Annotated in this window: 93 protein-coding genes and 1 other RNA gene (2 of these 94 cut by a window edge); 46 read left to right on the top strand and 48 right to left on the bottom strand. The window is 46.4% G+C overall.

Annotated elements, in window-relative coordinates; translation table 11 throughout:
* The 27 genes from ppk1 to FBF61_RS28195 form a co-directional block, all read right to left on the bottom strand.
* A protein-coding gene (gene ppk1 / locus FBF61_RS28325; protein ID WP_138483830.1) for a polyphosphate kinase 1 crosses the window boundary here: on the bottom strand, nt 1-1517 show its 5' portion. The gene continues 508 nt to the left of window position 1, outside the view; only the first 1517 of its 2025 coding nucleotides appear in the window; the start codon lies at nt 1515-1517; the stop codon falls past the left edge of the window.
* Nucleotides 1518-1528: 11 nt separating this feature from the next.
* Nucleotides 1529-2755, bottom strand: coding sequence for a Pycsar system effector family protein (locus FBF61_RS28320; RefSeq protein ID WP_138483828.1), 1227 nt, complete (start codon nt 2753-2755; stop codon nt 1529-1531).
* 43 nt (nt 2756-2798) lie between these two features.
* Nucleotides 2799-5204 carry a GAF domain-containing protein gene (locus FBF61_RS28315; RefSeq protein WP_138483826.1) on the bottom strand — a complete coding sequence of 802 codons (2406 nt, stop codon included), beginning with the start codon at nt 5202-5204 and terminating at the stop codon, nt 2799-2801.
* A 190-nt stretch (nt 5205-5394) separates the two neighbouring features.
* Nucleotides 5395-6672, bottom strand: coding sequence for an NAD(P)/FAD-dependent oxidoreductase (locus FBF61_RS28310; RefSeq protein ID WP_138483824.1), 1278 nt, complete (start codon nt 6670-6672; stop codon nt 5395-5397).
* Between the two features lie 280 nt (nt 6673-6952).
* Nucleotides 6953-7681, bottom strand: coding sequence for a methyltransferase family protein (locus FBF61_RS28305; protein WP_138483822.1), 729 nt, complete (start codon nt 7679-7681; stop codon nt 6953-6955).
* Nucleotides 7678-8430 (bottom strand): carboxy-S-adenosyl-L-methionine synthase CmoA, encoded by a 753-nt coding sequence (gene cmoA / locus FBF61_RS28300; RefSeq protein WP_205748325.1) that lies wholly within the window; start codon nt 8428-8430, stop codon nt 7678-7680. The genes FBF61_RS28305 and cmoA overlap by 4 nt, the downstream gene beginning before the upstream one ends.
* A 27-nt stretch (nt 8431-8457) precedes the next feature.
* Nucleotides 8458-9078, bottom strand: coding sequence for a sterol desaturase family protein (locus tag FBF61_RS28295; protein WP_138483818.1), 621 nt, complete (start codon nt 9076-9078; stop codon nt 8458-8460).
* A 1-nt stretch (nt 9079) separates the two neighbouring features.
* The gene (locus tag FBF61_RS28290; protein ID WP_229215261.1) at nt 9080-9556 is read right to left on the bottom strand and encodes a DUF4833 domain-containing protein; all 477 of its coding nucleotides are present in this window, start codon (nt 9554-9556) and stop codon (nt 9080-9082) included.
* A 111-nt stretch (nt 9557-9667) separates the two neighbouring features.
* Nucleotides 9668-10576 (bottom strand): PfkB family carbohydrate kinase, encoded by a 909-nt coding sequence (locus FBF61_RS28285; RefSeq protein WP_205748324.1) that lies wholly within the window; start codon nt 10574-10576, stop codon nt 9668-9670.
* Between the two features lie 54 nt (nt 10577-10630).
* The gene (locus FBF61_RS28280) at nt 10631-11344 is read right to left on the bottom strand and encodes an HAD family hydrolase (RefSeq protein WP_138483812.1); all 714 of its coding nucleotides are present in this window, start codon (nt 11342-11344) and stop codon (nt 10631-10633) included.
* Between the two features lie 15 nt (nt 11345-11359).
* Nucleotides 11360-12394 (bottom strand): lysylphosphatidylglycerol synthase transmembrane domain-containing protein, encoded by a 1035-nt coding sequence (locus tag FBF61_RS28275; RefSeq protein ID WP_138483810.1) that lies wholly within the window; start codon nt 12392-12394, stop codon nt 11360-11362.
* On the bottom strand, nt 12375-13349 hold the full coding sequence (locus FBF61_RS28270; RefSeq protein WP_138483807.1) for a CDP-alcohol phosphatidyltransferase family protein: 975 nt from the start codon (nt 13347-13349) through the stop codon (nt 12375-12377). Before FBF61_RS28270 ends, FBF61_RS28275 begins: the two co-directional genes overlap by 20 nt.
* Entirely contained in the window at nt 13349-14218 is an 870-nt protein-coding gene (locus tag FBF61_RS28265) for a hypothetical protein (RefSeq protein WP_138483805.1), read from the bottom strand. Before FBF61_RS28265 ends, FBF61_RS28270 begins: the two co-directional genes overlap by 1 nt.
* Before the next feature lie 69 nt (nt 14219-14287).
* Nucleotides 14288-15001: a nucleotidyltransferase family protein gene (locus tag FBF61_RS28260; RefSeq protein ID WP_138483803.1), complete on the bottom strand. Its 714-nt coding sequence runs from the start codon at nt 14999-15001 to the stop codon at nt 14288-14290.
* Between the two features lie 17 nt (nt 15002-15018).
* Nucleotides 15019-17586, bottom strand: coding sequence for a DUF5686 and carboxypeptidase-like regulatory domain-containing protein (locus tag FBF61_RS28255; protein ID WP_138483801.1), 2568 nt, complete (start codon nt 17584-17586; stop codon nt 15019-15021).
* Nucleotides 17587-17683: 97 nt separating this feature from the next.
* Nucleotides 17684-18724, bottom strand: coding sequence for an NAD-dependent epimerase/dehydratase family protein (locus FBF61_RS28250; protein ID WP_138483799.1), 1041 nt, complete (start codon nt 18722-18724; stop codon nt 17684-17686).
* Nucleotides 18721-19842: a GNAT family N-acetyltransferase gene (locus FBF61_RS28245; protein WP_138483797.1), complete on the bottom strand. Its 1122-nt coding sequence runs from the start codon at nt 19840-19842 to the stop codon at nt 18721-18723. The genes FBF61_RS28250 and FBF61_RS28245 overlap by 4 nt, the downstream gene beginning before the upstream one ends.
* The gene (gene spt / locus FBF61_RS28240; protein WP_229215260.1) at nt 19839-21032 is read right to left on the bottom strand and encodes a serine palmitoyltransferase; all 1194 of its coding nucleotides are present in this window, start codon (nt 21030-21032) and stop codon (nt 19839-19841) included. Before spt ends, FBF61_RS28245 begins: the two co-directional genes overlap by 4 nt.
* A 64-nt stretch (nt 21033-21096) precedes the next feature.
* Nucleotides 21097-21435, bottom strand: a complete 339-nt coding sequence (locus tag FBF61_RS28235) for a hypothetical protein (RefSeq protein WP_138483793.1) — start codon at nt 21433-21435, stop codon at nt 21097-21099.
* 105 nt (nt 21436-21540) lie between these two features.
* Entirely contained in the window at nt 21541-24687 is a 3147-nt protein-coding gene (locus FBF61_RS28230; protein WP_138483791.1) for an efflux RND transporter permease subunit, read from the bottom strand.
* A 20-nt stretch (nt 24688-24707) separates the two neighbouring features.
* Nucleotides 24708-25757, bottom strand: coding sequence for an efflux RND transporter periplasmic adaptor subunit (locus tag FBF61_RS28225; protein ID WP_138483789.1), 1050 nt, complete (start codon nt 25755-25757; stop codon nt 24708-24710).
* 71 nt (nt 25758-25828) lie between these two features.
* Complete coding sequence (locus FBF61_RS28220; protein ID WP_138483786.1) at nt 25829-27148, bottom strand: TolC family protein; 1320 nt, start codon at nt 27146-27148, stop codon at nt 25829-25831.
* Nucleotides 27149-27206: 58 nt separating this feature from the next.
* Nucleotides 27207-27821 carry a TetR/AcrR family transcriptional regulator gene (locus tag FBF61_RS28215; protein WP_138483785.1) on the bottom strand — a complete coding sequence of 205 codons (615 nt, stop codon included), beginning with the start codon at nt 27819-27821 and terminating at the stop codon, nt 27207-27209.
* Between the two features lie 177 nt (nt 27822-27998).
* Nucleotides 27999-29198, bottom strand: coding sequence for an acetate/propionate family kinase (locus tag FBF61_RS28210; protein WP_138483783.1), 1200 nt, complete (start codon nt 29196-29198; stop codon nt 27999-28001).
* Nucleotides 29199-29218: 20 nt separating this feature from the next.
* Nucleotides 29219-31327 (bottom strand): phosphate acetyltransferase, encoded by a 2109-nt coding sequence (pta, locus tag FBF61_RS28205; protein WP_138483781.1) that lies wholly within the window; start codon nt 31325-31327, stop codon nt 29219-29221.
* 51 nt (nt 31328-31378) lie between these two features.
* Nucleotides 31379-32392, bottom strand: coding sequence for an FAD:protein FMN transferase (locus FBF61_RS28200; RefSeq protein ID WP_138483779.1), 1014 nt, complete (start codon nt 32390-32392; stop codon nt 31379-31381).
* A gap of 160 nt (nt 32393-32552) precedes the next feature.
* Nucleotides 32553-32747, bottom strand: a complete 195-nt coding sequence (locus FBF61_RS28195) for a hypothetical protein (RefSeq protein ID WP_138483777.1) — start codon at nt 32745-32747, stop codon at nt 32553-32555.
* Between the two features lie 429 nt (nt 32748-33176).
* Between FBF61_RS28195 and FBF61_RS28190 the strand changes: the two genes are divergently transcribed.
* The 3 genes from FBF61_RS28190 (at nt 33177) to FBF61_RS28180 (ending at nt 37886) form a co-directional block, all read left to right on the top strand.
* On the top strand, nt 33177-34778 hold the full coding sequence (locus FBF61_RS28190; RefSeq protein WP_138483775.1) for an amidase: 1602 nt from the start codon (nt 33177-33179) through the stop codon (nt 34776-34778).
* 25 nt (nt 34779-34803) lie between these two features.
* Nucleotides 34804-36516 (top strand): hypothetical protein, encoded by a 1713-nt coding sequence (locus FBF61_RS28185; protein WP_138483773.1) that lies wholly within the window; start codon nt 34804-34806, stop codon nt 36514-36516.
* A gap of 119 nt (nt 36517-36635) precedes the next feature.
* Nucleotides 36636-37886 carry an asparagine synthetase B gene (locus tag FBF61_RS28180; RefSeq protein ID WP_138483771.1) on the top strand — a complete coding sequence of 417 codons (1251 nt, stop codon included), beginning with the start codon at nt 36636-36638 and terminating at the stop codon, nt 37884-37886.
* 339 nt (nt 37887-38225) lie between these two features.
* Here the strand turns inward: FBF61_RS28180 and FBF61_RS28175 are convergent, their stop codons facing one another.
* Entirely contained in the window at nt 38226-39170 is a 945-nt protein-coding gene (locus FBF61_RS28175) for a helix-turn-helix domain-containing GNAT family N-acetyltransferase (protein WP_138483769.1), read from the bottom strand.
* 142 nt (nt 39171-39312) lie between these two features.
* Here FBF61_RS28175 and vapB point away from each other — a divergent pair, with 142 nt between their 5' ends.
* Nucleotides 39313-39525 carry a type II toxin-antitoxin system VapB family antitoxin gene (vapB, locus tag FBF61_RS28170; protein ID WP_138483767.1) on the top strand — a complete coding sequence of 71 codons (213 nt, stop codon included), beginning with the start codon at nt 39313-39315 and terminating at the stop codon, nt 39523-39525.
* On the top strand, nt 39525-39920 hold the full coding sequence (locus FBF61_RS28165; protein WP_138483765.1) for a type II toxin-antitoxin system VapC family toxin: 396 nt from the start codon (nt 39525-39527) through the stop codon (nt 39918-39920). The genes vapB and FBF61_RS28165 overlap by 1 nt, the downstream gene beginning before the upstream one ends.
* Nucleotides 39921-39952: 32 nt before the next feature.
* Here the strand turns inward: FBF61_RS28165 and lpxB are convergent, their stop codons facing one another.
* Together lpxB and FBF61_RS28155 are read right to left on the bottom strand one after the other, a co-directional pair.
* Nucleotides 39953-41065 (bottom strand): lipid-A-disaccharide synthase, encoded by a 1113-nt coding sequence (lpxB, locus tag FBF61_RS28160; protein WP_138483763.1) that lies wholly within the window; start codon nt 41063-41065, stop codon nt 39953-39955.
* Nucleotides 41066-41100: 35 nt separating this feature from the next.
* Nucleotides 41101-41520, bottom strand: a complete 420-nt coding sequence (locus tag FBF61_RS28155) for a 6-pyruvoyl trahydropterin synthase family protein (protein ID WP_138483761.1) — start codon at nt 41518-41520, stop codon at nt 41101-41103.
* 188 nt (nt 41521-41708) lie between these two features.
* Here FBF61_RS28155 and rfaD point away from each other — a divergent pair, with 188 nt between their 5' ends.
* From rfaD to FBF61_RS28140, 3 genes are all read left to right on the top strand, one after another.
* Nucleotides 41709-42674, top strand: a complete 966-nt coding sequence (gene rfaD / locus FBF61_RS28150; RefSeq protein ID WP_138483759.1) for an ADP-glyceromanno-heptose 6-epimerase — start codon at nt 41709-41711, stop codon at nt 42672-42674.
* A 182-nt stretch (nt 42675-42856) separates the two neighbouring features.
* Nucleotides 42857-44308, top strand: coding sequence for a Fe-S cluster assembly protein SufB (gene sufB, locus FBF61_RS28145; protein ID WP_138483757.1), 1452 nt, complete (start codon nt 42857-42859; stop codon nt 44306-44308).
* 108 nt (nt 44309-44416) lie between these two features.
* Complete coding sequence (locus FBF61_RS28140; RefSeq protein WP_138483755.1) at nt 44417-46687, top strand: monovalent cation:proton antiporter family protein; 2271 nt, start codon at nt 44417-44419, stop codon at nt 46685-46687.
* On the opposite strand, the gene FBF61_RS28135 is transcribed toward FBF61_RS28140, so the two are convergent.
* A complete protein-coding gene (locus FBF61_RS28135) occupies nt 46670-47575 on the bottom strand; it encodes a 1-aminocyclopropane-1-carboxylate deaminase/D-cysteine desulfhydrase (protein ID WP_166444624.1) in 906 nt (301 codons plus the stop codon). The two genes, FBF61_RS28140 and FBF61_RS28135, sit on opposite strands and share 18 nt — an antisense overlap.
* 41 nt (nt 47576-47616) lie before the next feature.
* Here FBF61_RS28135 and FBF61_RS28130 point away from each other — a divergent pair, with 41 nt between their 5' ends.
* Both FBF61_RS28130 and FBF61_RS28125 read left to right on the top strand, forming a co-directional pair.
* Entirely contained in the window at nt 47617-48648 is a 1032-nt protein-coding gene (locus tag FBF61_RS28130; RefSeq protein ID WP_138483753.1) for an RluA family pseudouridine synthase, read from the top strand.
* 50 nt (nt 48649-48698) lie between these two features.
* A complete protein-coding gene (locus FBF61_RS28125) occupies nt 48699-49142 on the top strand; it encodes a GNAT family N-acetyltransferase (protein ID WP_138483751.1) in 444 nt (147 codons plus the stop codon).
* Nucleotides 49143-49145: 3 nt separating this feature from the next.
* Here the strand turns inward: FBF61_RS28125 and trmD are convergent, their stop codons facing one another.
* The 10 genes from trmD to fabG all read right to left on the bottom strand — a co-directional run bounded on the left by trmD (nt 49146) and on the right by fabG (nt 59638).
* On the bottom strand, nt 49146-49820 hold the full coding sequence (trmD, locus tag FBF61_RS28120) for a tRNA (guanosine(37)-N1)-methyltransferase TrmD (protein WP_138483749.1): 675 nt from the start codon (nt 49818-49820) through the stop codon (nt 49146-49148).
* On the bottom strand, nt 49810-50376 hold the full coding sequence (rimM, locus tag FBF61_RS28115; protein WP_138483747.1) for a ribosome maturation factor RimM: 567 nt from the start codon (nt 50374-50376) through the stop codon (nt 49810-49812). The genes trmD and rimM overlap by 11 nt, the downstream gene beginning before the upstream one ends.
* A gap of 87 nt (nt 50377-50463) precedes the next feature.
* A complete protein-coding gene (locus FBF61_RS28110) occupies nt 50464-51027 on the bottom strand; it encodes a 30S ribosomal protein S16 (RefSeq protein WP_138483745.1) in 564 nt (187 codons plus the stop codon).
* Between the two features lie 140 nt (nt 51028-51167).
* Nucleotides 51168-52592: an OmpA family protein gene (locus tag FBF61_RS28105; protein ID WP_229215259.1), complete on the bottom strand. Its 1425-nt coding sequence runs from the start codon at nt 52590-52592 to the stop codon at nt 51168-51170.
* Between the two features lie 153 nt (nt 52593-52745).
* An RNA gene (gene rnpB / locus FBF61_RS28100) (RNase P RNA component class A) lies at nt 52746-53161 on the bottom strand.
* Between the two features lie 108 nt (nt 53162-53269).
* A complete protein-coding gene (locus tag FBF61_RS28095) occupies nt 53270-54610 on the bottom strand; it encodes a DUF4403 family protein (protein WP_138483741.1) in 1341 nt (446 codons plus the stop codon).
* 94 nt (nt 54611-54704) lie between these two features.
* Nucleotides 54705-55688 carry a Smr/MutS family protein gene (locus FBF61_RS28090; RefSeq protein ID WP_138483739.1) on the bottom strand — a complete coding sequence of 328 codons (984 nt, stop codon included), beginning with the start codon at nt 55686-55688 and terminating at the stop codon, nt 54705-54707.
* Between the two features lie 61 nt (nt 55689-55749).
* Complete coding sequence (locus tag FBF61_RS28085) at nt 55750-56754, bottom strand: DUF2279 domain-containing protein (RefSeq protein WP_229215258.1); 1005 nt, start codon at nt 56752-56754, stop codon at nt 55750-55752.
* Complete coding sequence (locus FBF61_RS28080; protein ID WP_138483737.1) at nt 56741-58816, bottom strand: VWA domain-containing protein; 2076 nt, start codon at nt 58814-58816, stop codon at nt 56741-56743. The genes FBF61_RS28085 and FBF61_RS28080 overlap by 14 nt, the downstream gene beginning before the upstream one ends.
* 75 nt (nt 58817-58891) lie before the next feature.
* On the bottom strand, nt 58892-59638 hold the full coding sequence (gene fabG, locus FBF61_RS28075; protein WP_138483735.1) for a 3-oxoacyl-[acyl-carrier-protein] reductase: 747 nt from the start codon (nt 59636-59638) through the stop codon (nt 58892-58894).
* 154 nt (nt 59639-59792) lie between these two features.
* Here fabG and yiaA point away from each other — a divergent pair, with 154 nt between their 5' ends.
* Both yiaA and FBF61_RS28065 read left to right on the top strand, forming a co-directional pair.
* A complete protein-coding gene (yiaA, locus tag FBF61_RS28070) occupies nt 59793-60209 on the top strand; it encodes an inner membrane protein YiaA (RefSeq protein WP_138483732.1) in 417 nt (138 codons plus the stop codon).
* A 106-nt stretch (nt 60210-60315) separates the two neighbouring features.
* Nucleotides 60316-61029 (top strand): SDR family oxidoreductase, encoded by a 714-nt coding sequence (locus FBF61_RS28065; RefSeq protein ID WP_138483730.1) that lies wholly within the window; start codon nt 60316-60318, stop codon nt 61027-61029.
* Between the two features lie 80 nt (nt 61030-61109).
* On the opposite strand, the gene FBF61_RS28060 is transcribed toward FBF61_RS28065, so the two are convergent.
* From FBF61_RS28060 to FBF61_RS28045, 4 genes are all read right to left on the bottom strand, one after another.
* Nucleotides 61110-62180: a hypothetical protein gene (locus FBF61_RS28060; protein WP_138483728.1), complete on the bottom strand. Its 1071-nt coding sequence runs from the start codon at nt 62178-62180 to the stop codon at nt 61110-61112.
* The gene (locus FBF61_RS28055; RefSeq protein ID WP_138483726.1) at nt 62177-62815 is read right to left on the bottom strand and encodes an ABC transporter ATP-binding protein; all 639 of its coding nucleotides are present in this window, start codon (nt 62813-62815) and stop codon (nt 62177-62179) included. The genes FBF61_RS28060 and FBF61_RS28055 overlap by 4 nt, the downstream gene beginning before the upstream one ends.
* 34 nt (nt 62816-62849) lie before the next feature.
* Nucleotides 62850-63743 (bottom strand): hypothetical protein, encoded by an 894-nt coding sequence (locus FBF61_RS28050; RefSeq protein ID WP_138483724.1) that lies wholly within the window; start codon nt 63741-63743, stop codon nt 62850-62852.
* 68 nt (nt 63744-63811) lie between these two features.
* Nucleotides 63812-64696 carry a hypothetical protein gene (locus tag FBF61_RS28045; RefSeq protein ID WP_138483722.1) on the bottom strand — a complete coding sequence of 295 codons (885 nt, stop codon included), beginning with the start codon at nt 64694-64696 and terminating at the stop codon, nt 63812-63814.
* A 196-nt stretch (nt 64697-64892) separates the two neighbouring features.
* Here FBF61_RS28045 and FBF61_RS28040 point away from each other — a divergent pair, with 196 nt between their 5' ends.
* The 4 genes from FBF61_RS28040 to FBF61_RS28025 all read left to right on the top strand — a co-directional run bounded on the left by FBF61_RS28040 (nt 64893) and on the right by FBF61_RS28025 (nt 70283).
* On the top strand, nt 64893-65717 hold the full coding sequence (locus FBF61_RS28040; protein ID WP_138483720.1) for a sterol desaturase family protein: 825 nt from the start codon (nt 64893-64895) through the stop codon (nt 65715-65717).
* Between the two features lie 252 nt (nt 65718-65969).
* Nucleotides 65970-67001 (top strand): isoaspartyl peptidase/L-asparaginase family protein, encoded by a 1032-nt coding sequence (locus FBF61_RS28035; protein WP_138483718.1) that lies wholly within the window; start codon nt 65970-65972, stop codon nt 66999-67001.
* A 297-nt stretch (nt 67002-67298) separates the two neighbouring features.
* Nucleotides 67299-68723, top strand: coding sequence for an alpha-L-fucosidase (locus FBF61_RS28030; RefSeq protein WP_138483716.1), 1425 nt, complete (start codon nt 67299-67301; stop codon nt 68721-68723).
* 99 nt (nt 68724-68822) lie between these two features.
* Entirely contained in the window at nt 68823-70283 is a 1461-nt protein-coding gene (locus FBF61_RS28025) for an alpha-L-fucosidase (RefSeq protein WP_138483714.1), read from the top strand.
* Nucleotides 70284-70344: 61 nt separating this feature from the next.
* On the opposite strand, the gene FBF61_RS28020 is transcribed toward FBF61_RS28025, so the two are convergent.
* A complete protein-coding gene (locus tag FBF61_RS28020) occupies nt 70345-71514 on the bottom strand; it encodes a LacI family DNA-binding transcriptional regulator (RefSeq protein ID WP_138483712.1) in 1170 nt (389 codons plus the stop codon).
* A 57-nt stretch (nt 71515-71571) separates the two neighbouring features.
* Nucleotides 71572-71730 carry a hypothetical protein gene (locus FBF61_RS34740; protein ID WP_166444623.1) on the bottom strand — a complete coding sequence of 53 codons (159 nt, stop codon included), beginning with the start codon at nt 71728-71730 and terminating at the stop codon, nt 71572-71574.
* Between the two features lie 125 nt (nt 71731-71855).
* Here FBF61_RS34740 and FBF61_RS28015 point away from each other — a divergent pair, with 125 nt between their 5' ends.
* The 20 genes from FBF61_RS28015 to cobA all read left to right on the top strand — a co-directional run bounded on the left by FBF61_RS28015 (nt 71856) and on the right by cobA (nt 102065).
* The gene (locus tag FBF61_RS28015; RefSeq protein WP_138483709.1) at nt 71856-74873 is read left to right on the top strand and encodes a SusC/RagA family TonB-linked outer membrane protein; all 3018 of its coding nucleotides are present in this window, start codon (nt 71856-71858) and stop codon (nt 74871-74873) included.
* Between the two features lie 24 nt (nt 74874-74897).
* Nucleotides 74898-76394, top strand: a complete 1497-nt coding sequence (locus FBF61_RS28010) for a RagB/SusD family nutrient uptake outer membrane protein (protein WP_138483707.1) — start codon at nt 74898-74900, stop codon at nt 76392-76394.
* Complete coding sequence (locus FBF61_RS28005) at nt 76385-77548, top strand: hypothetical protein (protein WP_205748323.1); 1164 nt, start codon at nt 76385-76387, stop codon at nt 77546-77548. The genes FBF61_RS28010 and FBF61_RS28005 overlap by 10 nt, the downstream gene beginning before the upstream one ends.
* 11 nt (nt 77549-77559) lie before the next feature.
* Nucleotides 77560-79362, top strand: coding sequence for an FAD-dependent oxidoreductase (locus FBF61_RS28000; protein WP_138483705.1), 1803 nt, complete (start codon nt 77560-77562; stop codon nt 79360-79362).
* Nucleotides 79363-79378: 16 nt separating this feature from the next.
* Nucleotides 79379-80395, top strand: coding sequence for an FAD:protein FMN transferase (locus tag FBF61_RS27995; RefSeq protein WP_138483703.1), 1017 nt, complete (start codon nt 79379-79381; stop codon nt 80393-80395).
* A gap of 7 nt (nt 80396-80402) precedes the next feature.
* Nucleotides 80403-81368, top strand: a complete 966-nt coding sequence (locus FBF61_RS27990; RefSeq protein WP_138483701.1) for a hypothetical protein — start codon at nt 80403-80405, stop codon at nt 81366-81368.
* A 5-nt stretch (nt 81369-81373) separates the two neighbouring features.
* On the top strand, nt 81374-83272 hold the full coding sequence (locus FBF61_RS27985) for an FAD-dependent oxidoreductase (protein ID WP_138483698.1): 1899 nt from the start codon (nt 81374-81376) through the stop codon (nt 83270-83272).
* Between the two features lie 264 nt (nt 83273-83536).
* Nucleotides 83537-86122 carry a glycerophosphoryl diester phosphodiesterase gene (locus FBF61_RS27980; protein WP_374756635.1) on the top strand — a complete coding sequence of 862 codons (2586 nt, stop codon included), beginning with the start codon at nt 83537-83539 and terminating at the stop codon, nt 86120-86122.
* Between the two features lie 37 nt (nt 86123-86159).
* Nucleotides 86160-87863, top strand: a complete 1704-nt coding sequence (locus FBF61_RS27975; protein WP_138483696.1) for a sodium:solute symporter family protein — start codon at nt 86160-86162, stop codon at nt 87861-87863.
* Nucleotides 87864-87970: 107 nt separating this feature from the next.
* Nucleotides 87971-89992 carry a glycoside hydrolase family 2 protein gene (locus tag FBF61_RS27970; protein WP_138483694.1) on the top strand — a complete coding sequence of 674 codons (2022 nt, stop codon included), beginning with the start codon at nt 87971-87973 and terminating at the stop codon, nt 89990-89992.
* 54 nt (nt 89993-90046) lie between these two features.
* Nucleotides 90047-92326, top strand: a complete 2280-nt coding sequence (locus FBF61_RS27965; RefSeq protein WP_138483692.1) for an FAD-dependent oxidoreductase — start codon at nt 90047-90049, stop codon at nt 92324-92326.
* Between the two features lie 177 nt (nt 92327-92503).
* Nucleotides 92504-93676: a TSUP family transporter gene (locus tag FBF61_RS27960; RefSeq protein ID WP_138483690.1), complete on the top strand. Its 1173-nt coding sequence runs from the start codon at nt 92504-92506 to the stop codon at nt 93674-93676.
* A 129-nt stretch (nt 93677-93805) separates the two neighbouring features.
* Nucleotides 93806-94993 (top strand): trans-sulfuration enzyme family protein, encoded by a 1188-nt coding sequence (locus FBF61_RS27955; protein WP_138483688.1) that lies wholly within the window; start codon nt 93806-93808, stop codon nt 94991-94993.
* An 11-nt stretch (nt 94994-95004) separates the two neighbouring features.
* Entirely contained in the window at nt 95005-95232 is a 228-nt protein-coding gene (locus tag FBF61_RS27950; RefSeq protein WP_138483686.1) for a UPF0175 family protein, read from the top strand.
* Nucleotides 95225-95689, top strand: a complete 465-nt coding sequence (locus tag FBF61_RS27945; protein WP_138483684.1) for a PIN domain-containing protein — start codon at nt 95225-95227, stop codon at nt 95687-95689. Before FBF61_RS27950 ends, FBF61_RS27945 begins: the two co-directional genes overlap by 8 nt.
* Entirely contained in the window at nt 95686-96390 is a 705-nt protein-coding gene (locus tag FBF61_RS27940) for a phosphoadenylyl-sulfate reductase (protein WP_138483682.1), read from the top strand. The genes FBF61_RS27945 and FBF61_RS27940 overlap by 4 nt, the downstream gene beginning before the upstream one ends.
* Before the next feature lie 125 nt (nt 96391-96515).
* Nucleotides 96516-97469: a sulfate adenylyltransferase subunit CysD gene (gene cysD, locus FBF61_RS27935; protein ID WP_229215256.1), complete on the top strand. Its 954-nt coding sequence runs from the start codon at nt 96516-96518 to the stop codon at nt 97467-97469.
* A gap of 91 nt (nt 97470-97560) precedes the next feature.
* Nucleotides 97561-98805: a sulfate adenylyltransferase subunit 1 gene (locus FBF61_RS27930; protein ID WP_138483680.1), complete on the top strand. Its 1245-nt coding sequence runs from the start codon at nt 97561-97563 to the stop codon at nt 98803-98805.
* Nucleotides 98806-98895: 90 nt separating this feature from the next.
* Nucleotides 98896-101124, top strand: coding sequence for a ferredoxin-like domain-containing protein (locus tag FBF61_RS27925; RefSeq protein ID WP_138483678.1), 2229 nt, complete (start codon nt 98896-98898; stop codon nt 101122-101124).
* Nucleotides 101125-101294: 170 nt separating this feature from the next.
* Nucleotides 101295-102065: a uroporphyrinogen-III C-methyltransferase gene (cobA, locus tag FBF61_RS27920; RefSeq protein WP_138483675.1), complete on the top strand. Its 771-nt coding sequence runs from the start codon at nt 101295-101297 to the stop codon at nt 102063-102065.
* Here cobA and FBF61_RS27915 read toward each other — a convergent pair.
* Entirely contained in the window at nt 102062-102403 is a 342-nt protein-coding gene (locus FBF61_RS27915) for a hypothetical protein (RefSeq protein WP_138483672.1), read from the bottom strand. The genes cobA and FBF61_RS27915 overlap by 4 nt on opposite strands.
* Before the next feature lie 103 nt (nt 102404-102506).
* Here FBF61_RS27915 and FBF61_RS27910 point away from each other — a divergent pair, with 103 nt between their 5' ends.
* The 10 genes from FBF61_RS27910 to FBF61_RS27865 all read left to right on the top strand — a co-directional run.
* Nucleotides 102507-103421: a lysophospholipid acyltransferase family protein gene (locus tag FBF61_RS27910; protein ID WP_229215255.1), complete on the top strand. Its 915-nt coding sequence runs from the start codon at nt 102507-102509 to the stop codon at nt 103419-103421.
* Between the two features lie 100 nt (nt 103422-103521).
* Entirely contained in the window at nt 103522-104436 is a 915-nt protein-coding gene (locus FBF61_RS27905; RefSeq protein ID WP_138483670.1) for a lysophospholipid acyltransferase family protein, read from the top strand.
* The gene (locus FBF61_RS27900; protein WP_138483668.1) at nt 104429-105442 is read left to right on the top strand and encodes a glycosyltransferase family 9 protein; all 1014 of its coding nucleotides are present in this window, start codon (nt 104429-104431) and stop codon (nt 105440-105442) included. Before FBF61_RS27905 ends, FBF61_RS27900 begins: the two co-directional genes overlap by 8 nt.
* Before the next feature lie 47 nt (nt 105443-105489).
* The gene (locus FBF61_RS27895; protein WP_138483666.1) at nt 105490-106383 is read left to right on the top strand and encodes a carbon-nitrogen hydrolase; all 894 of its coding nucleotides are present in this window, start codon (nt 105490-105492) and stop codon (nt 106381-106383) included.
* Nucleotides 106384-107157: 774 nt separating this feature from the next.
* Entirely contained in the window at nt 107158-110310 is a 3153-nt protein-coding gene (locus FBF61_RS27890) for a SusC/RagA family TonB-linked outer membrane protein (protein WP_138483664.1), read from the top strand.
* 39 nt (nt 110311-110349) lie between these two features.
* Nucleotides 110350-111828 carry a SusD/RagB family nutrient-binding outer membrane lipoprotein gene (locus FBF61_RS27885; protein WP_138483662.1) on the top strand — a complete coding sequence of 493 codons (1479 nt, stop codon included), beginning with the start codon at nt 110350-110352 and terminating at the stop codon, nt 111826-111828.
* 34 nt (nt 111829-111862) lie between these two features.
* Complete coding sequence (locus FBF61_RS27880) at nt 111863-112435, top strand: hypothetical protein (protein WP_138483660.1); 573 nt, start codon at nt 111863-111865, stop codon at nt 112433-112435.
* A gap of 142 nt (nt 112436-112577) precedes the next feature.
* Nucleotides 112578-113768 (top strand): pyridoxal phosphate-dependent aminotransferase, encoded by a 1191-nt coding sequence (locus FBF61_RS27875; RefSeq protein WP_138483658.1) that lies wholly within the window; start codon nt 112578-112580, stop codon nt 113766-113768.
* 235 nt (nt 113769-114003) lie between these two features.
* Nucleotides 114004-115098 (top strand): AEC family transporter, encoded by a 1095-nt coding sequence (locus tag FBF61_RS27870; protein WP_138483656.1) that lies wholly within the window; start codon nt 114004-114006, stop codon nt 115096-115098.
* 23 nt (nt 115099-115121) lie between these two features.
* Nucleotides 115122-115343 carry the start of a hypothetical protein gene (locus FBF61_RS27865; RefSeq protein WP_138483654.1) on the top strand. 351 nt of this gene lie beyond the right edge of the window, so only the first 222 of its 573 coding nucleotides appear in the window; it begins with the start codon at nt 115122-115124; its stop codon lies off the right edge, out of view.

The raw sequence follows: 115343 nt of genomic DNA, 5'->3' as shown, positions 1-115343 counted from the left end.
TCAATTTCCCTGTCAAGAAGTTCCAGGAACCTGGCCTGCAGGTTAAACTGTGCTACGAGCAAGTGCCTGAAAGATATATGATCCGTTTTCTCCGCTTTTTTCTTTTTGCTTAAAAAACCAAAAAGCTTCTCCGCTTCTTCGAGCATCGGCTGAAAAGCAGTCAGTAAAATATGGTCCGTATAGAATTTCGCTGTGCCTTCATTGAGGTTCCCGGTTGCAAAAAGGCCCAGGTATGGCAATTCATGGTGTTTTCGTTTCACCAGCGCAATTTTCGCATGCACTTTGAGCGCATTGACGCTATGGACAATTTTCACCCCGGCGGACTTCATTTTTTTAGCCCAGCGAATGTTGTTGGCCTCGTCAAACCGTGCTTTGAGTTCCACCAGCACAGTCACTTTTTTCCCGTTCTTAGCCGCACTGATCAGGGCATGCGCGATTTTGGAATCATGTGCGACCCTGTACATGGTCGTGTAAATCTCCCTCACGTCCGGATTGATCGCTGCTTCGTTAAAAAACCTCAGAATGGTATCGTAGGTCTGGTAAGGCGCGTGTACCATCATGTCCTTGCGTGAAATGGATTCAAACAGGGTCGCCCGCAATACGCTCTGCACTGCCGGCCAGCTCGGGTACGATTGTGCCGGGTTATTGAGCGGAAATGATGAGAGGTCTTTGAGGTTATGGTATCTGCCGCCTTCCACGACGGACGCGTTTTTAAGGTCGAAGGTCTGGATGATGTTCTGCAAATGCCTGAGCGGCAAACCGGGTTCATACAAAAGCCTGGTGGCAAAACCGTAATCGCGTTTGCTCAACTGTTTTTCAAATTTCTCAGCCATATCATCCCCTTCCCCGGCAAGCAGGTCCAGTTCGGCATCACGGGTAATTTTGATGTTATATGATTCAATGGAGATTGCCTTGGGAAAAAGGCTTCTGAGGTTGTTCCTGATAATGTCTTCCAGGAAAACAATGTAATTTTCGTCTCCCTCCTGCACGCTCAGAAAACGGTCCAGGTTAGCGGTTGGGATATTTACCAGCGCAACCTGCTCCTGACCAGCAGAATTCATCGTAATCACAACCAGGTACAGCAGGTTATTTTCAGGAAAAAACAATGTATCGCCTTTCAGAAAAACCGGCTGCAAAAAACCGGCGACCTGAGCAAAAAAATGGCTGGTCAGAAATGCGGATATGCTTTCGGGAGCAAGCTCTTTATAACAAAAATGAAATCCCAGGCTGCTCAGCGCAGTTATTACAGATTGGGTCAGTATTTTGCCAAACTGGTCCTGCTGACGGTTGATGATCTCAGTGGCCTCCCTATAGGCACTGCCGGCAAGATCATGAACACTGTTCTTTTGCATGACCGGTATCCTCACCCGGTAAAACTCGTCAAGATTGGATGAATATATCGATAGAAACCGGATCCGTTCCATCAGCGGCACCGACTCGCTGGCAGCTTCCATTAATACTCTTTCATTGAAAGAGAGCCAGCTTAGATCGCGGTTAAAATACCGGTAGCTTCCCATGAGCAGTCATTTCAATGTTCAAAAAGTATGGAGGCGATCACAAAAGCAAGCACCGAAACGACTACCCCAAACATAAATACGTTGTAGGCCACCCGGAGCAGCCGGTATTTTCTTCCCAGCACTACCCCCTGCGAATACACGTCTTTGGTAAGGCTTCCGTAAAGAAAATCACGGTCATTCATCATACGTTGCATGCCGTTGGCATAATCTGTATACGACATCCGGTAGAAGTTACCGAAAAAAAGCAGGTTCACGTTTTTGGTATCTATATCCTCCTGCGTAAAAGTACCATGGGGGATGGTGGGCCGGGTCGATAAGATTGAAAACACCATCGTGATCATACAGATCGTCAGCAGCAACATTGTCGGGATGATCAGATAAGTATTGTCTTCCAGTTTTCTGACGAGTACGCTCAGTAACACCGAAATGATAATGGAGGTGGTCGTGATCATGATATGTGCCTTGTTATCCGCCATATCGCTAAGCCGCTGGTGATTGTTGGAGCTGATCCGGAACATCGTTTCTATGCCTTTGTCCGGCCGGTCATTTTTTGGTTTTTTAATCTCCGTGATTTCCGGACTCTCTTCAGCATTATCGGCCACCAGCTGAATCTCGGCCGGTCCTTCATCTTCAAGGGTTGCTTCCCGGTCTTTTTCAATCAGTTTTTCGAGATTCTTCCGCTTTTGCTTATCCAGCATTTCCCTGCAGTAATCAGTCTGGTAGGTGTGCGTTTCCAGGAGCTTGATCGTGCTTTTTCTCCATTCCGACTTTTCAATCTTCTTCCCGATCCTTTGTTCTGCCTCCTTCCGCACCAGCTTGTTCCAGTCGGAAAATTCGGGCGTTCCCAAGTGAAAAAGGTCCGCATCGCAGACGATCTGCTGCAAAAAGTTTTCAGGTTTCTGGGGCCAGATCGTGGCACGGATACAACCTTTCACTTCTTCGATCACCTGTTCGTCTATACCATCGGATCTCAAAAATTCCGCAGCCATTTCGGCCCCCCGCTCTTCATGTCCTTTGGCCTCTCCGTTGCAATAGCCGGTGTCATGAAACCAGGCAGCGGTTACCACAATAAAAGTATCTTTGGCTTCCAACCGGTAATGATTCGCAATTTTGACGGCGTGAGACACAACTGACTCTGTGTGAGTAAGGTTATGATAACTCAGCTGTGACAATGCTCTTGTCCCAAAAAAATGATGAACGTGTTCTTTTACTCTATCGAGCCGATGGTTGTAATTCATGAAAAGGTCCGTTTATTTGAGTAACCGCTTAAAAGACCTGGCTTCAGTCCCAGCCTGAATCCAGATTCACTCCAATCCTTAATGCTTTGAGTCCCGTAACACCCTGCAGTTCTTCCAGGTCCAGGTACTCGAGATTGTCCTGCAAAGTATTATTTCCCTGAAGATACCTGATGTATCCCACATATTCTTCGGCTGACTTTGCATTGAAATAAACCAGCGCGATTTTGCCCGGCTGGGTGAGCCGCTCCCCGGTACCTTTGATACGGACCTTGTCGATGCGTTTTTTGATTACCTGGTAACGGATGTTATAGGCCCCCTCCACGTCGAACCGACGCTCGTCGTCCCGGAAACTGATATCTATGCTGCTCGAATGAATGAATATAAGCTGAGTCGTTTCCAGCGCCTTGACCATTTGCGGGACGAGGGAATTGGTGATCCTGGCAATAGCGGCCATAGACGTCAATTGCCACAGACGGATATTTTTAAGGTAAAGTTCGCTGAATTTTTTCTCCGGCTCGATCGCCTGGCCTATATAGATATCATACTCAATACCATCGGTCCTGAACTTCTCGAAATAACATGGGTACGACAACTGTATCTCTTTTCTGAAAAGATCAAGGTACAGGTTGACCGATGAATTGATCATCTGCATCGATGCTTCCAATGCTCTCCGGTTTGCATAGCCGGCGCCTTTCTGCTCATCGATGATCTCAAAATACTTGTCAATCACTTCTATCAGCCTGGCTTCCGTTGCTACGGCTGCTCCCGGAGTGAACCCGGACTCTTCCAGGCTGTCCTCCTTGAAATGCCTTAAAAACGGGTGAGCTTCGTTTTCAAGAAAATCCTTCACCTTCATCTCATCATTGTCGGTGCTATTTTCATTGATTTCTTCAACCCATTTTCGGCATTTGAAAATCATCTCATCGGCAAGCCCGAACCCAAGTCTTTGCTTTAAAATAGTAAAGGTTTCTATCAACGAGTTAAACTGAAGTTTTAGGTCCTCTTTAAGGGCAATGTTACGCTCTACCGTCGAATTCCGGATATCAATGGCACCGTACAATGGGTACACATTTCTGAACTGAATGTTTTCAATAACAGCCGACTGCGGATTTACTAGCTGGTCGCGCAGGTAATGCCAGGCTGTTTCACGGAACCTCCATTGTACCGCAGGCTGCAGGGACGTAAATTTCTCCCTGATCACATTGTCGATTTTACTGTTGAATTCATCGCTGTGATTTTTCATGATCTGGGCGATGAGCGGGAGCGCGGGGTCGAGTTTCGAAAGCACTTTTTCGTTCATGGCTTTTTGTTCTCTGGAATATACCTCCAGCAAACCCACAACTTTGTTGTCATAGTAAACCGGTAAAAGCGCATAGGCTTCAACACCATCGTTTTTCAGGACCCGTATAAAATCCTTTCCTTTCTCATCTTCACCGTCCAGGGTCCTCATAAAAAGCACCTTGGGTTGCTGAAAGTAGTGATTTGCCATATTCAGGTACATTTCCTCTGCATGATCGTCCTGAGTTGCCGCCTGCATGAGTTTGCTGTACAGCACCGCGCTCCGGTCGAACACCAGCTTGTTGTTCACCTTCAAAACCGGTACCAGGCCAAAATCAATGTAGCTATCCTCCACCAGCATTTTCAATGAACTGGCGATGAATTTGAAATAGGTGTTCGGATCGTTGGAAGAACGGTCAAGAATGGCATTTTTGATGTTTTCGACTGCATGCTCGGCCGTAATATCCGTGAGCGTGATCACCGAGAAGCCTTCAAAACGGAAGAGATCATCGGGAAGCAGCTGCGCAAATACATTGATATCAAAACTCTCCTGCATTTCCTTGCGGAGCTCGTCAAGATCGAGCTCTGGAAGGCTCCCTTTCGCATATACGTCACAAAAACTGTTGTCGATGTTCAGCCTGTAATATTTCTGAAGGCCTGATTTCTCGTCATTCAGCGTAATGATCATGTCCTTCTGGTAGACAGGCGGAAAATGGTAAAGCCTTTCCAGAACGAAGGAATAAAGCATCCTCACCTTTTGCCTGGCTGTAACTCCGGACTCATCGATGAGGTCGCACCTGAGCAAACCTGTGGACTTTTCGGTAACGAGGTTGTAAAAACCCGGGGTACCATAAAACACGATCGGACTTACCGGCACGCTGAGTGCCCAGTAAACCTGCTTTTCATCTGCTACCGGTGGTACAACCAGGCCGTAAATGAGGTCAAGCTGCTCTCTGAACTGTGGGATATCTTGTAGAGGGACATCACCCGAAAATGCAGGATTCCCTTTCAGCTTGTCGAGTACCATCCCAAAAAAGGTCTTTTTGACCGTCTCGGCTTCGTCCGTTTTCTTCTCGATAAAACTGATGAACTTCCGGAAAGAAATGGATGAATCTATTTTGTGGGCGTTGTAGTTCGAATTTTTTGTTAAATCAATAATAATTGGTTCCATGTTTATATATTGATTTTAACATTAGTATTACCGTCGGCGCTTCCGACGAGCATATTATTGTTAATTTTTTGATAGTCATAGGAGTAAAATCAAAGGTAAATTGGTGACCTGATTTATCCATCGGATCACCAATATTAAATTTTTGTGTTTTTAATTAAAATGAATGCATGAAGGTTTTCACCGTACATTTTCAGACGGTCTGCACCTTTTTATCTTTGATCGAAGGTTTGATGATCATTCTCAGGGACTGGTCTTTTGTAAAATAGGCTATCATCCAGTTGTACAGCGTCTTTACGCGGTTACGGTGGTTGATCAGCGAGACGAGGTGAATAAAAAGCCACGCAAGCCAGGCTGTTATGCCTTTGAAATGAACCTTTGGGGAAGGAAGGTCCACAACCGCCTTGGCCCGCCCGATAATCGCCATGGAGCCTTTGTCGTTGTAGGCAAAAGGACGTAACGGCTGATGCTCGGCTATGACATCAAAATTCGCAGCCAGGTTTTTGCCCTGCTGAATTGCTACCTGCGCAACCTGCGGGTGCCCGTTCGGGAAGTTCTTATCAGTTTGCTGCAGACAGATATCCCCGATAGCGTAAATATTGTACGAACCAACGATTTTGTTATAAGCATCCACATTGACCCGCCGCCCGCGCCCATAGGCTTCCGGAGGCAATCCTTCAAAAACCGTCCCGGTCACCCCCGCCGCCCAGATCAGCGTCTTGGTTTCGATCGTGTCACCTTCTGTAAAATACACTTTATCGTCTACAAAATCCACTACATGCGTATTCAGCTTTACCTTTACGCCAAGTTTCGTGAGCTCCTTGAACGTATCCTGCTGCGATTTGACACTCATGGGAGAGAGTAATGCGTCACCGCCGTCGACAAGATAAATTTCACTTCCTTTTCCTGCGAGCTGAGGGTATTCTTTTCTCAGTATCCCATTCCTCATTTCAGCAAACATTCCCGCTATCTCAACGCCTGTGGGGCCGCCCCCTGCAATAACAACTGTCAGCAGCTTTTTTACTTCCGCCGGATCATCGCACAACGTGGCCTGTTCCATTTGCAAAAGCATTTTATTACGCATTCCGATCGCATCTTCAAGGGTTTTCATCGGTGTGGCATTGTTTTTCACATTTTCCATCCCGAAAAAATTGGTCTCTGCCCCTGTTGCAAATACCAGGAAATCGTAAGTCAGCTCTCCGTTGGACAGGATCACCTTGTTTTCATTGGGCACAACTCTGAGAAACTCCCCCATGCGGAAATTGATGTTCTCTTTTCCTGAGAACAGCTTCCGGAAAGGATAGCTGATACTCGATGGTTCCAGAAACGCAGTAGCCACCTGGTATATCAGCGGTGGAAAAAAATTGTAGTTATTTTTATCCACGAGCGTTACTTCAAATTTATTGCTTTTCGAAAGACCCAGAGCCAGATTGACGCCGGCAAATCCTCCTCCAATGATTACAATGTTCATAATGTTAGTGATTATCAATTTAGGGGGTTATGTTCAGTAAGATGTGAGTATAATGCATCATGATAGCCTGACAGTGACAAAATCAATGCCAGCCAGCCGAAATAATTCTATAGCAAAAAGCCACGACAAAATCGCAAAGTAGCTGATAATCAACCACAAAAATAATAATCACAGCAACTTATACCGAATTAGCGATCAGTATTCAGAAAAAAAAGGGCATTATTACCCTTGAAAAAAGGGGGATTTTCTTGTTGAACAGTGTAAAACAATACAAGGTCATTTAGGCGATGCTGTCCGTCATTTTTCCCGATTTCTTTAAATATCTCACATAACCATACACTGCACCCAAAAAAATTACGATTCCGGTAAAAACAATAATTCGTGTATTACTGTCCTCGATCAGCTCCGGATACCTGAAAATCAGAATTGCAGATATACCTATCAACCATACCAGCAAGGTATTATACTCTTTTAACAACCACCGCTTATAATTGAACCTCATACCATTAAACGTCGAGGATATTCCACTAAAACTGATCAGCCACCGGTTTACCCGCTCACAATAGTCATCGAACTGCCGGCCAAATTTGTTTCTGAGAAAATTCTCCTCTGCCAGCACAATCGCCTGATAGATAAACAGAAACAACGGCATCACAATCCCCACATAAAACAGGGAATTGGACAGCACCCCTACGCCCAGCAGCATCAGGATATTTCCCACATACAGCGGGTTACGGCAATGCCTGAAAATCCCTTCGGTCACAAGCTTTTCAGCGTACACTTTTTTGTCCCGCCCGCCCCGGATGATATAGGCGAGGCCAATCGTAATACCCCGGATGATTTCGCCTGAAAAAGTGATCAGTAAACCCAGGATCACCGGCCACAGATAATAGTTTTCGCCGAACTGCTCCGCCGTAAAAATCATGGGCGACGGAACAAACAAAAGCAGATATAAAAATATGAACAGGTTATTCCTGTACTTGAAAAAGAAATTACCTATTGCTATCATGATTTTTTATAAGCTATCATTCCGGAAAAATTATACCATTTGAAAAACGTTTCGCAATCTGCAAAGCCGGCCTCCTTCAACAGGAGCAGGTTTTCAGACAGTTTGTAAGGGATCAGAACGTTTTCCAGCGCTTCCCGTTTCTGGGAAATTTCCATTTCACTGTAATGATTCCGGCGCTTATAATTATAATAGTATTTGATAAAATCACGGTTGAAAATACTGCTCTCCGCCAGCACCTTTTCCACAAGCAGCAGCACACCGCCAGGATTGAGACCTTCATAAATGTTCCTCAGCAATCTTTCGCGGTACAGTGGACGCACAAATTGGAGCGTGAGGCAAAGGATCACCACCGACGCATTGGCGATCGGAAGCTTTTCCTGGTGCAAGTCGCCTACCGTGAGTTCGTACGGACGCACAAAACCTGCCTCCTTTAACTTCACATGGCACTTGTCTATCATTTCCGGCGATTCGTCAATTCCTATAAACTTAATGTCCGATGGGATCAGTGCATCAATTCCGATCAGGGTGGTTCCGGTTGAGCAGCCGAGATCGTATACGTACGACCCCTCTTTTGCATGGTCTGCTGCAATTTCAGCCAGCATGCGCTGGGTTTCATTGTAATACGGAACCGACCGGCTCACCATGTCGTCGAAAACGTTGACTACCGTGGTACCGAATTTAAAATCCGAAACCTTTGTAATCTCATCTTTGAAAACCTGGTCCTGTCCATGATTTTTACTGTTCTCCATCGTAATAAGTTTAGTATAGATTTAATTTCAGTCCTTCCATTTGTCTGAGCCGAAGATCTTGTCCCAGAAATCTGAACTGACCCCATAACCTTTACTTGCATCGTAGTAATGGTGTTGCATATGGTGCTTTTTCAGTTTTTTCCAGAACGACGACTTAAAATTAGCATGATGAAGTGCATAATGGCTCATATCATAAAAAAGATAACCTGTAATAAATCCAGAAAAGAACGCAGCGACATAAAACTCCTTCATCATAAGCGAAAACAAATAATAAAATCCCGTGGCCAGCGGAATACTTACTGAGGGAGGCATGACGAGCCTTTTAGCATCGTTGGGATAATCATGATGCACACCGTGGAAAATAAAATGGATTCTTTCCATCCACTTGCCACGGGGGTTGAAATGAAACACAAACCTGTGCATAAAATATTCCGTAAACGTCCAAACAAACAGGCCTCCTGACACGAAGAGAACAAAATCATACCAGGGAAGGCTGCCAACTACCAGCGATTTCCAGGAGAAATAGAAAATAACCGGGACAAATATGAAAAGCGGGACACTAAAATGAACTTTTGAAAGTGATTCAAGGACATTACTTTTGAACATCCTGGAAGATTCTGTGGAGTTTGAGACATAATTTTTAGCCATGTCACGATGGTTTTATACGCTGAATAATAGTTTTGCCGGTAGCTGTATCAGTTCCTTTTAATTCTATATAAAGCACATTTGGAGACCAGAAGCTCCCACCGTCAATCCGGATGAAAACCCTGTCGAGTATACATTCCTTTGTATCTATTTTCGCATAGACATGGTATTCGTTTTTTTTGTCCCTCCGCAAAAACAACGGCAGCTTGGAGTAGGCGACAGAGCGGAGCTCAAATGCAGAATTACCAATCGGTTTTACATTGACACCATATGCAAATTTACGCTGGAGGTAGTTGAGATCCCTGCGGATCCCGCCGTCGGTGTACCTGATCCAGAACGTATTAACAGGATTCCGCTCGCTTAACCGACCCTGCTCGTCAAAGTTAAGCTGATAACAAATTGTATTCGTATTGGGGTCACGCTGAATGTAAAAAAGTAATCCGGGGATATTCTTTGGTACCGGAAATTCATCGGAATCCATGAGGGGATCTGATAAATCTCTGCCTGCAGAATGACTTCCTGAATACGGGTTTAGCAGCAGGCAAATTGCCATGAACGTGCTGACTACGTATTTCATAAGTAATAAAAACTGCTATAAATAAATTGCCTGAGCGATCATTTCGCGGTCACATTCACCAAAACGTACCACTTCTTCCACCATTTCCGCATCGCCCGAAAAAGGTCCCGACGACTGGATTTTCAATGTTGCCATGGCCGCACCGAATTCTCCTGCTTCCTGAACGCCCGCTCCTTTTACCTTTTTGCTTAAATAACCTGCCATGTAAGTATCCCCGCAACCGGTAGCATCTATGATCGCGGTGGGCTTGTATGCAGGAATCTGGAAGAAATGATCGTCTTTGTAAATAAGTGAGCCTTTGCTCCCCAATGTGATGATCACTTCTTTAACACCAAGCGCTGCGAGATACTTCGCGCCCTCGATCACATCGCTCGTACCGGTCACTACTTCCATTTCAAATTCATTTGCCTTTAAAATGGAAACGTGGGCAAGCGCCTCTTTTTTGTCCGCCCAGTCGGTATAAAACACCTTCTTGTTCTCCACGTACCTCAGGAAACCCTGAATATCCAGCGAAACCATTCCTTTGGCTGCAAGCACTTTGAGCAGGTCGACCGTGATGTCATCGGAAAGCAGCGGGCCGAGATGGAAAATCTTCGCGTCGATAGCGGGCATCTGGGCAACGGTGAAAGGGGCCGCTTTCTGCAGTACATTCTGCTCGCGGTGGTCCTGATTGGCACTATATATGTTTTCGAAGTAAACAGTATGGGCGCTGTGCTGGGAAAATACCTCAATATTTTCATCCCTCAGCCCCGCAACGATGTGGTTTTCTTGCTCAGCCAAAGCTGTCACCAGCATATAGCTGACATCAAACTTCCGGAGCGCCTTCGAAAAATAGAAGGATGTGCCGCCGGGCATATAATTAGTAGACTGGGTCGTTACCACCTTATCGAGTGTGATATGCCCTATTGTACAAATATCGTACATGATCATTAAAGTTAATTTTACCGCAACTGTTCACGCCGCGACAAAAGTTGACAACTAACCCAGACTTTTTATGGTGTCTGCCGTCCGGGCAAAATCCGTAATCTCAACATCCGCATCCGAGACATTGAGCTCGTGCCCGGAAGTTTCATCCCAACCTTTCACATTCAGCCAGATGGCCTTGCAGCCCAGTTCCTTGGCCGGCAAAATGTCTTTGGAGTAGGAATCCCCCACCACCACACATTCCTCAGGAAGCAGGCCCAACTGATCGATCCCGAGCTGGTAAATTTGCGGGTTGGGCTTCCGGACGCCAACCACAGCAGATTCCACAACGGCCTGGAAATAATCCCTGATGCCAAAATCCTGTAATACATTGCTGATGTTCCCGTAAAAATTGGAAACCATAACAATGGGGTAATTTTCAGCCAGTTGTGCCAGAACAGGCTGTGCATTTTTCACGGTAGTGTGTGCGAACCCGTTGCATTCTTTTGCAATCGCCTCGATCATACTCTCATCCAATTCGAAGCCTTTTTTTCTCAGAAAATCGAACTGCTGCCCGACTTTCAGGAACAATACATCATAAAAAACATGATGCGGCTGGATGATCGGGTTCAGGGCCAGCGCCCTTTCTCCGAATGTGTAAGCCTCTGCAAATGATGCCCTGTCAATATTTACCCGATTTTGCTGGTAACTATCCCATAATACATTGGCCCAATGCAAGCCGTTTGTATCAATTGTCCCGCCGTAATCAAGTAAAATACCTTTTATCATTTTTTATTTAATTTACTAATAATCAATCGCTTGCACCCTCTCGCTGAGCGAAGCCGCAGTGTCCCGTTTCGTCTTCTTACTCATCAATGCCAGCCCTATCGCTATCCAGACAATTTCCCTGATCCGCATCACTACACCGATAAAAATCCCCTGCGCGGCGGGTAAGCCTACGCTTTTCAAAGCCAGCGCCAGGCCGCCTTCGCGGGTACCGAGCTGCATCGGGAAAAAGAATATCAGGTTGGCGAACAAGGATGAACCGGAACTGATGATCAGCGATTCGGACAATGTCATATCCAGGCCAATAGCGTGTGCCGTAAAGAAAATCTCCAGGCAGCCCACAACACGGGCCACAAACTCATAAAAAAGGGAGGCATAAAATACGTTTCTCCGATCTGCGTACAATACCCTGATCTGTTCGTCAACCTCGTACAATGTCTCCGCATTTTTCAGTGCAAATTCACGGGCTTTGTTTTTGATAAAAGGCACTTTTTCCAGCAAACGGAAAGTGTTTACCATAAAGCCTTTTTTATATACATTGATAAACCAGTAACCCAACACAACGCCCGCTATCAAAAGCAACCCGCAGCCTGCCAGCAGCATATTGTTCAGCGGCACTACTGCCACGATCAGGATTATGGAAGCCAGCCAGAACAGTACATGCGAAAACATGTGCATCAAACTGTATAACAATACGGAAGACGTGGCTTTCTGAATTCCCAGCGCGGGTTTCAGTTCCATGATCCGGTAGGGTTCCCCGCCCAATGCTACAAAAGGCGTAATATAATTGATCGCATAACCCGATATCGTCAGCCTTAAAACAGACCAGAAAGACAGGTTACTTTCGGGCAGACGGGGCTCGCGGATGATGGCACGGAAAGCAAAGGCATTCAGGACATAGATCACCAGCCAGCTCCCGATCACGGGCACAAACCATATACCTGTTTTTTGGATTCCCTCCCAGATCACGACCGGCCCCGTGCCATAAATCATATAGCCCAGCGAAGCGATCCCGATGATCAGAAAAAGCGCCTTATATACTTTTGAACCCATTGAACTTGCCTGTCAGAATTTGCTGATGAAAATAACGGCTCACCTTTTCCTGGTTTACGATCATGTAAATCAGGATGGGGTTAAGAACAAACATATCAAAGAAGAAATAAATCCATGACTGGTCGAGAAAAAGCCATAAAAACAGAAACAAAACCCTTGTATTGAACTGTACGATGTTGGTATATTTCATCAAAGGCTTGTTCTGCGCCCGGAAGTCCGTCACCAGCTCGTGCGGTAATCCGTTGCTGAATTTCTCCCTTACTACGCCCAGCAGCTTTTGCAGATTGGGCGAAAAGCTTTCCTGTAACTTGGTATAATTGAGATAGGTACGGGCTATGAACTTCATCCCGAAATCGGATTGCCAGCTCAGGCTGTCATATTCTCTTTGAAGGTCGCGGCTGTTGTCCAGCTCGCTACCCGACGTACCTTTGATAAAAAACAAATGCACGTTCCGGTAATAATCCGCCATGGCCGACTGCACCACGTGAGAGGCCCCTGCCAATACGCCCGGCACCCATATCCAGGCGCTCCATCCTTCGTTCTGGCTGCGGAGACATATTGCAATGTGAATGGCGATAAACCAGAAATCTCCGGCAGCGCCATCGAGTATCCGGCCGAGCCTGCTTTTGTCGTTGGTCATCCGGGCAAGCTGTCCGTCGGCACTGTCGAGCGAGTTGGCAAAAACCAGCAGCAACATCCCAATCACATTGATCCAGAGTTCCTGATAATAAAACAGAATCCCCGCAGCAACCCCGAAAAAGATACTGATAATAGTGACAGGATTGGGCCTGAGTCCAATTTTGGCACAAAACAAAGCGATCTGGTAGCCGATCGGGCGGTAAAACCAGATATCGATCTGCTCCTCTGTATCGTTGGATTTCAGGGAATTTTCAAATGCTGAAACTTCCTTTCCGGCTCCTTTTTCTTCGTGCTTTTCTTGGGTAACTGTGTCCATTAATTATTGCTGGTGAATTTCTGGTAAAGCATTTGTGCAATATGACCTGCCGCCTGCTCCCGGCAAGGGGCAAAACTTGGCCAGTCGTTGAGATCGATGATCCGGAAAACACCGTCTTTGCCAACAATAGCATCGCCTCCATACACATCAATTCCCACTACACCGGCTGCTTCTGTGGCCACTTTCTGCAGTTCGGACTGATCAAACGAATAATAAACGGAATCACCATTGATGCTCTGATATTCCGAATATTTGTGATGATTGTTATCGTACGGATAAAACCAGAAAAAGAAATCAGTCCCGCGAACGCCGTAGAATTTCACCAGGTCCCCGACAAGATGTTTGGAAATCACCGCATCGGGAATATCCCGCAATGCATATTCCCTCAGAATTTCCTTGGCTTCTTCCTTTGATCTTGCAAAGGAAACATCTTCCTTATGGATTGCATGAAAATCACCTCTTTTGATCCAGTAGCCTTTTCCGGTAATACTGTCAAAAACTTCATCCCCGGTATAGCTGGTCGGCACAATGTAACTATCCGCGACCGGTATATTATTTAGGTTCAATGCGTTGGTAAGGTTGGTACGAAAGCAGTTTTCGATGCCAAATGCCGAATTCACTACGTGTGTCCCGTTTTTTTCCAGCTTCTGCAACTTGCCCACCACTTCTTTCTGGCGGGCCATTGTAAATATTTTCTGATGATTAACCGCTTCCGCATGCAGGAATTCATCTTCGCAGCAGATCGTGATCTTACATCCCAGTTTTTCAAGCTCCTTGGCCGTCAGGGAAAAAATCGCATCGTCGTTTCCGATATGGTTCGGCGAAAATTTCCTGTTACGGTGCACGCCCAGTATTTCTAATTCATTCATGTACGCTGTCGGCAGGTATACGTTCCTGCCTTTATATAATTTGGTGTCAATTCTTTTTTAAGCCGTTGGTCAGACAGCATTTTCCGGGCTCAAAAACAGCTCGGCAGTACGGATATCGGCCACATGGTCCACATCCACGATCTTTGAAAAAGGGTATGCCTGCAGCGTAATCCCGTTTTCCAGCAGTTGCCTCTGAAAATTCCGCATCCGGCTCAGCCCGCTTTCCACAGCCTGGTTTACCGACTCAATCGCCCGTTTTCTGAGGCAATAAATTCCCCCGGAAACAAATTCTGTATTGGTACTATTGGTATCGGTAAAAGCAACGATACGGCTGTTTTCATCCACAGTCACAAACAGCGGACTTTCGTCGTCGATAAAAGTAGTCACGGCCATCTGGCCCTCCATATTCTCGTTTTCTTCAAACGCTGCAATAAATTCACTAAACTCATCCTCCTTGAAAACGGTGTCTGTCGTAGTCAGGCAAACGGCATCAAGTTCCGGGTCTGACTTCAAAAGTTCGTAAACGCTATGCAGCGAACTCGGCGTTGATTTTTTAACGATATCAATAGGCAGCGTCAGGCTCAGTTCTGTGAGGTGGCTTTCCAGCCGGGGCGAATCTTCATTGATAATGATCTTGATCCGCTCCGCATTGTTGCGCATAAAAATCCCTATCAGCCTGTCGATCAGCATCTCACCATAGAGGCTCACCATAGGCTTGGGCAGATGAAAACCTTCTTGTGCCAGACGCGACCCCTCTCCTGCCGCTATTATCGCATAATTCATATAATCGGTGTTTTGTACTAAAAATCAAGCCTGAACCTTGCCCGGATGCCCCACTCGGATACATTGGGATTGTCCAGATATGTAAAACGTTTCACAAGATCGACCCGCAAAAGCTTGAAAATGTTGGCTATACCCACGCTGCCTTCAATGTAAGGCTCCCTGGAAAGTGTATAGCTGATGGGTTTGCCCTGCTCGTCGACCGGGAAGCGGTATAGTGACGGGTTAAGTGCCGGATTGTTTTCATCTCTTAAACCACCGATCAACCCTTTGAAACTGAATACTTCCCGAAGTTTCAATTTTTTCAGCAACGGTATTTTGTTAAACAAAAAGCCGTTCATATAATACTGCACATCCAGGCTCGCATAGTGGTCACTCACAAATTCCAGGAAGTTCATAAGGTTATATGAATTGAGCTGGTAAGCATAAGTCTGGTTAGCCCTGTGGATGGTCAGCAGCGGGAACTGGATTTTATTCCCAAATATATAACCGCCTTCCGTGGTCAAGTCAGCATAGCCAAATTGGGACAAATACACCCTTTTCGAAATATTGGCCAGTAAATTATGGTAGCTGTTTTGCCCTTCAAAAACACCTTTCAGACCTGCATTGTAACGGAGTGTGAAAATGGGATATTTGTTGATGATCGGCGTACGGTACAATTTACCCTGGTAAAACTTCTCGTTCGGTGCATACCGCAGCTCAAAATTGGCTTCTGTATTGTTCAGGTAACCCACATTCTGCAACTCTCCCTCCCCGTCCAGCTTCTCATAACGAAGGATACCAGCGGGTGTTTGTCTCCATCTTGTGAAACCAATGCGGTAAGAAAGGTGATTTTCCAGCTCCCGAACATATTCCATTTTATATACATCATTGTACAGCCAGCGGTTATTATCTCCCCGTTTGAAAGACAAAAGGAAGTTATCCTCCTGCACAAACTGTAAGTCCTGACCAGGAATTTTGGTATCGCGCTGGTAGCTTGCCCGGATGTAGTTCAGCGGAAAATGGTATACCGACTTGTTGTTGAACGAGTACGTTCCGCTCAGAAAGTATTTCCACTTCTGGTCTTTGAAACCATAGGCTGCGTAAGTTTCGAAATACACCCTTTTGCTGAGCTCGGTAGTAGTCCTTCCCCCGAAACGGAGCCGGAAACCTTCCACCGGATTGAAGCTGTAAAATGTATTCACCGGCCCAACTTCCACCTTCCCGAATGATTTATATCCTGCCAAAAACAGCGTGGTAATATCCATGGTACGCTTGAAAGAAGGAATAGTCTGCAGGGTATCCACATTTTTGTAAATGTCCAGCTCCATTCTTTCCAGCGGTATATGCCTGGCAGTACTCCAGAACGATTCTCCCGTTTTTACTTCCTTGTTATAGGCGATTTCCTCTCCCGGGCCGCGGTAAACGCTGTCGGGCCGGTTTTGGTTGATGGTGTAGTTCTTAAAAGTAACAACCCGCTGACCGTAAAAACCTGCATTTTTTTCGCCCAATGCGAACTCCATGCCCAGCGTTGTTTTGGCAGGGTGATACCGGCCGTCGTCGCCTTTTTCAAATTCCAGACGGGCTTCGAGGTCACGCATGAAATTGAGGTTAATATCCTTATTGACTGTCAGATAAGCATTCTGAACACCGTAATTTCCATCGAGAGTAATAAACAGCTTCCCTTCAAACAACATGTCCGTTTTGTTTCTGGGCACGAAGCCGAGCTCGATCAGCCAGGGCGTATTTGTTTTGATGGTATCCCTGATAAAATACTTGTAAAACGTAGGCGCAGCGTTGGCAATCGGGCTTAGCAGCAGGTTGGTTGCTATCGAAACATCATTATCGTAAATATTTATATCTTCATAAAGGCGGTTAAAATAGGCGCTCAAACCGTCATTGTCGATAAATTTGGCATCAAATTCAGCCCGGCGATTGGCCAGTACCAGTTGTTTTTTGGTATAAGGGCTTTTGCGGAAATAGATCTGAGACAGTTTCTCCTGAATGTATGCAGGCAGCATATTCTTGCCCCCGATCGCAGTAGAATCCTGGTCTTTGAATAAAAACTGGTAATTCTTAAAGATCCTGCGTTCCTTGAAATTGTCGGAAAGGTTGCTCAGCGCGAAAGATATCTTTTCGTACTGCTCGTATTCAACATATTCGTTGGCGGCCATTTTGTTCTGATCCTTGTGCGCAATGACCTCTCGGATCAGCTGCACAGCCGGATTATCCCTGTTCCGGTAGCGTGATTTCCCTTTGATCGTCACCTCCTTCAGCATGGCGGCGTCCACCGACATTTTTACGTTGATCGTCTGATCGGTTCCCGGCGTAATTGTTTTTTCAAGGCTCACGTAGCCTACATACGTGAATTTGACGGTAGCATAATTTCCTTTGAGTGTCATGGCGTAGCGGCCATCGGCATCGGAGGCGGTACCCATGGTGGTACCCGGTATCAGGATGGACACATAAGGTAATGTTTCTCCAGTTTTTGCATCAGTAATAGTTCCCTTGATCGTGGTATTCTGCGCTATGGCCGTTCCTGCAAAAAGCTGTGCAACACAGACTGCCAGGAGCGTTTTTAACCATACCGACTTGATTATTGTTTTCATTGTTGATTTCAGAACGTTGTTTTCATGCTAAGCCCCTGGTATTCAATTCTCATTTACGCCGGAAGTCCGGGTAGTGATCAACAGTTCAAGAAAATATTCAGAGCCATTTATTTTCTTTATACCATGTTAAGGTTTCTGTAAGTCCCTGCCTCAGATCATATTGAGGCTGGTATTGCAGGTTGGTTCGGGCTGCATCTATGCTACAGATCCAGTTTGAAGCTGTAAGCTCTTTGAGTTTTTCCCGGTTCAATACGGGTGTTACTGAGGAGAATGAATAAATAAAATCCAGAAAGCCGGCCGTCAATTCCACCAGGACCGTGGGAAGATGTGCGCGAAAAACATTTTTGCCGCTGATCTCCCGGAACCTGTCTGCCAATGCATAACGGTCATAGGACTGTCCGTCCGAAATATTGTAAACTGTAATCTCCTCCTGATCCCTGACCATGGCAGCCATTGTGGCGGCAACAAGGTCTTTTACATAAACAAAACTTAGTCGCTGCGGCCTTTTTCCGATGTAGGCATCCAGGCCGCTGTTCAATGTTTTAAACAAAACGAACAAGTCTTTTTCCCCAGGCCCGTAAACGGCAGTGGGTCGAATGATGGTAAGCGGCAGACCGCTCACGTCCCGCAGGTACGTTTCGGCAAGCAACTTGCTTTTCCCGTATTCAGTAACCGGAATGGGCAAAGTTGCCTCGGTAATCGGCTGTTCTTCTGCATAAGCCAGCGGGCCGATCGCCGCCAGGCTGCTCAGGAAAACAAATCGACGGAGCGGAATGTCCGCAGACATCGCCGCAATGGCCAGGTTCAGCGAATAGTCTGCATTGACCAGATTATATGCCTCCGCGGTTTTTGCTTTCGTAACTCCCGCTGCATGGATGATGTAGGTGTAGCCTCCTTTTTCCAGCAGCTCTTTCAACGATTCTTTTGAACCGAAATCCGTATTCACAAACACCAGGTCTTCTGATCCCGCTTCATCCGTTCCGGGCTTGCCGGTATTGGATTTCAGCTTTTTCAGAAACGCAAGGTCACTGGTTGGCCTTACTGCCGCGTGCACTTCCATGCCTGCTTCCAGTGCGGTTTTTACAAGGTGATATCCTATAAAACCGCTGGCCCCCGTGATGAATACTTTGTCTTTCATATTGCCTTTTCATACAATCTGTACCGTTTGTACAGCTTTCCGTTGATCTGCTCAATGGCGTGGTTCATGAGATAATTTTCTTCGAGCATCCATGAACATTCGCCCCCGGTGATCTTCGTTCCGTAGGTATTTTTGATAATATGGCCGTACAAGACAGCCTCGATACCCATTTTACGATAACCTTCGATTACACCCAGCGTCAATACTCTTATTCTTGTAATATTCTTTTTGCCAAATAACAGTTTGAAAATCCCTGTCGGCAGCAGGCGTCCGCGTTTGATTTTAATCAGGATCTGGTTAATGTCCGGCACGCCCAGAATAAATGCGACCAACTGTCCGTCCTTTTCTGCAACCAGGCAAAAATTCGGGTCAAGGATCATTTTAAGGTCTTTGGCCAGATAATCAAACTCATTGTCGGTGAAGGGAACGAAGCCCAGGTTTTTGTCCCAGGCTGAATTGTACACCGCCCGTATTTTTATCACCTCATTCTTAAAATCTTTGAGGTTAACCTTGCGGATCACGATCCCGCTTCTTTTCAGTCTTCCTTCCAGCGCTTCAATCAACCTGACGGATTTGTCGTTGGCCGAGTCAACATTGATCTCGTAGGCCAGCAGGTCCGTTTGTTTCACAAGGCCGTTTTTTTCAAGCAGGTCCTTGTAGTAAGGCGCATTGTAAGTCATCATCGCCATCGGCGGCCTGTCGAAACCTTCCACCAGCAAGCCGCAGGTATCATTGGTCGAAAGGTTAATGGGCCCTATAATACGTTCGCCGCCTTTTTCTTTCACCCAGGCCACCGCTTCCTTCATCAGCAGATCGACAGTTTCCTGGTCATTGATACAATCAAAAAAACCGAAAAAGCCATCATTTTTGCCATTAAAAGCAATGTGGTTACGGTTATAAATAGCCGCAATCCTGCCCGTAATCTTATCCCCATCGTAAGCCAGAAACAGCTTTAACTCGGAATGCTCGTGAAAAGGATGCTTCCCCGGGGTAAGCATATCCTGCTGAGCGATAAACAGTTCCGGCACATAGTTCTTATCGTGTTGATAGAGATCGTGCGGAAAATCAATGAACGATTTTAATTCCTTCGGAGAGTTTACGGGCGAAATGTGCTTCATAGTCTTGCTGCAACAGCTTCCGGACAGATCTGACGATATATTTTGGCCATTTTATCAACTGCTTCTTCAATCTGGCTGAAAGTATGCGTAGCCATCAGCGAGAACCGGATCAGTGAATGTTCAGGACGTACTGCAGGCGATACTACCGGATTCACGAACACGCCATCTTCCTGCAACAACCTGGTCATCAGGAATGTCTTTTCATTGTCACGGATGTACACCGGCAAGATCGGGCTTTCTGTTTTTCCCAGGTCAAAACCATTCACGAGTAATAGTTCTTTGGCATACCGGGTATTGGCCCAAAGCCGCTCGATATGATCAGGCTCCGTTTCGATGATGTCCAATGCTGCAAGCGTGCTGCCAACTGCTGCCGGCGTCATACTCGCGCTGAACATCAGTGAGCGGGCACGGTGTTTCAGATAGTCGATCGTGGCCGCGTCACCGGCTATGAAACCTCCCAGTGAAGCCAGCGACTTGCTGAACGTTCCCATGATCAGATCTGTGGATTCGGTGAGGCCAAAATAGGAGGCAGTACCGGCACCATTTTCTCCGATCACACCCAGGCTGTGCGCGTCGTCGACCAATACAGAGGCATCAAATTCTTCCGCAATTGCATTCAGCTCAGGCAGTTTCACAATGTCACCTTCCATACTGAAGATACCGTCGGTCGCGATCAGTTTTACCGATTCTTCCGGCAAGAGACTCAGTTTTTTCCTGAGGTCGTTCATGTCATTGTGCGCATACTTGATCACTTTCGAAAAAGAAAGACGACTGCCATCGATGATGGAAGCGTGATCACTTTCGTCGAGGATCAGATAATCGTTACGGCCTGTAAGGCTTGATAACGCGCCCAGGTTTGCCTGATATCCCGTACTGAAAAGAACAGAATCTTCTTTTCCCGTGTACTTCGCGAGCCTTCTTTCCAGCTCTTCGTGGATATCCAGCGTCCCGTTCAGAAAACGCGATCCTGCGCATCCTGTACCATATTTCTGAACAGCTTTTTGCGATTCTTCGATGATATAAGGATGAGAAGTAAGTCCCAGATATGAATTAGATCCAAACATGAGAACGGGCTTTCCGTTAATAATGACCTCGGTGTCCTGGCCGGATTCGATTGGCCTGAAATAAGGATAAAGACCTTTTGCTCTTATTATAGCCGCGTCTTTGAATTCGGCAATTCGGTTATTCAATTTTTTACCCATAAATAATTAATGTCAGAATCAACAGCTTCTTTTTGAGGGGTGCCAGTCGGCATCAGGTGGTAGCACCTGACAGAAGATTGATCAATTGGTATTGTAGTCTTTTCTTTCCATTTTTAGTCGTTTTAATGAACTTTGAGTCTGTTAAAATGTCAGCTTTTTCACCGGCTTCCCTCTCATTACCAATTTCATTCCAGCAACCATTTACGCCTGCGATTTTCCGGAAAGACCTGGTGTCATATCCATTTTCAAACTGCAGATTTTTACCGGATATTATCAGGTGGTAATCAAAGTTAAAAGATAAACCCGATAGCTGCCTCACTAGTTCACAAAACAACCATTCATTTTGCATTATACCGTTAAATTGAAAAATTATTCTTCCCTCAATTTGCATAACCCGATGAGTAATTGCCAAGCTCTGACCGACTTTGGTTTTCTTTACGACCAAAGTTTAAAAAAGTTAAAACAGGGATTTTTTTATGTCCGCTAACCCGGCCCCCTATACCTCCTGTGTTACAACACGCTCCTGCACCTTACCGGACCTGCCCCGAAAAGCCGCCCATTTCTCCCCAAGCCTGTCTACCAGGTAGTAGGCCATGGGTACGAGGTAGATAGTCAGCACCATAGAGCTGGTCAGCCCGCCTATTAAAACCCAGGCCAGCGAGTTTTTCCATTCCGCTCCCGCCCCTGTTGCCGTAGCGATCGGCACCATACCGATCACCATCGCAATGGTTGTCATAAGAATAGGCCTCAAACGTTCCTCTCCGGCATGTAATATGGCTTTTCTGAATGGTACACCCTGCTCTTTTTGCTGATTGGCAAAGTCCACGATCAGGATCGCATTTTTCACCACCAGCCCAATCAGCATCAGCATACCCAGGAGGGCGAAAATACCGATGTTCGATGATGATAACGCCAGGGCCAGCAACGCTCCTACCACAGCCACAGGAATGGAGAACAAAACGACGAACGGATACACAAAACTGTCGTAAAGCAGCACCATGATGAAGTATACCAGCAGCAGACCGGCAAGCATTGCAAGCCCCAGAGAACCGAAACCTTCGCTCTGGTTCTTGGCGTCACCTCCCCAAGTTAGTGTAATATCATCGGGAAGAGGATTTTTGATAAGATCCTGCTGAATATTGGCAACGAGTGTCCCCGAGCCTATACCAAGCGTATTGGCAGTAACTGTCACAGATGAACGGCGGTTTTTTCTTTCCAGTACCGAAGGACCGGTACTAAGCTTCACATCCGCAAATTCTGCCAGGCGCACCGGACGTTTCGCCGCCGGACTGAAGAAGCTGATCTCTTTCACATCGTCCGGATTTTTCCGGTCAAAGGCATCGAGCATGATACGGATGTCGTAATCTTCGCCTCCGTCACGGAATTTGGAATCGTCATTACCGGCGAACGCATTTTGCATCGTAGCTCCTACCGTCTGGATATCCAAGCCGAGTTTCGCCATTTTCTCGCGGTCGATATCTACACGAACTTCCGGGTTTCCAGCTTCTACGGACACGTTCACGTCATTGGCGCCGGGTGTCTTTTTCAGGCGATTGGCCAGATTATTTGCAGAAACAAGCGTTTCGTCCAGGTTATCTCCGGAAAGAAATATCTCAATAGGCGAAGCGCCGGAGCTCACCATCCCTATCGTGGCCGAGTTGAACTCCACACCGGCAAATTTCTGTTCAAGCTGCTTGCGCACATCGAGCATGTACGATTCCGTCGACTGCCCGTTTTCGCGGTCTTCCAGCGGTATCAGTTCGACGGTAAGCTCCGTACGGTTCGTTTCGCCTTGCCCGGAGCTGTTCAACCCAGTACTTGCACCACCTACATTTGCGAAAATCGTGCTTACTTCCGGCTTTTTCCTAAGATAGTCCTCAATGCTTCTTGCCGTCAGGTTATTCTGCTGGAGAGATGCGTTTTTATCCAGTTTCATGGTCAGCAGGAATTTCCCCTGATCACCCTGCGCCACAAACTCCGACCCTATAATCCCGAGGCTCATTACCCAGGCTGTCATACCGAACAATGCGATCAATATGCCTGAAAAAGCGAGTTTATGACCTAAAACCCATTCAAGACTGCTATGATATCCTTTGGTAAGGGCGATAAGCCCCTGTTCAAATTTTAACAAAAATGCCTGAAAAGGATTCTTGGGATCAAGATGCTCCACCCGCGCCAGTTTGGAAGTCATCCAGGGCGTGAGGGTAAAGCTCACCAGTAAGCTGATCAGTGTTGCAAAAGCGACTGTCAATGAAAACTGGCGCAGCAAATCGGCGATCACCGAATTCACCATTGTAATTGGTACAAAAACCACCACAATTACCAGCGTGATCGCAATCGCAGCAAATCCGATTTCGGTAACACCGTCGATCGTTGCCTGCCAGCGGTTTTTACCCATTTCCAAATGCCGCTGAATGTTTTCGAGGACCACAATAGAGTCATCCACCAGGATACCGATCACGAGCGAAAGTGCCAGGAGCGTCATCAGGTTCAGCGAATAACCCATTACATTCATGAACAGAAATGCGGAGATCAGTGAGGCAGGCACCGAAACCATCACGATAAATGCATTCCTGAAACTGTGCAGGAACAAAAGCATAACCGCCGCCACTAGCACCACAGCCAGGATCAGGTCATGGGTTACCGCTTCAACCGATTCCAGCGTAAAAATGCTGCTATCGTATGCAATGGCGAATTTCACCTTGTCTTTGGCATTGATCTTTTCAATATCTGCCAGCTTTTTCTGCACCGACTTACTGATCTCTACCGCATTGGCGTCGGATTGTTTTTTTATAAATAAACCAATACCATTTACGCCATTGTACCGGCTGATACTCTCCGAATCACCCAGACCGTCGGTAATGCTTGCCACGTCACCCACGCGGATCGGGCTGCCGTTCACCGGTGAAGTGATCACAAGATTGCGGATATCGTCCAGGGTAGTAAATTTCCCGGCCAGACGCAATGTCATGTTTTCGGAAGCACTTTTTACTTTTCCGGTAGGGAAATCGAGGTTGGCCTGGTTGATCACCTGGGTCACCTGTAATAAGGACAAACCGTAGAATTTGAGTTTATCATTGTTCACATTCACCCGGATCTCCCGCTGGTCACCCCCTACCATATTGATTTCCGCAACCCCCTCTATTTGCTGGAGAACGGGAAGATATTTGTCTTCTACCTGCTGATAAAACACTTCATTGGGAAGATTTGAAGTTGCGAGCAGCTGCATGATAGGCTGGTCGCTAGGCGATATTTTGGACAATGATGGTGTTTCTGCGTCGTCGGGCAGGTCGCTCAGCATATTGTTGATATCTCGCTGTGCATCTTCCAGTGCCTTGTCAATATCAGTACCGGCTTTGAACTGCACGATCACCAGCGAGGCACTTTCAAACGATTTCGAGGTAACCTCTTCTATATTGTCGAGACCCGATACTGCGTCTTCAACTTTTTTACTGATCTCTGCCTCAACTTCTGAAGGGGCAGCACCAGGATACAAGGTTGTAATGGTAATAGTAGGTACCGAAAATTCCGGCAGCAGCACGTAGCTCAGCTGATTATAGGATACCAACCCGCCCAGGAACAATATCGCGAAAAGCACGATAATCATGGACGGACGTTTGATGACTGTTTCTATGAATTTCATAATTTCTTAGTCCGGTTATATTACTGAGCGATCACCGATGTACCGTTCTGAAGATTGATCTGCCCGCTGGTCACTACCACGTCGTTGTATTTCAGACCTTTCGTGATTTCGTAATAATCATTGGTTGTCAGCCCGATCTGCACGTCGCGCAAAGCGGCCTTTCCATTTTCGACCACATATAGCTGCGGCTGCTTGGCGGAGCCCATGATAGCTTGCCTTGGTACCGTTAGTGTTTCGCCTTTCATGCCGGAAGAATTCGCGATCGAACCGTACATACCGGCTTTCAAGGGGTTGTCTTTCGAATTCTGCACGGTAATTTCTACAGGGTAATTATGCGCCTCATCACCCTCCGCGCTGATCATCGTTACTTTACCTTTAAAGCTTTTGCCGGGATAAACTTCCGTTCTCACATCAATAGTCTGGCCCGGACGAAAATGATTGACCGATTTTTCAGGGATGTTCACAACCAGCTTCAATGAAGATATATCGGTGATTTCCGCCATAGGAGTGCCCAGGGATACTACCGAGCCTTTTTCAACCAGTTTGGAAGTTACTATACCGGAAAACGGCGCTACTATATTTGTATTGGCGATCTGCTTATTAAGCTGCTTGATCTGCGCCTGCGTGCTGCGGATGCTCAGCTGCGTCCTTTCCAGGTTTACAGCCGGGACCGCGTCACCCTTCACAAGCACTTCATACCTTTTCAGGTCATTCTGGTATCCCTCCAATGTTACCTGCAAAGCCTCGACTTGGAACCTGAGCTGGTCGTCGTCCAGCTTTGCGATCTGCTGACCTGCACCAATTGCCTGGCCTTCCGTGATGTTGAGACGGATGATTTCACCTCCCGCCTGGGGACGTATCTCTACTTTTCGATTCGGAGCAAAAGATCCCAAAAAGGCCGTTTCCTGAGACAACTCCCGCATTTCGGCCCTGGCAGTTTTCACCCCGACTTTCGGATCCGCTTCGGGTATATAGACTTTCTTTTCTGTAGCTTCCTTGTTGCTCAGCAGCTTGGCTGCGGTAAGTCCTATTACTGCAATTATGCCTAAAAAAATAAAAAGACGTTTCATCGTTTCTGGTGTTTAAAGAACCGGTATCATGGCGAGGCCACCGGCGGGTTTATATATTTTGTAAATTCTTATTATTCCTTGGCTATCAATGAACCGGTCGCCTTTTTCCATTCCAGTTCTGCTTTCAGTATCTGAACGAGAGAGGTCAGATAGTTGCTTTGCGCGTCCAGAAGGCTGTTTTCTGCCTGGATCACATCGGTCAGCGACACAACCCCCTCTTTAAACTGCAATTGGATCTGTTTGTAAACCCTGTCTGCCAAAGCAACCTGTTCTTTCTTCGCATCTATATTCCGCTGCTCCACCGAAAACTTGTTTCTGGCATTCGCTTCTTCCATTTGTATCGACTGGCTCACCTGTTTCAGCTGAACCGCAAGCTTGTCATTATCTATCTCGTTCTGGCGGCGTTTTGCCTTTCTTGCATAGCCGTCAAAAACGCTCCAGTTCAACTGTAATCCCGCCCAGTAACCCGGCACCTGCTGAAAAGTGGAGTACTCACCCCCTTTTCCATAGTAAGTCAAATTTGCTGTGCCATAAGCGTTTACGGTTGGTATAAACCCTGCCTTAATGTTCTTGTCCTGTAAGGAATTCAATTCCCGCTGTTTCTCAAGAAGCATTACATCTGTACGCCTTTTTTCGTCAAAACCGCTACCCGAGGGCAACATGACTTCACTAACGCTTACAGCTATACGGAGCGGTTCGGACTGAGGTGTCCCTGTGTAAAATTTCAGAAGATTCACCAATTGCTGGTAATTATCCTTCAACGTAGCCAGCTGGGTTTCCGTAGTTGTTTTGTTGATCATGATACGGTCCTTGTCTACCCGCTGCCCCAACTGGTTCTGATAAAGCAAGTCCGAAACCTTGTAGAGACGGTCCAGTGAAAGCAGGTTACTGTCGAGAAATGCCATCTGCTGGACCACGGTCACCAAGTTGTAATATGCGTCAGTAACATTGTAAGCCACATCTTCCTTAGTTTTCACAGTACTCAGCGAGGTCAGCTCCCGGTTCAGGTTTGCCGCTTTCAGAGCGTACCTTACCGACGGATTGTACAGCGCCTGCGTTACCTGTGCAGTTGTTGACAAATTATAAGGCAATCCAAATGCCAATGTCGTGTAGGTTCCCTCCGGACCTCCGAAAGCACTAGCCGGCACAACCTGACCAGGGATCTTGATGTAACGTCTATAATCTCCCTGTACAGTTACAGACGGTAACAGGTTCGATTTTACTTCATCAATTCTTGCATTTGTTTTCTTTTCGTCCAATTGAGCGGACTGTACATCAAAATTATTTTTCAAGGCCGCATCCAGCAGCTGGTTCAGGCTTAATTCCTGCGCCTGGACGCCCTCTGCAAAAAATAAAGACAAAAGTATGGGTAAATGAAATTTCAATTTCATGGCCGCTAGACGGTAAATGTTTATTTTAAATGTTTGTTTAAGAAAAGGGCAAAAAAAATCAATCTTTCAGCATCAGGTAATTGCAGACCATGGCTTTAACATGCTCCTTCTGCTCCTGGGCATATTTTTCAAATTCGTCGTCATTCAGATTGAAAAGATTCTTGTGAATGTGTTTCCCTACATAAATAAACTCAATACAACCTTTCATTAGCGGGAGGATGTTTTCCATACGGATCGGGCGCACAGTTCCGTTTGCAATACCCTCATCAAGCTGTTTTACAAAAAGAGATGATTCAAGCAACCTGCAGATTGAATTATCTGAAAAAAGACGATCAGGCTCCTTATGCACCTCATTCATAATAAAAATGATCAGGTCCGGCTCCGTCTTCATCATCCGGAAATCGTTTTCTATCATCTCACTTATTTTCTCCTTCAGACCGATCGGCCGGTTGAGTATTTCCAGCATGTCCTTGATATATTCATCGAGAACATCCTTAAAAATCTCTAGAAAAAGCTTTTCCTTACTTCTGAAATAATAATTCGTAAGCGCAATATTCATATCCGCCTCACGTGCTATATCACGTGATGTGGTTCCGTCAAAACCTTTTTTCAGAAAAACCCTCCTGGCCGCCTCCTTGATCTTGTCCTCACTTTTTTCTGTTACGCACCTCACTTTTTTAGCTAATTAGGTTCCTACTGTGTATAGAATTTCCCTCTACTACAAACCAAAGGTCTGGAATAAAATAATATCCTGCAAGTGTTTTAAATGAATAATTTAAACAACCATTTAAAATGGTCGTTTAGTAGAAAAATTTATTCAAATAATACTATCTCAAGTTGCATAAAGTTATCATTGATGTAGTAACTCAAAGCACTCCCGAGCTATCTCAAGCTCCTCATTTGTAGGCACAACCAGTAATTTCACCTGTGACTCCGGCATATTTATCTCCCTGATCCCCTCACGGAATATTTTGTTTTTCTCGTTATCAATATGGATCTGTAAATACTCCATATTGTGACAAATTCTGGCGCGCATCCTGAAATCATTTTCTCCCACACCGGCCGTAAATAACAATGCATCCACACCATTGAGAACCGCGATATAGGCTCCAATGTATTTTTTAATACGGTAAGCATACATTTCCATCGCCAACTCTGCATCCTGGTCACCTGATTCCAGCGCTTTTCGGATATCCCGCATATCCACAGAACCTGTCAATCCCAGCAACCCCGACTCTTTATTCAGCAGGTTATGTACCTCTTCCGGAGTTTTATCTTCATGTTGCAGCAAGTGAAAGATCACAGACGGATCGATATCACCTGATCTTGTACCCATGATCAGGCCGCTCACCGGACCGAATCCCATGCTGGTATCCACAGATTTGCCACTGTCAATTGCCGCTATACTGCAACCGTTACCCAAATGGATGCTGATGATTTTAGCATCAGGTTTCCCCAGCCAGTCCATTGCTATTTTGCTTACGTACCTATGGCTGGTCCCGTGAAAACCATAAGCCCTGATCTTTTTTTCGCTATGATAATACTCGGGGATCGCATATAAAAATGCCTTTTCCGGCATGGTATGATGAAATGCAGTATCAAAAACTGCCACCTGTTTTGCAGCCGGAAAGTCCTTTTCGGCAAATTCGATACATTGATAATTGACGGGGTTATGCAGGGGCGCAAGAGAAAACAGTTCCCTGATATCCTCCTTTACCTCCTCGTTGATCACTACAGCCCCGGAAAAATATTCACCTCCATGAACCACTCTGTGCCCGACGACGTCAATTTCCTCCGGTTTTGATATCATTCCTGTTTCAGGATCACGGAGCATAGCTACAATGTGATGCAATCCTTCTTCATGGTTCGAGATCAGAATATCCCTTTCCATAATTTTGGGCTGCTCTCCGCGCAGGTCTTTGTGACGTATGAAGGCATTGGGCTCGCCGATCCGCTCAATCAGCCCTACGCATAAAGGCTCTTCAACCGGCATTTTGAAAAGCTGGTATTTTAAGGAACTGCTCCCGGAATTGATGACAAGAATATTCATTTACAAAAGAATTCGTGAAACTATTGGATGGGCTCGTGGGTTTCCTGGCACTGAATGGCAGTAATGACAACGGTATTGAAAATATCATCGACCGTGCACCCCCGGCTCAGGTCATTGATAGGCTTGTTGAGTCCCTGAAGCATCGGTCCGATCGCCAGAGCATTCGTTTCGCGCTGTACGGCTTTGTATGTGTTGTTACCGGTGTTCAGATCGGGAAAGATGAGTACGCTGGCCCGACCGGCCACTTCGGAATTAGATAATTTCTGGCTTCCTACAATCGGATCGACAGCCGCATCATATTGAATAGGCCCTTCCACTTTGAGGTCCGGCCGTCGTTGTTTCACGATTAGGGTGGCTTCTCTCACCCGGTCTACATCCTCCCCTTCGCCTGAACTCCCTGAAGAATACGACAACATGGCGATACGCGGCGGGATTCCAAAACGGGCGCTGCTTTCGGCAGACGAAATCGCTATATCCGCAAGCTGGGATGCGGTAGGGTTCGGGTTTACGGCGCAATCTCCGAAAACTGCTACGCGGTCGGGAAGGCACATGAAGAAAACCGAGGAGACAATGGAAACGCCCGGTTTGGTTTTGATAAACTGCAGAGCGGGCCTGATCGTGTGCTGGGTCGTGTGTACCGCGCCGGAAACCATGCCGTCGGCGTGGCCTTTATATACCATCATTGTTCCAAAATAGGAAACATCGGTCATAAGGTCACGGGCCATTTCGAGGTTCACATTTTTGTTTTTACGCAGTTCATAAAGGGTCTCAACATAGTCTTCGTAATGCTGCGAAGTTGCGGGATTGATAATCCTGACCGCATTCATATCGAGGTCCAGCCCAAGCCGCCTCCAGGATGCACCGATTTCCACGGGATCGCCCAGAAGCGTGAGGTCAACAATATTCTGGCTTATGAGGCGCGCTGCCGCTTTCAATATCCGGTCATCGTTCCCTTCCGGCAAAACGATATGCTTCTTCTGGCTTTTTGCCGATTTCACCAGCTGATACTGGAACATGTGCGGGGTAATTCCTTCCGGCCTGAAAGTGATGATTTTATTGTCCAGGACGGCGCTGTCGACGTATTTTTCAAATATATCAATGGCACGGCTGATCTTCACAGTATTATCGGCAGTAATCCTCGAATGGATCGCACCTATGGCTGTAGTGGTTTCAAAGGTTCCTTTTTTAACAGATAATATAGGAACGATTGTCTGAAGACCTTCGATCAGCCTGATCACCGGTTCCTCGGGCTCGGTACCCGCAGTAAGCACTATCCCTGCTACTTTCGGGTAATTGGCGGAAAGATTGGCCTGTAAAGTCCCTATCAGAATATCGCCCCGGTCGCCGGGCGTTACGATGAGTACATTTTCTTTGATATGGTTTAAAAAATTGGGCAGCATCATGGCGCCCGTAATAAAGTGGTCTGCCTGATTGGAAAGCAGCTGGCTGCCAAAAAGAACTCTGGCATCCAGAGAATCCGCGATTTCCTTCATCGTTGGGCTTTGCAGGTTTTTGTCCCAGGGAATGACCGTCAGCATAATTTCGGAGGGGAGCTGCATCAGCAGTAACTGGCGCACATCTTCAACCTGATCCTGGTGCACGCGATTGGCCACAATACCTAGTACCTGCACTTCCCGCGATTCAAAATTGCGCAGCACGTTCAAGGCGGCACTCACAATCTGTGCAGTCGACTTGTTTTCACCATTGATGATCGTCAGAACCGGCGCTCCGAGATTTTTGGCGATGGCCGCATTGGATTCAAATTCGAAAGCGACGCCTTCGCCAAGGAAATCGCTTCCTTCTATTACTGTAAAATCATAAGCATCTTCCAGCTTTTTGAACTTTTCGATAATCGTATTGATCATTTCTCCCCAATCCCCGGCTTCCGAATGCTGCAAAACATCCTGCCGGTTGAAGGCATAGGTATCCTCGTAGGCGATAGGCAGAGAGAAATAATTCAGGATCGTTTCAATATGTTTTTCCCTCGCACCAGGGACCTGCTGGGAAATGATGGGTTTAAAAAAACCGATTTTTTTTGTTTTGGCCAATAACATATTGATCAACCCGAGTGCTATTACCGACTTGCCCGAATAAGGTTCTGCGGAAGCAATAAAAATTGTTTTCGTCATGTCAGCGGTCTCAAAGTGTATAGTAATTGTATCAAAATAATGTTGCCAGCCCTAATCGAGAGTACTCCATTCCGCAACTCGCTCGTCCTGCTTTTCCACCAGCCATACTTCACTGCCGGAAAAATGCTTCATATACTTCTTGCTTTTTGCGATCCCGGCCACACTAAAAGCCGTAGCCAGGGCGTCCGCCACGGTACCGTCGGGAGAAATAACAGTGGTCCGGACATGGAACAACAAACCGATACCAGTCTGAGGGTCAACAATATGTGAATACCTCACTCCATTATATTCCATAAACCGGTAAGTAGGTCCGGAAGTAGCCAATGCTGTATTGGCCAGTTCCAGTGTTTTCAGAGAGTCGCTGCCATTCGAAATATTGATTTTCCAGCCTGATGTACCAGGGGGCGGATTCGTGAGCACAATTTTCCCCCCTGCATCCATCATGGCCGATTTAATCCCGAAATATCTCAATACCTTAATTGCCTCCTCGGCCGCAAAACCTTTCCCCAGCCCACCGATATCCAACCTCATCCCTTTTTGCGTAAGCAAGATTTTTCTTCCGGAAGGGTTCATTATCAACTTTTTATAGCCCGTTTTTGAAAGTGCCTGGGTGATTTCCGGTTTTGAAGGAAAAATGCCTTTGCGGGTAGCGTGGCGCCACATCTGTACCACGGGGCCGAGTGTAGCATCAAATGCCCCGTCGGTTTTAGCACTGATATCCTGGGAAACTGCGAGAATATCATAAAGATCTTTGCTGACCGGAATCCATTTTCCACTGCCCGACTGGGCTGAAAGAAGATTAATTTCGCTTCCATCCCGGTAATCGCTTAAAATTTCATTCAATTTTTCAATGCGGCGGAATGCACTATCAGAAGCTGTTCTGGCGATCTCGGCGTTTGCCGCGTAAAAAACGAGCTTGAAAGGTGAGCCCATCAGCCCTCTTTCAAAAGTATATCGCTGTTCCTGGCCGAAAGATGGATGAAAACAAACAGCCCCGAGTAATAACACGGTGATTTTCAGTAGGCGGAAGCGGGAAATGTATGTCAAAATGTGAAGCGCAAGCATTAAATAAAAGGTTACGGGCAGAAAATTAAGCTATTTTGACCAATTCACGGCGATTCACAGCGCCGGGCTGACAAAGATCAGCCAGCAACCTGCCATAAAGCAGAAAAGGATATGGAAACCGGTTCCATATCCTTTTTTATGATGACTTGTTTGTAAAAATTCAACCGTAGTAATTGAAATCCATGAGCGCCTTCTTGTCCACTTCATGGTTCTCCTGCAAATTCATTGCGTCCTTCAAAAGCCCGGCTCCGATGAACGGCAGCGAAATGATCGCAGATACGATCATCGCAACAAATAAAATTGTAGCGAATATTAGCTTTCCACTGTAATATATAATACCTGATATGAAATTCATTGCGTTATGATTTATGTGATACTTTTCATTACCAAAATTAAAGAAATAACTATACCAGTCAAAATAATATTAAAATTTAGTCAGATATTTATGTAATTCAAGCACTAAACGGACCTTTTTATGTTTTTTGGCGGGGTAGTTACTACTCTTCCTCGAATTAACTATTTACTTAACCTGGACGAAATGAAAACTTATTCTACATACCCACATACTATACAACCGGAAATGAATAATTTATTCATTCGCGCAATCAAAATTTTTCTGGCTGCTCTTTTTTCCCTTGCTACGGTGATTACGAGCATCATTCTGTTTCCCGCATGGCTTATTACGTGGGTGCTGGACCAGCTTAATGAAAAAACATCCAAAAAGTAAGAACAGGCTTCAAGGTTTTTTATATTGCGCCGGAACATCAACAGCGCCTTGATTCCTATGAAAAGAAGAAACTTTGTTCGCCTTACTTCAGCAGCCGGATTTTCTGCTTTTGTATTGCCCCTTGCCCAATGTCGGGAAAGCAGAGGAAACGAATCCGATGGAGGCAGCGATTTTGAACTATCCGAGCTGACGGTTTCCCAATTGCAGGCAAAAATGAAAAGCGGCGATGTTACCTCCCGATCGGTGACGCAAAGTTATCTTGACCAGATCGCAAGGCTTGATAAAGATGGGCCTATGTTAAATGCTGTGATTGAGATTAATCCCGATGCCCTCAGCATTGCCGACACCCTGGACGAAGAACGAAAAAAAGGAAAACTGCGCGGCCCTATGCATGGTATTCCGGTACTGATCAAAGACAATATCAATACTGCGGACCAAATGCAGACCACCGCCGCAGCTCTTGCCCTGGAAGGTAACATTGCGCAGTCGGACGCCTTTGTTGTGAAACAATTAAGAAATGCGGGAGCTGTTATTTTAGGCAAAACCAACCTCAGCGAATGGGCCAATTTCCGGTCCACGCGGTCCAGCAGCGGATGGAGCAGCCGGGGCGGCCAGACACTGAATCCGTACATACTTGACCGTTCACCATGCGGGTCGAGCTCAGGATCGGGCGTGGCGGTAGCCGCGAACCTTTGCGCAGTGTCAGTAGGAACTGAAACAAACGGTTCGATTGCCTGCCCGGCGTCCATGAACAGCATTGTCGGCATCAAACCAACCGTAGGCCTGGTGAGTCGCTCAGGCATTATACCGATATCTAAAACCCAGGATACAGCAGGGCCATTTGGCAGGACTGTTGCTGATGCGGCCATGCTGCTGGGTGCAATGACAGGACGCGACCCCGAAGATGCTGCAACCAGCGATACTCCGGCTAAAACCCCAACAGATTACGCCGTATATCTCGACCCTGACGGCCTAAAAGGCAAGCGGATCGGAGTTGAAAAAGATTTTTTGAACGAGCACGAAAGGGTGGACGTGCTTTTTAAGCATGCAATCGATCAGATGAAAAAGCTAGGGGCGATTGTGATAGAGGTCGACTATATGAAAACCCAGGATCTCGGCGATGCAGAATCCACGTTGCTTCAATATGAGTTCAAAGATGGCGTGAACGCCTATTTGTCCAAATCGAACGCCAAAGTAAAATCGCTGGACGATGTTATTGCATTTAACAAAAATCATGAGGACCGAGTCATGCCGGCATTCAGGCAAGAGCTGTTGGAAATAGCTACTGCCAAAGGGAACCTGGATAGCAAAGAGTATAAGGAAGCATTGCTAAAGATCCTGAATGTCAGAAAACTTCTTGCGGCTGAATTTGAAAAAAATAAACTGGACGCACTTTGCGGACCTGCCACAGGCCCGTCCTGGTGCATTGATCCGGTAAATGGCGATTTCTGGACAGGTTACGGCTCTTATGGCCCCGCCGCAGTTTCCGGATTTCCATCCATCACAGTTCCCATGGGCTATGTCAATGAAATACCCATCGGTATTTCATTTCTTGGACGGGCCTACGATGAACCGGGATTGATCAGTATTGCTTATGCCTACGAACAAGTTTCAAAAAACAGAAAAGCGCCGCGTTTTCTAAAATCGGTAAAACTGTAAAACTGAAAATAATCCCTAAACCTTTATGGATAGAAGAAAGTTTGTTAAAAATAGTTCCGCTGCCCTTTGTATTGCACCTGCGTTGAAATGGCCTGGTATTTTTCCCAAAAAGACAACAGAACAAAAAATGCCTGACTGGCTTGTTGCGCTGGTTAAACGCAATGATCTCGGGGTAGAATCCCTCCTGACTTACCAGATAAAAAACTCCGGAAGCCCGGATTTGGGCGGCGTGAAGGACGGTTTTGATATACTTAATCCACATAGTACCGCTGCGCTGATTCAGTCGGGCGCCTGGGCAGTTTTTTCTCCTGATTCAAAATTTTTCAGGTCGGCAGGACTGCTTGCCGACATGAACCTGGCCACGAAATATCTGGTCAAAACCCAGCATGCCGATGGCACCATTGACCTTTTGTCGACCAATTTCCACTCTACTCCTGATACCGGATTTTTGGTAAAAAGGCTGGCGATGGCTTACACCTTGATTGAAAAGTCAGGAACACCGGGAACGGATGCTATTCTGCCAAATCTGAAAACATTTCTGCTACACGGAGGCGAAGCACTCAGTAAGGGAGGTATTCATACGCCCAATCACCGCTGGGTGGTGTGCGCAGCACTTACCAAACTCAATGAACTCTGGCCGCACAAAAAATATACCGACCGCATTTCAGAATGGCTTGGAGAGCATATCGATATAGACCGGGACGGGCAGTTTAATGAGAAAAGCACGTTCATATATTCTTCCCTCACAGACCGCCTCTTGATTACCATTGCCAAAGGACTTAAAAAACCCGAACTGCTGGAAGTCGTAAGAAAAAACCTGAATATGACGATGTATTATGTACATCCAAACGGCGAAATTGTCACGGATGCATCGGGACGGCAGGACAAAGCGGTGATCGGGACGCTTGAAAACTATTACTATCCGTACAGATACCTGGCATTGCTGGACCGGAACGGGGAGTACGCGGCTATGTGTGACCTTATTGAAAAAACAGCGGGCCCTAAAATCGGGGGTTTTCTGGATTATTTTCTTACCGACCCTACCTTATGGGCCGACTTACCCAGCCGAAGTGCCTTACCGATCGATTATGTGAAGACATTTTCAAATTCCGGTCTTGTACGTATCCGCAGAAATAACCGGGATTGCACGCTTATCGCCAACAATCCGGTTTGGTTTACATTCATGAAAGGCGAGGCAGTTTTACAAGGTATGCGGTTTGCGACATCTTTTTTCGGCAAAGGTCAATTTCAATCCGAAAAAATAACCGAAAACGGTAAGAGCTGGGAATTGACACAAAAACTGGAAGGCCCTTATTTTCAGCCTTATCCCAAAGACTCCATCGATCCCGACGGAGACTGGGAGAAAATGCCAAGGGCAAACCGTCCGCAAAGTGAAATTCAGACACTGGAAACCAAAATATCGATCCGGGAAACAAATGACGGGATGGAAGTTGAAATCTCGACGACCGGAACAGAGCGCGTACCATTTGCCGTAGAGCTGATTTTCCGTCCGGGCGGTACACTACAGGAAGCTGCAAAGATTGAGAACAGCAAGGATTCCTGGTTATTGAAGGAAGGCAACGGCAAGTACAGTTTCAAAAATGACACCATCACTTTTGGCCCTGGCGTGGCATTGCACAAAAACATTGCATTAAGGGGTTCCCTACCTGCGATGGACGCTCCCTCCGTGTACCTGACAGGATTTACACCCGTGAAGCACGTCATTAAGTTTTCCTGAAAATCTCATAAAAAAACAAATAAAACAACCTCACTACCAATGGTATAATATCAGTTTATTGATTAAATTTGATTTCCCTCCCCCTGCAATACAGCTTCAGATTTTAAACATCTACCTATATGCTGAAAAGGGTTATACCATTCATACTGGTTCTTGTTTCGCATCATTGTTTTGCGAACACCATTCTTATCCCGATGGATCAGGCGCAGACCAATCATCTGAAAGCTTATGGCTTGTCATATATGTTGCTCAAAGGTGACATTGAAGTGGAATGGCTGCTCAATTACAGGGGAGGCAGCTTTATGGTCCAATACAGCAAGACCATCGAAAACGAATGTAAACTGCGGGCAGTTTCTTATGAGGTACTCTCAGAGGCGGACCGGCAGCAGATCGTGGCAAATATCGGGAACCCCAATGTGAATATGGATGTGGTAAAACTTTTTAAGGCGGCCAAAATCGCTGTTTACTCACCCATCAAGATCAGCCCGGCCGAATTTGAGAATACCGATGCGGTGCTGCTGGTGTTAAAATATGCAGAAATTCCGTTCGATGTGATTTACGACGAGGAGATCCTGAAAGGTGAATTACCCAAATACGACTGGCTGCATTTGCACCACGAAGATTTTACGGGACAGTTTGGCAAGAATCTCAGGCGGACTACCCAAACAGATATCAAAGCCCAGGAAGCCATAGCGAACCGGTTTGGCTACGCAAAAGTGTCCAACATGAAACTGGCGGTAGCCAAGCTGATCAAAGAATTCTGCGCCGGAGGCGGCTTTTTGTTTGCAATGTGCTCAGGAGCGGAAACTTTCGATATCGCGCTGGCTGCCGAAGGAGTTGATATTGTTGAAAATCTGGATGGTGACGGGGTTGATCCCGACGCACAGTCCAAGCTTGATTTTGATAAAACCTTTGCCTTCTACAATTTCAAATTGCAGCTGGATGAATATGAAGGCATGAATTTCTCGGATATCAATTCGTCGAATGGCAGGTTTCGCGGCTGGGATAGCAACGAATATTTTTCATTGTTCGATTTCTCTGCCAAGTGGGATGTTATACCGGCGATGCTCGTTCAAAACCATGAGCACCTGATCAAGGAATTCATGGGGCAAACCACTGCATTTTCAAAGTATACCGTAAAACCCAGCGTACTGGTAATGGGAACCAGCACATCTTCGGACCGCTATATATATGGCGAACTCGGTCGTGGCCAATGGACTTTTTATGGTGGCCATGATCCGGAGGGACGGGGCGGCGGTGGACGAAGAATGCCCACCGACCTGAATTTGTACCCTAACTCCCCTGGTTATCGCCTGATTTTGAATAATGTTCTGTTTCCGTCTGCCCGGAAGAAGAAAAGGAAGACTTGACGGGCGCTGTCGGCCGTCAGCTATCGCCTATCGGCTATCTTATTTGTAAGGTTTTTCTTTCGTAACGGCAAAGTCACCCCTTCGGGGTTGAATCCGGTTTGGTTTATCTTTTCTACAATAATTTCAGCCCATCAGGCTTTTGTTGCGGTTGCGTCCTAATCTTGAGCGGATATAATTATTTTTGTTCTATAAGAATTTCAGCCCTTCAGACTCTTGTTGCGGTTGCGTCCCAATCCCGAAGGGATGCAATTATTCTAGAAAAATGATTTCGAACAAAGCAATTAAACCCCGCAGGGGTGACATTATCAACGGGTAGGCTCAGAATCGGCAATTGCTATATTACAAATCCAGCTCCATTTTGATGTCGGCGCGTTTGTAATCCTGGCCGATCAGCGGGACTTCTATGAAACCTAGCTTTTTGTACAGATTGATTCCTGCGGCCGAGCCTTTTTTGTTTGAAAACAGAATCATTTTTTTCGCTCCCAGGTCTTTCGCTTTCTGAATGACAGCCCTGCCCAGCAAGTCACCGATCTTTTTACCTCTCATTTTTTTCGAGACCGTCATTTTACTCATCTCCATAACATCCGGACTGACTTTTTTTAAAGCGCACGTTCCGACAGGTTCATCATGGTATAAAGTGATCAAAATAGCCCCGCCCTCATTCAGATAGTACTTTTCGGGATCATTCAGTACTTTCTCATCTTCCTCTTCAACCTCATAGGTTTCGGATATCCACGAAAAATTCAGGTCGTAAAAAGCCTGGGCATATTCCGGGGCATATTCTACAATCCGGACAGCTGAATCCGTTTCCTGCTGGCTGATGCGCTGGTAGCGATCGAAGAAGCCCTCCTTTTTTAACTGGTATTCCATTTCGTCCATAGCGAGTAATAAATTATTGGCTGTATCTGCCATTTCTTCAACCGTCTGTTTCATTTTATTCCAGACAGGCTGCATCTCTTCTACGAGGTTTTTCGCTTGCGGGGTCAGGCGGACCATTCTTTTCCGCTCATCTTTCTCATTTTTGAAAGATTCGATCAGTTCTTTTTTCTCCAATTCTTTTAGCAAACTGATCGTGGAAGGATGCGCGTATCCTATTTCCTCCGACAATTCCAGAATACTTAGCGTCGATTTCAGATGAAGCGCGTAAATAACCGGAAACCATTTGGGTTCAAAATCAATGTTATTTGACTGATAAACCAAAATACCATCTTTCCTGAACTGCTCGCTCAGCCGCTGCAACCGCGTCGAAACCGAAAGTCCGCCCGCTTCATTAAAAATGTTCATAGCCTAATCTGAATGTCAGAATAAATTAATGTTCAAATATACGTAGATGACTACATATATGCAAAGTATAGAATATGGGAATTTTACGTTGTTGGGTAAAAGCGGAAAGTTTTAGTTATTTTTGATAATAATCTTTTAAAAAATGACAGAAAAAGCCATTTTATCGGAAATTCATTTGCTTCCGGAAAACCTGAAACTGGAGGTGCTGCATTTTATTTCTTTTTTAAAAAGCGAACACGGTGCGCAAAAAGTTGAAAAACCCGGAGGCAATCGTGTTTTTGGCAGAACAAAAGGAAAGTATAAGATGTCGCCTGATTTTGACGCGCCTTTGGATGATTTTAAAGACTATATGTAATGAGATACATTATTGACACACACACATTTCTATGGTTTAATGAAGGATCTGATCAGTTAAGCAAGCTATCCAGAAAAATTATTGAAGATCAGAATAATGAGATCTTCGTTAGCATTGCAAGTCTGTGGGAGATTTCGATCAAAACTGCGTTAAAGAAGCTTGAAATTTCCGGAAGCTATGAGTCCGTACTTGATGATTTGGTTCAGGCGAATATCGAGATTTTACCAATTAACTTCCTCCACACGGTTTATCAGCACAAGCTTCCACTATATCACAAAGACCCGTTCGACCGGATCATAGTCTCGCAGGCACTAGGCGAAAAACTTGACCTGCTGAGCGGGGACCAGATTCTTGATAGCTACTTCGATGAATATCCCGTGAAACGAATCTGGTAGAAAAGAATAACTTGGCTCCGCGGAGCCTCATATTACACACCAAGATACTTCACAATCAAATTCCCGGTACGCCCGGAGGCTCCGGGGCCACCTACCAGCTGGTGCAGGTTTACATAATCCTGCAATTGAATCTCTCTCCCAGCTCCCCCGAGTAAAATTTTAGCGAGTTCTTCAACAATCCGCTTTTCACTGAATTCATCCTGGATCAGCTCCTTTACAACTTCTTTTTCCATGATCAGGTTAACCAGTGAAATAAAAGGGACGCGGATCAGGCGTTTGGCTACTGCATAGGAAAAACCGCTGGTCTTATAACAAACGACTTCGGGAACATTAAAAAGTGCTGTTTCTAAGGTAGCCGTACCTGAGGCAACCAACGCAGCCTCTGCTACCGAAAGCAGATCGTAAGTGGCTTCATAAACAATATTTACATTTTGGTTGTCGCTATACCTCGCATACAACTCAGAAGGAAGGTTTCTCACTCCGGCAATAACGAACTGATGCTCCGGAAAATGCGGCTGAACTGTGAGCATCAGGTCAAGCATCCCGATAATTTCCTGACGACGGCTTCCCGGAAGCAACGCGATTATGGGTTTGCCGACGTCCAACTGATTTTTTTGTTTAAAATCAGGATCGGGCCTGAAATTGGCAATGGCATCCATTAACGGATTGCCGACGTAATCGACTTTAAAATCGAATTTTTTATAAAAATCGACTTCAAACGGAAAGATCACAAACATGTGATCAACGTTCTGTTTGATTTTTAAAGCACGTTTCTGGTTCCACGCCCAGACTTTTGGCGAAATATAGTAAAATACCTTTAGGCCTTTTGCCTTGGCAAATGATGCAATACGGAGATTGAAGCCAGGATAATCGATCAATACCAGCGCGTCGGGCTGATATTCCAGGATATCCTTTTTGCACTTTTTGAGAAAACCTGAGATTTTGTGAAGATTAAGGATCACTTCCAGGAAGCCCATGAAAGCCGTATCCTTATAATGGGTAACCAGTTCCAGTCCTTCCGCCGCCATCATATCACCTCCCCAGCCGCGAAACTGAGCATCCTGGTCATTTTCCCTGATTCCTTTGATAAGATTGGAACCATGGAGATCCCCCGACCGCTCGCCGGCAATGAGGTAATATTTCATATAGGAGCAGGAATAGCTTTAATAAAGACGAAGATCTATTCGCCGTAGTACTCTACAAAATTCTTGGGCGTTTCCACCAGTTTGATGTAATGCAGCTGCGCATTAGGAGCCTCATCGACGATTGCAGGGGCCAGTATATTCCAGATCTCCATCACGAATATTTCGCAGGATGCCATTTTCCCTGCCATGAAATCCACGTCCAGGTTCAGGTTCTTATGATCAACCTTGTCTACTATCTTTTCCTTCACCAGGTTACCTAGTACTTTGAGATCTATTACAAAACCAGTATCAGGGTCGGGTTTTCCTTTTACGGTAACAATCAGCTCAAAATTATGTCCATGCCAGTTGTTGTTGGCGCATGGACCAAACACTTCCTGGTTCTTTTCATCAGACCACGCGGGGTTAAAAAGCCGGTGGGCTGCGTTGAAATGCTCTTTTCTTGTTACGTAAATCATAATATGTATTCGCCTTACTAATTAGGATGCAAAATTACATCTTGTATCCGTAGTTTTGCAGGTAAACATGCGGATAACTAAAAAAAATCCTATTCAGAACAAAAATATAAGAGTAGATTGAAAGAATCCGGTACTCTTATCTGGCATTCTTTTTACAGTTTAACCTCTTTAAACAAATAATCTCTCCCATGATTATCGTAACAGGTGCAGCCGGATTTATTGGCAGCGGACTCATCAGCCGCCTCAATAAAGATGGCTTTCAGAACATTATTGCAGTGGATGATTTTTCCAAAATTGACAAAGCGGAAAATCTCGAAGGAAAAACAATCAAAGAAAAAGTAGAGCGGGTATCGCTTTTCGACTGGCTCGACCAGAACAACCGCGATGTTGAATTTATCTTTCACATTGGCGCCCGCACAGACACTACCGAGTTCGACAAAGAAATTTTTGATCAGCTCAATGTAAATTATTCCAAACAGATCTGGGAAAAATGTGTGGCCTATCAGATTCCTCTGGTGTACGCATCTTCAGCGGCTACTTATGGCTTGGGAGAGAATGGATATGACGACAATGAGTCTACCATTTCTCAACTCAAACCGCTGAACCCTTACGGCGACTCCAAAAATGAATTTGATATCTGGGCTTTACAGCAGGAAAAAAAACCGTTTTTCTGGGCAGGGCTGAAATTTTTCAACGTATATGGCCCTAATGAGTACCATAAGGGAAGAATGGCATCTGTGATTTTTCACGCGCATAACCAGATCAAAAAAACGGGCAGCATGAAATTGTTCCGTTCGCACAATCCTGATTTTAAGGACGGTGAACAAATGCGGGATTTCATTTATGTAAAAGACCTGATCGACGTATGCATATTCTTCATGCATCACCGCAAAAATTCAGGGATTTACAACCTCGGCAGCGGAAAGGCGCGCACTTTTAAAGACCTGGTGACGAACACTTTTGTTGCGATGGGTATCACGCCGGATATTTCGTTTGTGGACACCCCAGCAGACATCCGGGACAAATACCAGTATTTTACCCAGGCCAACATGAGCAAGCTGCGCTCCGTCGGCTATACCCGGCCGTTTTCTACGCTTGAAGAGGGAATCGATGATTATGTAAAAAATTACCTTTCCTCAGGAGCTTACCTTTAGGCTGTTTCCAACTATAAAATCCCCTCAGCCGGAACCAGCTAGCTTGGTTTCCGGCTGAGGGGATTTATCATCTAGCACGGATTTGTCGCCAATTTTCCGTATTTTTACCCTTCGCATTAAACTCAATCCCATTTCTCTGTGTTACAGTACCAACGGATACACAGTGTGATAATAATACGAATATGAGCAAAGAAGATGAATTGTTGGAGGAAATCACCAGTTCGGAATACAAATATGGATTTGTAACTGATATTGAAGCGGATGAAGCCCCCGCGGGCCTCAGTGACGATATTGTAAGGTTTATCTCCGCTAAAAAAAATGAACCGGAATGGATGCTGGAATGGCGACTGAAAGCCTATCATATGTGGCTTGGCATGACCGAGCCCAAGTGGCCGAATGTTCATTATCCCAAAATTGATTTTCAGGAAATCAAATACTACTCAGCTCCGAAAAAGAAAAAAACGGTCGAAAGTATCGATGATATCGATCCTGAACTTCGTAATACTTTCGAGCGGCTGGGCATTTCTCTGAACGAGCAAAAGCGTCTTTCGGGTGTACCTATTGCCGTTGATGCGGTAATGGACTCAGAATCGGTATTTACGACCTTCAAGGAAACATTAAAGGAAAAGGGGATCATATTCTGCTCTATCAGCGAGGCAATCCGCGAACATCCTGATCTTGTAAAAAAATACCTGGGTTCAGTTGTTCCCCCAAAAGACAACTACTATGCTGCCCTTAACTCGGCAGTTTTTTCGGACGGGTCTTTCGTCTATATTCCCAAAGGGGTACGTTGCCCGATGGAGCTCTCTACCTATTTCCGTATTAATGCTGCGGGAACAGGGCAGTTTGAGCGTACGCTGATCGTCGGTGATGCAGACAGCCACGTAAGTTACCTGGAAGGATGTACTGCTCCTATGCGGGACGAAAATCAATTGCATGCCGCTGTGGTCGAGATTTTTGCGCATGAAAATGCAAACGTCAAATATTCGACGGTTCAGAACTGGTATCCCGGCGATAAAGACGGCAAAGGTGGGATCTATAACTTTGTAACCAAACGCGGCATTTGCGATGGAGCGGGCTCCAAGATTTCCTGGACACAAGTAGAGACCGGTTCAGCGATTACCTGGAAATATCCTTCCGTGATCCTGAAAGGCGATAATTCAATCGGCGAGTTCTATTCTGTGGCTGTAACCAACAATATGCAGCAGGCAGATACCGGTACCAAGATGATCCACATTGGAAAAAACACCAAAAGCCGGATCGTTTCAAAAGGTATCTCCGCCGGCAAAAGCCAGAATTCTTACAGAGGCTTGGTGCAGGTATTTAAACGAGCTGAAAAAGCCCGCAACTTCTCCCAGTGCGACTCACTTTTGCTTGGGGACAAATGCGGCGCCCATACATTCCCATATATCGAGGTGAGTAATCCGTCGGCAACAGTGGAGCATGAGGCGACCACTTCGAAAATCGGTGAAGACATACTTTTCTATTGCAACCAGCGTGGCATACCTACGGAACAAGCGGTGGCTTTGATCGTAAATGGCTACGCAAAAGAGGTACTGAATCAGCTTCCGATGGAATTTGCCGTTGAGGCTCAAAAGTTACTGGAAATCAGCCTGGAAGGCAGCGTTGGCTGACAAGCGTTATTAAGTTTTATTCCAAGATATGCAAAAAAGCCTTTGATTCGTCGAAGGTTTTTTGTATTTTAATGCATATCTGCTTGTGTATCAACCCTAAACCCTTTTATGGCTCACGTTCCACAATTAATTGTTGATCTCTCTTTAATCCTCACCATTGCGGGTGTAATCACCCTTATTTTTAAAAAATTAAAACAGCCTATAGTTCTCGGTTACATTTTAGCCGGACTATTGGTAGGTCCCAACTTTAAGTTATTCCCGACGATTACCGACATCAAAACGATCGAAATATGGGCCGAGATCGGGGTGATATTTTTGTTGTTCAACCTGGGTCTTGAATTCAGTTTTAAAAAGCTCGTCAAAGTTGGAAACACCGCTGCAATAACCGGTCTTTTTGAAGTGTCGCTCATGCTAGTTGCCGGTTTCACCACCGGCCAGCTGTTGGGATGGAGCAAAATAGACAGTCTGTTCCTAGGAGGTATCATTGCGATTTCCTCCACTACGATCATTTTCCGTGCTTTTGATGAATTGGGATTGAAAACACAGCAATTCACCAAGATCGTTTTAGGGATTCTGGTCATAGAAGATCTAACTGCTGTTTTGTTAATGGTCTTGCTTTCCACATTATCAATCAGCCAGCAGTTTGCAGGTTTCGAACTGCTGCAATCCATATTAAAGTTGTTCTTTTTCCTAACGCTGTGGTTCCTCGGCGGGATTTTCCTGTTCCCTACATTGTTACGACGTTATCGCAACCTGATGAACGATGAAAGTGTGTTGATCACTTCAGTCGCTCTATGCTTCGGAATGGTGTTTTTGGTAACACAGGCTGGATTCTCTGCCGCATTAGGGGCGTTCATCATGGGTTCCATTTTAGCGGAAACTACCCATGCCGAAAAAATAGAGCATTTGCTTAAACCTCTTAAAGACCTCTTCGGGGCAGTATTTTTTATTTCAGTGGGAATGCTGATCAACCCTAGCCTGCTGATGGAATATGCCGTACCTACCGCTATTCTGGTGTTGGTTGTGATTATTGGTAAAACAGCGTTTGTCAGTATCGGTGCGGTTATTTCGGGACAACCCCTGAAAAAATCGATTCAATCGGGAATGAGCTTATCGCAGATCGGAGAATTTTCCTTCATTATCGCGAACCTCGGATTATCCCTGAAAGTGACTAGCGAATTCCTATATCCTATTGCAGTTGGGGTTTCGGTGATTACTACGTTCACCACGCCTTATATGATGAAAGCATCCGAACCGTTTTACAACCTGATCAATAAGATTTTACCCGAAAAATGGCGGCACTACCTTAATCGCTACAGTTCCAGCACCGGCACTATCGCACAAACCACACACTGGAACCAAATCCTGAAAGGTTATGCTCAGACAGTGATATTGAACTCAGTTGTTGTTATTGCAATTACACTCGCGGCCTCCCGACAGCTCGCGGATCAGCTGCATACCCGCGTTCCGGAAACTTTTATCACCAATTCCGTTTTATTTGGCATTACCTTCCTATTGATATCCCCATTTCTCTGGGCGCTGATCTTCAAAAGATCAAACACGAAAGCATACTCCGCGATCTGGCTGAGCCGAAAATATAGCCGCGGGCCGCTGCTGATGTTAGAGCTTTCCAGGGTTCTGATCGCCATCATATTAATGGGTTTTTTACTTATTTCTTTCTTTTCCACGCCTACGGCCCTCGGTGTCGCAGCAGGAATAATGGTGTTGGGATTTGCGATATTTTATCAAAGACTCCAGAACTTCTACGATCGCATCGAAACCCGTTTTTTGCAAAATCTGAATGCCCGTCAGCTGGAAGGGAGTGGGAAATCCAAAAAGCTTCTCTTGCCGTGGGATGCCCATTTTGCCTTCCTGGAAGTAAGTGCCGACTCCAATCTCATCGGTAAAACTTTGCGGGAATTGTCAATACGTGAGAATTTTGGAATTAACGTAGTGCTTATTGAGCGCGGAAGCAGCACTATTTATCTACCTCGTCCGACGGAAGTTTTATATCCCTGTGATCGTATAGAAGTAATAGGGACGGATGATCAGCTGGAAGTATTCCGGGGACATGTGGAAATCAGCACCAGCGGCGATGTTTATATGGCGCATGAGGATAGCATTGTGCTGGAGCGTATCGAGGTAAAAAACGAGTACAACATCCGTGGCAAAAGCATCAGAAATTCCGGAATACGTGAAAAAACGCACGGTATGATCGTCGGTCTGGAACGCCAGGGAGAGCGAATCCTAAATCCGGATTCCTCGCTGATCATCGAGAATGATGATGTCCTCTGGATAGCTGGCGAACGGGACCTGATCAAGGACTTTGTTAATACAAAAAACGCAAACAGTGACGGCGAGTTATCTCCCGTCTCCTGATAGCAAACCCTGCAGTCCACCGGTATGCACAGCCACGATGATACTTCCTCTTGGAAAAAAATCCCTGCGTATCAGGTCAAAAAGTCCGAAGAACATTTTGGCTGTATAGACCTGTTCCAATTGGATACCATAATTGTTTTTGAATTGGTCCATAAATTCAAGAAGCTCTGGTTTCACCTTTGCATAACCTCCAAAATGGTAATCTGTAAATAACGACAGATTACCATTTCGACCATGCGGTTTTATCAGATCATGGATGTCGTTTTCAAGAAATCCGCCACCTTTAAGTGCTGAAAAAGCAAGGACATTTGCACCCGATGATAAAATTCCTGCTGCGGTCCCTCCTGTACCTGCCGCTACTGCGTAATAGTCCGGAGACTTGCGCAGCTGCTTTTCAACCTCCAGTACCATTTCTCCGACACCTTGCAGAGCCAGTTCAGAAGTTCCTCCTTCCGGGATAATAAAAGGATGACCAAATTTTCCGGCGATTTCCCTCAGATGTTCTTCAGAATTCCTGAGTCTGTATTCTTGCCTGGAAACAAAATGCAGGCTCATATTCTGCTCCCTGCAAAATCTTAATGTCGGTGTCTCATTTTGCCCATAATCTTCTCCCCTTACTATTCCGATCGTCTTAAAACCCATAGCATTGCCAGCGGCGGCCGTGGCAAACAAATGGTTGGAAAAAGCCCCGCCAAATGTCAATAACGTAGTCTCGTTTTGTTTCCCGGCTTGCAGAAGATTGTACTTGAGCTTACGCCATTTATTTCCCGATACCGTTGGATGGATCAGGTCGTCTCTTTTGATGTAGAGCTTTATGCCCGACTTTTCTATCAGTTCGCCGGAAAGCTCATGCAGAGGGGTAGGAAGTAAAGAACCGGGTAAGTCCACTAATTTTGATAATTTTGTTAACAGTCAATCAAGATTAAAAAATGTCCGAAGACAATTTAGAGATTACATCTGAAGAAGATGACTTATTTGAACATTACAGAATCGTCGCCGACAAAGGTCAGGGTTTGATAAGATTGGATAAATACCTGAGTCTCCATGTAGCCAATGCATCACGCACAAAAATACAAAATGGGATCGAAGCAGAGGCCGTAAAAGTAAACGGGCAGCCCACAAAAGCAAGTTACAAGGTAAAGCCGCTTGATGTTGTTACCCTTTCGCTTCCCCAGCCTCCCCGTGACAACGAGATCATCCCGGAAAATCTTACGCTGGACATTATTTATGAAGATGATGTGCTACTGATCGTGAACAAACCTACGGGCATGGTCGTGCATCCCGCGTTCGGAAACTGGACCGGTACTTTAATAAATGGTCTGGTATATCACTTTCAGCAGCTACCAACCGGCCGAAACGGAGAAGGGCGTCCTGGCCTGGTTCACAGGATCGATAAAGACACCTCAGGACTTCTGGTAATCGCCAAGACAGAATTTGCTATGACCTTTCTGGCCAAACAGTTTTCAGACCATAGCATCGAGAGAACCTACTACGCACTCATTTGGGGCGAACCCAAACAGGAACAGGGCACCATAACGGGCAACATTGGGAGAAGTGCGAAAGACAGGCGGGTAATGGACATCTTTGAAGACGGTAGCCAGGGCAAACATGCTGTTACGCATTACAAAGTGGTCAAACCGCTGAGATACGTTTCACTGATACAATGTAATCTTGAAACAGGGAGAACACATCAGATCAGAGCACACATGCAACACATCGGGCATCCGATTTTTAACGATACTGTTTATGGGGGCGATAAAATACTCAGGGGCACTTCAAGCGGAAGTTACAAGAGCATGGTAGAAAACTGCTTTACCTTGCTGCCAGGGCAAGCACTTCATGCCAAATCACTTGGTTTTATACATCCTTCCACGAGACAATGGATTCAGTTTGATACTGATTTACCACCCAATTTTACGGCTATTCTGGAAAAATGGGAAAACTACGTAAACTATCAGTAGGAAATAGTATATTCTATTCTCTTAAATGTTTTAATGTTAAAAACCGCTTTATGAATTTCTCGACCCGACAAGGAACACTGGAAGACATCCCCTCCATTTTTGAACTGGTAAAAGAATTAGCTATCTACGAAAGGGCGTTGAACCAGGTAACCAATAACATTGAAAAAATGACCCGCGACTATAACGAAAAACTGTTTGATTTTTTCGTTGCCGAGGCTGACTCCAAAATCATAGGTATGTCGCTGTACTATTTCCGCTACTCCACCTGGAAGGGAAAAAGATTGTATATGGAGGATATTGTGGTCACAGAATCCATGCGCGGCAATGGTATCGGCAAAATTCTGTTTGATGCCACAGTTGCTGCCGCAAAACGAACGGGGTGTACAGGAATGCTGTGGCAGGTACTGGACTGGAATACCTCCGCTGTCGGATTTTACCGTAAGTACGGCACTAATTTCGATAATGAATGGATCAATTGCAGCCTGGATTTTTAGTCACTATTGCAAAAGATCCGGTCTCCTACTCTTTGTTCTGAGCAGGGATTGTTCATGTCTCCAGTCTTCAATTTTCGCTTCATGTCCGGATAATAGTATTTCCGGCACTTTATTTCCTTCAAAATCTGCCGGACGGGTATATACTGGCGGGGCCAAGAGATTGTCTTGAAAAGAATCCGTCAATGCGGAAGTTTCGTCATTCAGCACACCGGGCAGCAGTCGAATGATCGCGTCGGAAAGTACTGCTGCCGCAAGCTCCCCACCAGATAGTACATAATCGCCAATACTTACCTCCTTGGTAACAAACATATCCCTCACCCGCTGATCTACACCTTTGTAGTGCCCGCAAAGCATAATGATATTCCCAAGCAACGATAGCTGGTTGACCATTTTCTGTTGCATTTGCTCACCATCAGGCGTAAGGTAAATCACCTCATCGTAACTACGTTCGCTCGTAAGAGCACGGATGCAGCGGGCAATCGGCTCGACCTGGAGTACCATACCCGCGCCACCTCCAAAAGCATAGTCGTCAATAGTCCGGTGTTTATTGACAGCATAATCTCTGATATCATGAATCACAACTTCGACGAATCCACCCTGTTGCGCGCGTTTCAAAATAGAATGTGCAAAAAAGCTGTCCAGCAAATTAGGGACACAGGAAATAATATCAATCCGCATCGTCAGGGGTGTTATCTGCGTCGGTAGAATTATCCAAGTATACTTCCAGAAGTCCTTCTGGTAAATTCACGAGCAAAACCTTGTTTTCTTTATCAGCTTTTAAAACTATATCCTCCGCAGTGGGAATAAGTACTTCGCAGCCCTGATAATCCATTGCAATCAGATCCTGACCATTCAGGGAATAAACTTCCCTTACAACTCCCAGCTCTCCTTTTGTCTGATCATTAACCGTATAACCTTTGATTTCATGGTAATAAAAAGCCTCCCCACCCAACTCTTCCAGTTCATCCAGCGAAAGATAAAGCGCGCTGCCTACAAGTGCCTGAGCCTTTTCAATAGTGTTCACATCCTCAAAGCTCACAATCGCGTTGCTTTGCTTCTGTAGGTTGATGTTTTCGATAAAATAAGGAACCAGTTCGCCTTTTATTTCGACGTAAACAGAGTCAAGCTCGTCATAATCTTCGGGATAATCGACATCCAGAAATATCACCACATTCCCGGTTGTTCCATGGGTCCGGACGATGTAACCCAGCAAATAACAGTTATCCTGTGTCACTTTTACAGAATTAAATTGATTAGTATAAAACAGTATGAGTCTGCACGGAATACCGACAGACTCATAAAAAATGTATTTTGAACTGAATTACTCAGCAGTTTCTTCCGCCGGTGCATCTGTTGCAGCAGCCTCTTCGGCTGGTGCTTCCTCAGAAACCTCGTCAGTAACCTCAGCAGGCACTTCTTCCGCAGGAGGCGTATTTTTCTTAGCGATAGCTTCCGCCCGAGTCTGATTAACTTTACGTTCAGCGTCAAGTTTGGCTTGCTTGTCAGCATCTTTCTTCTGAGACAATGAATCGGCCGCAGTCGCTTTACGATCTGTTTTAGATTCCTTCCACTCGTCAAAACGCGCATCCGCTACTTCCTGAGTGATTGCTCCTTTGTTAACACCAACCTGCAAGTGCTTGCGCAACATTACACCCTCGTGTTGCAAGATTGAACGGGCTGTATCTGTTGGCTGTGCACCTTTCAGAAGCCAGTCAACTGCTTTTGCTGATTCCAAAACGATGGAAGCAGGGTTTGTACCAGGGTTGTAAATACCCAATTTTTCGATGAAGCGACCATCACGTGGTGCTCTGGCATCTGCGACAACGATATCATATATCGCTTTCTTTTTGCGTCCACGACGCGCTAATCTAATTTTAACTGCCATTATAGAATTTGTTATGGTCGGGAACTCGTCCCTTGATTAAACAGGGTGCAAAGGTAAGTCAAATTATTGGTTTTACTCAACATTCACCCACAAAAAAGGGAGACAATTACTTGCCTCCCTTTCCAGTTCACTCGTAACTACTAGCGGCGGAAACCAGCCGGGTAACTAGAACGTATTGTGTTATTAGGTAAGATCTTGATCTCAACGCGACGGTTTGATTGCAGACCTTCAACAGTAGTATTTTCAGCGATCGGACGATACTCACCATAATATTCTGCAATGATACGGCTAGGATCTGTAAGACCTGCACGTACAAGGAACCTCTTAGCTGCATCAACACGACGACGTGAAAGTGCTACGTTATAGCTGTCAGAAGCACGTGCATCCGTGTGACCAACCAGAACAATACGGCAATTGGTACGCATGTTCAACAGTTCAACCACTTTGCTTAAAGTTTCCTTCGAAGGATTACGGATAATTGCCTTGTCAGTATCGAATTCTATGTTGCTGAACAAAGCTTCGCACTCATCTTTGGGCAGGTTATTTTTGATGGCATCTCTGATGATTTTATCCAGATCCATCGCAACTCCACCACCGGAAACAACACTACCAGCAGGCGTATTTGCTTCTTTATCGAAAAGATCAGCTACACCATCACCGTCCGAATCTGTGTACAAACGTGGATCAACAGGCTTTGGCATATTTGCTTTTGCTATTGAATCCGCATCATCCATAGTTGGATTGTAAGGGACAGGGATCAAAGACTGAGGATTTGCCCAACGCAGGTGATAGCGTCCGCTTCCTGCATCGTATACACCTTTTTTAGCTCTTACTGCATTCTTACCAAGCTTGTAGGTTAATGCTATGGAAGCCATTCCCCATCCGTCATTTTTAGACTCACCTTTTGCAAAAGTCCAGATACCCTGTTGTGATTGGTAGTCACTAAGACCACCCACAGTCGCATCCATTTTCTCAGTATTAACGTAGTTGTAAGTAAAATCAAGACCAAGATCGAAGCGTGGAGTCAACTCATAGTGAACTGCCAAACCTGCCGGTACAACCCATTCCCTTGTGTATGTAGATCCGTTGCGTTCCCACTCACCAGAGGTTTTGGAGCTACCATCCGTGTTGGTTGACACCTTCCATTCAGTTCCAAAGAACGGACTTTCAGGATTTGTATTGGTAGCAGTTAAATCAGTATGGTAGTAAATAATACCACCTCCCAGGTGAGCATCTACCTTCCATCTTCTCAATTTTTTGTATCCGAAAAGAAGGCGGTTAAGGTTCATTGTACCATCAAGGGTAACCTGAACGAAAGATGGGCTATTGAAGAAAACATCGTAGGTGTTTCCGCTCAAGCTGCTGTAATGGCCTTGTTTGGATCCCTGAAGCTGTCCGTTAAATCCTGTTAACTGAATACCGAAAATCGGCGATAATTGTTTATTTACCGACAGTCCCCAGCCTCCCGTTAGCTTTTCGTTTTGACCTAGTTTGAAATCATACTCTTTGATATCTCCGAAAAATTTGGTGATACCACCATATCCTGTGATTGACCATGTATTCATCTTGTTTGGCCCTTCGTAGGTACGGTTTTGAGCAAAGGTGTCAAGGCTCAAAAGAAATAAACAAATAAAAGCAACGTAAAGATTCTTTTTCTTCATGGGAAACACCAGTTATGTGATTCAAATATTCACTATTTATTAAACTCTAAAATCAGAAAAAAAGATAAGCCTGTAAGCCGGATTCTGTATCCGTTCTGTCGATTTGACTCAACGAACGGCTCCTATCATTTATCCAGGATCCCGGTCACCCGGAACCTCTAACGATCTACCCGTGTTGACGCTCCGGTTAGGGAACGGGAGCGAGTAACTCCGCAAATCAACACCTATTTGATCTTTCAGCCCGTAAGGTTTACCCTGCCTCTATGGTCACCCAGAGAGCGGTGGTCTCTTACTCCACCATTTCACCCTTACCTCAACATATAAAAAACATGCCAAGGCGGTATAATTTCTGTGGCACTTGCTGTCAGCAGATCGTCTCCAGTCTGCTGCCTTCCCGTTAGGAAGTACGGTACTCTATGCTGCCCGGACTTTCCTCCCCGGCCAAAGGCCGCGGCGATAGGACGGCTTATTCCTTTCCTCTGCGCACAAAGCTAAGAAATACTTTCTTTCGATCAGCAGTCAATATACTATAAAAAGTAAAAAAAAATGGCAGACATACTGTTTATTGTACCAAATTTGTTTTAGAAACCCTTAGTTCCGTCCACTCTCAAATTCACCTTCCCATGGGCGAATACAACCGAATAAAGGTGTTTCGGAGTCAAATAAACCTTATCCGGAGTGATATCGGAAAGCGTTCCTTTCAGAATGACCCCATCAGTTACTTTATAATTGTTCAGGGCACTTTGGATCGTTTTCTTAGCCTCATTGATCTGATCGCCGACAGGAAATACCATTTTTCTCTCCATCATCCGGCTAAACTGCCCCTGAAGTAGCCAACCTGCAGTACGAACAATGGAATTTTTGGTATCAAGGTCATAATCCAGGCCCTTTAGTGAAAGCCTTCTGGTATCAGGGTCGTAATACGGAACACCCTTGAGATAAATACTCCCTTCAATACTGCCGGTCAAACCAGCTTTGATAACCAGTCTGTCGTTTTGCCCATACATTTCAACATTGTTCACCTGAACATTGTACTTACCTCCCAAAAAGGCAAAGTTCTCCCCCGCAAATTTTGTCGTTGCCAGTCGGGCCGCGTCTTCATAGGACACCAGACTGATCAGCCCAACCTTGAATTCTTCCACCACTTTATCGACAATCTTCAGATCAGGAAGCTTGTAAACTGCCGGTACCACGGGTTTCGTCGCGGATGTAATCGTCTGAGTATAACCTTGTATACCTATTACCGATCGCAGAATATTATTCTTGGCCAGCAGAGGCGTCATTACAATACCGGTGGGCACTACAACAAGCCAGGTATCGTATTCTTTTGCCAGCATCACCGGCTGACGAGCAATGTTCCAAGCCAGTTCGGCGTTCTTTTTCAGTTCAACATTATTGGCTACCTGGTCGTCGATCGCCTCCGTTATTTTATCAAAATTCTTGTTAAGCAGCCGGCTTGCCATACTTTTAATCGGTATGTTAATACCAGCTACCTTTATATTAGGTTCTGTGATCCAGTCATAGCTATCTACATAGGTATCTGATTTAAGCTGCCAGTTGGATGAGATCCCTATTTTCGAAATCAACCTTATCTTGATCGAAAATTCTGTGTCCTTGTAACCAGACATGGTTATTCCCAGCGGACTGACTTTATAACCTGCGCTAACCCAGATCTTTAACGGTACTTCAAATAAGAATGACGAGTCAATCGCAACCACGCGGATCGGGCTGATCTTCCAAACCTTCGCTTTCAGGTTGTCATTGTTATCGTCCTCATAGCTGTTATCATCGTAAATCAATCCCTTGATCTTCGCATTGATCTGGTTTTCAAGTTCCTTGATTGGAATTTCCACGGGAACATTTAATACCGATAAATGTTTTTCGTTCTGAATCTCTTTGTCGGAATACTTGTATTCTTCCATAGGCGCTTTGGGAGAGGTACTTTTTGAGCGGCACTGCCATAATCCCGGTGCCAGAATGATTAAAACCCATAGACATAAAAGTCTGCCAGGGAGGTTACTTAATTTTAACAAGGGTTGCACCGTATCCGAATTTTTCCTTTTGAGCGTCTTTATAATATTCAACATGCTGATTTTTACCCAACCGACGGTGCAGTTCGCTTCGCAGCACTCCGCTGCCCGTACCATGAATAAAAGTAATTTCCTCCATTCCGTTTGCAATTGCCAGTTCCAGGTTACTCTCAAATGCAGCAAGTTGTGTTTTCAGGATGGCATCGTTGGAGAGCCCGGAGTTTTTCGCGGTTAATTTTTCAATGTGCAGATCCACAACCTGCTGCGGTTTTTCAACCACGATTGCCTGCTTGTCGCCTCCGCCCATCATACTCATTTTCAAATCGTTTGAAAGGTTCTCTGAAACAACAATTTCCTCTTTTTTCAGACTTTCTTCATCCAGCTGGTATACAAAGGCCTCTTTGTTGATCACTGGCGCCTTTCCCTTATTTTTATAAAAAGACTGGGCTCGGCATTTGATCCGTTTGGCAAGAGCTTGCGGTAGCGTATAATTCCCATCCCTGAAATAGAGCATTTTGAATTCAAAAACGGGCCATGCCTCAAAATCCTTCATCTGCAGTTCAGTCAACTTCTGGGAAGTCCGTGGCAACAGTACCCCGGCGGCCAGCCCGGTACTCACATTTTCCTGTATTGCAATGGCAGTAAAGGGCAGTGTCCAGTCTGAATTATTGATTAGGTGTAAGGTTAAGGCCCTGTCATTCACAGACACAAATGCCATATAAATACCTTTCTCAGCAAATGCAGCTGGTCTGGAAGCAATCACGTCACTTTGAACCCCGATCTTTTTTGAGTCCGAAGATTTGACCAGGCGTTGTGATTCGACAGGCGATATGGTCACAATTTCATTTCTAAGCACCGGAATCCGGAATCCGTCTTCAATTTCTATCTCAACTATATTTCCCGGCAAAAAAGCATAAATAACCCCTTCTTCCCGGCCATGTACTAGTCTTACCTTATCCCCTATATTCATGTTTGTCAAATTAAACTTGTATCCACGATCAGCACATTACCTGTACTTTTCCTTTCTGTTATTAAAAATAAAAAGGCTTGAAATCAACCCCTTTCCTGCTTATCTGTAACGCCGGCGCTGGTATCTTGATGGAATTGGCAACGAAACCTAAAGTACGAACAAATTTACTCCGGGTTTTGATCTTAGTGAGGTCAATGTCCAGTGAAAGATAGTACTGCCGGTAAGGTCGGTAGCCCAGCTCAATACTTTTTTCAGTTTCCGCTGAAACCATATCCTGAATTCCGTAACCAACTGAAAAACATAACCATGCAGGCCAGTTGCCATTTCTGAAAAATGATCTGGGACTAGCTGAAAACCAGTAAGTTTGCCCATTATAATCTTTAAGCCATCGTTCATACTTGGTGTTTCCCAGCAACTCCGGCCGCACCTTCGATAAGGAGGTATAATGAAATGAAAATTTTGGCTGGATGCGCACTTCGTCCCAAAGCGCAATTTGCCCGAGAAAAATTACCGATCCCGTAATATTCGCCACCATATCCCCTGTTGAAAACCCGTAGTCGGGCGAAAATCCGTCCAGGATTTCAATAGGCGTTTGAAATATAATCCCTGAGATCGCCCCATAAACAAGCATCTGCCTTTTCGAAATACCCGTTTTTTTGTAAATCGCGGCGGTATGCCGGGCTATCTGGTACGATGTGTAAACGTGCCCCATTTTGTCCATTTGAAGCCACTCGTGTGTATCGTCCTTAAAGCTGAAATTGGTGAGGCGATTTTTATACCACGACTTACTCAGCCCGTACATGGTGCCCAGGTACAAAGCCGACTGGGCTGCGAAAATGCCGCGGAGCATCTTGTAATTGGGGCGGACTTCATGTGTTGTGTCAGCAAGGGCAACGACCTGAGTAGTGTCGGTTTGGGCGGATGCGGGCGTAATATGTATGCAGATCAGTAAGCAGGAAACCGACAAGTTTTTAAAAACTTTTACGCGAAATCGCAGGTTCCGGAAGATATATTTAAACAAAGCCTTGAACTCATTGCCAAACGGCGCATTACTAATATCCGCCATGGTACTTTCTTAGCCCCCATTCCGAACCCATCAATACGATCAACAGGAAAAACAGCCATTTAAGGTGGATCAGTTCGACCATTTCTTCACTGCTGTCAAGGCGGTCCGAGGGACGGTTACTCTTTAAATTATCAACAAAATCTGCCAGTGACGCTGGTGGTATGAAAGTCCCGCCCGAGCGCCCGGCCAGTTCTCTCAGCATTCCAAAATCGGCTGTGGTATTGCTCAGTTCCAAATCCAAATTTCTGATCACAAACTGGCCCGTTACACGCTCCTGACCGCTGCGCAGGGACGTGGACGCGGCATAGCGGTAAACTCCATCGGTGAGGCCGCTGATGCTGAACCGGGGATTCTCTTTTGAATGGGTGTAAGAAAATTGCCTGGTTTTACCCTTCTCATCAGTTACGTCCAGCTTTACTTCCTGCCCGAAAATCGGTTCGTAGATATCATTGTAAATTTCAGTTTGAAACACCACCTGCTCGCCTGCTTCAAATTCGTTTCTCACAGGATACACCCGGAATTTACGTTTGTCTTCCCGTACAGAAAGCACCTGTATCAGCTTCTGAAATAAGTTGTCAACCACCTCCTGTTTGCCTGTCAGCGCAAATTCTTCCTGTCTCCACTGCCATATCCCCTCTCCCGCAAGAACTGCCGTTTTTTGATCCCCACCTGTATTCAGCACTAAAAGTGGTTTATTGGTATTCAGCGTGCCCACTTTTTGGAATAATATCGTTTCGGTGCCCGAGGAAATATTGTATTCACCGAATGGCACCGATAGTGGCGGCAGGCGTTCGAGGATTTTCAGGCTTTCCGGATCAAAATTCAGCTGCTGAAACGCAGGATTGAAACGGGCTGTAACCTTATCCGTCTGATTATTAGACGCAGCAATGGCCAGCGACCGGTTGAGCGAGCTCGCCAGAGGTACGGCCGACTGATTTCCAAGAATATAAAAAACAGGTGTTCTTAAATCAATGAATTTGCGAACGAGCGAATTACCCATCCCCAGAACATTGGGTATCTGGTGCAGGATGACCAGATCATAAGGCTTGGAAAACACAGGAGGGACACTCGAAATCGAAAGAATATTGATGTCCAGCTCGTAATTGTCGTTGGCCTCGATCAGGCTCCGGATGCTTTTGATATCAGGATGCGGGGCCAATGCCATAAGAAGGATCTTTTGCCTGCCATCTATAATATCAATATAAACATCCTTTTTATTGTTCCTGATCGATGTTTCCCCGGATACCGCCCCCAGTTCCAGGGTATAATGCTGGACACCTTTCTGGTTTGATGATGCCTTAAAATCGAAGGATTTGAAATAGGATTGTCCGTCGATCACGACATTCTGGCTGGAAATCACCCTTCCGTTCTGTTTCAGGGTAATGGTTGTGGATTTACCGGCCAGGCCGTTTGCCACTATTTCCGCACGGACCGGAAATTCATTGCCCAGATAGGCGATACGGTTATTGATCACATCCTTGATCCTGATATCCAGATCTGGAACGGTATCCCCTACCGCGATTGTGTTCACTTTGAAGGGAAAACGATTGTAAGAAGGTGATATTCCCTGATTGACAATCCCGTCCGAAAGCAGGATAACATCTGTAAGATTACGACCTTCAAAATTGCTTTTTACCGTTTGCAAAAGGCCTGAAAGATCTGTTTTATTCTGGTCAAAACGGATAGAATCCGGAACGGAAGCTTTACCATTTTTATCCAAGGTCTGTACACTTACCTCAAAACCAGCCGATTCGAGTGATGCAGAGGCATCTGCAATTTGTTTCAGCAAAGGTTGACCATAATTCTTGACAGACTCTGAATTATCAATGGCAAAAACGACTTTCGCTTTGTCAACGGAGGTTTCAGTTTTACGCACGAGCGGGCTTAGCAGCAAAAAACAGATCAGAGAAACGACCAGGCCCCTGAAAAACGCAAGCAGGTAATTCAATTTTTTCCCCCATGAAGCTACCGGCTGATACAGGAAATATGCGTAGGCGCCTCCCGCAACCAGACAGAAAATAATAAACCAGTAAGGAGTTTGGAAAATAAGCTCGGACCGCATGTGTTAAAATATCGATAGCTGGCAGCGTTACAATATACAACGAAACTGCCAGCTATCCACTAACGAAGAAAACGACTAGGTTAACATACCACCATCGACCTGAATAACCTGGCCGGTGATATAACGGGACAAATCAGAAGCCAGAAATACGCACGCATCTGCAACTTCTTCCGGCTGCCCTCCCCTTTTCATAGGTATAGACTGCTTCCAGTCCTCAACAGCTTTAGCATCCACGGCATCAGTCATTTCGGTTTCGATAAATCCTGGCGCAACAGCATTGGACCGGATATTACGTGAACCCAGTTCCAACGCAATGGATTTGGTAAAACCAATGATCCCGGCTTTGGACGCCGCATAATTGGATTGTCCGGCATTTCCACGGATACCTACTACCGACGTGATATTGATGATCGAGCCGCTTTTCGCGCGGATCATGCTTTTCGTTGCTGCTTTGGTAAGATTAAAAACAGATTTCAGGTTAATGTTGATGACAGTATCCCATTGCTCCTCGCTCATACGCATCAGTAGGCCATCGCGTGTAACACCGGCATTGTTGATCAGCACATCCAGGCGTCCGAAATCGGCGATCACGTCCGTTACAAGCTGGTCGGCTGCCTGAAAATCGGAAGCATCCGAGCGGTAACCTTTGGCTTTCACACCGAAACTTTCCAGTTCCTTGGCCAATGCCTCACCTTTTTCAACACTGGACAAATAGGTAAATGCAACATCAGCACCCTCCTGGGCCAGACGCAAAGCAATAGATCGACCTATGCCACGGGATGCTCCGGTTACGAGGGCGACTTTATTTTCTACTATTTTCATAAAAGGGATTAAAATCTGTCAAATGGATCTACCGGCAAAAATAGGTTATTGACAACAGATGGGCAAAAAAGAGTTATGCATAAACTTTAATGTGACCTCCGCACGATTTGAACGTATTGAAAGAAATATTTTTCATTCAATACAAAACAGAAAAATGGGTACGTCAAATTCTCAAACAACATCCGGCGCATTTATAGCCGCCTCCTGGATCGCATTAGGAACTGGTATGCTAGGATACATTGTCGGGTTATGGAGATCCGAAATGTTGCTGAGCGAAAAGGGTTACTACTTTACTGTACTCATGTACGGTCTTTTCGCCGCTATATCTGTTCAAAAAAGTGTCAGGGACAGGCTGGAAGGCATTATGGTTACCAATCTTTATTACGGGATCAGCTGGATTTCAACCCTCTTATCCATCGTGCTCCTGGCCGTCGGGCTCTGGAATGCAGCACTTTTGCCGAGTGAAAAGGGCTTTTATGCTTTTGCGTTTCTGCTGAGCACATTCGGCGCCATTGCCGTCCAGAAAAATACACGCGATACACAGAACGACGACCGGATCAATGACAGATAATCCGGCAAAAGGTTTTTATGAGGCATAAAATTCTGTTTTTTTAAAACCTTCCGCTTCCCGCTGCTGTTAACTTGGTTCAGCATATTTTTTATTTAGCATCATACAAATGGCAGAATCAATTAAAACAGCCCTTATCACGGGCGGGTCAAAAGGAATAGGTTACGGGATAGCCGAGGTACTGATCGGCGAGGGAATTTATGTGGCTGTCACTAGCCGGTCCCAGGAAAGTGCAGATCAGGCGGCGGCTTCCCTTAATAAAATAAGGGAAGGTTTTGCAATCGGCTTGGAGTCTGACGTCAGAAATCTGGAGTCTCAGCAGAGAGCGGTCGCTACGGTATTGGGAAAATGGGGCAGACTGGATTACCTCATCGCAAACGCGGGAGTAGGTCACTTCGCTCCCATTCAGGATCTGACGGCGGAACAGTGGCAGGAAACGATCGATATTAATTTAACAGGCGTATTTTTCAGCGCAAAGGCCTCTCTGGCCGCCCTGACCGACACAAAGGGTTATTTTATTACCATATCGAGCCTTGCCGGCACCAATTTCTTCCCGAACGGAACTGCTTACAATGCAAGCAAATTCGGACTGGTAGGTTTTTCGCAGGCCATGATGATGGATGTAAGAAATGCGGGCATTAAGGTTTCCACGATTATGCCGGGATCTGTCGCTACCGAATTCAGCAACCATCAGCCTTCTGAAAAAGATGCCTGGAAAATTCAGCCGGAAGACATCGGCCAGATTGTTTCGGATCTGATCAAAATGCCGGCACGGACGCTCCCGAGCAAGGTAGAAGTAAGGCCATCAATGCCTCCGAAGTAGATTTGTCATATCACAAAAGCGACGGATATCTCCTTTATTCAAGGCGGGGTATCCGTCGTTTTGTGATACCGGCTCACACATCAGACCCGATACCATTTCGGAAAAATGTAAAGTGCAAAAATGAATATGCAGGCTGCAATCAGCAGCAAGGGGATTTTATACAAAATCAACAATGTCAGCCCGACAAAACCAAACAGAACGGTTTGAATGGAGTCTTCAAGCGACTGGCTTCTTCTATAAAAAAACACGTGGACAAAAGACAGTACCGCCAGCCCCAGCGTATACAATTGCAAGACTTCGTAAAAAGTAAGGGCACCGTTACGGACTGCCACCAGTGTCTCCGGCAAAATAATGATCGCGTGTATTGAAATTATCCTCCCCAATCGCCTCAGACCGGAAACCGGCAGCGACCGGCCCCAGAGCCACACGTCGCTTTCCCACCTATAGAGCTCATAGGATATGCCAATGTTCAGTAAATACGCCAGCGACAATCCGACTGCCGGCAGACGCAGATCATAGGTATCGGTTAAATAATACAGCAATGTGCACACAGCGACCAGAACAGAACCCAGCTTTCCGGCCAGCAGCGTCACACCTTTCTCTCTGAAAAGCCACTCAAGTGACCAGTAAATCCAGGAATTTTTTCGTGGAAAAGGCCATTTTATCCAGCTCCTGCCTTCCCTTGCCACAAAGAGTTGCGGATTTCGAATCCTCCATTCTGCCCCGGAAACGATTATAAGGATGAGGAAGAAATAAAAAAACGGAACAGCCCGGAGACGATACATTGCTTTATCCTGCACGGCAATGGAAACCAGGTAAACGCCGTAGTACAATATGGGTTGCAAAAACCCGATTGCAAGCATCGCAAACCGATAGGCTCTTTTATACAAAGGCCAGATCCGGACATGATAAATAAAAGCATAGTCGGGCTGCTTCCAGAGATTACTCACGAACTGCAGGCTCAATAAAGTATAACAAAGCCAGATCGCAAAAAGGTAAAGCATTCCGTAGGAGCCTGTCAGAAAAAACAGCGCGAAAGCCCTGTGTTCAGCTCCGCTCAGAAATCCAAAAAGCATACCCATTAACACAAAAAACATCCCCGCTCTCTGCCTGAAAAACTCGGAGACCGTCGAAAGCATCAGCATTTTCATAGCGCGGGGATGCTGACAAGCGTTTTGTTTCTGAGTGCAAAGGTCTGCGACACAGCCAGACCTTCCTGTTGGAACGTCTGGTGGGAGGAAAGCAGGAAAGTTACCCCGGATTGATGGTACGATTTGATGAGTCCAAACAAGGCAGCCCGGGCATCCTGATCTATTGTTATAAGGGGTTCGTCCAGAATAATCACCGACGGGTTTCCCAGGAACGAAATTGCGAGGGAAACCTTCTTAACCATCCCGCTGGAACAACTGCCGAACGGATTTTTCAGGTAATTGATACCGAAGGCGTCGATAAGCATATCGGCCTGGCCGGCAGGACTTCGTTTAGCTTCCGCCACAAAGGCCACCAGGTCGGCCGGTGTGAGAAATGAGGGATACAGCGGTTCGGCCTCTCCGAGGTTTAGCCGTAACCTGTATTCCACAGGGTCTGCTTTTAAATCATATTTACCATCCAGAACGATATTCCCCTGGTAAGGGAGCATGCCTGAAATCGTCCTGAAAAGCGTTGACTTTCCAGCGCCGTTCTCCCCCTGAATCCAGTAAATACCGGAATTAACCTGCCAAGATGGAACGGATAAAATTTCCAGATCGCCATACCGCTGATGAAGGTCCCGAATTGCCAGAGCCATGGATGTAAAAAGAAAATTGATGATGTAACACGCGTCATTTTTCGGGATCAATACCGAATTCGTCCCTTAAACATTGCAGGGCCACAGACTCTTCATATTTGTAAAGGTCTTTATTAAACATGGCATCGTGCCCTGCGTTTTTCAAGCTCACCCAACTGTGTGTGGCGTAGGGATCGTAGTCAAAATTGGCAAAAGTGTGTCCGGCATTGCTGACATCCGAAAACCAGGCTACCCCGGTATCCAGCTTGTTATGCACGCCAATTGGAGTAGCCTTTCCAAAAGGTGCTGTCGCCGGCCGCGCTTTTTTCATATTGATCATCGCCACGTATTCATTGAGCCGGCATTCCGGCAACGGCCACGGCACATCCTTCTCGATCACATTTTCATATAAATGGCTCCTGGATCCCGGAAATTTTGCCGTAAGCTCCATAATGCCCTTATAGTCGGGTTTGTATGAAGTATAGCTGTTTCCATCACAAACGGATGCCGAAAATGCCGGGCAGTTCCAGCACTGGCCTATTTTCCCGATCCCCGTATGCCCGTTGATATTTTCCAGATACTGACCAACAAGGTCGCCGGAAAAGTAGACGTCGTTATGGAGCAGCAGCAAGAAATCCTTATCGGTTTTTTCCCAGGCATACTGGTACCGGATCGCCTGCCGGTAAGGCCTCAGTTTCTGCAGCGGCTTACTAACCTTGTTATACCAAAACCAGAAATATGGTCTGTAGTATACCATTCTGCTCCCCAGCTGACAAAAAATAAACTGAAAATTGGTAGGTTCCGGTTGTCTTTTTTCTTCGACGAAGTAAACTTTATCGATCCATTCACCCGAATGTTTTAATAGTGTGAAAAGTGTGACAGCGGTTTGATAAGGTTTTCCATAAGCGGAAATAGCAACATCAACGCTCGCTTTTTTAGAAGTATTCATGAAATTCAAGAGTGTATAGTCTGTTATTTCTGTAAAGGTAAGCGATGAATTTATCTTCCGGCCTAGTCTCAAGGAACAAAACCAAATTCATCTTTCAGGCATTGCAGAGCAACTGCCTCCTCATGTCGGTACAAATCTTTATCAAACAGCGCCGCATGACCGGCATTTTTAAGGCTTACCCAACTATGGATAGCAAAAGGATCGTAGTCAAAGTTGGCAAAAGTATGTCCTGCGTTGTTGAGGTCTGCAAACCATTCCACGCCTATATCAATCACATTTAACACACCAAACGGAGCTGCCTTGCCCAGAGGGACAGTCGCATTCCTTGCCTTAGACATGTTAATCAAAGCCACGTATTCGTTGAGTCGGCATTCGGGCAGCGGCCAGGGCCGGGCAGGGTCTATAAATTCTTTGTAAATATCGCTTCGCGCACCGGGATATTTGGCAGACAGTTCCAGCACGTCGTCATATTGCGGACGGAATTGGGTATAGCTGTCGCCATCGCAAACATTTGCTGAAAACGCCGGGCAGTTCCAGCACTGCCCTATTTTCCCGATTCCGGTATGATCACCGATACCTTTTAAATATTCCCCTACAAGATCTCCCGTAAAATACATATCGTTATGCATGATCAGCAGATAATCCTTATCCGTTTTTTCCCAGGCATACTGATAGCGGATAGACTGACGGTACGGCCTGAACATCTGAAGGGTTTTACTTACCCGGCTTACCCAAAACCAGAAATATGGCTTGTAGTAAATAACTCTGTCACCCAATTTCTCTGTGATAAATTTAAAATCTACCGATTCAGGCTGTTTTTTTTCTTCAACAAAATAAATTTTGTCGATCCATTCACCGGAATGTTTTAATAATGTCAAAAGCGACACAGCGGTTTGATAGGGTTTTCCGTAAGCAACAACAGCGACATCGACACTAGCTTTTTGGGAAATCATGCTCAAAAATTGTAGAAGGTATTCAACTTTCAAAACCAGCCAAAATTATTCTTTTCGTCATGAACATTATCCAGCCTGGTAAAAATTATTATTTTCTTTGTCAGAACCACCACCGAATAAAAGCCTCGGAAAACGAAAGTAAATTTCAAAAAAGTTTATTTTTGTAGAACACTGCAACTACTTAACAATCTGGATCATGCAGGTACTGATTGACTATTTCGAACACATTCCCTCAGCCCACAGAAGCGCGATTCTGATCGGAGGAATCATGTTTTTCTGGTTGATCGAGGATGGCTGGCCGCTTTTCAGGTTTTCATATAATAAGTGGCGGCATGCGGGTATCAATGTCTTCTTTACACTGACTACCATAATTGTCAACTTCATGCTTGCCTTTGTACTGGTCGCCACCAGCGACTGGGCAGTCATCAACAAATTCGGCATTCTTCAGTGGGTCCAGCTTCCGCTTTGGGTGCAGGCTATTGGAGGGCTGTTGCTGCTCGATTTTGTGGGTGCCTGGTTGGCGCACTTTGTTCAGCATAAAACAAAATGGATGTGGCGTTTTCACATTATTCACCACTCCGACCAGCATGTAGATACCACTACCGCCAACAGGCATCATCCCGGCGAAAGTGTTATCCGGTTTGTCTTTACGACCTTCGCAATATTGATAGCAGGTGCCCCGATGTGGCTGGTTTTTCTGTACCAGTCCTCTTCAGTAGTACTGTCTCAATTTAACCACGCCAACATCGTACTACCCGGCCAGCTGGACGCGTTTCTGCGTATCCTGATCGTAACCCCCAATATGCATCATGTTCACCATCATTATGTGCAGCCCTATACGGATTCCAATTATGGAAACATCTTTTCCGTCTGGGACCGTATTTTCGGCACCATGCAAACGATAGACCAGAAAAGCATTATTTACGGAATTGATACGCATTTGAAACCCGAGGAAAACAGCCGGATCAACAATCTCCTCCTGATTCCTTTCCAGCGTTACAGAAAACCTGTTCAAAAATAGCCGTGCCGGATTTTGACATATATAACTGTTTTCCAGCAATTCCATATTTTATTTAGCCGTGTTAGCAGGTTGCCGTATTAAATATTGAATAAAACAGTTAAACTAAATTTTGCTACTTCATTGGCATCTAATCCTGCGACCGGTATATTTGAAAAAAAATTAAAATATCTCACACCTATATTTTAAAAAATTATTAAATATCCACAGACAGTACCTCATCTTTAAATTCACCAAAACCTGATATACACTTCGATGACCTCCAACCGTCGCTCCTTCCTTCGCTTTTCAGCACTGGCATTGCCTTTCGCCCCGGCCACGAAACTTTTCGGCAAAACTGCCGTCAACAAGCCGATCATCGTCTCCACCTGGGACAGTGGTCAGATTGCGAATGGCGCTGCATGGCCGGTTCTGGAAAAAGGCGGTAAAGCACTGGATGCTGTCGAACAGGCGGCAATAGCGATTGAAAATGATATCAACTGCTGCGTGGGCCTTGGCGGGAATCCCGACCGCGACGGACATGTGACGCTTGACGCATGCATTATGGATGAAAAGGCGAACTGCGGTGCTGTTGCGTTTTTAGAACGGATCAAACACCCGATCTCCGTCGCCCGAAAACTGATGGAAACGACCCCTCATGTTTTTCTGGTTGGTGAAGGTGCACAGCAATTTGCTTTGGCAAACGGTTTTAAACTGGAATCCGCCAAGCTATCACCCGATGCGGAAAAGTCATATAAACAATGGCTGAAAAAAGCAGAGTATAAACCTGTCATTAACATTGAACACCAGCAATCACACCCCAAAGGACATGGCCCCTTCGCCCCCTCACGGCTGGAAGACGGCTCGTTTAACCATGACACCATGGGTACAATTGCGCTGGACGCCAGCGGAGACCTTTCCGGTATGTGCACCACCAGCGGTATGGGCTTCAAAATGCGTGGCAGGGTTGGCGATTCCCCCATTATCGGCGCGGGATTGTTTGTGGACAATGAAGTGGGCGCAGCAACCTCTTCGGGACAGGGTGAAGAAGTGATCCGGGTTTGCGGCACCCACCTTGTAGTCGAGTTGATGCGTTCCGGGCTTACACCTGCCGAGGCATGTAAAAAAGCGATCGAACGCATTGTGAAGCCCAATCCCGAACGCGCCAAAACTTTCCAGGTCGGCTTCATTGCCATCAACAAACAAGGTGAAGTAGGCGCATATTCTGTGCAGAAAGGCTTTAACTATACCGTCACCGAAAAGGGCGGAAAAGGAAAGGTGTTTAATGCGGAGAGTTATTTCTCGTGATTTGGAGGAAGGAAGGTAGGTAGGTAGAATGGGACGATGGAGGAATGGAGGAACGGGAGGAACCAGATGTACGTAGCACCCACCCAAGCCTGAAAGGCTCCCATACCTCAGCCCCGAGGCACCGCCCGGGGCGAACGAGAGAGATTAAATTTAGAAGCAAAAGGAAAAATAAAAGGTCCAAAAAATAGCCTGAAAGGCTAAAATACCTCTGCCCCGAGGCACCGCCCGGGGCGAACGAGAGAGATTAAATTTAGAAGCAAAAGGAAAGAAAAAATTTTAAGTTTTTACCATAAAATAATGAAATTCAAAACGATCAAAAGCCTGTTATTGGCAGGCTTACTTTTTGCGGGAAGTCTGCATGCGCAGCAGCATTCGGAACAGGACCATTCCAAATATGTAGCGCCTACGGACCCGTTAGTTCAACAAAAACTCAGCAAATGGCAGGACGTTAAATTCGGGCTGCTGATGCACTGGGGCACGTATAGCCAGTGGGGTATTGTAGAGTCGTGGTCGCTTTGCCCGGAAGACGAAGGCTGGTGTGAAAGAAGAGGCCCTCACTCCCACGATTGGTATGAATACAAAAAAGCCTACGAGGAAATCCCTAAAACTTTCAATCCCGTGAAATTTAACCCTGAAAGATGGGCCCAGGCAGCGAAAAACGCCGGGATGAAATACGTGGTTTTTACAACCAAGCATCACGACGGTTTTGCCATGTTCGACTCCAAATACACCGATTACAAAATCACCAATACTCCTTTCAAATCCAACCCGAAAGCCAATGTAACCAAGGAGGTATTGTCGGCTTTCCGGAACCAGGGATTTATGACCGGCACCTACTTTTCCAAACCCGACTGGCATACCGAACACTACTGGTGGCCATATTTCCCGCCAAAAGACCGTAACGTATCTTATGACCCCAAGAAACGTCCTGAACTTTGGAACAAATTCAAGGATTTCACCTACAACCAGATCGAAGAGTTAATGTCTGATTACGGATCGGTCGATATCCTTTGGCTTGACGGGGGCTGGATCCGCCCTTTCAGTACCATTGATCCCAATATCAGCTGGCAAAAAACAATACCATACGACCAGGATATCGATATGGCGCGGATTGCAAAAATGGCCCGGTCACACCAGCCGGGATTGCTGGTCGTCGACCGTACTGTGACCGGCGAGTTTGAGAACTATGTAACACCCGAGCAGCAGATTCCTGATCATTATATGTCCATTCCCTGGGAATCCTGCATGACCATGGGCGATTCTTGGTCTTACATCCCGAAGGAGAATTTCAAATCCACTCAAAAACTGGTACATACCCTGGTTGATATCGTGGCAAAAGGCGGAAACCTGCTGCTGAATGTGGCACCCGGCCCGGATGGCGAATGGCACGAAGAAGCCTATCAGCGTCTTGAAGAAATCGGAAAATGGATGACTATCAATAGTATCGGCATTTACGAAACAAAACCTTTGGCACCCTATCGCAGCGGCAAATGGGCATACACAAAAAAAGGCACCACTACATACGCGTTCTATCTGGCCGATGCCGGTGAAAATCTGCCCGCCAGCCTGAAACCGGAAGGTCTGAGCCTACCGGCGAATGCCAGCATTACCCTTGCCGGCAACAAAAAAGCATTGCGTTTAAAAGACGGAACAATCTCAATTCCTCCTAAAACTATAACCGAAACAGGGCAACAACCGGCTTATTTGTTTGTTATCAATTAGATGGTGGCAGAGAAAAATGCTAAATCCGCGAAACGATTAGAAATTATCGCAAAGTCCCTTTATTTTTAAACCCACTTAGCAAATATCTTAATGCACTACATGTATAAATTACTAGCATTCGTTTTGCTTTTCGGCAATTATGCATTTGCTCAATCCCCTCCCAAATCGTACGGCGCGTTGCCAGCTCCCAGACAGATTGCCTGGCACGGCATAGAAGTGTACGGACTTATTCATTTCACGCCCACGACATTCGAAAATAAAGAATGGGGGTTTGGGGATGCTGATCCAAAAACATTTAATCCGTCTTCATTTAACGCAGAGCAGATCGTCCTGGCTGCCAAAGCGGGTGGACTGAAAGGCATTGTCCTGGTTGCAAAACACCATGATGGTTTCGCACTATGGCCAACAAAAACGACAGATTATAATATTTCCAAAAGTCCTTTCCGAGATGGAAAAGGGGATCTTGTAAAGGAGGTAGCGGACGCTGCGCGAAAACACGGGTTGAAATTCGGCGTGTACTGTTCTCCCTGGGACCGCAACAATGCGAAGTACGGAACTTCGGAATATCTTGCTATTTACCGCGAGCAGCTCCGCGAACTTTACACAAACTATGGCGAACTGTTTATGTCGTGGCATGACGGCGCAAATGGTGGTGACGGCTATTATGGGGGCGCCCGTGAAAAACGGTCTATCGACAACACAACTTACTACCAATGGGACTCTACCTGGACAAACCTGACCCGCAAATTACAGCCTACTGCCAATATTTTCAGCGACATTGGCTGGGACGTACGCTGGGCGGGAAATGAAGATGGATCCGTTGACGAAACTTCTTGGGCAACCCTCACCCCGAAACCGTCCGAAGGTAAAAATGTAGCGGTACCTGGTCAGGCCAATGCAACTGAAAACCCTGGCGGAACAAGGAACGGGAAATTCTGGATCCCGGCTGAATGCGACGTTCCCCTACGTAAGGGATGGTTTTATCACGCTGATGAAAAACCTAAAACACCTGAGAAACTTTTTGATCTGTACCTGAAAAGCGTTGGCCGCGGTGCAGCACTTGACCTGGGCCTTGCGCCGGATACCCGCGGACTGCTGCATGACGATGATGTGGCAGCACTAAAAGCATTTGGTGATCACGTAAAACAAACATTTGCCACAAACCTGATCGCAAGAGCCGGTTCAAAGGCAGTTAATGTGAGAGGTTATAATTCCATATACAGTGCGAAAAATATCCTTGACGGTAAACCCGAGACTTATTGGGCAACAGATGACGATTTCAAAACACCCGAAGTAACAGTGGATCTGAGCCAGCCAATTACCTTTGATATCATATCACTTCAGGAGTTTATCAAACTGGGACAGCGCATCGAAGAATTTGCTGTTGATACCTGGGAAGGAAACGCCTGGAAAGAAATTCATAAAGGAACAAGCGTAGGCGCGAAAAGGATCGTAAAATTGAAGGTACCGGTCACTACACAAAAAGTAAGACTGAGAATTACCAAATCCCCCGTCAGCGTCGCAATCAGCGAGTTTGGACTGTATAAGGACTCGGAATAATACCTTGCCACGGATACACGGATTTGCACGAATCAATTGGTGTAAATCCGTGTATCCGTGGCTATACCAAACCATTCCGCCTAGAAGACCCCCGCACGATCAGTTCCGTGTTCAATATCTTTTTCTGATGCAGGTCAAGATCCTCCGACTCTACCAATTGCAGGATCCACTCAGCGGTGGTTTTACCGATCAGTTGGGTCGGTTGCCGGATCGTAGTAAGGCCTGAGCCTATATAGGTAGAAATAGAATCGTCGCTGAAACCCACCACACCCAGCTCCTCTGGAATCCGGATCCCTTTTTCCTTCGCAAGAAGCATGATTTCTATCGCCGACGGATCGTTAAACGCGAATATGGCGTCAGGCTTGTTCGTTAATTCCAGCAGATGGTTTGCATATACCTTAGCCTGTTGCGGAGAGCGTATGCCATCCACCACCATAGTCTCCTCAATCACCTTCCCGTGTTTCTCCATTGCTGCCCGGTACCCTCTCAACCGCTCCTGGCTCACCAGCAAATTCAGCGGACCGCCCAGGTGGGCTATACGATGATAGCCGTTAAATATCAAATGCTCGACTGCCCAGAACGCAGCTTCAAAATCATTGACCACCACCTTCGGACTTACCACCTTATCGGACACCCTGTTGAACATGATCATAGGAATCCCTCTTTTTTCAAAGGTAATAAGATGGTCAAAATTATTGGTTTCCTGCGTGACCGATATCAGCAGCCCATCGATGCGGTTGGCCAGCATGGCATGTGTATTCGCCACTTCGGTCTGATACGATTCATTGGATTGCATGATCGTCAGGTTATAACCTGCGGCTGTCAGCACCTCATGTGCTCCGACAATGACGCTGGGAAAAAATGAGTTATGAAATTCGGGTACGATCATACCGATGGTGTTCGTACTGCTTTTCACAAGATTATACGCGAGCTGATTGGGCTGGTAATCCAGCTGGATCGCCATGTTTAACACAGCCTGCCTCGTTTCCGGACTGATATCCGCATGCCCGTGCAGCGCGCGTGAAACAGTTGAGTTCGAAACACCCAGGGATTTCGCAATATCGATGATCGTCGTTTGGTGCCTTCTGCTCTTTCTCCCCGGCGTGAGTGCGTCAGTTTCCCTCAATGTAAAAAAGTATGTACAGGACTTACAGACATACCGCTGCTTTCCTCGTATATACCCGGCCTTCATAATCATGCTTACATCATTGCACTTGGGACAACTTATCATTTCGTTTTTTGTATTATTTCAATTCAGCCTTTTTCAAATACAAGAAAAGCCATTTTTTCACCCAAAATCTAATTTACAAATTTTTTCAAATAAATCATCCGCATAATCATATATCGGTAACGTATTCGCAAACGTTACCGATACTTTTTGCGTTAATTCGGGAATAAATAGCCCTAAAAGCATCTTGATTTCGATCAAGCCTACTTTTATATTCATACAAAATCACGTTTTGGGGACGATTTGGCACTACTAAAAAACAAAAAATCAAAATGGCTCTTCACTTAAAACTTGATATTTATTTGTATTATTCCAATTTATCACACCTTTAAACTCTTCCTGATATGCTAAAAAAAATACTCTGTCTGTTTTTGCTGGTGTTCCTTGGCTGCGGTATAAGCCAGCGAACCCTCGCACAGTCTCCTACCGTCACCGGAAAGGTTACGGATGAAAAAGGCGAGGGAATTCCCGGCGCAAGCGTTACCGTAAAAGGTACGCAGCAAGGTACGCTCACAACCGTAGAAGGTACTTATTCCTTAGAGGCGGCCGGGAACGCTACGCTCGTATTCTCTTTTGTCGGCTACCTGAAAGAAGAGATCGCTGTTAACAATCGCTCGGTAATTGACATCACGCTTAAAACTGACACAAAAGCGCTGGAAGAAGTGGTAGTAGTGGGTTATGGAACCCAGCGCAAAGTCGAAACCACAGGTTCTATCGCGTCGGTAAAAGCCGCAGACCTTGTACAGACACCCGTCGCTAATATCGCTCAGGGCTTGCAGGCACGGGTTGCGGGTGTGCAGATCAATCAGAACTCCGGCTCTCCGGGTGGTAACGTCAGTGTCAGGATCCGGGGCACCAACTCCATCAACGGTTCATCAGAGCCGCTTTACGTGGTGGATGGGATACAGATTTCCAATGGAGGAGGCATTACCGACGTAAGCCCATTGTCGACTATCAATCCCAATGATATTGAATCCGTAGAGGTATTGAAAGATGCGTCGGCCTCGGCGATATATGGCGCGCGCGCTGCAAACGGCGTCGTTTTGATCACCACCAAAAGAGGAAAAAGCGGTGCGACCCGGGTGACTTTCGACAGTTACTACGGGACACAAAAGGCAAATAAAATGCTTGACGTTCTGAACGCTTCCGAATTCGCCCAACTGGAAAACGAAGTTTTCAAAAACAATAATTACCCCGATCCGGCATCATTGGGCGAAGGTGTCAACTGGCAGAAAATGATCTTCCGCGAAGCGCCGATCCAGAACCACCAGCTTTCGGTCAACGGTGGAAACGACAAAACCCAGGTAGCACTTTCCCTCAATTACTTTGATCAGAAGGGGATCATCATGAGCTCCGGCTTCAAACGCTATTCCTATCGCCTTAATCTGGATCACCGGATCAGTAAAATATTTAAAGTAGGGACGAGCATCCTCGGCAGTTATTCTGTCAATGATGGTGTGACCACAGGAATTGAAAACACCGACAGTTCCATCAATTCAATACTGGGGGCTGCACTGGGTGCTCCTCCTACATTACAGCCCTACCGTCCCGACGGCACCCTTTTCCCCTTTGGCGAGCAGGGGGCTGGTCAATACAGAGAAGTGAAAAACCCGCTTGAATTTGCCTCCGTTTTGCAGGAAAGAACCATTAAACGCTCACTGATCAACCTCTACGGGGAAGCAAATATCCTGAAAGGCCTCACCTACCGCGCCTCTTTCAATGTCGACCAGAAAGGAGAGCTTTACAACTATTACTCTCCGCGCTCCATCATCAACAGGGCCGACCTGAACGACAATTCCGGCAGCGGAAGCAAAATCAACGGCAATGCGCTGGCGCTGCTGCACGAAAGTATCCTTACCTACAGTACCAACATCGGCAAAAACCATACGTTCAAGGCAACGGGTGTGTTCGGTACGCAGATCGAGCTTGCAAACTCCAATGAGATCAGTGCGACCGGTTTTCCAAATGACGCTACCCAAAACGAGGCACTTCAGCTCGCCCTCACCAGGACCGTTAAAAGCAATCGTACCAGCCAGCGGCTCGATTCCTATATGGGACGCATCAATTACGGCTTTAAGGACAAGTTTTTCCTTGACCTTACTGCCCGTGTGGACGGTTTCAGCAATTTCGGGGCTAATAACAAATACGGCGTTTTCCCGGCAGTATCGGCCGCCTATCGTATCATTGAAGAGGATTTTGCCAAAAATATTTCCTGGCTTTCCGACCTTAAACTCCGCGGAAGCTATGGTTTAACAGGAAATGCAGCGGGCATATCGCCCTACCAGTCGCTCGCTACGGTTTCCGCTTCGGGTAAAGACTACATTTTTAACCACGCTTACCTCACAGGCATCAGCCCCACAGGTATTGCCAACCCTAACCTGCGCTGGGAACGTTCTATCCAGACCAACTTCGGACTAGACATCAGCCTGTTCGGCAACAGGCTCAGCATTATCGCCGATGCCTATCACAAAAAAACGCTCGATCTGTTGTTTGTCAAAACATTGCCGCTCAGTTCAGGTTATGCGGATATGACCGGGAACTACGCGTCCCTGCTCAACAAGGGGCTTGAACTTGCCACCAACGCGAGGATCCTTAATGGTGCATTCAAGTGGGACGTATCGGCCAACGTTACGATCAACCGGAACAAGGTACTGAGCCTGGATGAAGGTGTGACCAATGAAAAATTCATCACTACTTATACCATTCTCAAAGTCGGCGAGCCTTTGGGGTTGTTCAAATCCTATGTTTTTGACGGTGTTAACCAAACCGGCGATGCAATCCTGCCGGGTTACGACGGACGTATCGGCGGGCACAAGCTGAAAGACGTAACCGGCGACAACCAGATATCCGCTGCCGATCAAATGATCGTTGGTAACCCAAACCCTAAATTCATCTACGGTTTTTCTACCAATCTTTCCTTTAAGGGATTTGACTTCGGTGCATTTTTCTCCGGCTCGCAGGGCAATGATATCTATAACGCAAGCCGCCTGTCGTTCGAAAACCCGTTGGGTCAGCGCAACCTCATGAAAGGTGTCGCCAACCGCTGGTCACCTACTAATCCAAGCAACCAGTATGTAAGCGGGTACCAGGGAGGAAGGCTGCCGATCTCAGACTATGTGGTAGAAGACGGTTCATATCTCCGCTGCAAAAACCTGACACTGGGCTACACTATCCCAAGTTTTGGTCCGATTCACGGAATACGTTTGTACGTGAGCACCAACAACCTGTTCACCATCACCAAATACAGCGGCTACGATCCGGAAGTGAATACATACGCCGGTTCCAATACCGTCATTGGCGTGGATAATCTGGTGTACCCACAGGCAAAATCATTCTTAGGAGGTATACAAGTCACTTTCTAAACCAAACCGAAACTCATCATTGAAATGAAAACAATATTTAAAAGAACAACCTGCCTGTCGGGGATGATCGCGGCATCAATGCTGCTCGGCTCCTGCGAACTGGATGAAACAATTTACTCTTCCATTTATACCGAAGCATTTTATAAAACTGCCGCGGACGCAGAAAAAGGCCTGATCGGCGCTTATGGTGCACTGAAAAGCCTTGGAGCCGCTCCCGCGCTTACGCTCGTCGCCGATTTCAGCGATGACCTTACCTATCCGCGTGGCGTGGTGGGCCGCAATACGCTGACGCTGTTTACCTATGACGTCAATTATACCACCCAGAAAAGCAATGCGCGGGTCAACGAATCGCCTCAGCATATCTGGGCTGCTTCATACAATGGCATCGAAAACGCAAACTGGGTGATCGCCAAAGTTCCCGACGCGTCGATGGACGAGACAAGAAAAAAACAGATCATCGGGGAAGCTTATTTTCTACGCGCTTTCTACCACTGGTTTTTAACCAAAAACTTTGGTGATATCGTCATCAAAATTACGCCCAGCTATACCGAAGCAGAAGCTATTACGGCAAAAAGCCCGAAAGCGGATGTCTATAAGCAAATTTACAGCGACCTCGATCAGGCACTGGCTGCGGGTCTGTTATCCTATCCGGCAGTCGACAAAGGTCGCCCGTCGAAAGAAGTTGTGAATGCATTGTATGCCAAAGCGGCCCTTTACAATGAAGACTATGCCAAAGCGCTTGAAAAGGCCAAAGAGGTGATCAACTCCAACAAGTATGCATTGATGGCGGAGGTTAAGGATGTGTACCGGTACGATATGGAAGATGCCGCCAGAATCGAGAACATGTGGGCTTATGAAGTGGACCCGATCTCCCCGGGAAACAGCCACCAGCTGGTAGGCCTCTGCGGCCCTCCGGGAAGTGCAGCTCCCGCTTATGCCAAAACTTCCTACGGTTCGATGTTCGCTTACCAAGCATTCTTCGACTCCTTTGACCCGAAAGACAAACGCAGGACTTTGCTGGACACCAATTACATTGATAAAAACGGAAAGGTAATCGCGCAAAAAAATATTACCCCCATAACCCCTCAGGGTGTTTTGATCAAAAAATACCAGGACCCGGTTTCTACCATCGGTTTCATTCCGAACATACCCATTTTCAGATTGCCGGATATGTATCTCATCGCAGCCGAAGCTGAGGCCCGCCTGAACGGGGCCACTGCTATTGCATACGGTTTTATCAATCCTGTCAGAAAACGGGCTGGACTTGCTGACCTGCCGATCGGCCTGACAAAGGATGCATTCATTGATGCAGTTTTACAGGAAAGAGCATGGGAGTTCTTTGCGGAGGGTGATCGCTGGTACGACCTTTCCCGGACAGGCAAATTCCTGACGGTGATCCCGAAAGCGGTGAACAGCGTGTACCCGGTCAGGAACGTACAGCCCAAAAACAAATACTTCCCGATTCCGCAGGACGAAATCAATGCCAATCCAAAATTGGAACAAAATCCTGAATGGAAATAAGTAAACCTGATATGATGGGCACGCTGCTTCAAACCATTTTTTTTGTCCTGATCACCTTTTCCCCGGCATTTTGCATTCCGGGGAAAGGTGCGTCAGGTATTTTGGAAAACGGAAAAATGCCGCCCGGGAAGATCAGGGAATTTCGCATCACTGAAAATGACACGCTGACCTACACCCTGAAACTGGCGCTCGACAAAAGTGGCAGACCGCTCTATTTTTTCAGGAATATTTTCACGCCGGTCTGTTATACCAATGAATGCAAACCGGTTTACATCAATTTTTACTGGGACCTGCTGGGCAACTACACCCACTACGACCTGCCTCCCGGCAAGATCCTCACAAAGGTTGATCATGACGAATTCAAGCAAGAGGATTATGAAAAACTGCAGGAAATTATTGTGAAACCCGCCTCCATTTTCGCCGATCTGAAAATGGAAGACCTCATCACTTCCGGGACTGATAACCTGTCGGATTCGGTAGATGCCAAAACGGGCGCAACGCTGAAAACGATCAAAAATGAGGTCATCGACGGGGCCGTTTACACCTGTTTCACATTGTGGCACATCGCACATGGTAAGGTGGTACCCGAAATGCAGAAAATAACGGAAGGCTATAACAACGATGCTATGCTGCATACTTTCCTGAACAGCTCCAACCACCATTACCAGTACTGGGCGATGGACCGGGTGATCAGCATCGAAGGCAAAGCGCGCAAAGCCTATCTCGACGATATTTTGAAGCTGATCAGGCGCGATAATGTGTTTACAGCCAAATATGCATTGCAAAAACTGGCAGGTAAGCATTTCGCAGATGAGCAGATGCAGGAGTGGCTGTGGGAAACATACCAAAAGTCTAACTACACTCTGCAGATGGCGATTTTAAAAAAAATGAAAGAGATGCCGGTCGGAGGCAAACTCGCTTCCAGCCTCACCTCGAACCTATTGAAATCCAACCACGAGCAATTCACAAACATGCTTTCCATTCTCAAAGCACAGCCGCAATTGCCGGAACCTGTATTAAATCAGCTATCGGCCAGGCTGCTGGAAGCGGAAACTGACGATGCCGGTGAAATTTACAGGGTACTGGAACAATTCACTCCCCGGGATAAAGAGACACTTACCAGAATACAACAATATAAAACGAGCGTTAACTAAAAAGAAAAAATATGAAAACCACCCTCAGGATTCTTCTGCTATGCTTGCTGGCATTACAGGTTTCGGCACAGGAGCATGTATTTGTGGAAACCGAATCGTTCGCGGACAAAGGCGGATGGGTCATCGACCAGCAGTCGTTCAGTGTCATGCACTCGTCGTACCTGATGGCGCACGGCATGGGCAGACCTGTAAAAGATGCTGCCACGACTGTGAATTTCCCAAAAAAAGGCAAATACAATATCTGGGTAAGGACCAAAGACTGGGCCCCTTTTCCAAAAGGCCCGGGAAAATTTCAGCTGGTTATCGACGGCCAGGCAGTCAATAAAGTCTTCGGAGAAAGCGGCTCGGACGAATGGAAATGGTACCCGGCCGGAGAAATTGATATCAAAAACGATCAGGTAAAACTCGCGCTGAAAGACCTTACCGGCTTCAACGGCCGATGTGATGCCATCCTTTTTACAAATGCATCCAAATTCACTCCACCCAACAAAGAGGAGGAACTGCTTGCTTTCAGAAGAAAACAGCTGAACCTGACCAGCAAACCAGCCGAAGCCGGACATTTTGATCTGGTAGTAGTAGGTGGTGGCATCGCCGGTACTTGTGCGGCTATTTCGGCTTCCCGCATGGGCCTCAAAGTGGCGCTCATACAAGACAGGCCGGTTTTGGGAGGCAATAACAGCTCCGAAATCCGCGTGCATTTGATGGGTGATGTCGACAAAAACCATTACCCGAAACTGGGCAGGATTGTTCGTGAAATGGATAATGGCGATCCCGGCAACGGTAATCCGGATGCCAGGGAATATGGCGATGCAAGAAAAATCGCGATTGTGAAAGATGAAAAAAATATCAGCCTTTTCCTCAACACCCACGTAGATCAGGTCGAAAAGGAACAGGACATTATCGTGGCGGTAACCGGCCGCAACATTGCTACCAACCAGGAATACCGGTTCTCGGGATCGTTTTTCGCTGATTGTACCGGCGACGGGACACTGGGTTTTCTGGCCGGGGCCGATTTCAGGATGGGCCGCGAAAGCAAAGCCGAAACAGGGGAATCGCTGGCGTCCGAAAAGGCTGATGATTTTACGCTCGGCACTTCCAATTTATGGGCTTCTCTGGAAAAAGATTCTGTTTCTTCCTTCCCCGCCACTCCCTGGGCATTGCAGTTTTCGGACGAATACCATATCGACAAAGGAAAGGCGGATTGGGAATGGGAAACCGGCTTCGGGAATTTCAATACCATTTATGAGGCCGAAAAGATCCGTGACCATAATCTGAGGGCGATTTATGGAAACTGGTCTTACCTGAAAAACAACAAAGCAGCCAAATATGCAAAGAGCGAACTGGCCTGGGTAGCCTACATCGGAGGGAAACGCGAGTCACGCAGGTTGCTCGGCGACCATATCCTGAACCAAATGGACATTCAGGAAGGGAAATTTTACCCTGACGGCGCAGTTACCGCCACCTGGACAATCGACCTGCATTTCCCCGATCCAAAAAACAGCAAATATTTTGAAGGACAGGAATTCTTTGCAGGTACCAAACATATCAAAGTCGCCCCGTACACCATCCCCTACCGCTGCCTGTACTCCCGCAACATTGAGAACCTGTTTATGGCCGGAAGAAATATCAGCACAACCCACGTTGCATTCGGCAGCACACGCGTCATGCGGACTTGCGGAATGATGGGCGAAGTGGTGGGATTTGCGTCTTATCTGACAAAAAAACACAAAACCAGTCCGAGAGGGGTTTACCAGGATCATTTGGACGAATTGGTTACTATATTGAAAGGCGAAACGCTGGCACCCCAGCCCTAACCCTTACAAAAATTCAATGCGAAATACTGCGCTTCTTTTGATCATCACAACCATTTGGCTATCTGCCTCTTTCAAGAAACTGGCAGCCCAGGGCACCCCGTTAATCTCCATCCACGGCGAGACGCAGGGTACCACGTACAGTATCAAATATTATGACGATCAGAAGCGTGATTTCAAAAAGGATGTGGATTCGATTTTCAGGGATTTTGATCGTTGCCTGTCTACTTACCGGCCTGATTCCGAGATTTCGACATTCAATAAATCCCATGCTGTACGATTTCACGGGCCTTATTTTTACCCGGTACTGCAAAAATCAAAAGAGATTTTTCTGGCTACAAACGGCGCTTTTGACCCTACTGTGATGCCGCTGGTGGAAGCGTACGGTTTTGGGCCGAAAAAGAACCTGAACCCCGGGTTAGCCCGTATCGATTCGCTTTTGAAACTCGTCGGTTTTGAGCAGGTCAGTTTCGATTCTACGATGGTAAGTAAAAGCAGGGAGCATGTCAGACTGGATTTCAATGGCATTGCCCAAGGTTACTCGGTGGATGTGATCGGAGCTTTTTTGTCGGGTAAGGGTATAACAAGATTTATGGTGGAGATCGGCGGGGAAATCCTTTGCAAAGGCTATAAAGATGAGGGCAAACCCTGGGTAACCGGTATTGAAAACCCGCTCCTGCCCGGTACGCTTTACAGTACCGTCCGGCTCACTGACCGGGCTATGACTACGGCAGGAAATTACAGGAACCATTTTGAAAAGAACGGCCAGATTTTCAACCACATTATCAATCCCAAAACCGGATCGATGGAACAGAGTTCGATGCTGAGCGTCACCGTTTTTGCCAATGACGCGATCACCGCTGACGGATATGACACAGCTTTTTTTGTAATGGGACTGGAAGAAACGAAGCGTTTTCTCGAAAAACGAAAAGACATGGATGTGTACATCATTTATTCGGATACTTCCGGGAAACTGCGCACTTACGCCACCGATGGAATCAAGAATATGATCACCGAAACGGCAGCGAAAAATTGATAAGTGAATGAAAAAACAGACTATGACCGGACCTTTGATTTTTATCCTGCTATCGGGTGCGGTGATCTGTTTTTGCTCTTTTCTGAACCGGCAGGAAAGAAGGGAATTGGCCTTTGAAACAACCATTAAAGACAGTATTCCGGTACAGATTGATCTGATTTATGACAAAAACAATTTGCCGGACAGCTATTACAGCCGGATCAAAACACCGGTTTGTGAGGATACGCTATGCTACCTGGTAACGATCGATTTATATTGGGACCTGCTGGGAAATTTTAAAGATTACAAAACACCCAGAAAAAACCCGCTCACCAAATTTGATCACATCAGATTTACCAAAAACGATCATGCAAAACTGAAATCCATCCTGGGCAATACCGAATCGTCCCTACGTGACCATGCCGTAGAAACGCTGCTGGACCCAGATAGAAAAAAACAGTCAGCGGTTGTGGTCGATGCGGTATCCGGCGCGACGAATACGGCCATCAAAGACGAAGTCGTGGAAGGTGCGCTTTATAGTACTTACACCCTTTGGCATATTGTGAATGGCGACATTGCCAAAAAGATACAGGAACACGCCAAGCCGCTGATCGACGGGCAAATTCTAAAAAAAATGCTGGCATCGGACAATGCCCACTACCAGTATTATGCTTTGAACCAGATCGCCGATCAGGATTTTGATCAATATGCAGCGCTGGTGATACGGCTGGTTTCGGAAGGCGGTTCTTATGTGCCCTATTTTGCAATTGAAAAAATCCCTGCGCGGATATGGGCGTCGGAAGCGTATCAGCTCAATCTGGTAAAGCTGCTCGGAAAAGTAGAGTTCAAGATGCAGAACGAAATACTGAACAAATTAAAGGACACCCGGTTGACCCCGGCCGCAACGGATGCGCTGGTCGAGAACATGCCTAAATTGAATGAAAACCAGAAGCAGAAAGTACTTTCAAAGTTAAATGCAAATCCTAACCCTTAAAGAAAATGAAAACCCAGAGACGAGATTTTATCAGGTCGCTCAGTGCGGGCGCCGGCATGTTTTTCATGGACCCAATTACTATTTATGATCGGGAAGCGGAGCAAAAAGCATTCGAGATCAACAAAGACGTTTATAAAAAGAAAAAGCTCGAAACCGACTTCCTGATCGCAGGCGGAGGAATGTCGGGCGTATGTGCGGCTATTGCTGCTGCGCGGAACGGCAGTAAGGTCGTACTGATCCATAACCGCTCACGGCTGGGCGGCAATGCCAGCAGCGAAATCCGTATGCATATTTCCGGAGCGAGCGCGTTGCAGCAGGTGTGGCGGGAAACCGGGATACTCGAAGAATTGGTGCTGACCGAAGCCGTGGAAAACCCGCAGCGGTCGTACGAAATGTGGGATTTTGTGATCTATAACAAGGTGATTTCGGAAGAGAACATTACCCTTTTGCTTGACACTACTTTTTATGACCTGGAAGTAGCGGGCGACGAGATCAAAACCATCACGGCGATCTGCTCACAAACCGAGGAATTGTTTGAAATCAAAGCCAAATTCTTTGCGGACTGCACCGGTGACGGAACTTTGGGGGCACGTGCCGGGGCGGATTTCATGCGCGGACGGGAGGCCACCAGCCAGTGGGGCGAATCTTTGGCAGTAGAGAAAGCGGATTTGAACACAATGGGTAACAGCCTGCTTTTCACATCCAGCAAACATGATAAAAAAATGCCCTACACGCCACCCTCCTGGGCGAGAAAATATACGACCAAGGATTTTGTACACCGGAAAATCACGCAGTGGGAATACGGCTACTGGTGGCTGGAACTGGGTGGACTGGAAGATATCGTGGGCGACGGGCAGAAGATCCGGCACGACCTGCTGGCGACGTTGTTCGGCGTGTGGGATTATATCAAAAATTCCGGCAACCATCCCGAGTCGGAAAACTGGGCATTGTCCTGGGTGGGCATGATCCCCGGAAAACGGGAAAGCAGACGGCTCACGGGTGACTATATCATGAAGCAAGATGATATCCAAAACCCGAAAATGTTCCCCGACCGCGTGGCGTACGGCGGCTGGCCGCTCGACGATCACCCACCAGAAGGAATGAACAGCACCGGAATCGCCCCGTTCCGGTCTATCAAACTGGCCGGCCCTTACTCTATTCCTTTCCGGTCGCTTTACAGTAAAAACATCAAAAACCTGCTGATGGCGGGCAGAAACGTGAGTGTTTCCCACGTAGCATTGTCATCGACCCGTGTGATGGCTACCTGTGCCGCCATGGGCCAGGCGATGGGCACCGCCGTGGCATACTGTAATAAAAACAACATTTTGCCCTCGACCCTTGGCAACCAGGAGCAACATATTTCCAAGCTGCAACAGTTATTGTTACGCCAGGACCAGTCGCTGCTCGGTGTGCAAAACCAGGACGATAAGGATCTGGCGAAAAGTGCAAAAACAACAGCCTCATCTTCCACCAAAGACGGCGCCGCGGCAAATGTGATCGATGGCATTAACCGGAACATCAAAGACGGTAAAACGCACCAATGGCAGGCCGAAATGAAAAACGGCGAGACCTGGATTGAACTGCAATGGGACAAACCAGCCCGGATGAACCAAATCCAGCTCAGTTTTGATACCGGCTTGAACCGTTTTCTGAGGATCTCTCCGGAAGACAGCGTGTACAAAAATCAGGTACGAGGGCCACAGACTGAAACAGTTTCCGATTACACGATCGAGATCAAAAGCAAAGGAAAACCGGCAAAAACGATCAAAATACAGAACAATTTCCTAAGACTGGCCCGTCACGATTTCGAAGCCACGGAAGCCGATTCAATCAGAATAACCATTCAAAAAACCCACGGCGACCCCCTGGCGAAAATCTTTGAAATAAGGTGCTATTTGGATTGAGGGAGAAAAGGGAAGATGGAGGAAAGGGAGGAATGGCAAAGGAAACATATCAGCAGAGCCCGCAGGGCCCAATCTCCAAGAGCCCATCGGGCTCAAATACCTGAGCCCCGCGGCATCGCCCGGGGCGGACGAGAGGGAATGTAAATGGGAGAAAGGGAAAAATAAAAAAAAGACAGAGCCCAACGGGCTCAGATACCTCTGCCCGGGGCATCGCCCTGAGGGCGGAAGAAAGGGAATATAAATGGGAGAGGAAAACAATTAATTATGAATCACATGAAATCAATCCTGACCCTGATATGCTGGGCAATGTGCCTGGGTTTTGTTATGGCGCAAAAGAAATTGCCGGAAAGCCTCAGAAACGACCATATCCAAATCTTTTGGAATAATGAAAAAGATGGGTGGCATATCAGTAAATTATTGGTTAAAAAAGAAGGAAAATGGGTAGAAGCCATGGTTCCGTCAGGAGAATACACCTTGCTCTATTCCGAAACAAAGCCTTCCGCCGAACCCAAAGAGACCTTTGAAAAGATCACAGGCGGAAAATTCCCTGAGGAGAATTACCATTACCAGGAGCTGCAATGGAAAGAAAGCACTACCGACGTGGCATTGAACAAAGCCGGAAAAGCAATTCATTTTTTTCCCGAAAACATAAAACCGACGAAAGACGGAATTGAATTCAGGAAAGAAACCGAAGAGGCTACGATCATTGCAAACTGGCAGCTGGATCCGACGTTTTCGGGCGATGTAAAAGTGACGATGAAACTCCTTCCCAAAAAGAAAGGCTACTTCTCTCTGGCTACTCCTACCCTCGGTACGGCAAGCCGGGAAAAACTGGCCTGGGCGTCGGTTCCGGGTTATTTTCAGGGAAATCTCGTTCAGGAAAATTTTGCGCTTGCATTGGCCTACGGGCATGGAATTCCGGCCCGTCCTGTTGTGTACCGCGAACGTTGCGCAACCACGCTCAGCCCGCTGGTGAGCACAAAAAATGGCATTACTTTATCTGTAATACCCAATCCCGGCCTTGCACGCGATCCTTGGGCAAAGGACAAAATAACCCAGATCGACTGGCATATCGGCCTGTCCCACATGAACCGCCGGGCGCAGTTCTCTCCCACCCTTTATTACCCGGTTTTGGGTGAAGAAAAATCCCTGCGGGAGCCTGGTGAGGAGATCAGCTATGGTTTCCGGTATAGTCTGGTTGCCGGAGACTGGTTTGGAGCGGTGAAACATGCGGCTTATGATATCTACAAATTCAAGGAAACGCTGGCATTGCGGCAGAGCAAACAGTCGCTCACCGACCGTATCGAAAAAATGCACCATTACCTGACCGACCCAAAAACTTCGCTCTGGAACATTGAAGAATTCAAAGGCAGAAAGATCGGGGCGCAGTCATATCTCGGTGGCGTTGTTGGTTCCAATAAGGATGCAATGAAAAACTCCGATTACGGCGCGATGTGGATGTTATCCCACGCAACCGCTGATCCGGAGCTTGCTGAGAAAGTTCTTCCACCGGCACTGAATTTCAAGCTTGTACAGCAACAGACGGAAGACGGATTTTTCAAGGGCGCAGTCGAGGGCCAGTATTATCTTGCCAAAAGCAAAAAATTTGTGGAGGAATGGGGCGAGGTCGTTGAGCCTATCGCACTGTCCTACTATGTGATGCTGGATATTGGCAATATGCTTTTATTTGAGCCGGATAATAACGAATTGAAAGAACGCCTCAGGTTTGGGGCTGAAAAATTGCTGAGCTGGCAAAAGCCGGACGGAAGCTGGGCGGTAGCCTACGATCGTAAGACCGAAAAGGAGATTTTTCAGGATATCAAAGACGTACGCCCCACATTTTATGGCCTGATCGTAGCATACCGTATTTTAAAAGACGAAAAATACCTGAAAGCTGCTCAAAAGGGAGCCGACTGGCTGATCAAAAATTCTGTCGAAACCGGTGCTTTTCTGGGTGTATGTGGCGATGCCCGCTATGCTCCCGACTTTGCTACCGGCCAATCAGCTCAGGCATTTCTGGATTTATATGATTTTACAAAAGACAAGCGCTACCAGAATGCGGCAATCACCTGCGCCAAAATCTATACGGCATCGGTTTACACGCATCCTATCGCAAGTCGCGAAATAAAGGATGTTAATGGTGTAAAAAGGGAAGACTGGGAAATCAGTCAGACAGGCCTGAGTTTCGAACATGGCAGCACCTTCGGCTCGGCAACCCGTCACGGACCTATTCAGCTGGCTAGTCACGCGGGTATGTTCATCCGTATGTACCAACTGACGGGGGAAGAGATTTTTGCCGATATGGCGCGCTCTGCCGCTATTGGCCGGGATGCTTTTGTCGACAGCAAAACCAGCGTCGCGTCTTACTACTGGAACGCCATGAACAAAGGTGCAGGGCCTTATCCGCACCATGCATGGTGGCAGATTGGCTGGCTCACCGATTTCCTGCTATCGGAAACCGAACTACGCTCAAAAGGACAGATTATTTCCCCAAGAGGGTTTGTAACCCCGAAAGTGGGCCCGCATCAGACGTATGGTTTTGAGCCGGGGACTGTTTATGGAAACAAAGCGAAACTGGTCATCAAAGAGGGCCTGGCCATGCCCGGCAAACCGGCTATAGACTGCATCACTTTTCAGTCCTCTTCCAAAAACAGCATTTACATTGCAGTTCTCAACAACAGCGCTCTCCCGACCACTTTTGATTTAAAATTGGACAAAGACAAAATCCAGCCAGGGAAAACATCGGAAATAAAAACCCTGCACTGGATGGAGACAAAAGAAAAAGCTAACCTGGAAAACATTACGATTCCGGCATTTGGAATAAAAACCCTGGAACTCCTATTCAATTAACAAGGCCGACAGCCATCCGCTGAAAGCCGACAGCCCTATGTCCAACAACATCGATACCATTGTCATTGCCGTTTTTTCCGCGTTTGTCCTTGCAATAGGTTTACTGTTTGCAAGAACAGGCCGGAACCTCAAATCTTTCTTTGCGGGGGGAGAGGCCGTTCCCTGGTTTATTGGCGGCCTTTCATTATTCATGAGCTTTTTTTCAGCGGGTACTTTTGTAGCCTGGGGCTCCATCGCTTACAAACATGGCTGGGTGGCGATTACCATCCAGTGGACGATGTGCATAGGCGCGTTGATCACTGGTTTGTACCTCGCCCCGCGCTGGAAAAGGACCGGCGCACTTACGGCGGCTGAATTTATACGTGAACGTCTCGGGTTGCCCGTGCAAAAGACCTATATTTTCATTTTTACCCTGGTTTCCGTTTTTATCAAAGGCTCTGTGTTATATCCGGTCGCCAGGCTGGTGAGCGCATCGCTGGACTTGCCGCTGGTGCCCTGTACCATCGGACTGGGCTTGTTTATGATTGCATATACCGCCGTAGGCGGGCTTTGGGCTGTGATGGTCACGGATATTCTGCAGTTCGTGGTGCTTTGTGCGGCAGTGTTTATTCTGCTTCCGCTTTCCTTTGATCGCGTGGGCGGGCTGGAAGGTTTCACCCAAAATGTTCCGGCAGATTTTTTCAACCTGCTGAACGGCGAATATACGATTGGTTTTGTGGCTGCCTTTGTCATTTACCACATTTGTTATATTGGCGGTAACTGGACGATGGTACAGCGTTATACCAGTGTCGACAGCCAAAAATCGGCCAGAAAAGTAGCGTTTCTTTTTGCGGGATTGTACCTCATCAGCCCGGTCATCTGGATGCTGCCTCCGATGATCTACAAGGCGATTAATCCTGCCTTGACCGGACTGGACACTGAAAATGCTTACCTGATGATCTGCAAGCTTGTCCTACCCCCGGGCCTGCTCGGACTGATGCTGACGGGTATGTATTTTTCAACCTCTGCCAGTGCCAATACCGCCCTGAATGTAGTCTCAGCAGTTTTTACCAATGATATCTATAAAGGTATGGTCAACCCGAAAGCGACCGACAAGCAGCTGATACGCGTGGCAAGAGGTTCATCGTGGTTTTTCGGACTGGGTATGATCGGGATCGCGCTCATGGTTCCTGCGGCTGGCGGGATCGTAGAGGTGGTACTGAGTATTTCCGCGATTTCCGGGGGACCGTTGCTTGCGCCGCCTTTGTGGGCATTGTTTTCCAAAAGGCTCGATAGCAAAACCACGCTCTGGGTCACAGGTATTGGGTTGTCGGTCAATTTGTTTTTCAAGATATTGGCTCCTTTGCTGCTGGATTTCAAGCTTTCAAGAGGGATGGAAACGATTGTCGGCGTTGGGCTTCCCTTATCCTTGTTGCTGATTTTCGAGCTTTGGGCCAGATCAAAAAATTATGTCGCGGCCGAATACATTTCCTATCTGGAAACCAGGGAACAGAAAAGAGTGGATGCCTTGCTGGACGTTAACCCGGAGGAAGCTGTCGAGATCAGGCGGCAAAATCGTTTCGGTCTGCAGGTTATCGCGGGAGCTTTGCTTTTTACTGCCGTGATGCTTTTCATATTGAGTTTCCTGGCATCATCGGGCGCTGGCATTACGGCAGGGATTGCGGCGGTCGTTTTGGTTTCAGCATTGATACCGTTTGTAGCATCGCGGAACGTTGGGGTAGAGACAGCCCAGACACATTAGCCTTACCCATATTGGGTACCTACGGCACCCTGGCTTGCTCGGGTATCGTTTGTTACAAAGGGGTTGTCCCGATGGGACAAAAAAAATAAATTTCTAACAGACAAATAATGAATCATTTAAAAAAAATAATATTCATATTTTCCCTGTCGCTGACATCGGCATTCGCACAATACCATATCCGAAACCCCGACGCCATTCCTTTGCATGGCGAATGGTCGTTTGCGCTGGATCCGGCCGAAACGGGTATTTCCGGAAAGTGGTATATGGACCAGATCCCGCAGGGCAACCGCATCGATAAAGTGACGGTCCCCCATTGTTTTTCGTCGGATCCCCGCTACCAGTTTTACGTGGGGACTGTATGGTACCGGAAAACTTTTGCCTGGAAGCCGTCAGCGGGAAAAAGGGTGATTCTTCACTTCGATGCCGCCTATTACAAAACGCATGTATGGCTGAATAATCAGAAAGTAGGCGAACATGAAGGCGGATATACACCTTTCAGTTTCGATATCACTGAACTTTTAAAGAATGGCGATAACCTGCTAGCAGTATCGGTCAACAATGATACCTGGAAAACCGGCACCATCCCCGGCGCAAAGGATACGGGTGAGATCAACGCGCCTTTCATGGGCTGGATGAATTACGGCGGTCTGGTCAGGCCGGTGTACCTGACCATTGAACCTGAGATATATGCCGAAAATATCAAAATAGAAGCTGTTCCCGATCTTGAAAAAGGTACAGCCGTGATCCGTACCAATGTGCGTGTCCGCAATACTACGAGCCAACCGGCTTCACCAAAAATCAGCTATTCCATTCTGTCTGACGGGAAGCCTGTTCCTGTTAAATGGAAAACCGGGTCTGGTCAGGTACCGGCGGGCCAGACTGCTTTCCTTGCCGCTGAAACGAGCCTGAACGCCGCGCAAGTCAAACTCTGGAACCTGGACGATCCCAACCTTTACCAGTTAAAAGCGATTGTCGGACAGGATACCATATCCGCCAACTTCGGTATCCGCAAGGTCGAAGTGAAAAACGCACAGCTCCTGCTGAACGGAAATGTTATGAAACTCGGGGGTGGAAACCGTGTCGTGGATTATCCTGGTCTGGGCTCCGTAGAACCCGACTGGCTGATTGAAAAGGATTTTCGTCTCATGAAAGAGGCAGGCATGGAATTTCAGCGGCTGACACATTATACGCCATCCGAATATTTTTACGACCTGGCCGATCGCCACGGCATGCTGATCATTACAGAGGCTGGAAACTGGCAGCTCACGCCTAACCAGATGGACAATGATTCGATGCGAAGAAAATTCAAATCGCAGTTTGTTGAAATGGCTGAAAGGGACTGGAACCATCCTTCTGTGATCGCTTACAGTGTCGGGAACGAATACCATTCTGACAAGCCTGCCGGCCAACGGTGGACCAAAGATATGATTGCTTTTGCACGCGAAGTCGACCCTACCCGATTGTACACCTTTGCGTCTATGATGCTCAACAAACTCCCCGCCAATCCGGAAGATGAAGCCAGCCAGTATGTAGATTTTGTCTGTACCAATACCTACGGAAATCATGCAAAATCACTGGACCATATCCACAAGCTATACCCCGACAAACCGATCCTGATGAGCGAATGGGGAACACGGGCCGATACCAAAGATGAGGTATTCCAGGAACAGCATATCAGTGACATCATGGCGGAAGTCAGAAAGCGGCCGTATGTGGCGGGAACGTCCTGGTGGACTTATAATGATTACCAGAGCCGGTACCATAATACCGCTGCGAATGGTTACCGTCCCTGGGGAATTGTCGGGCCTGACCGATCCCTAAGGCCTGCCTATCAGACACATCAGAAAGAACTGGCGGTAGTTACCATTGAAAAAACGGGCTTTACAACCGGAGACAATGGTACACACCTGTTAAAATTGAAAATACTTGTCCGCCCGGATTTTCCGTCCTACGCCGTTCGCGGTTATTTGTTAAAAACCGGCAATACCACCATGACAATCCCAAACCTGAACCCTGGCGAAAGCAAGGAGCTGACTGTCAGCATTGCAGGCTTCGATCAGTATGCAAAAGTGGGCGTTTACAAACCAACCGGTTTCCTGGTTACAGAAGAATTAATTGATTTAAAATAAAAGAGCGAAAGCGCTGGAAAGCGTATACACCGGATGTTATTAATTTCCTGACAAATGATAAAAGAAGAATCAACATACAAGAGAGAACCAAAAGCCATTTCGTACAGCACAGACCTGGTGATTGTGGGTGGAGGATTAACGGGAACATGCGCGGCCATCACTGCCGCACGGGCCGGACTTAAAGTCGTTTTGTTACAGGACCGGCCAGTACTGGGCGGAAACTGTTCCAGCGAAGTGAGGCTTTGGATCCTGGGTGCCACGTCGCACATGGGAAACAACAACCGGTGGGCACGCGAGGGAGGTGTAATCGATGAAATAATGCTTGAAAACCTATACCGTAACCCCGACGGCAACCCCCTCATCTTTGATACTGTGATGCTGGAAAAGGTGGTGGAGGAAAAAAACATCACGCTTTTACTCAACACAGCGGTATTCGATCTGGATAAAAAAGATGGTGATGATGCCATCAAGGCTGTTCACGCATTCTGCAGCCAGAACAGTACCCGGTATACAGTTACGGCTCCTTTGTTCTGCGACTCGTCGGGAGATGGAATCCTGGGTTTTTTGTCCGGAGCGGCCTTTCGGATGGGCGCGGAATCGGCAGATGAGTTTGGTGAAAAATTTGCTCCCGACAAGGCTTATGGTGAGCTATTGGGTCATTCTATGTATTTCTATTCCAAAGATATAGGCAGACCGGTAAAATTCACGCCACCTTCTTTTGCATTAAAAGATATCACCGAAATTCCCCGGTACAAAACATTTAATCCCAAAGACTTCGGCTGCCGGTTATGGTGGCTGGAGTACGGAGGCCGCCTCGACACTGTGCATGATACCGAAAAAATAAAGTGGGAATTATGGAAAGTGGTTTACGGGGCCTGGAACTACATTAAAAACTCCGGCGAATTCCCCGAGGCTGAAAATATGACCCTGGAATGGGTTGGGACAATTCCGGGAAAGAGAGAGAGCAGGCGTTTTGAGGGAGACTATATGCTCAGACAGCAGGACGTTGTGGAACAAAAAACATTCGCTGATACGGTAGCATTCGGAGGATGGAGCCTTGACCTCCACCCTGCCGACGGTGTGTACAGTGACCAGTCGGGTTGCAACCAGTGGCATAGCAAAGGTGTATACAGCATTCCATACCGTTGTTATTACAGCAAAAATATCAATAACCTTTTCATTGCCGGCCGGATCATCAGTGCCACGCACGTAGCTTTTGCCTCAACGCGTGTAATGGCGACGAGCGCGGCGGGCGGACAAGCTGTAGCTATCGCTGCGGCAATTTGTAAAAAATACAATTGCAGCCCGCGGGAAGCCGGAGAACTGCATCTCGAAGAATTGCAGCAGGAACTCTGGCGTTCAGGCCAGTATTTACCACAAACTGTTGTGTCCGATACAGAAGATCTTGTTCAAAAAGCAATATCAGTTACGGCATCTTCCACTTTGCAACTCAGCGAACTTGCGGGTGGCGCTCATTGGGCGGTGATCAAACATTCCGCGGCACAAATGCTGCCAGTTTCCGGGAAAATTCCATCAGTAACCTTCTGGACAGAGGCGCTGGAAGACACTACTTTGCAGGTGGAGCTTAGGAAAAGCAGTAAAGCTTTCAACCATACACCTGATATTACCCTTGAAACAAAAAGCATGAAATTGACCAAAGGCAAACAAGAAATCAAAATCGACTGGGAGGCAACTTTTGAGGAAGATTGTTATGCTTTTGTTTGTTTTATGAAAAATGAAAAGGTTAAACTACAGTACAGTGACACAAGGATCACCGGACTTGTATCTGTTTTTAATGCAACCAATCCTGCAGTTTCCAATTATGGGAAACAGGAACCGGACGAAGATATAGGCGTTGATACTTTTGAATTCTGGTGCCCGCAGCGCAGGCCGGAAGGCAGGAATATAGCCATGAAATTAGGCACTCCGCTCTCGGCTTTTGAAACAGGTAATTTAACCAATGGTCACCATCGTCCCATATCTCGCCCCAATGCCTGGGTGGCGGATTTCACGGATAGAGAACCCATGTTAACAATCAGCTGGGACGAGCCAAAAGCTATTTCCAGGATCGATTTCGTGTTTGACGCGGACTATGATAACCCCATGGAAAATGTAATATACGTTCATCCCGAAACCGTTATGCCTTTTTGTGCCAGCAACGTAAAAGTTCTGAACTGCAACAATGAGATCGTCGGTACAATTTCGGATAACCACCAAAGCCGGGGTGCCATTCACTTTGAAAAACCCATCAATACGCAACATCTCAAAATCGTCCTTTCCGGTAACAGTGAACACGTGCCTGTCTCATTGCTGGAAGTAAGATGCTACGCCTGAAATAATCTAAATTATAATCATTTTTAATAACGAGGCAGAGGCTTCCAAAAGGGGGACTCTGCTTTTTTGCTCTTTGATAATTAACAATTAGATTCTATTTTTGTAGCCTGAATAGCAAACAGTTGTTTGCTATTTTGTTGCGATATTACTCTATAATAATAGTATACTACATAGACTTTGAAGGAAGCGGCGGACTCAATACCCTCATCTGAAACCAAGGAATCCACGGACTGGAAATCTATCCACGTAGCATATATTGCAAGTGGTGACCCGGAAGAAGACCGGCGCCTGGCGGCACTCGCACGTGAAAAAGGACAGGTCGTATTCTTAAAAGATCTGCCGGAAGAATCGGACGTTCTTTTTAGCAGTATTTATTCGATACCCGGAACACAGAGCCAGGATCCGCACCCTCATAAAAGCCCGAAAGTCCCGCTCACGTGGGAAACACTCCAGCAGAAAATATGGGCAGCTACGGTCCGCAAACGATCACGAACAGAAATCGCCGTTAACATTTTCTCCGCCATCTCGTTGATGATCGTGGGGCACCTGATATTTACCTACTTTACTTATGACCGGCTGTCCGTTCTCTGGGAGGAACTCGAACTGAATAAAAGTTTCTTCTATTACGTTCTCGGGGGGTTTGTAGCGCAAATGATCGACGGCGCGCTGGGCATGGCTTATGGCGTGACTGCGGCCACTTTCTTACTCACTTTAGGCGTCCCTCCGTCTGCGGTAAGTGCCAGTGTACATACTTCTGAAATTTTCACAAGTGGTGTTTCCGGTTACATGCATTTAAAATTCGGGAATGTTAATAGTAAATTATTCAAAAAGATCCTCTTCCCCGGCGTTTTAGGGGCAATCACGGGTGCATATCTCTTGTCATCACTCGAAAAATACATTTACATTATCAAGCCCCTGGTAGCAGTTTATACCCTGATACTGGGAATTCTTATCATTCAAAAAGCGTTGAAGAAACGTATTGAAAAGCGGCCAATCAAAAAAATCGGGTGGCTTGCTATGGCAGGGGGAACGCTGGATTCCATAGGCGGCGGCGGTTGGGGCCCTATCGTTACATCGACACTGATTGCAAGAGGGCGTCACCCTAAATACACGATCGGCTCGGTGAACCTGGCGGAGTTTTTTGTTTCGCTGGCCAGCTCGGTAACGTTTATCACTATCATCGGATTTTCGCACTGGCAGGTGGTATTGGGACTGATTCTGGGAGGAATGGTAGCTGCGCCGATCGCAGCCACACTTTCGAGACGACTGCCGATCAAAACAATGATGATCATGGTAGGAACCGTAGTGATCATTGTAAGTATGAGGATAATATATATGGTTCTTTTTTAGGTTTTCGGCTGTCAGCTATCGGCAGTCGGCTTAAACGAGATGAGATAAAGATTTTCAATAATTAATTGATTAATAAAAATAAGCTGATAGCTGACGGCCGATAGCCGATAGCCAGAACAAACAGTCCGCATGAAAAAGCAAACCAAAGCGATCCGTACCCAAACCAAGAAGACGCATTTCCGAGAGCATTCCACTCCGTTGTTTCTGACGAGCAGCTTCACTTTTGAAAGTGCAGAACAAGGAAAAGCCCTTTTCGAGGAAACTGAAGAAGGTAACATTTACAGCCGTTTTTCTAACCCTACCGTTCAGGAATTTGTAGACAAAGTTTGTCTGCTGGAAGACTGTGAAGATGGTGTTGCCACTGCAACGGGTATGGCGGCGGTGTTTGCGAGTATGGCAGCTTTGTTGAAAAGCGGCGATCATATTGTGGCGTGCCGGGCGTTGTTCGGTTCTGCGCATCAGGTGATCACGCAGATTTTGAGCAAATGGGGTATTACTTACACTTACCTGGATGCAGATGCTTCTGAGTCCGACTGGGAAGCAGCGGTACAGCCTAATACCAGAATGGTCTATCTTGAAACACCATCAAACCCTGGCCTTGACCTTGTGGACCTGGCTATGATCGGCCGTATTTGCAAAAAGCATAATCTGATATTCAACGTAGATAACTGTTTTGCCTCTCCTGCTTTACAAAACCCGGTTGAGTTTGGCGCCGACCTTATCGTACATTCCGCAACCAAATATATGGACGGACAAGGCCGTGTGCTGGGTGGAATTGTGGTAGGTAAAAAAGAATATATCAAAGAGTTGCGGTTTTTCTGTCGTCAGACCGGGCCGTCAATGTCGCCGTTTAATGCATGGGTATTGAGCAAAAGCCTTGAGACTCTGCATTTGAGAATGGAAAAACATGCTTCGAATGCTTTAAAACTGGCTACTGCGCTGGAAAAACATTCTGATGTGAAGAAAGTGAAGTATCCTTTCCTGGAATCTCACCCACAATATAACCTCGCCAAACGGCAAATGAGTGCCGGAGGTGCCATTGTCACGATTGAGCTGGAAGGCGGTTTTGAGCGTGTAGCAGGATTTATGGATGCCCTGGAAATTGCGTCTCTATCATCAAATCTTGGTGATACCCGGACGATCGTTACCAATCCTTACACCACCACGCATGCCAAATTAAAACCCGACGAAAAACTGGCTTTGGGCATAACCGAAGGCCTGATCCGTATTTCAGTTGGTCTGGAAGACGTGGAAGACCTCATCGAAGATTTCACAAATGCCGTAGAGGTGTCGGTTAAAAGTGATATATTGGAGTAAAATAAGCCATCATGAGAACGCTGACTATCACATTACCCGAATCTGTCGAGTCAGAAGAATTTGAATTAAAAATGATTCTGGCAGGACAGCTATATGAACGCGGTCGGGTAACACTCGGTCAGGCTGCGGGAATTGTTGGTATCAGCAAACGTACTTTCATAGAAATTATGGGGCGTTTTGGGTTTTCACTTTTTGGAGATTCCGCGGTAGACTTGGAAAGTGATATTCGGAATGCTTGAAAGTCTTGTGATTGCGGATACAAGCTGTTTGATTCTTTTGTCAAAAGTGGACGAGCTGGACATTTTAAGAGCAAACTACCGAAGAATACTAATTACTCCGGAAATAGCAGAAGAATTCAACCAGGATATTCCGGACTGGATTGAGGTTGTAGAAACAAAGGATAAACAATTGCAACGCCTATTGGAAGATTCTCTCGATTTGGGCGAATCAACCGCATTGACACTTTCTTTTGAAACCGAAAATTCTACGGTAATTCTCGATGATCTGAAAGCAAGAAAGATTGCTGTTAAATTAGGTTTAAAAGTGACCGGGACAATTGGAGTAGTTATTAAAGCTAAACTCAATGGAACAATCCCTTCGGCCAAAACTATATTAGATAAAATTTCAAACACTGACTTTCGTATCAATTCGCAGTTAATTGATGAGGCCGTCAGACAAGCAGGCGAATTACCATGAACACTACAATGTTACCTTCTTTAAGCGCTGCCGTCGAGGGCAAAAGTGAAACGGAGTCACTGGCTATTTTGGCTGACCTGTTTCCGGGAGAAGTCGTATTCTCTACCAGTCTGGGTTATGAAGACCAGGTAATTACCGATTTCATTTTAAAGAACAATCTGAACATTACAATTTTCACATTGGATACCGGCCGGTTGTTCAGCGAAACATATATGACGCTGCAAAAAACCAATAACCGCTACGATACCAAGGTAAAAGTATATTATCCTCAAACTGAGGCGGTGGAGCAGTTGGTGAGTACCAAAGGCCCTCTGAGCTTCTACGACTCGGTTGAAAACAGAAAGGAATGCTGCTTTATCCGCAAAGTGGAACCACTGAACCGTGCGCTGAAAGGTGCGAAAATATGGGTAACGGGTATACGGGCAGAACAGTCGGGCAACCGTCATGATATGGAAAGGCTGGAATGGGACGAGGCGCATCAGCTTTTCAAATTCCACCCGATACTAAGCTGGTCGTTTGACGAAGTAAAGCATTATGTAAAATCAAATGGTATCCCTTACAACCCTTTGCACGACAGAGGATTTGTCAGTATCGGATGCGCACCATGTACCCGGGCCATTCAGGAAGGTGAAGATTTCCGCGCCGGAAGATGGTGGTGGGAAGACGAAACAAAAAAAGAGTGTGGGTTGCACGCGAAGTAGGTTATTGGCGGTCGGCACTCAGCTGTCGGCTTTCGATATTTTTACAATGAACCTAAAACGCCGATGGCCGAAAGCCGACAGCCAATTTAATCGAATAATTGTGGTAAGATCAAATAAAAGTAAGTATGTCAATTTCAGTTAAAGAAGTGTCGGATATCAGCGAAGCAGACGCGAGACGGAAGTCGCCCGATTATCTGGATCAGTTGGAGGCCGAGGCGATTTATGTCATGCGCGAGGTGGCGGGTCAGTTCGAGCGCCCCGCATTGTTGTTTTCAGGAGGGAAAGATTCGATTACACTTGTCCGTCTGGCCCAAAAAGCATTTGCTCCCGGGAAAATTCCATTTCCGCTGGTACATGTTGATACCGGACACAATTTTATTGAAGCCATCCATTACCGTGACGAGCTGGCCGCAGCCACAGGCTCCAAGCTGATCGTTCGTTACGTAGAAGATACGATCAAGGCAAAAGGCCTGAAAGAACAAACCGGTAAAAACGCGAGCCGCAACTGGTTGCAGACTTTTACTTTGCTCGATACCATTGAAGAATTTGAATTCGACGCATGTATAGGCGGTGCACGCCGTGACGAAGAAAAAGCACGCGCAAAAGAAAGGATTTTCTCTTTCCGCGATGAATTCGGCCAGTGGGACCCGAAACGTCAGCGTCCCGAACTCTGGAACCTTTTCAACGGACGCATTCACAAAGGTGAAAATGTGCGTGTATTCCCGATTTCCAACTGGACTGAGCTGGATGTATGGGCTTATCTGAAAAGAGAGAAAATAGCCCTTCCTTCCATTTATTTCGCGCACGAACGTGAGCTGATCCTGAGAGACGGCCATTTACTGGCGAACACGCCCGTAATCGAAAAAGACGAAAACGACCAGATCGTAACACGCCAGGTACGTTTCCGGACTGTGGGCGATATGACCTGTACAGCAGCTGTTGAATCAAGCGCAGCCACCCTGGACGAGGTGATTGCCGAAATCACGGTTTCAAGGATCAGCGAACGCGGAGAAACCCGTATCGACGACCAGCAGACTGAAGCAGCTATGGAAGATCGGAAAAAGGGAGGATATTTTTAAGAGGGAGAAAAGGGAGTAAGGACGAAAGGGAAGAATGGGAGAAAAGCAAACATTCACTCATTCAGTCATTCAATCATTCAAAATTAAACAGGTGGATTTACTAAGATTTATAACAGCAGGATCGGTTGATGATGGGAAAAGTACCCTGATCGGTCGCTTGCTTTACGATACAAAGAATATATTGGCTGACCAGATGGAAGCCATCGAACGTGCCAGTAAAAGCCGAAATGTGGGAGAAATTGATCTCGCATTGCTTACGGACGGCCTTCGCTCGGAACGCGAACAGGGAATTACCATTGACGTAGCATATAAATATTTTCAGACGCCGAGCCGCAAGTTTATCAGTATTGACGCTCCCGGACATATCCAGTACACCAGAAACATGGTCACCGGTGCATCCAATGCAGATCTTGCGATTATTCTCGTAGATGCCCGTCATGGCGTGGTGGAACAAACCCGCCGGCATTCGTTGATCGCTTCTATGCTGGGAATACCGCATGTCATTGTGGCAATCAATAAAATGGATCTGGTAGGAAATTCAGAGGATGCATTTCTTGAAATAGCAAAATCATATCAGGAACTGGCCGCCAAGCTTTCCATTAAAGACCTTACCATTATTCCTGTAAGTGCACTGAACGGGGATAACATTGTTGACAGGTCTGCCAACATGCCTTGGTACACAGGCGAAACGCTGCTTTCTGTATTGGAAACGGTCAATGTATTGAAAGACCAGAATACAGAAGATGGCCGCTTCTCAGTGCAGTATGTGATCCGTCCTCAGACAGAAGAATTACATGATTACCGGGGCTATGCAGGCCGGGTTCAGAGCGGGACTTTCAAAAAAGGCGATCTGATCAAAGTTTTGCCTTCTGAACAGGAATCTAAAATTGCTAAAATCGAATTTGGAGGAAACGAAATTGAAGAGGCGTCTGTTTTAGAATCTGTAACCATCTTGCTGGAAGACGATATTGACATCAGCCGCGGAGATATCATTGTTTCTCTGAATAACTCTCCGATCGTGAGCCAGGATATTGAAGCATTGGTTTGCTGGATGGACGACAAGAAAACATTGAAGCCAGGCAACAAATACGTCCTGCAACACGGAACAGCGAGATCGAGGTGTTCGATACGGGATATAGAATACCAGATTGACATCAATTCCTACGAAAAATTGGACGAGGTTGAAAGCCTGAAGCTAAATGACGTAGCGAGAATCGTTTTAAGAACAGCGCAGCCCGTTGCTTACGATCCTTATCAGAAGAACCGGTCCAATGGCGCGGCTATCCTGATCGACGAAACGTCGAATGTCACGGTAGGTGCCTGCATGATCGAATAACACTAAAAAACCTGTCCGCCCGAGCGGAGCTGAAGGCAGGTACGCCAATACTTTCATTCCGCTTGTTGTGACAGCAAATAATACATCACCATGAGTAATTTAGTAATTTCAGAAAAAGTATCTTCAGTCGCGAAACGTGATATCATTGATTTAAACAACAAAATCAATGCATTTAACTCAGGTGAAACCCCTGAGGAGGCTTTCCGTAAGTTTCGTCTGACACGCGGCGTATATGGTCAGCGCCAGCCGGGCGTGCAAATGATCCGTATCAAGCTGCCTTATGGTCGCATCACTGCCGACCAGCTGGTCAGGATCGCTGATACTTCCGACAAATTTGCGACGGGTAACCTGCATGCCACCACGCGTCAGGATATACAATTACACTTTGTAAAACTTTCGGACTCGCCTCAGTTATGGGCCGACCTGGAAGATGCAGGAATTACGCTCAAAGAAGCTTGTGGTAATACAATCCGTAACGTTACCGCTTCGTCAGTGGCAGGTATCGATCCGGACGAACCTTTTGATGTAACACCGATCACCCATTCCATATTTACTTATTTCCTCCGGAATCCTATTAACCAGGATATGGGACGGAAATTCAAAATAGCTGTTTCTTCTTCCGAAAAGGATTCTGCCCTGGCATTTATCCATGACGTAGGTTTGATCGCGAAAATGGGTGTGAATGAAGCAGGAGAAACTGTTAAAGGTTTCAAGGTGCTGATAGGCGGCGGATTAGGAGCACAGCCTTTTTCAGCCCAAACTGCTTTCGAATTCCTGGAAGAAAAAGATGTTATTCCATTTATCGAAGCGTTGCTTCGCGTGTTCGACCGTTACGGAGAACGCGTGCGTCGTCACAAGGCGCGTATGAAATTCCTTTTGAATGACCTTGGTCTGGAAGGAATGATGGAAAAAGTGGCCGAAGAGCGTACCGCAGTTAAGAACAAAGTATTCACGATTCCTGAGGATTTGTTCGGTACAAACGAAATCGAGTCTATCAACCACGCGCCGCGGCCATCATTATCCGAGGCCGAAATTCTGAAAATCGCTGCTGAAAGTATTGAAGCATCCAAACTGGATACTTTTACCAAATGGCTGAGGACCAATACTTTTGAACAAAAACAGAAAGGTTGGTATGCTGTACAGCTAAGGGTTTTATTGGGAGATATGAGCTCCGATACCGCCCGCAGCCTGGCTGATATTGTCCGTCAATATGCCGCTGACGATATCCGTGTGACGGTGAACCAAGGGTATATATTACGTTTTATAAAAGGCGAAGATCTTGTAGCGATCTACCATGAACTGGCGAAACTCGGACTTGTAAATCCTGGCTTCGATAGCACGATGGACATTACTACTTGCCCTGGAACAGATACCTGTAACCTGGCGATTTCGAGCAGCTACGGAATTACCCGCGTACTTGAAGATGTAATGCGTGACGAATTCCCTGAAATGATCTACAATCAGGATATCAAGATCAAGATCAGTGGCTGTATGAACGGTTGCGGACAGCATAATGCTTCCAATATCGGTTTTCACGGAAGTTCGATCAAAAATGGTAAGCTGGTGCTTCCTGCTTTGCAGGTACTGCTTGGTGGTGGTTTTTCCGGGGATGGAGTCGGTCTGATCGGCGACAAGGTCATCAAAGTTCCGACCAAACGCGGACCTGAGGTGTTGCGCACGTTGTTCAACGATTTTGAAACCAACGCATACGACGGTGAATACTATAATCAGTACTACCAGCGTCAGACCAAAAATTACTTCTTTCAGCTCTTGAAACCAATTGCAGATCTGTCGACTCTTCAGGATGACGATTACCGCGACTGGGACCATGATGAATTGTTTAAAACCGAGATCGGTGTAGGTGAATGTGCCAGCGTACTTGTTGACCTTGTTGCTACAACTATTACCGAAGGACAGGAAAAACTGAATCTGGCAAAAGAAAACTTTGAATCCGGAGTTTGGGCAGATGCCATCTACCATGCTTACAATGTATTGATTACGGGAGCCAAAGGTCTGTTGATGACAAGAGATGTCACTACCAATACGCAGTACGGCATCGTTAATGATTTTGAGACGAATTTCGGTCAGGAGTTCAAATATGAAACCCCTTCTGAATTCCTTCTTGCGGACAAAGAAGAAACACCTTTCCGCTCTCTCGCTTTCAGTATCAACAAATTCGAGCCTACGGAAGCTTTTGCGACCTATTTCGTAAACACTGCCGAGCAGTTTCTCGATTTTGTACGCAATACACGCGAGGCACAGTTAATGGAAACTGGAGAACCTGTTTTGCAGGAGCTTTCATTCGGAAAAGATAGCTAAAAGGCTGTCGGTTATTAGCTTTTGGCAGTCGTTTTTTAAGGATACTTGCGAAGCCGATGACCAATTGCCAGAATATAAACTTCGGCTTTCAGCAATCAGCTATGGCTTTAACGCCGATAGCTGACGGCCGAAAGCCGAAGTAAGCATTCGCTTCTCCCTGATAAAAAATTATGAAACTTACTCTCATAGGTGCCGGACCGGGCGACCCCGATCTTATCACCTTGAAGGGGATCAAGGCATTACAAAAAGCAAAAGTTGTACTGTACGATTCCCTCGCCCACCCGGATCTTCTGGAATATTGCCCTGCTGATTGTATCAAAATCCTCGTTGGGAAACGGTTTGGGAAAACCAGTTGCGGACAGGACGATATCAACAATCTGATCGTAGATTACGCGCAACAGTATGGTGAGGTAGTTCGTCTGAAAGGCGGGGATTCTTTTATTTTCGGACGTGGGTATGAGGAAATCCTCTTCGCAGCAGAATATGGCATCGAATCGGAAGTAATCCCAGGCATTTCCAGCAGCTATGCGGTGCCGGCGCTCGCTGGTATCCCGCTCACATCAAGAGGTGTAAGTGAAAGTTTCTGGGTGATCACCGGCACTACAAAAGCACATGAGCTCTCCAAAGACATGTACCTTGCAGCCCAGTCTACGGCTACGGTTGTGGTACTCATGGGCTTGCACAAGCTGGAAGAAATCGTTGCCATGTACACGGGTTTGAATAAAGTGGATGAATCCATTTCAATCATTCAAAACGGAACGATGGCTGACCAGAAACTGGTCACGGGCAAAATCAGCAATATCATACCTCTCGCGAAATTAAGTGAAATAGCTTCCCCGGCGATCATTGTGATCGGAAAGGTCGCAGCGCTCCCCGATTTATCTTACGAGCATGTCCGGAAAATGATGGAAAATGGTAAAGCAGCCAATGTAGCTGATTAAAGCAAACTCAGGAGCCAATTGAAGTCGATCAGCTTCCCCTGCCCTCTGAACTCCAGAAAATAGATAATTCCAGCCAGCACGAGATAGCTGACAAACAGCCACTTCTTTTTCATCTCGTACTGTTCGTGGTGATGCACGTAATCGTATACCATTGAGGCAGTAAACCCGAAGATCATCAGGACAAAAGACAGCAGGCCACACTCCTGGCGGTAGTGTAAGTAAGGCCGTAAGGCTGGTGCCCCAAGCACCAGATATAAAAGCCACATGCCAAATCCCAACCTGTACAAATACATGCTCAGGCGGCGATCATTCTTGATGTCAAACAGCTCTTCTAACACAATATTTTTGGCAATTGTTTGAAATAGTGAATTTAACAAATCCCGAAAAGAAATGCTAACATTAAGTATGTATATAATATATACTTAATATATACGTATTTTTATGAAATTTGTTTTCATGAACCCCACGCTGTCGCGGATTCTCTTTTCATCCCTCAATCTAGTTTCCAGGCTTTCATGGAAAAATGCGTTCAGGCTTTCCGATATTTTATGCTGGATGCTCTTCCGCGTTGGCGGATACCGCAAAAAAGTGATCTGGCAAAACCTCAGAAACAGCTTCCCCGAAAAAACGGATGAAGAGCTCAGATGTATCGCCAGCGATTTCTACACGCACTTTACCGATCTGATCGTTGAAACAATCAAATTCCGTACAGCCAGCCCGGAATGTGTAAAGGAGCGGCTTCAGGGAGATATCAGTATGATGGACAATCTCTACTGCAGCAACACCAATATTATCTACCTGATGGGGCATCGGGGTAATTGGGAACTTGCCAATCTTTTTTCTTCACTTTGTTTTACACACGAATGCATTGTGGTATACCGCCCGCTGCAGAACCAGGCTTCCGACCAGTGGTTTCTCGATTTGCGCACCAGGTTCGGGGCAATTCTGGTCCCTATGGACGGTATTTTCCGCGAGCTCCAGAAACCGCGTAACAAGCCCTATGTAGTCGTCCTCGCAAACGACCAGTCGCCCAACCCCAAAACTGCTTTCTGGACCAACTTTCTGCACCAGGACACCGGTGTGTTCAGGGGGGTGGAAACCATCGCCCGCCGGTACAACCTCACGGTGCTTTATGCCGATTTCAGCAAAGTGGCTGACAAAAGAGGGTATTATCACGTGGACATTTCCACAATTACCATGACACCTAAGGAAGAGAGAAATAACGAGATCCTGGAAAGACAGATCCGGATTCTCGAAAAAAATATTAACCACCAGCCACATAACTGGCTATGGAGCCACCGGCGCTGGAAACACAAACGACCGGAAATTCTCAAACCGGAGCAAAAACTCGCCTGAGTCCCGTTTCTTCCCTCCACGACTGATCATCTGAAAGTGCTATTTTCAGGAACTATTTCTTTTGCATAATTGCTATTTAAAATGCAAAAGTAGCTTACCAATGAAAACAATTTTTACTCGACTTCTGCTATTTCTTCTTACAGCAATATCAAGGCTTTCATGGCGAAAATTGTACAAGCTTTCAGATATTTCCCGTTTTCTGATTTTCGAAGTAGGGCACTACCGCCGGAAGGTTATTATGACAAACCTGCAAAACAGCTTCCCCGGTTACAGCGAAAATAAAATCAAGTCAATAGCAGAAAGATACTATCGCAACTTCACGGATATTATCTTTGAAACCATCAAATTAAGGTCCGTCAGCAAGGGAGAACTGCTTCGCAGATTTGATATGGAAATGTCCTTACTCGACCATTATTATGCCCAAAAGAAAAACCTGGTGGTAGTATCAGGGCATCTTGGCAACTGGGAGATGCTGAACTTATTTGCTTCTGCCAAATTATCCTACCAAATTGTGGTCGTCTACCACGAACTGGCCAATGAAATTTTCGAAGACTGGTTCAGAAAAGTACGGACCAAGTACGGGACCGAAATGATCCCGATGCGGGAAGCGATGGTAAAGGCGATGGCACCCAGAGAAAAACCATTCCTTTTTGTGCTTATCAACGATCAATCGCCAAGTCCTGAAAAAGCATACTGGACACGCTTTCTGAACCAGGAAACCGGAGTGTTTAGGGGTGTGGAGCTGATCTCGCGAAGATTGAATGCCCCTGTTTTGTACATGGGTATCTTACGGGATGAAATTAAAAGAGGATTTTACAGATCCTATTTCAAATTAATTACGGAAAATCCGAAAGAAGAGCCGACAAACGGTATCATTCAGAGCCAGATAGAGTATCTGGAAGAGGATATCCTGAGGCAACCGGACAACTGGCTGTGGAGCCACAGACGCTGGAAACACAACCGACCGGAACATCTGCAACCTTTTCAGTTACGACAAGAAATAAAAAGTGAATAGACCGGTCAAATTTCTGATTATACGATTTTCCTCAATAGGTGATATTGTACTCACCACGCCTGTGATCAGGTGCCTCAAAGAACAATATCCCAATGCTGAAGTACATTTTGTAGTAAAGAAAAAGTTCAGACAGGTTGTAGAGCACAACCCCTATATCGATCAGCTTCATCTTCTTGATAATAACTTAAAAGAACTCGTTGCAACTTTCAAAAACGAGCATTTTGACTACATTATAGACCTTCATAAAACGTTACGGTCCTACTTACTGCGTTTCAGGTTGCGGCGCCCTACCCTAACCTTTCGGAAACTCTCGGTTGAAAAACTGATCATGAACCGTTTTCATGTTGATTTCCTGCCGAAGGGAATCCACATTGTGGAAAGGAATTTAAAATCCGTGGAGCCACTGGGCGTGAAAAATGACCATAAACCGGTCGATTACTTCATTTCGCCGGAAGAAGAAGTACCACTTTCGGAACTTCCTGTTTTACATCAAAAAGGATACGTTGCTTTTGTTATAGGCGGGCAGCATTTTACAAAAAAGCTGCCGGCGGAAAAGATCATAAATATCTGCAGAACCATCGACAAACCAATCATTTTGCTGGGCGGGCCCGAAGATGCGGCAGTTGCAAAAATCGTTGCCGAAGCCTGCGATGAGAAAATTTACGATGCTTGCGGCAAGTACAGTCTGAACCAGTCGGTTTCGCTATTAAAGTCCGCCCGGTCCGTCATTGCGCATGATACGGGGTTAATGCACATTTCCGGCGCTTTCAACAAGCCGATCGTTTCGGTCTGGGGCGGAACATCAGCCGAACATTTCGGGGTGTGGCCTTACCTCAATACCCGGCAGGTAATAGCCGAAGTAAAAGGATTATCCTGCCACCCTTGCAGCAATTTCGGACTTTCGGCCTGCCCGCAGAAACATTTCAAATGCATGCGGGAACAGGATGAAGATCTTATCGCCGGAAGCGCTGTGAGCATGTTTAATGAAACAAGTTTGACGGAGTAGCTGTTGAACAAAATAGGTATCTAAAAGACATATCGATCAGATCATAAATGAACAGGAAAGTAAATATAGGTTTGGTGCAAATGAGCTGCACCAGCAATGTCGAAGATAATTTTCAAAAGGCTGTGGATGGGATCAGGGAGGCTGCTGCAAAAGGTGCCAACATCGTCTGCCTTCAGGAATTGTTCAAGTCCTTATACTTCTGCGATGTCGAGGACCATAAAAATTTTGCGCTCGCCGAGACTATTCCGGGACCTTCTACCGAGTCTCTTAGTACACTGGCAAAGGAACTGAACGTGGTGATTATTGCTTCCCTTTTTGAAAAACGGGCCCACGGGTTATATCACAATACAACAGCTGTGCTGGATGCCGACGGAGCCTACCTCGGGAAATACCGAAAAATGCACATTCCCGACGATCCCGGCTACTACGAAAAATTTTACTTCACACCGGGAGATGCTTCTCAGGGAAATGCTGACTCTGATGGTTACAGGGTATTTGATACAAAATTTGCCAAAATCGGGGTTTTAATCTGCTGGGACCAGTGGTATCCGGAAGCTGCACGCATTACCAGCCTCATGGGCGCGGAGATCCTGTTTTACCCTACCGCAATCGGCTGGGACACAAATGAGACCGATCCGATCATCAATGAAGAACAATACGGAGCATGGCAGACGATCCAGCGCGGGCATGCGGTGGCAAACGGGGTATATGTAGTTGCCGTCAACCGGGTGGGCCGGGAAGCAGATCAGCAGTTCTGGGGCGGTTCATTTATTACCAATCCGCACGGGCGATTATTATACCTTGCACCTCATGGAGAAGAGACAACACACGTAGAGGAAATCGATTTACAAAAGCTGGATCACTACCGGACCACCTGGCCATTTTTTCGTGACAGACGTGTGGATTCATACCAGCAGATCCTGAAAAGATACATTGATTGATTTTTAAAAATATAAATATTTCTAGGTATCAAAAAAGGAGCCTCCCTGTCGGAGCTCCTTTTTTGATGGTTTTACCGTAAATCTCTAATACTAAGCTGATCACGCATAAAGTCACCACATGTGACAAGAGCAACAGCATCAAGATCCACCTAATTATCTATAATTAAGACATTTACAAGTTCTAAAAACTGCTTTACTCTATGGTTATCATAGGAAAACTTGAAAAAGCAATTTATTTAAATTTTTTATAAAATTATTGCAATAATATTTTATCATCATTTTAAATGACCAATTTTTATTGCAAAAAACTTCATTTTTTAAATTTATTCTCTTGCATTTTTTCACATTGTCAGTATATTTGACAAGTCGTTAAACGAATGACTGAACTTCTAAACCGTAGATATATTCCAGCCGCACATGAATATATCTGTCTGTGTTAAGATAAACAGCTAAAATACTTAGGACGCCAATCCATTGTCCTCTGGTATGTTTAGTCTCAACACAATATAATTTTTTCAATATAGATTACTCGGGACCGTGGACAAACATGTTTGTCGATGATAAGGCATTTTATGTCCTTGCTTTGACTTTTAATTAATGTTTGTCCTCGATTAAAGAGGGTATTGCTTTCCGGAAAAGCAGTTTTGCAAGCTTATGGCTGTGTTTGTTCTGTCCACGTGAAAGTGTGTGCGGCGCACGGAATCGTGGACACCACACAGCCATAACTTTTTCTCCCTGAATACTACTGATACCTAACTATTTAACTTCACTCCAATGCGTAAAGTTCTACTCTTATTTTTAGGGGTTATCGTGTCGTCCACGCTCTCTTATGCGCAGGTCAGACAGGTAACCGGAAAAATTCTGGCAGCCGAAGACGGAACCGGACTTGCAGGCGCTTCGGTCATTTTCAAAGGAACCAATGTTGGAACAAATGCGGATGCAGACGGGAATTTCACATTTTCAGTTCCCGGCGACGGAACGCTCGTAGTGTCCTATGTTGGCTTTTTGATTAAAGAAATAACGATAGGCAATCAGACCAATTTTGATATCAAGCTTGATGCCGACACCCGCCAGTTATCGGAGGTTGTGGTAACAGCCTTTGGTATCCAGCGCGAGAAAAAGGCACTGGGGTATACCGTGCAGGAGATAAAAGGGAGCGCACTCACTGAGTCGCGCTCGACCAATGTGGCGAACGCATTATCCGGCAAAATCGCCGGCGTAAGGATACAATCAAACGGCGGGCCCGGCAGCGGTTCCACCATCCAGATCCGCGGATCATCGTCTGTTTCGGGAAATAACCAGCCGTTGATCGTTATCGACGGGGTGCCTATGGAACAAACGGCAAACAAAACATTAGGAGGCGGAATTTCAGAAGTCAATCCGGATAATATCAAGGAAATGTCCGTTTTGAAAGGCCCCAATGCCGCAGCCCTGTACGGGTCGCGCGCCGCCAACGGGGTGATATTGATCACGACCAAAAACGGACAGGGAACCAAGGGGCTTGGTGTGGACATTAATTCCAACATCACTTTTGAGCGCCCGTGGATCAAACCCAATTTTCAAAATACATATGGTGGCGGAAACGGCTACCGCACCTGGTACAATGACGGATGGAGCGGAAATATTACCGATCCGGCCGAAATTGCCCAGTACAGATCTGTTTATGATTCAAGATATCCTCTGGCTGGGTCAGAAGGTACAGACGAAAGCTGGGGAGCTCCAATGGACGGGCGCCTGGTGAGACAGTGGTGGACTGGTGACGATGTTGCACCACTGACTCCTCAGCCTGACAACTGGGACGAATACTGGCAGACCGGCCGTACCATTACCAACAGCGTTGCCCTCAGCGGCGGAAACGACAAAGGCTTTTTCCGGCTGGGAATCAGCCGACTGGATCAGAAGGGGATCATGTACTACAACGATTTCCACCGAAACAACTTCCGGATCAACTCGGGCTATAACCTGACCAAAAATCTGAGCGTTACATTGTCCGGAGAGTACATCAAGTCGGGCTCAGACAACCGCAGCTATGCGGGAGGCCAGGAATTCATCTGGTCCCACCGTCACGTTTCATGGGATCAGCTTCGCGACTACGAAAGCTATATCGGCGTTCATAATCAGCGGGGTGCTGATACCGATCCGCCAAACTGGCAGCATACTTACTTCACGAATCCTTATTTTTCTCAGCGCGAACTCCCATCAGGCAACGAAAAAGACCGTTTGCTGGGGAATGTAGCACTTACCTACAAAATACTTCCGTCCCTGACCCTGCTGGTACGCTCAGGAACTGATTTCTGGAGTGATACAAGGATCAATGTTTCCAACTTCCTGCGTGTAAGAAACGGTGTACGCACACCTGGCCGCTTCTCAGAAGAGGTATTGCGCAGCCAGGAAACGAACTCTGATTTCATGCTTACTTTCAACAAAAACCTGACTCCGGATTTTGGCTTGAACGTACAGTTCGGAGGTATCCAGCGGAAGAATTATTACAAAAGAAATTATTTCTATGTAGGCGAAATGGTGGTGGACGGACTGTACAACGCAGGTAACTCGATCCCAAGCGCCAATACGATTGAGAGTAAAATCGAAAAGTCGGAAACGCAAAGCTTGTTCGCAACTGCCAACTTCTCATGGAAAGACGCTATTTTCCTTGATTTGACAGCGCGCAATGACTGGTCGAGCACTTTGCCCGCCAACGCACGGTCTTACTTTTATCCATCCGCATCATTGAGTGCCGTGTTGACGGAACTTCTGAACATCAAAGGAAACGTATTGTCATTCGGCAAAGTACGTGCGAGCTATGCACAGGTAGGTAACGATGCAACGCCTTACCAGTTGCAGCAAACATTCCTGGCCAAAGGTTCATGGAACGGAACAATCCCTAAGTTCTCCGAAAACATAGAGATCGCCAATAGTAACCTCAAACCCGAAATTACGACCGGACTCGAACTTGGCGCAGACCTTCGCTTTTTCAGAGGCAAAATCGGCCTGGATGTGACCTATTACGATCAGACCACCAAAGACCAGATCCTGGGTGTTGAAATCTCCAAAGCAAGCGGTTACAATACCCGTATCCTGAATGCCGGGAAAATCACCAATAAAGGAGTTGAGGTAACGATTTCAGGCACTCCGGTGAAATTGTCGAACGGATTCAGCTGGGATGTTTCGCTGAACTATGCAAGAAATCGCAACAAAGTTGTGGAACTCGCAGAAGGTTTGACCACCTATACGCTCGCAACACAAAGGGGTATGTCGTCAGAGGCCCGCGTCGGACAAGCTTACGGAACATTCTACGGAGTAGGCTTCCTGAAACATGAAGGGCAGGTGGTATATGGAGCGAACGGATTGCCCGTAACAATTGCCGGCCAGAAGCTGGGCAATGTACAGCCTGACTGGATCGGTGGTGTCATGAATACGGTAAACTTTAAAGGTTTCTCTCTGAGCGCCCTGGTTGACGCCCGCATAGGCGGCGACATTTACGACGAAGGTACAGGTACCGCCCGCTGGACAGGCCAGTATGCCGAAACCGCACTGGGCCGGGAGGAAGGTGTCATCGGCAAGGGTGTTCGCCTGGTTACAGTAGATGGCGTAGAAAGCTACATACCGAACGACATCATCGTAACAGCCAATCAGCTTTACGGTTACAGCAATCCAAGAAACTACCATGAGTCGGCAATCTTCGACGCCAGTTATGTAAAGCTGCGTGAATTGTCATTGGGATATAGTTTCAGTCCCGCAGTACTTAAAAAAATCCGTGTCCAATCGGCAAAGCTTTCGGTTGTCGGACGTAACGTTTGGATGATCTTCAAAAATACGCCGCACATCGATCCTGAAATCGATGCAAAAGGAGGAAATGGCCAGGGCTTCGGTTACGGAGAACTTCCGAGCTCACGCAGCGTAGGGATGAACCTGTCGCTGTCATTCTAAGCCACTCAACCCAATTAACGGACTTAAAAGCATTTAGAGATGAAAAAGATATTCAATCATAAGGCCATCTGGACGACCGCCCTTGCGGGGATCCTATCGGCAACCAGCTGTACCAAAGACTTTGATGACATGAACGTAAGCCCGAACAGCCCTACGGCTATCGGCGCGCAATACCTTCTTCCAGCCGGTATCGAAGCATCGATTGACCGCTACTGGGGTCACAGAGACCGTTTTGAAAGAATCAACATTGACGCAGCAGAGCTATACGTACAACATCTGACCCGGAATATTTACAGTAATGAAGGTGATGACTATACCGTTTCCCCTGCCCTGCTGGCCAACAACTGGAAAGGCTTTTTTAACGATGGGCTCCTCAACTTTCAGCGTATCATTCTTCAGACCAACGCTGAGTCTGCCAGTCCGAATGCCAATTACGAGGGCGTTGCGCTGGTGATGCGCAGCTGGGTATTCTCCCTGCTTACCGATATGTACGGCGCGATCCCTTACACAGAGGCGATCCAGGGAACGAGTGAAACGCCTAACTACACGCCGAAGTATGACGCGATGGACGTGGTGTACGCGGGTTTGCTCAACGATCTTAAAGTCGCTAATGAGAAGCTTACGGTTGGCGGGCCAGCAATTGCCGGTGACATATTGTATTCAGGCGATATTTTGAAATGGAAAAAATTTGCAAACTCACTGCGGCTCCGGCTCGCGAATCGCCAGGCTGCTAAAAAATCGGCAGAATCAAAAGCAATTATGGCTGAGATACTGGCCGATGCGGCAAAGTTTCCCATCTTCACGAGCAATGCCGACAATGCTTCACTCAAATGTACGGCCGTACTTCCCGGCAATAACGAATGGAACCAGATCCTGATCCAGGGAGGACGTACGGACTGGAATATCAGCAAAACGCTGGCGGATAAAATGAACGCGCTGGGCGACACCCGGATTACGGTGTATGCCAATCCAAATAAGGACGGACTTTATCAGGGACATGCAAACGGCCTTCCCGATGCCATCGCGACCAACTATCTCGCAACCAGCTCGACCATTGGAAGCGCATTCACAAAAGCAGAAGCGCCCGAGGTGATCATGACTTTTTCCGAGCTCAATTTCATCCTGGCGGAAGCTGCATTGGACGGGGATATTACCGGAGACGCGAAAATGTATTTTGAAGCGGGTATCAACGCATCTTTCGGCCAATACGGACTGACAACACCGGCTGCATACCTCACCACTGTCGGCCCTGTTACCCGCGAAAAAGTTTTAGACCAAAAATGGATTTCATTGTTCGCACAGGGTATAGAAGCCTGGACAGAATGGCGGAGGACAGGGTTTCCGGTTTTTCCTGCACCCGATCCCCGGGCAGTGCTGAACAACGGCGGTATCCTGCCAACGCGCTTTAATTATCCGGCTTCCGAGTATTCCCTGAATGAGGCGGCTGTAACCGCGGGCAGGGCATTAAACGGCACAGCAGACGATATGAAAACCAAATTATGGTGGGCTGAAAAGTAGCCGTTTGTTTAAAACAATCAAGACATCCGAAATTATGAAAAATATCAAAACATACTTTCCCGCACTTTGCCTGGCCGCAACGCTTACGCTCGGGTTTGTATCCTGTAAAGAAGAGGATCCGTTTCTCAATAGCAGTGTGGCTCCGGTACTCGTTGACATAGTGGGCGCACCTTTTGGCGCTCCCATTGCCAGCACGCCCTCCGTACCTTACGATAGTTCAAAACAGGAGCTCACGCTGACTTCCCGGTTGCTGGAACTTGATAAAACCAATATCCTCGACCATACCAAAGGGATTGACTCTATCCCCGTGGCCAATATCAGGATCGCAATTGCTTATGACCTGACCAAAACCGTCAAAAAAGATACGCTGAAATTCAACGGTCAGACGTACATTTTCGCTCCGGAAGTTTACAAGACGTCCGGCAAATTCGGTGATGTGACATCAGATGCAAACGGCGTGGTAACGATCAAAACCACTTACAAAGCATTGGGTCTGGAAGGTAACCGCATCCAGAGAAAAGATGATATCATCAAAGTTACCTGGACGGGAACGCACAAAGGACTTGCCTTCACCAGAACATCCCAAATGTCTGTAACTAAAAATTAATCAGCACAATAGCCGGTCAGGGGTTCCAACAAAAGAAGTTTATCATTAAATTTATAATGATAAGACCTCCCCTCTCCGGTTCCATTTCGGCTTAGCCAGTTAATCAAATTTATCGTCACATAATTTACTAAACAATAGCGCAATGAATCAGAAAATTGACCGTCGGAATCTTTTAAAATCCGGTTTAATGGCAATCGGAGGAATGACTTTGGCACCACACCTTAGCATGGGAGCTTTCGCAAACACACCCATGTCGCTGGACCCTGAAAACCGTATTTACCGCAGCCCAATGGTAAGGGAGCATTTTTTACCGGCTGATTTTAAGGCCCCTAAAATCATTGCCAAACTGAATGCGAATGAAAATCCCTACGGGCCTCCCATGTCAGCACAAAAAGCGGTTGCTGATTCTGTAAAAAACGGGAACCGTTATGCATGGAAAGAAATGTATGACCTTGTTGATAAAATTGCTAAAAAAGAAGGTGTGCCTGCCGACCACATCATGATGGGCCCCGGATCATCCGATCTGCTGGAAAAAGTGGCGCTTGTTACTTTCATGAAAGGTCAGGGAAACATCGTTTCCGCAGATCCTTGCTATATGTCGCTGGTCAGCGTTGCAAAGTCCGTTGGCGCTACCTGGAAGCCTGTTCCATGTACGGCTGACTGGTCACACGACCTGGCAGCAATGGAAGCCGCCATAGACAAGGATACCAAGCTTGTTTATGTCTGCAACCCAAACAACCCTACCGGCGCCATCACTAAAGGACAGGACCTGCTTGATTTCTGCTCCCGGGTTTCCGAAAAAGTACCGGTATTTGTCGACGAAGCCTATATTGAGCTCGCAGTAGGTGCCGATACACAGAGCATGGTGTCACTTCTTACGCAAAAGAAAAACGTGATCGTAGCCCGTACATTCTCCAAAATCATGGGAATGGCCGGTATCCGTGTCGGCTATATGGTTGCGCTTCCTTCTTATCTGCAAAGCATCAACAAAATCACTCGCGGTGGGATGGGTATTTCCTATACTTCCATCTTCGCAGCTTCTGCTAGTCTGGACGACAAAGAATTCCAGGGCAATACACGCAAGCTGAACCATGAAGCGAAATTGTATCTGTACGAAAACCTGGATAAAATGGGATACAAATACATTCCCTCCTTTACCAACTTCGTCCTCTTCCCGATCAGCATTTCAGGAAAAGAGCTTTTGACAAAAATGTCGGCAAAAGGTGTCGCCGTACGTTCTTTCGATATTCAGAACAAACCATGGTGCCGGGTAAGTCTGGGTACAATGGACGAAATGAAAGCCTTTGTCGGGGCGCTTGGGCAGCTGAGCTAACCAAACAAATGTCGAGAAGTACGGCATTTCCGATTCTTTAAGTCAAGTGTTGTCATTTATTGTCAAGCATCGTCATTTGTAGTCATGTATTGTCGCTTATCTATTAGCAATATCTAACCACAAATGATTACGCCTGACCATAAATGACAATAAGTGACACCCTCCCACCACCACCTCCCCAGCCCTCTTTAATCTTCGTTAGCACCGACTTTTACCATTCTAATTTTTGTCGATTATGAGTGACGCATTGCAAAAAACCATAACACTCCTGTTACTGATTACTTTGGGTCTTCTGCTCAAAGGAAAATTTAAGAATAAAGACCAGACCAACGGTATCAAGGAAATCATCCTTTCCGTTGCGCTTCCGTCTACTATCTTCATTTCACTCATGAAGATCGACATTGATTCGTCCATGATCATCATACCGATGGTGACCCTGGTTTTCAACTTTTTAATGTTCTTTTCCGCTCCGCTGGCATTTTCATTATTCGGCATAGAGAAAAACAGCCCGACCGGCAGAACACTCATGATGCTGATCCCTTCGCTGGCTCCCGGGCTATCCTGCTTTCCTTTCATCGCAGAATTCCTTGGTGAAAAGAGCCTGGCGATCGCCGCCCTTGCCGATGTTGGCAACAAGTTCTTTGTATTGATCTCGCTCTACATCCTGGCTATGAACATGTTTCTCAAAAACAGTGATGATAAGGAGACGAAAATAGGCGGAAAGTTGAAAAGCCTGTTTGCAAGCATGTTCCAGGAACCCATCAACATCCTCATTTTCCTTGCGATTATCCTCCTCAGTCTGGGTATAAATTACAGTACGCTCCCATCAGTGGTTACCGATCTTTTTGATAAGACCAGCGCCATGATGACGCCGCTTGTATTGCTGTTTATTGGCTTGGCCGTGCAGCTAAAGGAAGGCAAAAAGCGTATCGTAGCAAGTATACTGTTTTTCAGGGCCGGCATTACCATGCTCATCAGTGCAGGTATGATCTATGTTCTGAACATTACCGATCTTTCTATGATCCTTCTGGCAATCGTTATCCCTCTGAGTGCGGCGAGTTTCTGGCCGCTGGCACATATTTCTGCATTTAATCTGCGGGAAGATCAGAAAGCAATGCCCAAAGAAAAAAGAACTTTTGACCTTGAACTGGCAGTATTGCTACTGGCCTTTTCACTGCCATTTTCCACGATATTAATCCTCGCAATCCTTTCATCAGGTTCATTTTTCGCACATACCACTACCCTGCTCACATCCGGCCTGATCCTGATCTGCCTGGGTGCGCTGCCCAATGCTTTAAGCAAGGTATTTGTAAAAATGTCCAAAGCCTGATTTTTCAACTCAAACCAATCTTTATGCAGAAGATCCTGTTAGCATCTGTTTTTTCCATTCTGTCATTCAACATCCTTGCCCAAAGCGACAGTAATTCCGGGACCGAAGCGACCTATAAAATTTCGAAAACCAAGAAACGGTACAAATATTTTTCAGATGAAGCGCCAGTCACCATGGCCGATGGAACTGTAAAAGCCATCGCTGATGTAAAAGTAGGCGAACATGTAAAGACATGCAGGGATGGA

This window comes from Dyadobacter bucti (genome assembly GCF_005869225.1).
Classification (GTDB): domain Bacteria; phylum Bacteroidota; class Bacteroidia; order Cytophagales; family Spirosomataceae; genus Dyadobacter; species Dyadobacter bucti.
The sequence above is the reverse complement of the archived record's forward strand: the minus strand, read 5'-3'. Positions and strand labels throughout refer to the sequence as shown.

Coding starts and splice junctions, on each gene's coding strand:
- FBF61_RS28320 (WP_138483828.1), bottom strand. CDS start 2,755: ATGAATTACAACCATCGGCTCGATAGAGTAAAAGAACACGTTCATCAT.
- FBF61_RS28315 (WP_138483826.1), bottom strand. CDS start 5,204: ATGGAACCAATTATTATTGATTTAACAAAAAATTCGAACTACAACGCC.
- FBF61_RS28310 (WP_138483824.1), bottom strand. CDS start 6,672: ATGAACATTGTAATCATTGGAGGAGGATTTGCCGGCGTCAATCTGGCT.
- FBF61_RS28305 (WP_138483822.1), bottom strand. CDS start 7,681: ATGATAGCAATAGGTAATTTCTTTTTCAAGTACAGGAATAACCTGTTC.
- cmoA (WP_205748325.1), bottom strand. CDS start 8,430: ATGGAGAACAGTAAAAATCATGGACAGGACCAGGTTTTCAAAGATGAG.
- FBF61_RS28295 (WP_138483818.1), bottom strand. CDS start 9,078: ATGGCTAAAAATTATGTCTCAAACTCCACAGAATCTTCCAGGATGTTC.
- FBF61_RS28290 (WP_229215261.1), bottom strand. CDS start 9,556: ATGGATTCCGATGAATTTCCGGTACCAAAGAATATCCCCGGATTACTT.
- FBF61_RS28285 (WP_205748324.1), bottom strand. CDS start 10,576: ATGTACGATATTTGTACAATAGGGCATATCACACTCGATAAGGTGGTA.
- FBF61_RS28280 (WP_138483812.1), bottom strand. CDS start 11,344: ATGATAAAAGGTATTTTACTTGATTACGGCGGGACAATTGATACAAAC.
- FBF61_RS28275 (WP_138483810.1), bottom strand. CDS start 12,394: ATGGGTTCAAAAGTATATAAGGCGCTTTTTCTGATCATCGGGATCGCT.
- FBF61_RS28270 (WP_138483807.1), bottom strand. CDS start 13,349: ATGGACACAGTTACCCAAGAAAAGCACGAAGAAAAAGGAGCCGGAAAG.
- FBF61_RS28265 (WP_138483805.1), bottom strand. CDS start 14,218: ATGAATGAATTAGAAATACTGGGCGTGCACCGTAACAGGAAATTTTCG.
- FBF61_RS28260 (WP_138483803.1), bottom strand. CDS start 15,001: ATGAATTATGCGATAATAGCGGCAGGAGAGGGGTCGCGTCTGGCACAA.
- FBF61_RS28255 (WP_138483801.1), bottom strand. CDS start 17,586: ATGAAAACAATAATCAAGTCGGTATGGTTAAAAACGCTCCTGGCAGTC.
- FBF61_RS28250 (WP_138483799.1), bottom strand. CDS start 18,724: ATGAAAGACAAAGTATTCATCACGGGGGCCAGCGGTTTTATAGGATAT.
- FBF61_RS28245 (WP_138483797.1), bottom strand. CDS start 19,842: ATGAAGCACATTTCGCCCGTAAACTCTCCGAAGGAATTAAAATCGTTC.
- FBF61_RS28235 (WP_138483793.1), bottom strand. CDS start 21,435: ATGCAAATTGAGGGAAGAATAATTTTTCAATTTAACGGTATAATGCAA.
- FBF61_RS28230 (WP_138483791.1), bottom strand. CDS start 24,687: ATGAAATTCATAGAAACAGTCATCAAACGTCCGTCCATGATTATCGTG.
- FBF61_RS28225 (WP_138483789.1), bottom strand. CDS start 25,757: ATGAAACGTCTTTTTATTTTTTTAGGCATAATTGCAGTAATAGGACTT.
- FBF61_RS28220 (WP_138483786.1), bottom strand. CDS start 27,148: ATGAAATTGAAATTTCATTTACCCATACTTTTGTCTTTATTTTTTGCA.
- FBF61_RS28210 (WP_138483783.1), bottom strand. CDS start 29,198: ATGAATATTCTTGTCATCAATTCCGGGAGCAGTTCCTTAAAATACCAG.
- pta (WP_138483781.1), bottom strand. CDS start 31,327: ATGACGAAAACAATTTTTATTGCTTCCGCAGAACCTTATTCGGGCAAG.
- FBF61_RS28200 (WP_138483779.1), bottom strand. CDS start 32,392: ATGCTTGCGCTTCACATTTTGACATACATTTCCCGCTTCCGCCTACTG.
- FBF61_RS28195 (WP_138483777.1), bottom strand. CDS start 32,747: ATGAATTTCATATCAGGTATTATATATTACAGTGGAAAGCTAATATTC.
- FBF61_RS28190 (WP_138483775.1), top strand. CDS start 33,177: ATGAAAAGAAGAAACTTTGTTCGCCTTACTTCAGCAGCCGGATTTTCT.
- FBF61_RS28185 (WP_138483773.1), top strand. CDS start 34,804: ATGGATAGAAGAAAGTTTGTTAAAAATAGTTCCGCTGCCCTTTGTATT.
- FBF61_RS28180 (WP_138483771.1), top strand. CDS start 36,636: ATGCTGAAAAGGGTTATACCATTCATACTGGTTCTTGTTTCGCATCAT.
- FBF61_RS28175 (WP_138483769.1), bottom strand. CDS start 39,170: ATGAACATTTTTAATGAAGCGGGCGGACTTTCGGTTTCGACGCGGTTG.
- vapB (WP_138483767.1), top strand. CDS start 39,313: ATGACAGAAAAAGCCATTTTATCGGAAATTCATTTGCTTCCGGAAAAC.
- FBF61_RS28165 (WP_138483765.1), top strand. CDS start 39,525: ATGAGATACATTATTGACACACACACATTTCTATGGTTTAATGAAGGA.
- lpxB (WP_138483763.1), bottom strand. CDS start 41,065: ATGAAATATTACCTCATTGCCGGCGAGCGGTCGGGGGATCTCCATGGT.
- FBF61_RS28155 (WP_138483761.1), bottom strand. CDS start 41,520: ATGATTTACGTAACAAGAAAAGAGCATTTCAACGCAGCCCACCGGCTT.
- rfaD (WP_138483759.1), top strand. CDS start 41,709: ATGATTATCGTAACAGGTGCAGCCGGATTTATTGGCAGCGGACTCATC.
- sufB (WP_138483757.1), top strand. CDS start 42,857: ATGAGCAAAGAAGATGAATTGTTGGAGGAAATCACCAGTTCGGAATAC.
- FBF61_RS28140 (WP_138483755.1), top strand. CDS start 44,417: ATGGCTCACGTTCCACAATTAATTGTTGATCTCTCTTTAATCCTCACC.
- FBF61_RS28130 (WP_138483753.1), top strand. CDS start 47,617: ATGTCCGAAGACAATTTAGAGATTACATCTGAAGAAGATGACTTATTT.
- FBF61_RS28125 (WP_138483751.1), top strand. CDS start 48,699: ATGAATTTCTCGACCCGACAAGGAACACTGGAAGACATCCCCTCCATT.
- trmD (WP_138483749.1), bottom strand. CDS start 49,820: ATGCGGATTGATATTATTTCCTGTGTCCCTAATTTGCTGGACAGCTTT.
- FBF61_RS28110 (WP_138483745.1), bottom strand. CDS start 51,027: ATGGCAGTTAAAATTAGATTAGCGCGTCGTGGACGCAAAAAGAAAGCG.
- FBF61_RS28105 (WP_229215259.1), bottom strand. CDS start 52,592: ATGAATACATGGTCAATCACAGGATATGGTGGTATCACCAAATTTTTC.
- FBF61_RS28095 (WP_138483741.1), bottom strand. CDS start 54,610: ATGGAAGAATACAAGTATTCCGACAAAGAGATTCAGAACGAAAAACAT.
- FBF61_RS28090 (WP_138483739.1), bottom strand. CDS start 55,688: ATGAATATAGGGGATAAGGTAAGACTAGTACATGGCCGGGAAGAAGGG.
- FBF61_RS28085 (WP_229215258.1), bottom strand. CDS start 56,754: ATGGCGGATATTAGTAATGCGCCGTTTGGCAATGAGTTCAAGGCTTTG.
- FBF61_RS28080 (WP_138483737.1), bottom strand. CDS start 58,816: ATGCGGTCCGAGCTTATTTTCCAAACTCCTTACTGGTTTATTATTTTC.
- fabG (WP_138483735.1), bottom strand. CDS start 59,638: ATGAAAATAGTAGAAAATAAAGTCGCCCTCGTAACCGGAGCATCCCGT.
- yiaA (WP_138483732.1), top strand. CDS start 59,793: ATGGGTACGTCAAATTCTCAAACAACATCCGGCGCATTTATAGCCGCC.
- FBF61_RS28065 (WP_138483730.1), top strand. CDS start 60,316: ATGGCAGAATCAATTAAAACAGCCCTTATCACGGGCGGGTCAAAAGGA.
- FBF61_RS28060 (WP_138483728.1), bottom strand. CDS start 62,180: ATGAAAATGCTGATGCTTTCGACGGTCTCCGAGTTTTTCAGGCAGAGA.
- FBF61_RS28055 (WP_138483726.1), bottom strand. CDS start 62,815: ATGGCTCTGGCAATTCGGGACCTTCATCAGCGGTATGGCGATCTGGAA.
- FBF61_RS28050 (WP_138483724.1), bottom strand. CDS start 63,743: ATGAATACTTCTAAAAAAGCGAGCGTTGATGTTGCTATTTCCGCTTAT.
- FBF61_RS28045 (WP_138483722.1), bottom strand. CDS start 64,696: ATGATTTCCCAAAAAGCTAGTGTCGATGTCGCTGTTGTTGCTTACGGA.
- FBF61_RS28040 (WP_138483720.1), top strand. CDS start 64,893: ATGCAGGTACTGATTGACTATTTCGAACACATTCCCTCAGCCCACAGA.
- FBF61_RS28035 (WP_138483718.1), top strand. CDS start 65,970: ATGACCTCCAACCGTCGCTCCTTCCTTCGCTTTTCAGCACTGGCATTG.
- FBF61_RS28030 (WP_138483716.1), top strand. CDS start 67,299: ATGAAATTCAAAACGATCAAAAGCCTGTTATTGGCAGGCTTACTTTTT.
- FBF61_RS28025 (WP_138483714.1), top strand. CDS start 68,823: ATGTATAAATTACTAGCATTCGTTTTGCTTTTCGGCAATTATGCATTT.
- FBF61_RS28020 (WP_138483712.1), bottom strand. CDS start 71,514: ATGATAAGTTGTCCCAAGTGCAATGATGTAAGCATGATTATGAAGGCC.
- FBF61_RS34740 (WP_166444623.1), bottom strand. CDS start 71,730: ATGAATATAAAAGTAGGCTTGATCGAAATCAAGATGCTTTTAGGGCTA.
- FBF61_RS28015 (WP_138483709.1), top strand. CDS start 71,856: ATGCTAAAAAAAATACTCTGTCTGTTTTTGCTGGTGTTCCTTGGCTGC.
- FBF61_RS28010 (WP_138483707.1), top strand. CDS start 74,898: ATGAAAACAATATTTAAAAGAACAACCTGCCTGTCGGGGATGATCGCG.
- FBF61_RS28005 (WP_205748323.1), top strand. CDS start 76,385: ATGGAAATAAGTAAACCTGATATGATGGGCACGCTGCTTCAAACCATT.
- FBF61_RS28000 (WP_138483705.1), top strand. CDS start 77,560: ATGAAAACCACCCTCAGGATTCTTCTGCTATGCTTGCTGGCATTACAG.
- FBF61_RS27995 (WP_138483703.1), top strand. CDS start 79,379: ATGCGAAATACTGCGCTTCTTTTGATCATCACAACCATTTGGCTATCT.
- FBF61_RS27990 (WP_138483701.1), top strand. CDS start 80,403: ATGAAAAAACAGACTATGACCGGACCTTTGATTTTTATCCTGCTATCG.
- FBF61_RS27985 (WP_138483698.1), top strand. CDS start 81,374: ATGAAAACCCAGAGACGAGATTTTATCAGGTCGCTCAGTGCGGGCGCC.
- FBF61_RS27980 (WP_374756635.1), top strand. CDS start 83,537: ATGAATCACATGAAATCAATCCTGACCCTGATATGCTGGGCAATGTGC.
- FBF61_RS27975 (WP_138483696.1), top strand. CDS start 86,160: ATGTCCAACAACATCGATACCATTGTCATTGCCGTTTTTTCCGCGTTT.
- FBF61_RS27970 (WP_138483694.1), top strand. CDS start 87,971: ATGAATCATTTAAAAAAAATAATATTCATATTTTCCCTGTCGCTGACA.
- FBF61_RS27965 (WP_138483692.1), top strand. CDS start 90,047: ATGATAAAAGAAGAATCAACATACAAGAGAGAACCAAAAGCCATTTCG.
- FBF61_RS27955 (WP_138483688.1), top strand. CDS start 93,806: ATGAAAAAGCAAACCAAAGCGATCCGTACCCAAACCAAGAAGACGCAT.
- FBF61_RS27950 (WP_138483686.1), top strand. CDS start 95,005: ATGAGAACGCTGACTATCACATTACCCGAATCTGTCGAGTCAGAAGAA.
- FBF61_RS27945 (WP_138483684.1), top strand. CDS start 95,225: ATGCTTGAAAGTCTTGTGATTGCGGATACAAGCTGTTTGATTCTTTTG.
- FBF61_RS27940 (WP_138483682.1), top strand. CDS start 95,686: ATGAACACTACAATGTTACCTTCTTTAAGCGCTGCCGTCGAGGGCAAA.
- cysD (WP_229215256.1), top strand. CDS start 96,516: ATGTCAATTTCAGTTAAAGAAGTGTCGGATATCAGCGAAGCAGACGCG.
- FBF61_RS27925 (WP_138483678.1), top strand. CDS start 98,896: ATGAGTAATTTAGTAATTTCAGAAAAAGTATCTTCAGTCGCGAAACGT.
- cobA (WP_138483675.1), top strand. CDS start 101,295: ATGAAACTTACTCTCATAGGTGCCGGACCGGGCGACCCCGATCTTATC.
- FBF61_RS27910 (WP_229215255.1), top strand. CDS start 102,507: ATGAAATTTGTTTTCATGAACCCCACGCTGTCGCGGATTCTCTTTTCA.
- FBF61_RS27905 (WP_138483670.1), top strand. CDS start 103,522: ATGAAAACAATTTTTACTCGACTTCTGCTATTTCTTCTTACAGCAATA.
- FBF61_RS27895 (WP_138483666.1), top strand. CDS start 105,490: ATGAACAGGAAAGTAAATATAGGTTTGGTGCAAATGAGCTGCACCAGC.
- FBF61_RS27890 (WP_138483664.1), top strand. CDS start 107,158: ATGCGTAAAGTTCTACTCTTATTTTTAGGGGTTATCGTGTCGTCCACG.
- FBF61_RS27885 (WP_138483662.1), top strand. CDS start 110,350: ATGAAAAAGATATTCAATCATAAGGCCATCTGGACGACCGCCCTTGCG.
- FBF61_RS27880 (WP_138483660.1), top strand. CDS start 111,863: ATGAAAAATATCAAAACATACTTTCCCGCACTTTGCCTGGCCGCAACG.
- FBF61_RS27875 (WP_138483658.1), top strand. CDS start 112,578: ATGAATCAGAAAATTGACCGTCGGAATCTTTTAAAATCCGGTTTAATG.
- FBF61_RS27870 (WP_138483656.1), top strand. CDS start 114,004: ATGAGTGACGCATTGCAAAAAACCATAACACTCCTGTTACTGATTACT.